Raw genomic sequence first — 115,343 nt, 5'->3', positions numbered from 1 at the left:
CCCGGCCGGCGGCGGGGCGCAGGAGCCCGACGGCAGTTGGTGGGCGGTCGGCTGGGCCAGCGAGAAGACCGAGTGGAGCAGGGTCTGGGCGGCGACCGCGGCCGAGGTGACCACCAGCAGACCGCGTTCCCGGGCGGCGAGCAGCCAGGCTGCCGCTCCCGTCCCCGCGAACCCCGCGGCGATCGTCCACCAGGGCACCGGGGCACCCGACATCAGCACGTGGCCCAGCGATGCGAGCAGCACACAGACGGCTGCGAACACCGCAGCCCGTAGCCCTCGACACCCCCGGTCCGGATTCATTGCGGGCTCATCCTTGCACCCCGTCCGGCGGACCAACACGGGGAACGCTCGACTCATTCTCGACCTGCGGCCGGGCTGCGGGGGTGTGACCACGGCCACCCGGCGGGCGGGGAACCAGGACCGCGGCGGCAACGACAACTCCACTGCGCCGGACGGCGCGTGGGCGGGAGAGGGGGAGGGCGATGGGCGATGCGAGGGCGTCCGCGCAGGCGGCCGGGGCCATGGGCGGGGCCAAGTCAGGGGCTGGGGCCGGGGCCGGGGCCAAGGGCGGAGCGGAGGCCAAGTCCGGGACTGAGGCCGGGGCTACGGCCGGGGCCAAGGGCGGGGCGGCGGCCGGGGCGGATGCCTCGGGCCGGGCGGGCGGTGCGGGGCGGGCCGGGCATCGGCTGACCGTCCTGCTGACCTGCGCCATGGCCTTCTCCATGCTGCAACTGTTCCTGCTGGGCGCGCTCGGCCCGCGCCTGGTGGCCGAACTGGACCTGCCACCCGTGTTGTTGGGGCTGACGACCACGATCGGCTTCGGAACCGCGGCGCTGCTGTCCCCGTCGGCCGGCCGGGTGGTGGACCGGATCGGGCCCCGGCGCTCGTTGGTACTGCTGCTCCTGGTGACCGCAGTCGCGCTCGGGCTGATCGGGGCCGCACCGGGGGCCGGGCTGCTGCTCGGTGCGGTGGCGCTGGGCGGTCTCCCGCAGGCGCTGGCCAACCCGGCCACCAACAAGGCCATTCTGGCCGTGGTCCCCGCGGAGCGCCGGGGCGGGGTGACCGGGATGAAGCAGTCCGGGGTCCAGCTGGGCGCGTTCGCCGCCGGGCTGCCGCTCGCGGCGCTGGCCGGCGGGCTCGGCTGGCGCGGTGCGGTGTGGACGGCCGCGGGCATGGCACTGCTGACCGCCGGCTGGACCTGGCGGCTGCTGCCCGCCGACGCGCCGCAAGCCGCGCCCCGGGCGGCCGGATCCGCCGGGGGCCCGGGTGCTCCGGTGGCCTGGCTGGCGGCCTTCTCGTTCTTCCTGGGCTGCGGTATCGCCTCGGTCAACACCTATCTGGCGCTGTTCGGCGCGGAGCGGCTCGGCCTGGGACCCACCGCGGCAGGCGGGCTGGTGGCGGTGCTCGGCGCGGCCGGCATCGCCGGCCGGGTGGGCTGGTCGAAGGCGGCCAGGCCGGGGCGCGCCGAGTGGCTGCCCGGCGGGCTGGCGGCCGGCGCGGTCGGGGCGGCGGTGCTGTTCGCCGGCGCGGCCCGGACGGACGGGCCGGCGTGGGCCTGGACGGGGGCGGTGGCCATCGGCGTGTTCGCCGTCTCCGCGAACGCGGTGTCGATGGTGCTGGTCATGCAGCGGTCCGGGCCCGGCCGGGCCGGCCGGGACACCGCCCTGGTCTCGGCCGGGTTCTTCGCCGGCTTCGCGGCCGGGCCGCCGCTGTTCGGGCTGCTCGCGCAGAGCGGGCGGTATGGCACCGGATGGCTGCTGGTGGCCTGCGAGTTCGCGGCTGCGGCAGCTGTGGCGTACGTCTGGGCGGTACGCGACCGGGGCCGCCGCGGGGCGGAGGCCGGGGCGTGACGCGCGGCGACGGCGACGGCGGCTGGGCGGAGCGGGCGCTGGGTGCGGTGCTGGGGCGGGTGGAGGTGACCCGGGCCGAAGTCGGCGACCGGTTCCCGCTGTTCGCCGATCCCGGCACCGGGCAGTGGACCACGACCGGGCGCGGCTCCTGGGCAGGCGGCTGCTGGGCGGGCCTGCTGTGGCTGCGGGCCCGGCACACGGGGGCGGCGGCGGACCGGGCCGCGGCCTCGGAGTGCACGGCCCGGCTCGCCCCCTGGGTACGGGCCGACACGGCGACCCGCGGGCTGATCCTCTGGTACGGCACCGCTCTCGCGGTCGGCGACCCGGCCGCCGCGGAGCTGCGCGAGCAGGCCGCACAGGCCTGCCGGGACGCGCTGGACCCGGAGTTGGGCCTGGTGCCATGGGGCTCGGCGCTGGGCGGGCCGCGCCTGCTGGCCCGCAGCGACGCCGTCCCGGGCATGATCCCCCTCCTCGCCACGGCATCCCCCACCCATGCCGCCACCCACCTCCACACCCACCTGAACCTCTGCCTGTACCCGCCACGGCGGGTGCCAGGCGGCCAACCACTCCCGGACGCAGCGGAGCCGGCCCCGGACGCGGCGGCCCCGGGCCATGGCCGGCCGCCGGCCACGGCTCCGGCCGGCCGGCACGGCCCGCCGGAATCGCGGCCCGCCGGGCCCGCGGCCGTTCCGGCTGGCCCGCCGCGGGGGGTATCCGGCGGCGAAGCGGTGCCAGGTGCGGGGGAGTCGGCGCTGGGTCATGGCCGGCCGCCGGCCACGGTCCCGGCCGGCTGGCACGGCCTGCCGGCCGACGGGAGCGCCGACCAGGTCGGCCCGCCGGCAGCGCGGCCTGCCGGGCCTGCGGCAGTTCCGCCCGGCTCGCCGCGGGGGGTATCCGGCGGCGAAGCGGTCCCGGACGCCGGGGAGGCGACTCCGGGGCATGTCCGGCCGCCGGCCACGGTCCCGGCCGGCCGGCACGGCCCCGCGGAATCGCGGCCCGCCGGGCCCGCGGCCGTTCCGCCCGGCACGCCGTGGGGCGTATCCGGCGGCGAAGTGGCGCCGGGTGCGGGTGAGTCGGCCCCGGAGCATGGCCGGCCGCTGGCCGACGGGAGCGCCCGCCGGGCCGGCCCGCCGGCAGCGTGGCCTGCCGGGCCCGCGGCCGTTCCGGCCGACCCGCCGGAACCCGGCGCCGGGCCGGGTCCGGGCACCGGGCCTGGGCCCGGTACTGGGCCTGAGCCCGGTACTGAGCCTGAGGCTGGCACCGGGCCTGGGGCCGGCACTGTGCCCGGGCCCGGCACCCTGCCTGGGGCTGGCACTGCGCCCGGGACCGGCGCCGGGCACGGACCCGGCACTGTGCTTGGGGTCGGCGCCGGGCACGGGGCTGGCACCCTGCCTGGGGTCGGTCCTGTGCCTGGCCCCGGCCCTGTGCCAGGGGTCGGCACCATGCCCGGGGCCGGCACTGTGCCTCGGGCCAGCACCGCGCCTGGGGCCGGCACTGTGCCTGGGCCTGGGACCGGCCCCGGGGCCGGCCTGGCCCACGGCGAAGAGTTGTGGCATGGATGGGAGTTCGAGGCGGGGCGGGGATGGTTGGCGACGGAGGAGCCGGGGGGTGGGTGGAGTCGGGGGCGGGCCTGGTTGGTGTTGGGGTGCGCCGACGGGTTGCGGCTCGCTCGAGAGCCCGGCGCGGCGGCGGCCTGGCGGCCGGAGCGGCTCGAAGCGGCGGTCCGGCGGCTGGTGCCGACGGGACCCGCGGGCGTGGCGGGGCCGCTGGTGCCGGCTGCGGACGAGGGCCGGCCCGACGGTCCCCTCGACACCTCCGCAGCCGCCATCACCGCGGTCGCCCTGCTCAAGCTCGCCCGGCTGCCCGGGCCTCGGCAGGCGGAGTACGCCCGCCGCGCCGAGGCGGTGCTGCGCCGGCTGGTCGCCGCCCATCTGACCGGGCCCGGCGACAGCCGCCCGGCCGGGATGCTGCTGGACGGCTGCTACGACGCCGCCCGCGGCACCGCACCCTGCCACGAGCTCGTCTGGGGCGACTTCTTCCTGGCCCTGGGCCTCGCGGCGGTCACCGGACTGGTCGACCTCAGCGAGGTGTAGGCCAGTAGGCCGCCTGCCCGTCCGGTGCCGTGCCGGGCTGCGCGGGTCGGGCTAGGTCCGATCCGGAAGGGACGGCCCAGCGCCGTAGTCGCGCAGCACCCGGCGGGCGACCGAGGTGATGTGCAGCTCGTCCGGCCCGTCGAGGATGCGGGCGGTCCGGCCGGTACGGAACAGCGCGGGCAGCGCGGTGTCCGGGCCCAGTCCCGCCGCGCCGTGGACCTGGATGGCGGCGTCCGCGACCTGCTGCAGCATCCGCGCCGCCGCCACCTTCGCCAGCCCCACTTCGGTCCGCGCGTCCCGCCCGGCAGCCAGCAGGGCCACCGCCTCGTGCACCAGGGGACGGGTGGTACGGATCGCCAGCAGTGCCTCGAACACGTGCTGCTGGACCAGCTGATGGCCGGCGAGCGGCCCGGCCGACCCGGCCCGCGACACCGCCCGGCCGCACATCAGGTCGAAGGCGCGCCGCGCCTGGCCGAGCCAGCGCAGGCAGCGCAGCGTACGGCCCCACTGGAGCCGCTCCCCGGCGATGGCCAGGGCCTGGCCGGGGGAGCCGAGCAGGTGGTCCGCCGGCACGACGACCCCGTCCAGCTCGATCTCCCACTGCCCGCCCGCCCCGAGCAACGGCAGCTCGCGCACCACCCGGAAGCCCTCGGCCTCCGTCGGCACCAGTAGCAGCGACAGCCCCGACCGGTCCCCGTCCCGGCCGTCGGTGCGGGCCAGTACGGTGACCAGCCCGGCGTCCGCGGCACCGGAGGTGAACCATTTGCGGCCGGTGATCCGCCAGCCGCCGTCCGGCAGCCGTTCGGCCCGGGTCCCGGTGAGCCAGGGGTCGGTGCCCGGCACCTCGGGTTCGGTCATCGCGTAACAGGCCCTCAGTTCCCCGGCCACCAGCGGCCGGAGGTACCGCTCCCGCACCCGTTCGCTGCCGTGCCCCGCCAGCATCCGCACATCCAGCAGCGGGGCCGAGCCGAGGGCGGCCGGGCCGTGGTCGCTGGCGCCTTCCGCCTCGGCGAGTGCGGCGTACGCGGGCAGATCCAGCCCGCCGCCGCCCAGCCCGGCGGGCAGCGGCAGGGCCCACAGCCCTTCCTCCTTGGCCAGGTCCCGCAGCCCGCGCAGGGCTTCGGCGGCCCCGGCGCCACCCGCGTCCAGCACCTGCTCCTGCGGGAACACCCGGGTCCGGACGAACTCCGCGACCCGCTCCGCCACCCGCTCCGGCACGGCCGAATCCGCCATGTCTCTCCTCTGGTCCGCCGTCGCCGGGAACCCATGGGAACTGCTGTCCGACTGCTTCCTACGAGGAACTGGTCGGGCGCGCACGCCACTGGGTTCCCCGCGTTTCCCGAACAGAACAGCTGCCGGGCGCCAGGCCACCGCCGCGCCGGGGGAGGAGAGGCATGACGTCAACCGTCACCACACAGACGGTACGGCCGCTCGACACGCTCCGCTTCGACACCTGCGGGCCGCCGCAGCTCACCGAAGTGGTGGCCGCACACCTGCGGCTGCTCGGCGCCCGGGACGCCGAGCCCGTCGCGCCGGGTAACCCGCCCGCCGCCGATGGCACCGGGCGTATCGAGCTGTCGGGCGGCGGGTTCGCGGCCCTCGGAGCGGACATCACCTGGGGCGCCCCCGGAAGCGGGATCACCGACGAGGCCACCGCACAGGCCGCCACCGGCATCATGGCGGTGCACGGCCGCCGCGACGGCGAACCCCGCGGCCTGGCCGCCGACTTCGCGGCCGTCGCCACCGGCGTGCTCACTATGCAGGGGCTGCTGGCCGGACTCCTGGCCCAGGCCCGCGGGGGCACGGTCGCCCGGGTCGGCACCAGCGCCGACCGGGCCGGCCTGCTGGCCGTCTCGCAGTACCTGGCCGCTGCAGGGGCCGACGAGGGCGAGGCCGCCGAACTCGCCCCGGGCGGACCGCCGTTCACCTCTGCCGAGGGGATCCTCTTCGAGCTGGAGACCCTGGACCCCGAGGCATGGGCCGGCTTCTGGCGGGCTCTCGAGGCCCCCGCCGACGCGATACGGGCGGGCTGGCGGCCCTTCCAGTTCCGGTACGCCACCGCCTGCGCGCCCTTCCCCGAGGCCCTCCACCACACCGCCCGGGCCCACGGCTGGGAGCGGATCCGGCAGGCCGCGGCCGGGTCCGGGGCCGAGGTGTGCGCGCTGAACACCCTGGCCGCCCGGGCCGCCGAGCACGACGGGGCCGCACCCTGGACCCTGACCGCGCGGCCGGCCCCGGCTCCGCCGATCGCCTTCACGCCCGCCCCCGCGACGCCCGACAGCCGGCCGCTGGCCGGGCTGACGGTGCTGGAGGCCGGCCGCCGGATCCAGGCTCCGCTGGCCGCGCACCTGCTCGGCCTGCTGGGCGCCGAGGTGATCAGGATCGAACCGCCGGGCGGGGACCCGCTCCGCGGGATGCCCCCCGCCTGCTCGGGGATCTCCGCCCGCTGGCTCGCCCTCAACCGGGGCAAGCAGGCCGTCGAGATCGACATCAAGGATCCCGGAGACCGCCGGCGGCTGCTCGAACTGGCCGCCGGGGCGGACGTGTTCCTGCACAACTGGGCCCCGGGCACGGCCGCCCGCCTCGGCCTCGACGCGGAGCACCTCGCCGCGGCCCACCCCGCGCTCGTCTACGCGTACACCAGCGGCTGGGCCGACCGGCTGGCCGACGCCCCCATGGGCACCGACTTCATGGTCCAGGCCCGCACCGGTGTCGGTGAGGCCGTCCGCCCGCACGGCGAACCGCCCGCCCCCTCCCTGATGACCCTCCTCGACGTGCTGGGCGGACTGCTCGGGGCGGAGGCCGTCCTCGCCGGTCTGCTGCTGCGCGAACGCACCGGACACGGAGTCCGCGTGGACTCCTCCCTGCTCGGCGCGGCCGACCTCCTCACCGCCCCGGCCCTGGAGCGCGCGGCCCGCGGCGCGGACCCGCGCCGCCCCGCCGGATTCCGCCGCCCGCTGCCCACGGCCGACGGCTGGATCGCCCCCGCCGACGCGTGCGCCGCGGCAGCCGCCGGCCACGACCTGCGGACCCTGCCCACCCCCGACGCACTGCGCCGGCTCCACGACCACGGCCTGACCGCCACCCCCGTCACCACCGACCTGTCCGAACTGCACCGGGACCCGCGGTTCACCGGCCCGATCGGCCGCGACGCGTACGGCGCCCCCGCTGTCCCCGACCCCTGGAGCTTCGTATGATCGCCGGAAAGCCCGTCCTGCACGATCTGCTGCCCGCCGCCCTGCGCCGCTCCTGGGTGGTCGACGGCACCTGCCCCGACCTCGACCTGTACAGCCTCTTCCGGGCCCGCCAGATAGCCGACCTGCACCGCACCGCCGTCCTCGACGCCAAGGGCAAGCTCTGCTACACCGCCCTGGACCGCAAGGTCCGATGTCTGGCCACCGGCCTCAGAGACCTCGGCATCGGCGAGGGCGATGTGGTCGGCGTCCAACTCCCCAACCACCGCAACGCCGTCATCGCCGATCTGGCCCTGGCCGCGCTCGGCGCGATCGCGCTGCCGTTCCCGGTGGGCCGGGGCACCCGCGAGGCCGAGAGCCTGCTGCGCCGGGCCGGAGCGGTCGCCGTCATCGCCGCCGTCGACCACGGCGGCGTACCGCACGCGGCCGGCCTCGCCGCCCTCGCCCCGCAACTGCCCGCCCTGCGGCACGTGATCGCGGCCGGACCGGGCACCGCCCCGGCGGGCACGGTGGCCTTCGCACAGCTGCTGCGCTCCGACCCCAGCGGCTTCGTCCCCGCCCGCCCGGACCCCGACAGCGCCGCCCGCATCCTGGTGTCCTCCGGCTCGGAGGCGGAACCGAAGATGGTCGCGTACTCCCACAACGCCCTGGCGGGCGGGCGCGGGAACTTCCTCGCCTCCCTCATCCCGGACGGAACCCCGCCGCGCTGCCTCTTCCTGGTGCCGCTGGCCTCGGCGTTCGGTTCCAACGGCACCGCGGTCACCCTGGCCCGGCACGGCGGCACCCTGGTCCTGCTCGACCGGTTCACCCCGGAGGGCGCCCTCGCCGCGATCCGCGAACACCGGCCGACCCATGTCCTCGGCGTACCCACCATGCTCCGCATGATGCTGGACCGGCTGGAGTCCGCCGACGGAGAACTGCCGTCGCCCACCGCCCTGGTGCTCGGCGGGGAGCCGCTCGACGAGACCACCGCGGCCGGCGCGGCGGCGGCGTTCCGCTGCCCGGTGGTCAACCTCTACGGGTCCGCCGACGGGGTCAACTGCCACACCGGACTGGAGCATTCGACCCCGCCCGGCGACAGCCTCGGCGTGGTGGCCGGCCGGCCCGACCCCCGGGTCGCCGAGATCCGCATCACCGACACCGACACCCAGGAACCGCTGCCGGACGGCGGCATCGGGGAGATCGTGGCCCGCGGCCCGATGACCCCGCTGTGCTACGTCGGCGCGCCCGAACTCGACGCCCGCTACCGCACCGCCGACGGCTGGGTACGGACCGGGGACCTCGGCTTCCTCGACGAGCAGGGCGTCCTGCACGTGGTGGGCCGCCTCAAGGACATCGTCATCCGGGGCGGCGCGAACATCAGCCCCGCCGAGGTGGAACGCGCCCTCGGCTCGCACCCCGAGCTCCGGGACGTGGTGTGCGTCGGGGTACCGGATCCGCTGATGGGGGAGCGGCTGGCGGCCTGCGTGGTGCCGCGCCCGCGGGCGGAGCCCACGCTCGCCTCGCTCGGCGAGCACCTGACCCGCTATGGCCTGGACCAGCGCAAGCACCCCGAGCGCCTGCTGGTGGTGCCCGAACTCCCCCTGACCCCGGCCGGCAAACCCGACCGCGCCGCAGTCCGCGCCACCCTGACCGCAGCCCCCCTCCCGACCCCCTGACCGCCCCCGGGGCCGGGGCTGCGCCCCGGCCCTCCGGGCCCCCGGCCTCGCAGCCTCCAACCCACCTCGTGATCCAGAGAATCGCGTCACCTGTCCCGTATGCAGACCACCGAGCCGCCCCCTCCCCCGCGCGGGGGAGGGGAATGGCCGGTGGGGCTGATGCGACCGGAGACGGATCCGGCAGAGCATGGACGGTGAGGACCACGGAAGCTGGAGGTCACCGGTGGGTATCCCCGCAACGACGCAGACAGACGCGGGGGCACCGCGCCTCGCCCCGGCACCCCGCCGGGCCGGGTGGCAACGGCGATGGCCGGAGTGGGCGCCTGCCGTCGCCGTGACCTGTGGTGCGGTGTACGCCATCGTCGAGGCCGGCTGGGCCGTGACGGGAACCACGGTGCCCTTCACCCCGCACACCCCCTACTCGCCGGTGGTCCAGCTGATCCTGGCCGGCCTGGCCATCGCTGCCGGTATCGCCTGCCGGGCCACCAGCCGACAGCTGGACCGGCCTGGCCGATTAGCGGTGGGGGGTGCGCTCATCCTGACCACCCCCGTGTTGGCGATGGGCGCGATCGGGCTGCCCGCCTACTTCGTCGCCCTGGCGGCCGGTTCCGGGCTGGAGAGCGCCACCGGCCTGGCCCATGTGCTGCTGAGCACGGCCCTCACCGCTGTCCTCGCCCTCGTCGCCCTGTCGTACCGCCGACGGCTGGCCGGCACCTGCCCCCGCTGCGGGCAGAAGCACACCGGCGGCCACGACGCCCCACTCGTCCATCCTGGCGCCACCACCGCCTCCCGGCGTACCAGGAGGCTGGCCTACCTGCTGATGTGCGGGATGCTGCCGTGGGCCGGAGTAAAGACCATCTGGACGCTGGGCGGTGACGCGCTCGGCATCACGGCCGAGAAGTGGAAGGAGTCGAACTCCGGTGGATCGGAGGTGGCGCGGGCGCTCGCCGAGGTGGGTATCGATGTCACTGTGCTGGCCGCGGGACTCGGATTCTTTCTCCTGACCGGGCTGATGTACCCGTGGGGGCAGGTGTTTCCCCGCTGGACGCTTGTTCTCTCCGGGCGCCGGGTACCGCGTCTGCTGCCCTTGATCCCGGCCTGGCTGACCGCGCTCGGGCTGTCGGTGTACGGGGTCTTCCTGGTGATCTACGCTCCGCTCGCCGCCCTCGGAGTGCTGCCGGCACCCAGACTCGACGCGGATCTCGGCGCCACCCTCTCCGGGACTCTCTGGCTGGCCGCCTTCGGTGGAATGGCCTTCGGCGGCCTGGGCTTCGCCCTCCTCACGGCCGCACGCTCCTACTCCGCCCGGACCCGCCCCGTCTGCGCCACCGCGACGGCCCCGGAGGCCCCACCGACCGAGACGGCCCGCGCAGACGCCGGGGCTGCCTCAGCGGCCCCGGCCGACTAGCGAACCAAGATTCCCGGGCCCGTCAGGGCTGCATGGCCTTCTTCAGTTCGGCCGCCGCATTGCGGTACACCGCCAGCAGATCGAGCTCGTTCCCCGGGTAGTTGACGATCTTCACCTGCCGGGCGCCGGAGCCGGGCAGTACCGTCCCGGTGGACATGTGGGCGTTGTCCAGGACCAGCGCGGGCTTCTTCGCGGAGAGTTCGGCGAGCTGCGCGGGGGTCACCGCCTCGGGCCCGTACGTGCCGACGGTGGTGGCGCCCGCGAGCTTCGCCGACCAGGCGGTGAACACCTGGCTGACCACGGCCGGGCTCTGCCCGCCCGGCCAGGCCGCCTTCAGTTCCCCGTTCAGCCGGGCGTACTCGGTGTCGAAGCCCGACTTCCACTTCCGTGCGGCCTCGTCGGTGCCGAACAGCGCGGCCAGCCGGGCGACTTCGGCACCCGCCTTCTCCGGGTCGTTGTCCAGGTTCACCTCGACCAGTTCGGCCTTCGACCCCGCAGCCTCCTTGATCTTCGCGGCGTACGGCTCGAACGGCGCGTACAGCACGAAGTCGGCCTTGGCCACGGCGGCCAGGTCGGAGGGCTTCGGGTCGTAGTCGGGCGCGTGGTGCACCGACTGCGGCACGATGACCTTGATGTCCTCGGCGCCGGCCGCCTTGGCGAAGGCGCCCTCCCAGGTGGTGGTGACCACCACCGTGGGCCGGCCCGCGGACTTCTTCGAGTCCGAGTCCGAGCCCGAGTTCGAGCCCTTGGTGTCGTTGTTGTCGTCGCCGCAGCCCGCCACCAAGGCCAGTGTGGTGCTCAGTGCGAGGAGGGAAATGATGCGGACGCGGGTGCGCGCCATGAGCCGGTGCTCCGTTCCGGAAGGAGGTGAACGGCGAGGACGACGGCCCCCGCCGTGAGGACGAGGACCGGCCCGGGCGGCCAGTCCAGCCAGAGGGCCACGAGGAACCCGGTCAGATTCACGAACACGCCGAAGCCGACGGCCCACAGCGTGATCGAGGTGAGGGAGCGGCCCAGCCGGCGGGCGGCCAGCGCGGGCAGCAGGGTCAGTGCGTCGACCAGCAGGGCCCCGGTCAGCTTGATCGCACCGGCCACCGAGACGGCAACCAGCACCAGCAGCACCAGGGTCAGCCCGCGGACCGGTACGCCCGAACAGTGCGCGAGCTCCCGGTCGTACAGCAGCAGCGCCAGATCCCGGCGCCGCCACCAGAACAGCGCCGGCACGGCCACCGCCAGCAGGCCCAGCACCACCAGGTCCGCGGTCCCGACGGACAGGATCGACCCCCACAGCAGGGCGAACGCCCCGGAGGCATTGACCCCCGTCACGGCGAGCACCAGCAGGGCGGCGGCGATGGCCAGGCTCATCAGCAGGCCCATCGCTCCGGACAGCCCGTCCGGGGTCCGGGCCAGCGGGGCCACCCCGGCACCGGCCAGGGCGCAGGCCACCAGCGCGCACAGCATGGGGTCCAGCCCCGTCCACAGGCCGACCGCGATGCCCAGCAGCGCCACGTGCATCATGGCGAACCGCACCGGCATGATGTCCAGCCCGACGATCACCACCCCGATCACCGGCAGGCCGACCGCGGCCAGCAGCAGCGCGAAACCGGCCCGCTGCACCGGCACCAGCTGCAGGAGCTCGCCGACGTCGGCGGCGGCGACCGCGATCACCGGACCTCCCGCAGCCGGCCGGCGGCCATCTCCAGGACCCGGCCGCAGCGTTCGGCCAGCGCCCGGTCGTGCGTCACCACCACCACGGTGACCGGCAGGGCGGCCAGCACCTCGGCGGCCTCCTCCTGCCCGTCGAAGTCGAGGGCGGCGGTCGGCTCGTCCGCCAGCACCACCTGCGCCCCGGCCGCCACACAGCCCATCGCCCGGGCGAGGTACATACGTTGCAGCTGGCCGCCGGACAGGGTGTGCAGGGGCCGCCGGGCGAGCTCCGCGACACCCAGCCGGGCGGCGGCCTCCGCAGCCTCGGCGGGGGCGCCGCTGCTGGCCAGCAACTCGCCGCCGAGCAGCGGGAACCGGCCCACCGCCGGCTTCTGCGGGATCCAGGCGCAGGCCCGCCGGCGCCAGGCCCGGTCGCCGGCGGTGGCGGTACCGCGTCCGCCGACCAGGATCGAGCCGCCGACGTGGGGGTGGAGTCCGAGCACGGCCCGCAGCAGGGTGGTCTTGCCCGATCCGTTGGTCCCGGTCAGGGCCACCCGTTCGCCGGCCGCGATCTCCAGGTCCACGTCCTGTACGGCGGCCACGCGCCCGTGGGCGCAGGCGACTCCCCGCATGCGTATGTCCAGCCCGCCCATCCCGTCCCTTCCCGTCGGCCACCTGCCGATACGAGTAGTCGGACGGCGGGGCCGGTGGGTTCCCGTGGGTTCCCGGCGGTGCGATGTCCGGGTGAAGTGACGTTTCTTCTCGTCAGGGGTGGGCAGGCGGGGCCGGGGCGAGGTGGCCGTGCACGCGCTGGAGCAGGGCGGTCAGCCGGGCGCGTTCCGCTCCGGTCAGCGGGGCGAGGAGGTCCTCGTCGGCGGTGGCGATCTCGGCGTTGATCCGGTCCAGGGCGGCCTTTCCGGCCGGGGTCAGCCGGACCAGGATCCGACGGCGGTCATCGGTGTCCCGGACGCAGACCACATAATCCCTTTTGGTCAGTTCGTTCACCACTTTGACCAAATCGCTGGCGTTCATGTCCAGCCGGGCCGCCAGGGCTCCTTTGGCCTGCGGTCCGAGCTCGGCCAGCAGGTCCATCACGGTCAAGTGCCAGAGCCGCAGCCCGTGCGCACCGAGCCGCTCCGTGAGTCTGCGGCGGGCGTGCTTGCCGATGGCGTACAGGAGATAGGCGTTCAGACCCAGCACGCCCGTCGGCGGCCCGTCAGTCCCCTCCGGCGGCCCGTCCGCCGCCGGCTCCATGGTCCCGATGACCCGGAAGATCTGGGCCCAGTCGGCCGGTCTGTTGGACACACCGATGACGGCGAACGTGGCCCCGGCCGGGTCGTGGGCCGTACCGGAGAAGACGGGCTGCTCCATTGCTCTCCCTCGCAGGGGCGGAAAGGCATCGCCGCCGCGCGGACAGGGCAGTCCGCGCGGCGGCGACGACCGGCGTCCCCGGGGCCATCGGAGGGGAAACCGGCGGTCTGGGTGACGACAGGGCCTAGGCCGACAGGGCCTAGCGGCGGCCGGTGAGGTAGCCGCCCATCCTGGTGAAGTAGTCCGTGGCGAACATCTCTTCGCCGTCCTCGGTGCGGACCCGGGTGATGGCGAGGCCGTGGTTGCGGCCGGTGCGGGCATCGGCGCCGGCCACGATCACCACGCCGTTGCCCTCGCGGTAGAAGATGCGGCCGGGCGTGCCGCCGTACCGGCCCTCGGAGACGACGGCGGCGAGGATCTCCAGGCGCCGGCCCCGGTGGTAGGTGAAGGCGGCCGGGTACGGCGCGGACTGGGCGCGCACCAGCCGCTCCAGCTCCTCGGCGGACCAGTTCCAGTCGATCCGGATGTCTTCCTCGGCCCGCTTGTGGAAGAAGCTGGCCTGCGAGCGGTCCTGCGGAGTGAACTCGGTCTCACCGGCCGCGATCCGGTCCAGCGCGCCGACCGTGACCGGGGCGATCAGGTCGACGGTCTTGTGGAAGAGGTCGGTGGCGGTGTCGGTGGGCCCGACGGCCACGGCCTGCTGCAGGACGATGTCGCCGGCGTCCAGGGTGTCGTCCATCATGTGCGCGGTGACGCCCACTTCGGACTCGCCGTTGATGAGCGCCCAGATGATGGGGGAGAAGCCGGCGTACTTCGGCAGCAGCGAGTCGTGCACGTTGAGCGTGCCGTACCGGGGCAGGCCGAAGATCCGCGGCGGGATCCAGGTCCGCCAGTTGTTGGCGACGATGATGTCCGGGTCGGCCTCCTGGAGGCGGGCGAACAGCTCGTCGTCGTCCGGCCGGTTGCGGATGACGACCGGCACGTTGTGTTCGGTGGCGAGATCGGCGACGGAGTCGCTCCAGATCTTCTCGTACGCGTGCTCGCTCTTGGGGTGGGTCACGACCATCACCACGTCGTGCTCGGAGTCCAGGAGAGCTTGCAGGGTGCGGTGCCCCCAGGTCTGATAACCGAACATGACGACCCGCATAGGGTTCCTCCTCAGAGCAGTGATGAATCGAGGGTAAGTAAAGCAAGGCTTACCTAAGTGTGCAACGGGGTCCGATTTGAGTCGGAATCGGAACCGAATCCAGCCCGGTTCGGGCGGAGTTCAAGTCGGGGTCTGTCGTCGGTGTCCGATATGCCCGGTCGACAGGCCGAAAAGATCAGGTTAGCCTTGCCTAAGTAATCGGGTCGCCGGTCCTTCGGTGTGCCCAGCTCTTGGTTCCCCAGCGCCTGACAAGCGGCTGCCCCGCACGATTGGGAGTGACATGTCACAGGCTCTTCCTGACGACGCACCTTTGATCCACGACCTCATCGGAATCGGCTTCGGGCCGTCCAATGTGGCCATGGCGATCGCGCTCAGCGAGCACAACGCAAGCGTCGGACGGCAGGAGGCGGTCACTGCTCACTTCTTCGAGCGCCAGCCGGAGTTCGGCTGGCACCGCGGCATGCTCATCGACGATGCCACGATGCAGGTGTCCTTCCTCAAGGACCTGGTGACCCTCCGGAACCCGACCAGCGAATACAGCTTCCTCTGCTACCTGCAGAGCAAGGGCCGGCTGATCGACTTCGTCAACCACAAGAACCTCTTCCCGCTGCGCGTGGAGTTCCACGACTACTTCCAGTGGGCCGCGGCCAAGGTCGACGACATGGTCTCCTACGGCAGCGAGGTCGTCGCCGTCCGCCCCGTCATCGAGGACGGCATCGTCCAGTACATGGACGTCACCGCCCGCTCCGGCTCGGAGCTCGTGGTCCACCGGGCCCGCAACCTCGTCGTCGGCACCGGCCTGACGCCGCGGATGCCCGAGGGTGTCGACCGTACCGACCGGGTCTGGCACAACTCCGACCTGCTGGGCAAGGTCGACGGCCTCAAGGGCACCGACCCGCGCCGGTTCATCGTCGTCGGAGCCGGCCAGAGCGCCGCCGAGAACGTCTCGTTCCTGCACCGGACCTTCCCCGAGGCCGAGGTCTGCGCCGTCTTCTCCCGCTATGGCTACAGCCCCGCGGACGACAGCAGCTTCGCCAACCGCATCTTCGACCCGGCCGCCGTGGACGAGTACTTCATCGCGCCGGAGGAGATCAAGCAGAAGCTGATCGGCTACCACGGCAACACCAACTACTCCGTGGTGGACATAGACCTCATCGACGACCTGTACCGCCAGGAGTACCAGGAGAAGGTGCTCGGCACCGAGCGCCTGCGCTTCCTGAAGGTGTCCCGCCTGACCGACGTCGTCGAGACCCCCGACAAGGTCCGGGTCACCGTCGAGTCGCTCGTCACGGGGGAGAAGACCCCGCTGGACGCCGACGTCCTGGTCTACGCGACCGGATACCGCTCCGCCGACGCCCTCGGTCTCCTCGGCGAGGTCGAGCAGTACTGCCAGCGCGACGAGCAGGGCCGGGTCCGCGTCGAGCGCGACTACCGGATCACCACCGACCCCGAACTCAACTGCGGCATCTACCTGCAGGGCGGTACCGAGCACACGCACGGCATCACCTCCTCCCTGCTGTCGAACACCGCGGTCCGGGTCGGCGAGATCCTCGACTCGATCGTCGCGAACGGCCGGGCCCCGCTCGCCCAGGCCGAGCGCGCGGCCGACGAAATCGGTTCGACGCTCTAGCATCCCCCACGACCGCTGTGCCTGCCCGGTGTATTCATCGCACCGGGCCGGTGGTCTGCGCACTGTGAAAAACCCCCGTGAAAGGAACACCCGTGTCCGTTGGTAAGCGCCCCGCGCTGACGAGAGTCGTCAGGAACATCCCCCGCGTGGCAATCGCCGCAGCCGCCGCACTCGTCCTCAGCGCCTGCGGCGGTGGCGACGAGAAGGCCGACTCCAAGCCCGCCGCTTCGGGCGACACCAAGGCCACCGGGTCCTTCCCGGTCACCCTGGACCACAAGTACGGCAGCACCACCATCTCCGCCGAGCCGAAGAAGATCGTCACCCTCGGCCTCTCCGACCAGGACGCGGTCCTCGCCCTCGGCATGAAGCCGGTCGGTGCGGTGAACTGGTTCAAGGAGACCCCGTACGGCAACTGGCCGTGGGCGAAGGACCTGTGGGGCTCCACCCCGCCGCAGGTCGTCGGCGAGCGCGACGAGTACAACATGGAGAAGATCGCGGCCCTCAAGCCGGACCTGATCATCGCCCAGTACTCGGGCATGAAGAAGGAGCAGTACGACACCCTCTCGAAGATCGCCAAGGTGGTCGCGCAGCCCAAGGGCTCCGAGGACTACCAGGCCGACTGGAAGGTGATGACCCAGCAGATCGGCAAGGCGCTCGGCAAGAACGCCGAGACCGAGAAGCTGATCTCCGGCATCGACGCCAAGTTCAAGGCCGTCAGCGACAAGCACCCGGAGTGGAAGGGCAAGACCGTCGCCGTCGGCGAGCCCTACGAGCCGGGCAAGTTCTCCGCGTTCTCCCCGAACGACCCCAAGCTGAAGTTCTTCGCCGGCATGGGCTTCGGCACCACCGACGCCTACCGCGCCGCCCTCGGCAAGGAGAACATCGCCGACCTGAGCACCGAGCGCCTCGACGCGATGGAGGCCGACCGGACCGTGTGGCTCGGCAACGCCGACACCGAGAAGGCCATGAAGGCCGACCCGCTCTACGCCAAGACCAAGGTCAACCAGGAGAAGCGGGACCTCTTCCTGCCCTACAACAGCCCGGACATCGGCGCCGCGCTGTCCTTCAACACGGTGCTGAGCATCCCCTACGCCATCGACCAGGTGGTGCCGCGGCTCGAAGCCATCAAGTAACGCACCAGCAGTACTGACGCACGACCAGGGAAAGGCCTTCTGAACGATGTTTGACGCCGAGTCGGACCGGACTTCTGCCGCCGGGGCACCCGTCACCGGTGGGCAATCCGGAATTTGGCTTGCTCAGCAGATCGAGCCGGACAGCTCGGCCTTCAACGTCTCGTTCACCCTGGAACTGCGCGGTGACGTCGACCTCGACCGCCTGACCGCCGCCGTGCGGCAGGTGGTCGAGGAGGCGGACTGCCTGCACGTCGTCTTCGAGACGACCGAGGACGGCAGCCCCCGCCAGCTTCCCCGCCGCCACGCCGTCGACATCCCCCTCGTCGACCTGCGCGCGGAAGCCGATCCGGAGGACGCGGCCTGGGAGTGGATGAGCGCTCGCCGCGCCCGCCCCCTCGCCCTCGCGGACGGCCCACTGTTCTCCCACTCCCTGCTCCGGCTCGCCGACGACCGGGTGCTGTGGCACCAGTGCTACCACCACCTCGTCATCGACGGCCTGAGCATCGGCCTGCTCTCCCGCCGGGCCGGCGAGATCTACAGCGACGCCCGGCCGGTCACCCCCGTCGACTGGGACATGACCCGGCTCGCCGCCTCCGAACAGGCCTACCGCGCCTCCGAGGAGTACGCCGCCGACCGTGCGTACTGGCTGGACCGCCTCGGGGACCGGCCGCAGCCGGTCCGTCTGGTCGAACCCGGCCGGAAGCTCATCTTCAACCGCTACCGGCGCACCACCGAACTCTCCGTGGCCGACACCGGCCGCCTCAAGGCCGCCGCCCAGGCCTCGGGGGTCCGGGTGTCCCGGCTCCTGATCGCCGCCGTGGCCGCCTACCTGCACCGGACCACCGGCGAGCAGGACCTGGTCCTCGGCCTGCCCGTCACCAGCCGGCAGGACCGCAGCATCCTCGGCGTCCCGGGCATGGTCTCCAACATCGTGCCGCTGCGGCTCGCCGTGCGCCCCGGTATGACCGTCGCCGAGCTGCTGGCACACACCGACGAGCGGGTCGCCGAGGCCGTCGCCCACGGCCGCTACCGCTCCGAGGACCTGGCCAAGGAACTCGGCCTGGTCGAGGGCGTGGCCGAACTCGTCGGACCCACCGTCAACATCCTGCCCGGCACCGACTGGCTGCGCTTCCGCGACCACTCCTCCGACCTGCGCCCGCAGTGGCTCGGCGCGACCAGCGACCTCGCCGTCAGCGTCGGCGAATCCATCCGCGGCGCCGTCCGCATCCTCTTCGACGCGGACGCCGACCAGTGCACCGAGGACGGCCTCGTCGCCCACCAGGAGCGCTTCGGCACCCTCCTCGACGCCTTCGCCGCAGAGCCCGGCCGGCCCATCGGCCACCTCGAACTCACCACCGCCGCCGAACGCGCCCGGCTGCTGGAGGACTTCGGCACCTCCCCGAGCGAGTCCCCCGAGCTGTCCTGGCCGGCCGCCTTCGAAGCGCAGGTCCGCCGCAACCCGGAGGCCGTCGCCCTGGTCTGCGAGGACCGCGAACTGACCTACGCGGAGCTGGACGCCGCCGCCAACCGGCTCGCCCGGCTGCTCGCCGCCCGCGGCGTGGGCGCCGAGGACGTCGTCGGCGTGGCGCTGCCCCGCTCGCCCGAGCTCGTCACCGCCCTCCTCGCGGTGATGAAGGCGGGCGCCGCCTACCTACCGCTGGACTCCGACCACCCGCAGGACCGCCTCGCCTACATGCTCCAGGACGCCGGTGCCCGCACCGTCGTCACCGCGCGCGAACAGGCCGAGGGCCTCCCCGCACTCCCGGGCCTGGAGCTCCTCCGGCTCGACGACCCGGAGACCGCCGCCGCCCTCGCCGCGCAGGACCCGGCCGCCCCCGGCCAGGACATCCCGCTCGACCGGGCCGCGTACGTCATCTACACCTCCGGCTCCACCGGCCGCCCCAAGGGCGTCGTCGTCCCCCACGACGGGGTCGGCAGCCTGATCGCCACCGCCACCGAACGCATCGGCATCACCCCTGACAGCCGGGTCGTCCAGTTCGCGTCCGTCGGCTTCGACGTGACGGTCTGGGACCTGATCATGTCCCTGTGCGTCGGCGGCCGGATCATCGTCGTCCCCACCGAACGCCGCGTCGCCGGCCCCGCGCTCACCGACTACATAGCCGAGCACCGGGCCACCCACATGATCCTGCCGCCCTCGCTGGTGTCGGCGCTGCCGCAGGACTGCGAGCTGCCCGAGGGTGCCGTCCTCGTCGTCGGCACCGAGGCCGTGCCCAGCGAGCTCATCGCCCGCTGGTCCCACCGCCTGCAGATCGTCGTGGCCTACGGCCTGACCGAGGCGAGCGTCAACTCCACCCTCTGGGTCGCCGAGGCCGGCCACCAGGGCCCGGTCCCGATCGGCGAGCCCGACCCCAACACCCGCGCCTACGTGCTGGACTCCGCCCTGCGGCCGGTTCCGGTGGGTGTCGAGGGCGAGCTGTACGTCGCCGGGCGCGGCCTGGCCCGCGGCTACCTCGGCCGCTTCGGCCTGACCTCCGAGCGCTTCGTCGCCGACCCCTTCGGCGAGCCCGGCACCCGTATGTACCGCACCGGCGACCGGGTCCGCTGGACCGCCGAGGGCAACCTCGACTTCCTCGGCCGCGCCGACGGCCAGATCAAGATCCGCGGCCACCGCATCGAACCCGGCGAGATCGAGAGCGCCTTCATGGCCTGCTCCGGCATCGCCCAGGCCGCCGTCCTGGTCCGCGAGGACCAGCGCGCCGCCAAGCGGCTCGTCGCCTACCTGGTCGCCGACGCCGCCCTGGACACCGCCGGCGCCGAGGCGGCCGTGACCGCCGCCCGCGCCGAGGCCGCACAGGGCCTGCCCGACTACATGGTGCCCTCGGCCGTGGTCCGCCTGGACGGCCCGCTGCCGCTCACCCCCAACGGCAAGCTCGACGCCCGCGCCCTGCCCGAGCCGCAGTGGACCGCCATGACCGGCGACGCGGCCCCGACCACCCCGGCCGAGACCACCCTGGCCGGCCTGTTCGCCGACGTCCTCGGGCTGCCCTCGGTCGGCATCCACGACAGCTTCTTCGAGCTCGGCGGCGACAGCATCGTCGCCATCCAGCTGGTCACCCGGGCCCGGGCGGCCGGCCTCGCGATCAGCCCCCGCGAGGTGTTCCGCCTCCGTACGGTGGCCGCCCTGGCGCGTGCCGCCGGCGAGGCCCCGGAGCTGCCGCAGGCCGGCGCCGCGCTGCCCGAGCCGTTCTCCCTGGTCCCGCTGACCGCCGAGGACCGGGCCGAGTTCGCCGCCGGCGTCGGCGAACTGCTGGACGTGGTTCCCGCCACCCCGCTGCAGGAAGGGTTCTTCTTCCATGCGGCCATGGACCGGGACCGCGGCGGAGCCGACGGCTATGCCGTCCAGGACACCGTCGAACTCGCCGGCGACGTGGACCCCGAAGCCCTCCGGGCCGCCGTCCAGCGCCTGCTCGACCGGCACCCGCTGCTGCGCGCCGCCTTCCGCCAGCACCCGGACGGCCCGGTCGTCCAGGTCATCGGCGCCCATGTCGAACTGCCCTGGCGGTTCGACGACCTGACCGGCCTCGACCCGGCCCGGCAGACCGCCGCCGTGGCGGAGATCGCAGGCGCCGAACGGGACCACGGCTTCGACCTCGGCACCCCGCCGCTGATGCGGGCCGCCCTGGTCCGGCTCGACGGCCAGCGCTCCCTGCTGGTGCTGACCATGCACCACATCATCGTGGACGGCTGGTCCGTCTCCCTGGTCATGCGGGAACTCCTGGACGGCTACCGGCCCGGCACCCCCGCCACGGCCACCGCACCCGACCCGGCCTACCGCGCCTACACCGGCTGGCTGGCCGGCCGCGACCGCGAACAGGCCCGCGAGGCCTGGCGCACGGCCCTGGCCGGACTCGACGCGCCCGCCGGCCTGCCGGTCCGCGCCGCCGACGCGGCCGAGGCCGAGGCCGGCACCGGCCGGATCACCCTGGACCTGACCGCCGCCGAGACCGAGGCGCTCACCGCCCGGGTCCGCCGCCTCGGACTCACCCTCTCCACCGCCGTCCAGGGCGCCTTCGGCCTGGTCCTCGGCGATGTCGTGGGCTCCCACGACCTGGTCCTCGGCACCACCGTGTCCGGCCGGCAGGCCCCCGTCGAGCACATCGAGACCCTGGTCGGCCTGCTCATCAACACCGTGCCCGCCCGGCTGGGCTGGCGCCCCGAGCAGCCCCTCGCCGAGGTTCTCGCCCGGTTCCAGGACGGCCAGGCCGACCTGCTCGACCACCAGCACGTGGGGCTCGCCGAGATCCAGCGGGCCATCGGCCGCGGCGACCTGTTCGACGCGCTCGTCGTGGTCGAGAACCTGCCCGAGGCCGGCGAACCCGCCGACCCCCAGGGCCTCGTCCGGATCACCGGCTCCGAGATCCGCGACTCCGTGCACTACCCGCTCGCCCTCACCGTGCTCCCCGGCGAACGGCTCCGGCTCCAGCTGGACCACGACCCGGCCCGGCTGGACGCCACCGCCGCCGCCCGCTTCGCCGGCCGGCTCCGCTCCCTGCTCACCCAGCTGACCGCGGACCCGGAACTGCCGGTCGGCCGGCTCGCCGCCCAGTCCGAGGCCGAACGGCGCGACACGCTCGTCAGCCTCGCCGGGGCCGCCCACGTGATGCCCGGCACGACCGTGCACGGCGCCTTCGCCGAGCAGGTCCGCCGGACCCCCGACGCCGTCGCCCTGATCCACGAGGGCGGCCGGACCACGTACGCCGAACTCGACGCCCGCGCCGAGGCGCTGGCCCACCGGCTCGCCGCCGCCGGGGTGTCGGCCGAGTCCGTGGTCGCCGTCGCCGTGCCCCGCTCCGCCGAGACCCTGACCGCCCTGCTGGGCGTCCTCAAGGCCGGCGCCGCCTACCTGCCCGTCGACGTGGACTACCCGGCCGACCGGGTCCGCCACATGCTGTCCGACTCCGGTGCCCGCACCGTCGTCGCCACCGAGGCGTCCCTGGCAAAGCTGCCCGCCCTCGACACGGTCACCCCCGTCCTGCTCGACGGCCCCCGGGCGGTCACGCTCCTGCCCGAGGGCACCGCCCTCGCGCCCGTGGACCCGGACGGCGCCGCCTACGTGATGTACACCTCCGGCTCCACCGGCCTGCCCAAGGGCGTGGTCGTACCGCACCGGGGCGTCGTCGGCCAGCTGGCCTGGACCGCCGAGCGGTTCGGCTTCGGCCCCGGCGAGCGGGTGCTGCACCAGTACTCGACCAGCTTCGACCCCTCCGTCCAGGAGATCTTCGTACCGCTGTTCACCGGCGGCACCGTGGTCATCGCCAAGCCGGACGGCCACCGCGACCCGGCGTATCTCGCCGAACTGATCCGCGCCGAGCAGGTCACCAACGTCGACCTGGTGCCCTCCCTCTTCACCGCACTGCTCGCCGAAGAGGTGGCCGGCGCCCCCTGGTGGGCGAGCCTGCGCCGGGCGTTCAGCGGCGGCGAGGCCCTCCCGGTGCCGCTCGCCCGCCGCTGGCAGGAGCGCACCGGCGTCCCCCTGCACAACGTGTACGGGCCCACCGAGGCGGTCATCCAGGTCACCAGCTGGCAGGCGGGAGCCGAGCCCGGCGAAGAGGGCACCGTGCCCATCGGACGCCCGGTGTGGAACACCCAGCTCCACGTCCTCGACCGGTATCTGCGCCCGGTGGCCCCGGGCGAGCCGGGAGAGCTCTACATCGCGGGCGCCCAACTCGCCCGCGGCTACCACGGACGCACCGCGCTCACCGCGGAGCGGTTCGTCGCCGACCCGTTCGGCGGTCCGGGTGCGCGGATGTACCGCACCGGAGACATGGTCCAGTTCAGTGGCGACGGCGTGCTCACCTACCTCGGGCGCACCGACCACCAGGTCAAGATCAGGGGAAACCGAGTGGAACTCGGGGAAATCGAAGCCCGACTGCGGGACGAGCCGGCCGTCGGGGATGCGGTGGTCGTCGCCCGCGACGACGAGCGCGGTGTCAAGCAGCTGGTGGCCTACCTGGTCCCGGCCCCGGGCGCGACCGCGGCCGGCTTCGACACCGAGGCCGTGCGCACCGCGCTGACCGGCAAGCTGCCCGCACCCATGGTGCCCAGCCACTTCGTCGCCCTCGACGCGCTGCCGCTCACCCCGGGCGGCAAGATTGACCTGAAGGCGCTGCCCGCCCCGGAGGTCCGCCGCAAGGCCGGACGCACCACACTCGAGTCCCGCGAGCAGCAGCTCTGCGCGATCTTCGCCGAGGTGCTCGGCCTGGACGAGGTCGACGCCGACGAGGACTTCTTCATGCTCGGCGGCGACAGCATCCTCTCCATGTCCGTCGCCAGCCGGGCCCGCAAGGCCGGACTGCAGGTCAGCCCCCGCGAGGTGTTCGAACACCGCACCCCGGCCGCCCTCGCCGCCGCCGCGGGCGGCTCCGCCGGCACCCCGGCCGCACCCGCCGCCGACACCGACGGCGTCGGCGACATCACCCTGCTGCCCATCGTCCACCAGCTCCGCGAGGACGGCGGAGCCATCGGCCGGTTCAACCTGTCGATGCTGCTCCAGTCGCCCGCCGCGGCCGACACCGCCACCCTCACCCGGGTCCTCCAGACCGTCCTGGACCACCACGACGGCCTGCGCATGAGCCTGACCCGGATGGACCTCGGCCCGGCCATCCCCGCCCTCTGGTCCGCCGTCACCACCCCGGCCGGCAGCGTGGACGCCGCCGCCCTGCTGCACCGCGTCGACGCCGCCGGACTCGACGAGGCCGCCCTGCGCGCCCTGATCACCCGGGAGTCGGACGCCGCCGCCGGCCGCCTCGACCCCGACACCGGAGCCATGCTCCAGGCCGTCTGGTTCGACGCCGGCACCGGCGTGCCCGGCCGGCTGCTGCTCGTCGTCCACCACCTGGTGATCGACGGCGTGTCCTGGCGGGTCCTCCTCGGCGACCTCGCCGCCGCCTGGGCGGCCGTCGCCCAGGGGCAGCAGCCCGAGCTGGAGCCCGTCCCGTCTTCGCTGCGCCGCTTCGCCCGGGAGGTCGCCGAGCAGGCCACCTCCCCGCAGCGGCAGGCCGAACTCCCGTACTGGGCCAAGACCCTGGCCCCCGGCGCCGAGCTGGTCCCGGGCGCCGGCCGGACCGGCACCGCCGGATCCGCGCAGGACCACACCGTCACCCTGTCCACCGAGGAGACCCGCGCCCTGCTGACGGCGGTCCCGGCCACCGCCGGCGCCGACGTCACCGAGGTCCTGCTCGCCGCCCTGCGCCTGGCGGCCTCCCGCTGGCACGCCGACCGCGGCGGCAACGCCTCCGGGGACCTGCTGGTCGACCTCGAGCGCCACGGCCGTGACGGCACCGGTCTGGACCTGTCCCGCACCGTGGGCTGGTTCACCGGTCTGCACCCGGTCCGGCTGCCCGCCGCCGCCGATACGGCCGCCCACACCGCACTCGACACCCTCAAGCTGGTCAAGGAGGCCGTCCGCTCGGCCCCCGACTCCGGCGCCGGCTACGGCATGCTGCGCTACCTCAACCCGCAGCTCGCCCCGGTGTTCGCCCAGCTGTCCACCGCCCAGGTGCTGTTCAACTACTTCGGCCGGCTGCCCGCCGACCAGACCGTCGACTGGGCGCCCGCCGCCGAGTCCGACGCACTGGCCGTGGAACCGGACGCCGACCTCGCCATGCCGTACCCGCTCCAGATCAACGCGGTGTGCGCGGACACCCCGCACGGCCCCGAACTGCGGGCCACCTGGACCTGGCCCGCCGGGCAGAGCCTCGCCGAGCCCGAGGTCCAGGCCCTCGCCCTGGCCTGGGCCGACGCCCTGCGCGAACTCATCGCCCAGGCCGCCGGAACCGGCTCGACCACCCGCGCCCTCACCCCGTCCGACCTGCCGCTCGTCCGCCTCACCCAGGCCGAGATCGACCGGATCGAGCAGGTCAGCCCGGTCCCCGTCGCCGACATCTGGCCGCTGTCCCCGCTGCAGGAGGGCATCCACTTCCACGCCAGCTACGACACCGACGGCCTGGACGTCTACACCGCCCAGGACTGCTTCGACTTCGGTGTCCGGCTGGACCTGGACCGGCTGCGCGCTGCCTGCGCCACTCTGCTCGCCCGGCACCCCAGCCTGTGCGCCGGCATCACCTCCGACGGCCTGACCGCCCCCGTGCAGTTCGTCGGCCCGGCCGCCGAGGTCCCCGTCCCGCTCACTGAGACCGACCTGACCGGACTCACCGAGGAGCAGCGGCAGGCCCGGCTCGCCGAGATCTCCGACGCCGACCGGCTGCGCCGCTTCGACCTGGACCGGCCCCCGCTGTTCCGGCTCCAGCTGATCCGGCTCACCGAGAACACCGACCGCCTGATGCTCAGCCACCACCTGGTGGCCTGGGACGGCTGGTCCCAGTCCCTGTTCCTGGACGAGCTGCTCGCCCTGTACGCGGCGGCCGGCGACGACACCGGCCTGCGCACCCCCGGCAGCTACCGCGACTACCTCAGCTGGCTCGACGGGCAGGACTTCGACGCCGCCCGCGCCACCTGGCGTACCGCCCTGGCCGGACTCGAGGAGCCCACCCTGGTCGCCCGCGGCCGGGGCGGTGAGCCGACCATCCCGCGCCGCCACTCCCTGGACCTCGGCGCCGACCTCAGCGACCGGCTGCGCACCTCCGCCCGCGAACACGGCCTGACCATCAACGCCGTGCTCTCCGCCGCCTGGGCGCTGGTCCTGTCGGCCGCCGTCGGCCGCGAGGATGTGGTGTTCGGCGCCACCGTCGCCGGCCGCCCCGCCGAGGTGCCCGGAGCCGACACCACCATCGGCATGTTCCTCAACACCGTGCCGCTGCGGATCACCCTGCGCCCCGAGGAGACCGTCGCGGAACTCCTGCGCCGGGTGCAGTCCGAGCGCATGGCCCTGATGGACCACGAGTACCTGGGCCTGGCCGAGCTCCAGCGGGCCGGCGGCCACGGCGTCCTCTTCGACACCCTGTACGTGCTGCAGAACTTCGCCGACGAAGGCGCCTTCCGCGAGCTCACCGAGCGGCACGGCATCACCGGAGTGGGCAGCGTCGACGCCACCCACTACCCGATGACCCTGATCGTCAACCCGGCCGAGCGGGTCCAGTTCAAGCTGGAGTACCGCCCCGACCTGATCGACGACGACCAGGCCGCGGCCACCCTGAACCGCTACCGGACCCTGGTGGAGCGCCTCCTCGGCGACCTCACCGCCCCGGTCGGCGCCCTGGACCTGCTGCTGCCCGACGAGCACGCCGCGCTGACCGCCGCCTGGGCCGCCAGCAACGAGCCGGTCCCGAACGAGACCGTCGCCGACATGCTCGCCGCACAGGTCGCCCGCACCCCGGACGCCGTCGCCCTCGTCTTCGGCGACACCGCCCTCACGTACGCCGAACTCGACGCCCGGATCAACCGGCTGGCCCGGCTGCTGCTGGCCCGCGGGGCCGGCCCGGAGCGGACCGTGGCGCTCGCGCTGCCCCGCTCCATCGAGATGGTCGTCGCCCTGTTCGCGGTGCTCCGCACCGGCGCCGCCTACCTGCCGCTCGACCTCGACCACCCGGCCGACCGGCTCCGCCTGATGGTCGAGGACACCGGGCCGCTGTGCCTGCTCTCCACCACCGCGGTCGCCCCGACCCTGCGCGCCGAAACCGGCCCGCTCGCCCCCGAGGTGGCCCTGGACGACCCGGCCGTGGCCGCCGCCCTCGCCGCCCTCCCCGGCGACGAGATCACCGACGCCGAACGCCCCGCCTTCGCGCACTCGGTCGCCGACCGGCTGGAGCACCCGGCCTACGTCATCTACACCTCCGGCTCCACCGGCAAGCCCAAGGGCGTCGTCACCCCGTACCGCGGACTGACGAACATGCAGCTCAACCACCAGGTGGAGGTCTTCGACCCGGCGATCGCCGCGGCCGGCGGACGACGCCTGCGCATCGCGCACACCGTCTCCTTCGCCTTCGACATGTCCTGGGAAGAACTGCTCTGGCTGGTCGAGGGCCACGAGGTGCACGTCTGCGACGAGGAACTGCGCCGCGACGCCGAAGCCCTGGTCGCCTACTGCGACCGCAACCGGGTCGACGTCGTCAACGTCACCCCCACCTACGCCCAGCTCCTCATCGAAGAGGGCCTGCTCGACCAGGACGAGGCGGCGGGCAAGCACCGCCCCGCCCTGGTCCTGCTCGGCGGCGAGGCCGTCTCCGACACCGTCTGGACCCGGCTCGCCGAGACCGAGGGCACCTACGGCTACAACCTGTACGGCCCCACCGAGTACACGATCAACACCCTCGGCGGCTCCACCGCCGACAGCCCCACCCCCACCGTCGGCCGCCCCATCCGCAACACCCGCGGCTATGTCCTGGACGCCATGCTGCGCCCGGTCCCGCCCGGCAGCCCCGGCGAGCTCTACATCGCCGGCACCGGCCTGGCCCGCGGCTACCACGACCGGCCCGGCCTGACCGCCGAGCGGTTCGTCGCCGACCCGTTCGGCGCCCCCGGCGAGCGCATGTACCGCACCGGCGACCTGGTCCGGCAGCGCCCCGACGGCCTGATCGACTTCCTCGGCCGCACCGACGACCAGGTCAAGATCCGCGGCTACCGGATCGAACTCGGCGAGATCGCCACCGCCCTGTCCGGACACCCCGACGTGGCCCACGCCGCCGTGATCGTGGCCGAGCAGGCCGGCGGCAAGCGCCTGGTCGGCTACGTGGTCCCGGAGGAGGGCACCGAGCGCGGCGAGACCCTCGTCCAGAGCCTGCGCGACCACCTCAAGGCCGCCCTGCCCGACTACATGGTCCCGGCCGCCCTGATGGCCGTGGACACCCTGCCGCTGACCGTCAACGGCAAGCTCGACACCAAGGCCCTGCCCGCCCCCGAGTTCGCCGGCCCCGGCACCAGCCGGGCCCCCCGGACCCCCGAGGAGGAGACCCTCTGCGCGCTGTACGCCGAGGTGCTCGGCCTCGCCGAGGGCAGCGTCGGCATCGACAGCGACTTCTTCGAGCTCGGCGGGCACTCCCTGCTCGCCACCCGCCTGGTCGCCCGGGCCCGTACCGCCCTCTCGGCGGAACTCGCCATCCGCGACCTCTTCGAGGCCCCGACCGTGGCCGAGCTGGTGGCACGCGCGGCCGGCGCCCAGGCCTCCGGACGCCCCGCCCTGACCGCGGGCGAGCGCCCCGAGGAACTGCCGCTCTCCCACGCCCAGCAGCGCCTGTGGGTCATCCAGCAGATCGAGTGCACCTCGGCCGCCTACAACTTCCCGCTGGTCATGCGGCTGCACGGCACCCTCGACCTGGACGCCTGGCGGGCGGCCCTGGCCGATGTGACGGACCGCCACGAGGCCCTGCGCACCGTCTTCGCCGAGCGCGACGGCCGGGCGTACCAGCGGGTCCTGCCCGCCGGGCAGGCCCACCCGCCGGTGGAGCACCTGCGCGCCGCCGAGGAGGAGTCCGCAGCCCTCGTCGACGCGGCCATCAACCGCCCCTTCGACCTGGCCACCGAACTGCCGCTGCGCGCCACCGTCATCGAGGTGGCGCCCGAGGAGCACGTCGTCGTGATCCTCCTGCACCACATCACCACCGACGAATGGTCGGACCGCCCCTTCCTCGGCGACCTCGCCGCCGCCTACGCCGCCCGCCGCTCCGGCACGGCCCCGCACTGGGAGCCGCTCCCGGTCCAGTACGCCGACTACGCCCTGTGGCAGCAGAAGCTGCTCGGCGACCCGGCCGACGCGCAGAGCCTGGCCGCCCGGCAGCTGGACTACTGGCACACCACCCTGCACGGCGCCCCCGAGGAACTGGAGCTGCCCACCGACCGGCCCCGCCCGGCCCGCCCGGCCTTCACCGGAGCCGAACTCGACATCGAGTTCGACGGCGCGGCCTACCAGGGCCTGAAGCGGCTGGCCAAGGAGAACGGCGCCAGCATGTTCATGGTGGTGCACGCGGCCGTCGCCACCCTGCTCCACCGCATCGGCGCCGGCACCGACATCCCGCTCGGCTCGCCCATCGCCGGCCGCAGCGACGAGGCCCTCGACGACCTGGTCGGCTTCTTCGTCAACACCCTGGTGCTGCGCACCGACCTCAGCGGCGACCCCAGCTTCACCGAACTGCTGGGCCGGGTCCGCGACACCGACCTGGCCGCCTTCTCCCACGCCGACGTGCCTTTCGAGGCCGTCGTGGAGAAGCTGAACCCGACCCGCTCGCTGGCCCGCAACCCGCTGTTCCAGGTGATGGTCGGCTACCACGCCCGCACCGAGGGCGAACTGGAACTGGCCGGACTGGGCGTGGAGTACGTGCCCTTCCGGATCAGCTCCGCCAAGTTCGACCTGGTCTTCAGCTTCACCGAGCAGACCGCCGCCGACGGCGAGGCCGGCTCCCTGGTCTGCCGGCTGGAGTTCGCCACCGAGCTGTTCGACCAGGAGACCGCCGAACGCCTCGGCGAGCGCCTGGCCGCCCTGGTCGGCGCCCTCGCCGCCGCCCCCGACCTGCCGGTGTCCGCCGCCCCGCTGCTCCTCGAGGACGAGCGCCGGCTGGTCCTGGAAGGCTTCAACGGCACCCCCCGCGAGGTCGACGAGCTGTCGCTGCCGGCCCTGTTCGCCCGGCACGCCGCCGCACGGCCCGACGCGGTCGCCGTCGTCGACCGCGCCACCCCGGTGAGCTACGCCGAGCTGGACGCCCGCTCCAACCGGATCGCCCACCTGCTGGCCGCGCACGGCGTCGGCCCGGAGAGCGTGGTCGGAGTCGCCGTACCCCGCTCGCTGGACATGATCGCCACCGTGCTGGCCGCCCTGAAGCTCGGCGCCGCCTTCCTGCCGCTCGACCTGGTCCACCCCGGGGACCGGCTGAGCTACATGATCGAGGACTCCCGGGCCGCCCTGGTGGTCGGCACCGAGACCGTCGCCGGGAAGATCCCCGACACGGGTGTACAGGTCCTGCTGCTCGACGGGCCCGGCACCGCCGCCGCCCTGGCGGAGCTGCCGGAGACCGCTGTGCCCGCCCCGCAGGTGGTCCTGGACCAGGCCGCGTACGTCATCTACACCTCCGGCTCCACCGGCCGCCCCAAGGGCGTCGTGGTCCCGCACGAGGGCATCTCCAGCCTGGTCGCCACCGCGGTCGACCGGATGGGCCTGGAGGCCGACAGCAGCGTGCTGCAGTTCGCCTCCATCGGGTTCGACGTGTTCGTCTTCGAACTCGCCATGGCGCTCTGCCACGGCGGCCGGCTCGTCCTCATCACCGACGAGGCGCGCGTCGCCGGACCGGCCCTCACGGACTTCCTGGCCGAGCACGAGATCAGCCACATGATCCTGCCGCCGTCCCTGGTGTCCGCCCTGCCGGCCGGCTGCGAACTGCCCGAGGGGTCGACCGTCCTGGTCGGCACCGAGACCGTGCCGCCGGACCTGTTCGAGCGGTTCGGCGCCACCGCCGACCTGATCTGCGCATACGGACTGACCGAGGCCACCGTCAACTCGACCCTCTGGCCGTCCCGGGACGCACAGCTGAGGCCCGGCGCCCGGGTGCCGATCGGCATCCCGGACCCCAACACCCTCGCCTACGTCCTGGACGACCGCCTCCAGCCCGTTCCGCCCGGCGTGGTCGGCGAGCTGTACGTCTCCGGGCGCGGCCTGGCCCGCGGCTACCTCGGCCGGTTCGGCCTGACCGCCGAGCGGTTCGTCGCCGACCCGTTCGGCGCCCCCGGCAGCCGGATGTACCGCACCGGCGACCGGGCCCGCTGGCGCCGGGACGGCAACCTGGACTTCCTCGGCCGGGTTGACACCCAGGTGAAGATCCGCGGCTTCCGCATCGAGCTCGGCGAAATCGAGGCCGCCCTCGCCGGACACCCCGCCGTCAGCCAGGCCACCGTCGTCCCCGACCGGGCCGGCGACATCGTCCGGATCGTCGGCTACGTCGTCCCGGAGCAGGGCGGCGCACTCGACCCGCAGGAGCTGCGGGCGCACGTCGCCGGGCAGCTGCCGGAGTACATGGTGCCCGCCCTCGTGGTGCCGCTCGACGGCCCGCTGCCGCTGACCCCCAACGGCAAGCTCGACCACAAGGCGCTGCCCGCGCCCGACTGGTCCGGCATGACCGGCGACACCCGCCCGGCCAACGCCACCCAGGCCCGGCTGGCGGACCTGTTCGGCGAGATCCTCCAGCTGGACGAGGTCGGCATCCACGACAACTTCTTCGCCCTGGGCGGCCACTCCATGGCCTCCATGCGCCTGCTCGGCCGGATCCGCTCCGAGTTCGGCGTGGAGCTCAGCATCCGCGACGTCTTCGACGCCCTGACCGTCGCGGGCCTCGCCGCCAAGCTCGACGGCGCAGCCGCCGCCCGCCCGGCCCTGCTCCCGGCCGGCCCCCGCGCCGCCGGCGAAGAGCCCGCCCCCGCCCCCGTACAGCGCTGGCAGTGGTCGGCGTACCGGCGCTGGGACGGTTTCGACCACGGCCTGGTGCTCCGCTCACCCGGCGCCCTGGACGCCGCGGCCCTGGCCGCCGCCCTCGACGACGTGGTGACCCGCCACGAGCCGCTCCGCACCCGCTTCACCGAGCGGGACGGCACCGTGCACCGGCAGCCCGCCGCGCACCCGGCGCTGGAGCAGGAGAGCTGCGCCGACCTCGACGCCCGGCTCGCCGAACTCGCCGCGCTCCACCCCGACCTGACCTTGGAGGCCCCCCTCCGGGCCCGGCTGCTCACCGGCCCCGGCGGCGCCCAGGCACTGCTGCTGACCGCGCACTACCTGGCCGTCGACGAATGGTCCGTGGTGCCGCTGTTCCGCGACCTCACCTCCGCGTACGAGGCCAGGGAGCAGGGCCGGGCCCCCGAGTGGGAGCCGCTGCCGGTCACGTACTCCGACTACTCCGACTGGGCCCACCGGGTGCTCGGCGACCTCGCCGACCCCGCCGGCCTCGGCGGATGCCAGCTCGCCTGGTGGCAGCAGCAGCTGGACGGCATCCCGGAGCAGCTGGCCCTGCCGGGCGACCGGCCGCGCCCGCAGGCACCGGCCGTCCGCGGCCCCGGCGGCGACTACATCTCCTTCGTCCTGGACGAGCAGCTGCACGCCGAGGTGGACGCCCTGGCGCAGGCCACCGGCACCAGCATGTTCATGGTGCTGCACTCGGCCCTGTCGGCCCTGCTCACCGCCCACGGCGCAGGCACCGATCTGCCGATCGGTACCATGGTGGCCGGCCGCGGTGACGATCAGCTGGCCGACCTGGTCGGCTGCTTCTTCAACACCGTGGTGCTGCGCACCGACACGGCGGGGGACCCCACCTTCGCCGAACTGCTGGGCCGGGTGCGGGAGACCACGCTCAACGCCCTGGACCGGCAGGACGTCCCGTTCGACGCGGTCGTCCGCGCCACCGCACTGCCCGACGAAGGGCCGCAGGTCATGGTGATCCACCATGAGCAGGCGGACCTCGGGCAGCTCGAAGGCGGCGTGGGCGCGTTCCACGCCGTGCCGACGGGCTCGGCGAAGGCGGAGCTCACGCTCAGCTTCTACGAGCCGCGCGGCGACGGGCCGGTCCACTGCGAGCTGATCCACGCGACCGACCTGCTCGGCCGGGCCAAGGCCCGACAGCTCGCCGACGAACTTCACGCGCTGCTGCGCCATGTGGCGGCCAACCCCGGACAGCCGCTCTCGGAGCTGTTCACCGTTATGTCCATGAGGAGTGAAAACGCATGACCACCAACCCGTTCGAGGACCCGCAGGGCAGCTTCCTGGTCCTGGTCAACGACGAGAACCAGCACTCGGTGTGGCCGTCCTTCGCCGAGGTGCCGGCGGGCTGGCGGACCGTCTTCGGCGAGGACACCCGGGACGCCTGCCTCTCCTACGTGGAGGCCAACTGGACGGACCTGCGCCCGGCCAGCCTGATCGCCGCCCAGCAGCAGGCCTGATCCCCCGGCCCTGCCAACCGAAAGCTCCCGGGAACCGCCCTACGGCGGTTCCCGGGAGCCTTCGGGCTATTCCGGTCCGTAGGCCGCCCAGGGACCGAGCGTGAAGCCCTCGCCCTCCGCCCGGACTTCCAGGGCGCCCGGCCCACCGAAGTGCGCCGGGACCACCAGCTCCCGTTCCGCGGCGGCCCGCGCGAGGATCCGGCGGCGGCCGGCCGCCGCCTGCGCCGGGTCCAGGCAGAAGCAGCTGTTGCAGTCGGGGCGCAGGATCTGCACCGGGCTGTGCAGCAGGTCGCCGACGAAGACCGCCCGGTCGCCCCGGGAGTCGAGCCGCAGCACGGCCGAGCCAGGGGTGTGGCCGGGGACGGATTCCAGGGTGAGGTGCTCGTCGATGCGGTGGAAGCCGTCCCACAGCACGGCCTGCCCGGCCCGGTGCACGGGCGTGACACTGTCCTCGTAGACCAGCCGGTCGTTCTCGGACCGGCCGCCCCCGTACCCGCCGTCCGGACCGAAGTGGCGGTCGTCGGCCGCCGGTATGAGATATCGGGCGTTGCGGAACGTCGGCACCCATTCGCCGTCCGCACCGTGCGTGTTCCAGCCCACGTGGTCGGCGTGCAGATGGGTGTTGACCACAGTGTCCACTTCCTCCGGGCGGATGCCGGCCCGCGCCAGGCCGCCGAGGAAGTCGCCCTGCCAGTGGTGGAACTGCGGTGTGCCGGGCCGCTCGCGCCCGTTGCCCACCCCGGTGTCCACCAGGACCGTCCGTCCGCCGCTGCGCAGCACCCAGGTCTGGAGCGCCATGACCGCCAGGTCGCCCTCCGGATCCCAGTGGTCCGGCGCCAGCCGGTCCCGGTGGTCCCGCCAGACCTCGGCGCCGGATTCCGGGACCAGTGCCCGGGCGGGCCCGAACGCTCCCCGCCACTCGACGATCCGGATGACCTCGACATTCCCCAGCGTCATGCGCTGCACGTTCTGATGCGTCATGCTCCCGACGTTAGAAGCGACTGCCGAGACTCTCGATGCCTTGGCTGCTCGTTCGGATACGCCTGCGTCTCATCCCGGTGCCGAGCTCGCCCGGACGGCGTCGTAGCCTGACCCGGTGGACGTGGTCAGTGATGCGATCTCCGCCATGCGCGTCGGGCGGCCCTCCTCCGACCGGGTGCGGGTGGGCGGGAGCTGGTGCACCCGGCTCGACCCGTACGAGGGCGCGGGCTTCCACGTGGTCCTGGAAGGCGGCTGCCGGCTGCTGGCCGACGGCGGTTCACCCGTCGTGCTGGGCGCGGGGGATGCGGTACTGCTGCCGCACGGCACCGGGCACGTGATGGCGGACGACCGGGCCGACCCGGCGGCCCTGCGGCAGCCGGTGCCCTACAACCGGTGGTACGCGGCGTCGAGGCAGCAGCCGGACGACCGCGGAGCCGTCGGCGGGGTGGAGCTCCTGTGCGGCAAATACCGGACCGACCGCAGCCGGGTGCACCCGCTGATGGCAGAACTGCCGGCCGTCGTCCACCTGCCGAACCGGGCGGGCAGCCACCCCGAACTGCGCGCCGCCATCGACCTGCTGGGCCGGGAACTGCACGCCGGGCGGCCCGGGTCCGGCATCGCGGTCCCCAGCCTGCTCGACCTCCTGCTCGTCTACATGATCCGCGCCTGGACGGCGGACGCCCGGACGGGGGCCTGGCCGGCCGCGCTGGGCGACACGGTGGTGGCCGCCGCCCTGCGGGCGCTGCACGCGGACCCGGCCGCTCCTTGGACCAACGACCGCCTGGCCGCGCGGGCGGGCGTCTCCCGGCCCACCCTGGCCCGCAGGTTCACCGCCCTGGTCGGCCGGCCTCCCATGGCGTACCTCACCTGGTGGCGGCTGACCGTCACCGCCCGGCTGCTCCGCGACACCCGGGATCCGCTGGCCGCCATCGCCCGCCGGGTCGGCTACGGCACCCCGTACGCCCTGTCCCACGCCTTCAGCCGGGAGTTTGGCACCACCCCGGGGCGGTACCGGGCCGCGGCGGAAATACCGGCGGCGGTGCAGGCGCCGGGCGGGTGATGCTCCGGCCGGCGGCGGGAAAAGGGGCCGGCCCCTTCCCCCCGGGGGTTTAGGGGAAGAGGGCCGGGGCAAGGGGGGGCGGATCAGCCCTGGGTGGGGATGCGGGGTGCCGGCGGCGGGTCCTGGGGACGGCGGCTGTCGGACCAGGCCGCCCACAGGGCGGCGTACCGCCCGCCGGCGGCGACCAGTTCGGCATGCGAGCCGGTCTCCACGATCCGGCCCTGGTCCAGGACCACCACCCGGTCCGCCGTTGCGGCCTGCGGCAGCCGGTGGGCCACCATCAGCCCGGTGCGGCCCTCCAGGGCCTGCACGGCGGCCGACTCCAGCGTGCGGGCGCCGGCGCTGCCCGCGTCGGCCGTGGCCTCGTCGAGGATCGCCACCGGCGGGTCCGCGAGGACCAGCCGGGCCAGGGCCAGGTGCTGGGCCTGGGTGACCGTCAGCTGGTGCCCGCCCTCGCCGACCACCGTGGCGAGTCCCTCGGGCAGGGCCGCCACCCACTCCAGCGCGCCGACCCCGGCCAGCGCCGCGTGCAGCTCCTCGTCGGTGGCCTCGGGCCGGGCCAGCCGCAGGTCCTCGGCCAGCGGCCCGGCGAACACGTGGACCTCCTGGCTGATCAGGGTGACGGCCTTGCGGAGCCCGGCCGGGCCGAGGTCCCGGGAGTCCACCCCGCCGAGGGCGATCGTGCCCTGCGAGGGCTCGTGCACGCCCGCGATCAGCTTGGCCAGGGTGGTCTTCCCGGCGCCGCTCGCGCCGACCAGCGCCACCCGCTCCCCGGGCCGGACCGTGAGGTCCACCTCCCGCAGCACCGGGTGCCCGTCCACGTACGCATGGTGGAGCGCGGAGACCTCCACCGAGCCGTCGGCCGGCTCGGCGGGCCGCTCCGGCTCGGCCTCGGCGGGCAGTTCGGAGACCCCGACCAGGCGGGTCAGGCTCGCCCCGGCGGACTGCACGTCGTCCAGCAGCACCAGGGCCGCGTTGATCGGGTTGAACAGGCTGTGGAAGTAGAGGGCCGCGGCGGTGGCGGTGCCGATGCTCACCGAGCCGTTGTCCACCAGGAAGAACCCGGTGACCAGGATCGAGCCCAGGCCGAGGAACTCGGCCAGGTTGAGCCGGGAGAAGAACCCGGTCACCAGGTGGATGCCGCGCAGCGAGAGGTCGACGGCCGACCGGGAGCGCTGCTCGATCAGGCCGGTGTGCTCGCGGTCGAGCCGGAAGGCGCGTACGGTCCGGGCGCCGCCGACGCTGTCCAGCAGCTGGTGCTGGAGCGCGCCGGTGGCAACCCGGTGCGCGGCATAGACGGGGACGGCCCCGCGCAGGTACCAGCGCACGGCGAGGATCTGCACCGGCACGGCAGGCAGTACGGCGAGCAGGAACCGCCAGTCCAGGACGGCGAGTCCGGCCAGGGTCAGGGTGATGGTGAGCACCGACCGGCTGAACTCGGGCAGGGCCTGCCGCACCGACCGGGCGATCAGGGTGACGTCGCCGGTGACCCGGGAGACCAGGTCGCCGGAGCCGGCCCGCTCGATCCGTTCGAGCGGCAGCCGCAGGGCCCGCTCGACGAACTGCTCGCGCAGGGCTGCGAGCACGGTCTCGCCGAGCCGCGCCACCAGGGCGCTGCCGGCCGCGGTGGCGGCACCGCGGCCGAGGGCGACCACGACCAGCAGGACCAGCGGAACGGTCAGTGCGTCCGGGCCCTTCTGCTCCACGACCAGGTCCACGATGCGGCCGAGGAGGGGGGCGGTCAGCAGGCCGATGCCGGTGCCGAGCAGCAGGACCGCCAACGCGGTGCCGGCCAGCAGGCGGTGCCCGCGCAGCATGGCGCGGAGCGCGGCGACCGTCCGGGCGCCGGTGGCCACGGGCAGCAGGTCGCGGCCGGCCGCGGCTGCCGTGGGGGAGGGGCTCATGGTGTCGTCCGTCGTCTCGTCCGTGTCGTCTGTGGGCCGGCCCAGTTTGGTGTCGTGCGGGGCGGTCATGCCAGCACCGCCGTGCGGTAGCTCTCGTCGGCGGCGACGAGTTCGGCGTGCAGCCCGTCGGCGGCCACCGCGCCGCCGTCCAGCACCACCACCCGGTCGGTGACGGTCAGGAGGGCGGGGCTGGTGGTGACCAGGACGGTGGTGCGGCCCTTGCGGACTTCGCGGAGCCGGGCGGCGATCACCGATTCGGTGACCGCGTCCACCGCGGTGGTCGGGTCGTGCAGGACCAGGACGGGCGGGTCGGCGGCGAGCGCCCGGGCGAGGGCGACCCGCTGCCGCTGGCCGCCGGAGAGAGACCGGCCGCGTTCGGCGAGCAGGGTGTCCACCCCGTCGGGCAGGGTGCGGGCGACGTCGTCGGCGGCGGAGGCGCGCAGCGCGGCCTCGATACCGGGGGCGTCGGCGGCCGGCGAGTCCGCGCCGGTACCGGCGCCGGCCCGGACGTTGTCGAGCAGGGTGCTCTCGAACAGGGCGGCGTCGTGGTGCGCCACCCGGACCGCGGCGCGCACATCGGCCGGGTCCAGCCCGGTCAGTGACACCCCGTCGAGTTCGATGGTGCCCTCGGCCGGATCGGCCTCCCGGGCCAGGCACAGCAGCAGGTCGCGGGCCACGGCCGGATCCCGGGTGACCACGCCGAGGAACTCCCCGGGCCGGACGTCCAGGTCGACCCCGGTCAGCGCCCCGTACCCGACTCCGCGCAGCCGGAGCCCGCCGCCCACGGCCGCGGGCAGTGCCTGCTCGCCCGCGGTGACGGCCGGCGGCGCGTCGAGCACCTCGGCGATCCGGCGGGACGAGGCGCGGCCCTGCGCGAACTCGGCGTTGACCCAGGTGAGGGTCTGGAAGGGGCCGAGCAGGAACTGGGCCAGGCCCACGGCCGCCACCAGGTCGCCGACGCTGATGCTGCCGCGCATGGCCAGGTACGCCCCGGCAATGCCGATGCCGGCGATGAACAGGCCGGTCAGGGCGAGGACCGCGCCCTCGTGGCCGGCCCGGCTGTGGGCGGCGCGCAGCGCGGCGGCGAGGGAGTCCCGGCTGGTCCGCCGGTAGCGGGCGACGGCCGCCGACTCGGCGCCGATGCCCTTCAGTACGCGCAGTCCGGCGACCAGGTCGGCGGCGACACCGGAGGCGTGCGCGGCCTTGTCCTGCTCGACCTCGCTGCGCTGCTCCAGCGGCATGCTGATCCGGTGGCCCAGCCACAGCAGGGGCGGGATGCCGAGGAGGACGAGCAGACCGAGCGGCACCGAGATGCGGAGCAGCGCGATCGCGCTGATCACCAGGCCGGCGAGCGCGGCAACGCCGAACGGCAGCATGGTCGCCACCGTCCCCACCCGCCGGGCGTCGTCGGTGGCGATGTTGGTCAGCTCGCCGGGGAGCCGGCCCGCCTCGGCGCCGCCGCGGGGGTCCAGCACCCGGGCGCCGAGGTCCACCCGGAGCCGGTGGGCGGCTTCTTCGCCGGCGCGCTCCGCGATCCGGGCGGCGATGCGGTAGGAGGTGGACAGCACCAGGAACAGGACGGCGAGCACAACCAGCCAGCGGACCAGGGCCCCCGAGGAGCCGGTGGCCACTGCCCGGTCGATCACCACGCCGATGACGACGGGGACCATCGCCTCGCCGCCCTGGTGTGCCATGCCGAGAACCGAGGCCCAGGCGACGCGGCGTCGCTGGCCTCCGATCGCGCGCCGGAGGACATCGCCTCCGGTGGGACCCCCTGTGAGCATGCGTGTCCTCCGGAGATGGTCAGATAGTTAGGTAAGGCTACTCTAAGAAACTCTGAGGTACAGCGGCGTCTCATCGCACGTGTGACCGGTGCATTTGCCCAGCTCGGCACGGACGTTGACCCTGCGCCCTGCCTTCGGTTAGCCTCACCTAAGTTAATGGTCGCCGGGGGGAGTTTTCAGTTGTCGGTCGAGGCCAAGGCGGAGATCGGGACCGGAACCGACGACCCACCGGCGGCGACCGCGGCACCGCCGGGACCGCCCGCACGCCGGGCCGCCACGGCCGCGCTGCGCAGCCTGGGCATCCTGGCCGCACTCGGCGCCCTGCTCGTGATCGCGCTGCTGAGCATCTGGTGGGGCAGCCGGGACATTCCGTTCAGCTCGACCTGGGACGTCCTGTGGCACCCCGACGGGTCGCAGACCGCGGTCATCATCCACGAATACCGGATCCCGCGCACCCTGGTCGGCATTGTCGTGGGCATCGCGCTGGGCCTCTCCGGCGCCCTTATGCAGGCCCTGACCCGCAATCCGCTCGCCGACCCCGGCCTGCTCGGGGTCAGCCTCGGCGCCTCCACCGGCGTGGTGTTCGCCATCGGTTTCTTCGGTGTCGCCACCGCCCTCGGCTACCTCTGGTTCGCCTTCGCCGGCGCGGCCATCGCGACCGTCGTGGTCTACCTGCTCGGCTCCGCCGGGCGGAGCCTTGTCACCCCCGACCGCCTGGTGGTCGCCGGAGCCGCGGTGACCGCCGTGCTGTGGGCCTTCAACTCGGCCGTGCTCCTGCTGAAGCCGCGGGCCTTCGACCAGTTCCGCTTCTGGACGGCCGGCTCCCTGGCGGGCCGTCGGATGGATGTGTTCTGGGTCGTCCTGCCGTTCATCGTCGTCGGCCTGCTCCTCGCGCTGGCCCTCGCGCCCTCGCTCAACGCGCTCGCCCTGGGCGAGGAGATGGGCCGGGCCCTCGGCGTCAACGTCGGCCGCACCCGCGCGATCGGGGTGATCGCCGTGATGCTCCTCTGCGGCGCGGGCACCGCCGCCGCCGGACCCATTGCCTTCATCGGGCTCGTCGTCCCGCACATGGCCCGGTTCGTCGTCGGCCCCGACCAGCGCTGGCTGATGGCCTACTCCGCCCTGATCGCACCGATCCTGCTGCTCGGCTCCGACGTCCTGGGCCGTGTCATCGGCGCACCAGGCGAGCTCCAGGTCGGCATCGTCACCGCGTTCATCGGAGCGCCCGTGTTCCTCGCCCTGTGCCGCCGCCGAAAGCTGGTCATGCTGTGACCGGTCACGTTGTGAAGGACGCCAGCGTGAAGGACGCCGACGTGAAGGAACCCGCAGTGAAGGACTCCGCCGTGAACACCCCGCGCGGTCCCCGGGTGGTCACCGGCACCGTCCTGCGCACCCCCGGCGACCGCCACTCGCTGCGCCTGCACGGCCGCACCGTGGCCGTGACCCTCATCCTGGTCGTCGCCCTGGTCGTGGTCATGGGCATCACCCTGACCACCGGAGACTTCCAGCTGTCGGTCGGCGAGGTCCTCCAGGCCCTCACCGGCACCGGCTCCGGCGCCGCCGACTTCATCGTCAACACCCTGCGGATGCCCCGCCTGGTCACCGCCCTGTGCGTCGGCGCCGCCCTCGCGGTCAGCGGCGCGATCCTGCAGAGCCTCACCCGCAACGCGCTGGGCAGCCCCGACATCATCGGCTTCACCAACGGCTCCGCCACCGGAGCCCTGCTGGTCATCGTCGTCTTCAACGGCAGCATGACCCAGGTGGCGGTCGGCGCCCTGGCCGGCGGCCTCGCCACCGCCCTCGTCGTCTACCTGCTGGTGTTCGGCGGCGGATCGCCCGGCTTCCGGCTGGTCGTCATGGGCATCGGCGTCAGCTCCCTGCTGCTCGCCGTCAACACCTACCTGATGACCCGGGCCAACTGGCAGGAGGCCCTCGAAGCGCAGGCCTGGCTGTTCGGCACCCTCGGCAACCGCAACTGGGACCACGCCACCGCGATCGGCCTGGCCACCGCCGTCCTGCTGCCCCTCGCGTTCGGACTCGGCCGCCGCCTCACCATGGTCGAGATGGGCGACGACACCGCCACCGCGCTCGGTGTCAATGTCGGCGCCACCCGCATGGCCCTGCTCTTCGTCAGTGTCGCGCTGGCGGCCTTCGCCACGGCCGTGACCGGACCGATCATGTTCGTCGCGCTCGCCGCCCCCCAGCTGGCCCGTACGCTGATCCGCTCCTCCGGGCCGGGACTCGTCCCCGCCGCGCTGATGGGCGCCTTCCTGCTGGCCGTCAGCGACCTCCTGGTGCAACGGCTGTTCTCCCCCGCCCTGCTGCCGGTCGGCGCCGGCACCGGCACCATCGGCGGGCTGTACCTCATCTGGCTGCTGGTCACCGAATCCCGAAAGAGCCGCGCATGACAGCGACGACCTCCTCCACCACCCCTTCGGCGCGGCTGCGGGCCGAAGGACTGACCCTGTCCTACGACCAGCGCACCGTGGCGAGAGACCTCGGGGTCGTCATCCCCGACCACTCCTTCACGGTGATCATCGGCCCGAACGCCTGCGGCAAGTCCACCCTGCTCAAGGCCCTCGCCCGGATGCTGAAGCCGAAGGCCGGCGAGGTCTACCTGGACGGCGCGGCCATCTCCTCGTACCGCACCCGCGAGGTCGCCCGGCGGCTCGGCCTGCTCCCGCAGTCCTCCACCGCCCCCGGCGGCATCACCGTCGGCGACCTGGTGGCCCGAGGCCGCTACGCGCACCAGCGGATGCTGCGGCAGTGGTCCGCCGAGGACGAGAACGCCGTCACCGAGGCCATGCGGCAGACGGGTGTGCTCGACCTCGCCGACCGGCCGGTCGACGACCTCTCCGGCGGCCAGCGGCAGCGGGTCTGGCTGTCCATGGTGCTCGCCCAGCAGACCGACATCCTGCTGCTCGACGAGCCCACCACCTACCTCGACATCGCCCACCAGATCGAGGTGCTGAACCTCTGCGCCGACCTGCACGAGCGCAAGGGCCAGACCATCGTGGCCGTCCTGCACGACCTCAACCAGGCCTGCCGCTACGCCAGCCACCTCGTGGTGCTCAAGCCCGGCGGTGTCGTCGCCGCCGAGGGCCACCCCTCCGAGGTGATGACCGCGGAACTCGTCGAGGACGTCTTCGGCCTGCCCTGCCGGATCATCGACGACCCGGAGACCGGCACCCCGCTGATGATCCCCACCGCCCGTACCCGCCTCGCCGCGGCCGAAGCCGACGCCGTCGGCGCGGCCCAGACCTCCTGAGGACGGACTGCCCATGCTCGACACGCGGCTGACGAACGCCCACATCCTCACCATGGACCCGGCCCACCCCGTCGCCCACGACCTGGGCATCTGGCAGGGCCGGATCGTGGGTCTCGACGAAGCGGTGACCGCACTGCCCGCCCGCGAGGTCATCGACCTCCAGGGGGCCACCGTGCTGCCCGGGTTCATCGACAGCCATGTGCACCTGTCCTGGGCCGGGCTGAAGGCGAGCACCCCCACGGTGGCGCCCTGCACCCGGGTGGAGGACGTGCTGGCCGTGGTGGCCGAGGCCGTCGCCCGGAAGCCGCACGGCGCCTGGGTGGACATTGCCGGCTACGACCAGCGGGCCCTGGGCCGCCACCTCACCGCCGCCGAACTGGACAAGGTCAGCGACGGCCGCAAGGTGTTCATGGTCCACGACTCCGGGCACGCCTGCGTGGTCAACACCGCCGTCCTGGACCTGCTCCCCGCCGAGGCGGCCGAAGGGCAGGGCTTCCTCGCCGAGAGCGCCATGACCGCCGCCCGACGGCTCCGCCTGCCCTACTCCCAGGAAGAACTCGCCGACGCCATCGAGCGGGTCGGCCGCGAGTGCCTTTCCGAAGGCATCACCGCCGCTGCCGAAGCCGGCATCGGCGGCGGCCTGCTCGGCCACAGCCCCGTCGAGCTCGGCGCCTACCAGCTCCTGCGCGACCGGGGCCGACTGCCCCTGCGCGTTCAGCTGATGGCCGCCTCGGACACCCTGAAGCCCGTCGCCGCCCACACCGCCGACGGCATTCCCCGCTCCCTCGACCTCGGCCTGCGCACCGGCTTCGGCGACGACTGGCTCTCCATCGGCGCGCTCAAGGTCTACACCGACGGCGGCATGATGGCCCGTACCGCCGCCCTCACCAGCCCGTACCACGGGATGGAACACACCGGTGAATTCCAGGACGAACCGGAACGCATCGCCGAGACCATCGTCGCCGGCCACCTGGCCGGCTGGCAGCTGGCCGTCCACGCCATCGGCGACCGCGCCGTCGACCTCGCCCTGGACTCCCTGGAACGCGCCCAGCGCACCCGGCCGCGGCCCGGCGCCCGGCACCGGGTCGAACACGCCGGCCTGGTCCGCCCCGACCAGCTCGCCCGCTTCGCCGCCCTCGGCGTCAGCGCGGTGATCCAGCCCAACTTCCTGTGGTCCTTCGGCGACGACTACGCCGCCGTCATGGGCCCGGACCGGGAGCACTGGATGTACCGGGGCCGCGGCTTCCTGGACCACGGAGTCACCCTGGTGGGCAGCTCCGACCGCCCCGTCACCGACGGATCGCCGCTGCGCGCCATCCAGTTCATGGTGGAACGGGCCTCCGCCTCCGGCCGGCCCATCGGCCCGGACGAGGGCATCGACGTCGACGCGGCCCTGCGCGCGTACACCGTGGACGGCGCCTGGGCCTGCCACTGGGAGGACAGCGCGGGCAGCCTCACCGCAGGCAAGCGCGCCGATCTGGTGGTGCTGGGCGACGACCCGCGCCGCGTCGAGACCTCCCGGATCGGGGACATCGGCGTATTGAAGACCTTCGTGAACGGCAAAGAGACTTGGAGTTCGGCAGCATGAGCGCGACCATGGAACAGAAGGAAGCCGTCGGGCGGCACGCCCACCTGTGGCAGCCCTCCGTGTCCGAGTTCCGCTGGGTCGTCTGGAATGCGGCCGAGGGCACGATGGTCTTCGACACCGAACTCAACTGCCCCGTGTACATCGACGACGAACCGACCCTGCGCCAGGTCCTGGGCCGGATGCGGGAAGCGGGGGTCCCGGAGGGCAAGGACTACCCGGGCCGGCCCTGTTCGTAGCCGGCACCCGTTCAGTCCGGTACAGGAAGGAAATTCGTTGATCACGGCCACTCGGCGTCGCCTCGGCATGCCACTGCTCCCCGCGCCCCGGCCGGCCGAGCTGCCCGTACGGCCCGCGCGTCCCGGAGACGCCGCCGCCCTGGCGGCTCTGTCCCGGCCGTTCGCCCGCATGGGTGCGCTCCGCGAACGGCCCGAGGCCGTCTACGCCGCCCACGCCACCGACTTCATGGTCTGGGAGGCCCCGGACGGCACCCTCGACGGCTGCCTGGGCCTCCAGGTGTACGGCGCGGACCCGGCCGCCGAGGGCCCGCTGCCCGCGGGCGTCCTCTACAACTTCTGCGTCACCCGCCGCATGCAGGGCCAGGGCGTCGGCGCCCTGCTGCTACGCGCCGCGCTGACCCGGGCCAACGCCCTGGCCCTGACGGGGCTGTTCACCGCGACCACCGGCAGCGGCGCCCTCTTCCTCCGGTACGGCTTCACCCCCGCCGACGCGGCCCTCGCTCCGGCGGCCTGGGCCGGCACCCTGGACCCCCGGCGCAACGCCAAGGTCCTCGCGCGCCGGCTCCGCGCCTGACCCCGTACGGCAGGCACGCACACCAAAGGGCCGGTCCCGGAAGCCTCAGGCTTCCGGGACCGGCCCTTCGGCACGGTTCAGGCGTCGAGAATCCCCGGCAGCGCCGCCGTCAGCGCATCCACCTCGGCCTCGCCGACGGTCAGCGCCGGTGCCAGCCGTACGGTCGACGGCCCGGTCGCGATGACCAGGAACCCGGCGTCCTGGGCCGCCCGCTGCACCCGCGCGGCCACCGGCTCGGCGAGCACCACCCCAAGCAGCAGCCCGGCCCCCCGCACCTCCGTCACCAGTGGATGCCCGAGCTTCTCGATCCCGCTGCGCAGCCGTTCACCGACCCGCCGGACCTGCGCGAGCAGCCCCTGTGACTCGATGGTGTCGAGCACCGCCAGTCCTGCCGAACAGGACACGGGATTGCCGCCGAAGGTCGATCCGTGCTGGCCCGGGGACAGCAGTCCGGCCGCCGCTCCGAAGGCCAGCACGGCCCCGATCGGCAGGCCGCCGCCCAGCCCCTTGGCCAGCGTGATCACATCCGGATCGACTCCTTCCGCTGCCTGGTGGGCGAACCAGTACCCGGTCCGGCCGATACCCGTCTGGACCTCGTCCAGCACCAGCAGCGTGCCGGTGGCCCGGGTGATCTCCCGGGCCGCCCGCAGGTACCCCTCGGGCGCCGGGATCACCCCGGCCTCGCCCTGCAGCGGCTCGAGGAACACCGCCGCCGTCTCCTCGGTGACCGCCGCCCGCAGCGCGGCCACGTCACCGAAGGGGACATGGGTCACCCGGCCGGGCAGCGGCAGGAACGGCTCGCGCTTCGCCGGCTGCCCGGTCAGCGCCAGCGCCCCCATCGTCCGGCCGTGGAACCCGCCCTCGGCGGCGACCACAGGGCTGCGCCCGGTCCGGCGGGCGATCTTGAACGCCGCCTCGGCCGCCTCCGTGCCGGAGTTCGCGAAGAACACCCGTCCCGGCCGTCCCGCCAGCCGCAGCAGCCGCTCGGCCAGCGCGACCGGCGGCTCGGCCACGTACAGATTGGAGACATGGCCCAGCCGGGCCACCTGGGCGCTCACCGCGGCCACCACGGCCGGATGCGCGTGCCCCAGGGTGTTCACGGCGATCCCGGCGGTGAAGTCCAGGTAGGAGCGCCCCGCTTCGTCCCAGACCGTGCAGCCCTCGCCCCGGACCAGCGCCAGGGGCGGAGTGCCGTATGTGTCCATCAGCGTGGCCTGCCAGCGCCCGGTCAGTCCTCCGGCGGTCATGCCGCTTCCTTCGCTTCCTCGCAGATGTCCATCTCCTCCGGCACCACCGTGGTACCGGAACCGTCCTCGGCGAACACGGCCCGCAGCACCGAGTGCGGAACCCGGCCGTCCAGAACCTGTGCCGAGCCCACGCCGGCCCGGACCGCCTGCAGGCAGCCCTCCATCTTGGGCAGCATCCCGCTCGCCAGCTCCGGCAGCAGCTTCTCCAGCTCGCCGGCCGTCAGCCGGGGGATCACCTCCGGGTTGTGCGGCCAGTTCGCGTACAGCCCCTCGACGTCGGTGAGCATCACCAGCCGTTCCGCACCGAGGGCCACGGCCAGCGCGGACGCCGCGAGATCGGCGTTGATGTTGTAGATCTGCCCGTCCGTGCCGCGGCCCACCGGGGAGACCACCGGGATGCGGCCCTGGTCCAGCAGCGCCCGCAGGGTCTCGGTGTTGACGTCCACCACCTCGCCGACCAGGCCGATGTCCACCGGCTCGCCGTCCACCCAGGCCGGCCGGCGCACCGCGGTCAGCGTGTGCGCGTCCTCGCCCGTCAGCCCGACCGCGAACGGCCCGTGACGGTTGATCAGCCCCACCAGCTCCCGCTGGACCTGCCCTGCGAGGACCATCCGGACCACGTCCATGACCTCCGGAGTGGTCACCCGCAGCCCCGCCTCGAACCGGACCTCCAGATCGAGCCGGTCCAGCAGTGCGCTGATCTGCGGACCGCCGCCGTGGACCACGACCGGGCGCAGCCCGGACCGCCACAGCGACACCACGTCCTCCGCGAAGGACCGCTTCAGGTCCTCGTTCACCATGGCGTTGCCGCCGAACTTGATCACCACGATGCGCCCGCTCATGAGCTGTACGCGCTGTTCTCGTGGACGTACTCGGCGGTGAGGTCGTTCGTCCAGATCGCCGCTGCGGCGTCCCCGGACCGCAGGTCCACGGTCACCGTGATCCGGCGCCCGGACAGGTCGACCTTGTCGCGGGACTCGCCCGCCGCACCGTCCCGGCACACCCAGACCCCGTTGATGGCCACATCGAGCCGGTCCGGGTCGAAGACGGCGGAGGTGGTGCCGATGGCCGAGAGCACCCGGCCCCAGTTGGGGTCCTCGCCGTGCAGTGCGCACTTGAGGAGGTTGTTGCGGGCCACCGAGCGGCCCACGGTCACCGCGTCCTCCTCGGACGCCGCGCCCACCACTTCCACCTCGATCTCCTTCGAGGCGCCCTCCGCATCCGCGACCAGCTGCCGGGCCAGGTCCAGGCAGACCGTGTAGACGGCTCCGGTGAAGGCGTCCGGGTCCGGGGTCACCCCGGAGGCACCCGAGGACAGCAGCAGCACGGTGTCGTTGGTGGACATGCAGCCGTCCGAGTCCACCCGGTCGAAGGTGGTACGGACCGCCGAGCGCAGCGCCGCGTCGAGGTCCCCGGCGGTCACATCGGCGTCCGTGGTGAGCACCACGAGCATGGTGGCCAGCCCGGGCGCGAGCATGCCCGCACCCTTGGCCATTCCGCCCACGGTCCAGCCCGGGCCGGTGACCACGGCGGTCTTGTGCACCGAGTCGGTGGTCTTGATCGCGACGGCCGCGTCGTCGCCACCGGTGGGGGAGAGGCGCGCGGCGGCGGCATCGATCCCCGCGGTGACCCGGTCCATCGGCAGCGGCACCCCGATGAGCCCGGTGGAGCACACCGCGATCTCGTCCGGGCCGCCGTCTGCACCGACGGCGAGCGCCGTACGGGCGGCCATTGCCTCCGTGTCCACGGCGCCCGAGGGGCCCGTACAGGCGTTGGCGCCACCGGAGTTGAGGACGACCGCGGAGATGCGGCCGTCCGCCAGTACCCGGCGGGACCAGCGCACCGGCGCGGCCTGGACCCGGTTGGAGGTGAACACCCCGGCAGCCGCCCGGGACGGCCCGCGGTTCACCACCAGGGCCAGATCGGGTGCACCGGATTCCTTGATCCCGGCGGCCACGCCGCTCGCGAGGAATCCCTGGGCAGCGGTCACGGTCACGGAGCCACTCCATTCGTGGGCAGGCCCAGGTCCTCCGGCAGGCCGAGGGCGATGTTCATGCTCTGCACCGCGCCACCCGCGGTGCCCTTGGTCAGGTTGTCGATGGCGCTGACGCAGATCAGCCGGCCGGCCCGCTCGTCCACGGCCACCTGTACGTGGGCGGTGTTGGAGCCGAGGACGGAGCCGGTGGACGGCCACCGGCCGGGCGGCAGCAGCCGGACGAACGGCTCGTCGGCGTAGGCGGCTTCGTAGACCGCGCGGACGGCTGCGGCGGTGTCTGTGGCCGTTCCCGGGCGGAGCCGGGCGGTACAGGTGGCGAGGATGCCGCGGGGCATCGGGGCCAGCGTTGGGGTGAAGGACACGGTCACCGGTTCGCCCGCCGCCAGCGACAGGTTCTGCTCCAGCTCGGGGGTGTGGCGGTGGCCGCCGCCCACCCCGTACGGGGTCATGGACCCGGCCACCTCGGAGGCCAGCAGGTGCGGCTTCGCGACCCGGCCCGCACCGGAGGTGCCGCTCGCCGCCACGATGACGGCATCCGGCTCGACCAGGCCGGCGGCGAAGGCCGGGAACAGGGCCAGGGTCGCGGCGGTGGGGAAGCAGCCGGGCACCGCCACCCGGGTGGCACCCTTCAGCTCCTGGCGCTGCCCCGGAAGTTCGGGCAGCCCGTACGGCCAGGTGCCGGCGTGTGCGGAGCCGTAGAACAGCTCCCAGTCGGCGGGGTTGCGCAGCCGGAAGTCGGCTCCGCAGTCCACAACCAGCGTGGCGGGGTCCAACTGCTCCAACTGCTCGGCGAGGGCCGCGGACTGGCCGTGCGGGAGGGCCAGGAAGACGACGTCGTGGCCGCGGAGGGTCTCGGCGGTGGTGTCGCCGAGCACCCGGTCCGCGAACGCGTCGAGGTGCGGCTGCACCTCGACGAGCTTCCGGCCGGCGCTGCTGTGCGCGGTGACGGCGCCGATCTCCACGCCGGGGTGCCCGGTCAGCAGCCGCAGAATCTCCCCTCCGGCATAGCCGCTCGCTCCGGCCACCGCTGCCCGTAGGGTCATGCCCCTGGTCTCCCGCCGCTGGTTCTCTGATGGTTCCTCATGGGCTGCGCCCGAGGGCCCGCCCAAGTGTTTAGCTTAGGCTAACCTAAGTCCAGCTGGGCGCAGGGGGTGGGAGATGAAAACCAGGTGACATTCCCTCCGGGGTAAGGGCGTTCAGGACATTCCGCCGCCACCCCGGGTACACCGACGACCCGATCGGCCGGGCCACGCGCTCCGCACACTGCGCAGGCCGCACCGCCCGGCGCGATACCGAGCCACTGCGGCGGCAGGCGTGGCCGGCCCGCGCTGGCGGGCGGCCCGTGGGCTGGTCAGGGGTGCGGCTGCCTGGCCTGGCGGCGGGCCAGTGGTGGGGCGTACAGCGTTGGTTGGCCCGCACGGGCACCGGTTGGGCACCGGCCAGCCCGTCAGCCGGGGAAGCGGCTCGGGGCGGGGCTTCCGCGCCCGGAGCCGGGCCCGGCCCGCGGGCTCGCGCGCCGGCGGGAAGTCCAGGCGGGCGGGTGCGCGGCGCCGGGTGTGGGACGGGCGCAGCCGCGCCCGGGGATACCGGCAGAGCGTCCGCCGGCGCGGCCGGCGTGCGGGGGCTCAGTACCAGTGGGGCCGGGCTCGGCGGGGGCACCAGGGACTCGAGGCCGCCCCGGCCGCCGCTTCCGGCGGCCAGGAGGCCGGCCGGGCGGCTCGGGCTCGCCGACGGGGTGCGGCGGGCAGAGCTGCGCCCTGCGGCTTCGGCAGGGGCCGGGGCCCAGGCGGGTTCCCCCCGTACTCGTATCGGGGCCGGGCTCGGCGTGGGAGCCGGGGGATCGGGCCGCCCCGGCTGTGGGGCGGACGAAGCTGCGTCCTGCGGCTTCGGCTGGGGGCCGGGCCCGGGTCGGCGGGGGTGCCGGGGGAAGGGGGCCGCCCCGGTGGCGGGGCCTACCGGGGCGGTGGGGGGTCAGGAGCGGGGGTCGCCGGACTGGCGTTCGCGCTCCGCGTTGCGCTGCGCGATGCGGGCCGCCTCCTTGCGGACCTCCGCCTGCGTCGCCCGCTCCTTCTGCAGCCACTCGGGCTGCTCCTGCTTCAGCGCCTCGATCTGCTCGGTGGTCAGCGCCTCCGTGATCCCGCCCCGGGCGAGCCCGGCGATCGAGATGCCGAGCTTCGCCGCGACCACCGGCCGCGGGTGCGGCCCATTGCGCCGCAGGTCCTGCAGCCACTGGGGCGGGTCGGTCTGCAGGGCGTTCAGCTCGGTGCGCGAGACGACACCCTCCTGGAACTCTGCGGGGGTGGCCTCGAGGTACACACCCAGCTTCTTCGCCGCGGTCGCGGGCTTCATCGTCTGGGCGGTCTGGTGCGACGTCATGGTGTCAAGGGTATCGAGCATGTGCGCTACCTCCGACCACGACCGGTAACCTGGCGGAGTGACAGGCTCGGATACATCCCCTTCGTTCCGGCTCGCGTATGTCCCGGGAGTGACGCCCACCAAATGGGTGCGGATCTGGAACGAGCGCCTGCCCGACATCCCGCTGACCCTCGTCCAGGTGTCCGCGGCCGACGCGTTCGACCTGCTGCGCAGCGGTGGCGCCGATGCCGGATTCGTCCGGATGCCGGTCGACCGGGACGACCTCAGCGCGATCCCCCTCTACACCGAGACCACCGTGGTCGTGGTCCCCAAGGACCACCTGGTGGCGGCGGTGGAGGAGGTGTCCGTCGCGGACCTCGCCGACGAGATCGTGCTGCACCCCCTCGACGACACCCTCGACACCCTCGGCTGGGAGAACCCGCCGGGCCGCCCCGCGTACGAGCGTCCCGCCACCACGGCGGACGCCGTCGAGCTGGTGGCGGCCGGGATCGGGGTCCTGGTCGTCCCCCAGTCCCTGGCCCGCCTGCACCACCGCAAGGACCTCACCTACCGGCCGGTGTCGGAGGTTCCGGAGTCGCGGGTGGCCCTGTCGTGGCCGCAGGAGCAGACCACCGACCTGGTGGAGGAGTTCATCGGGATCGTCCGCGGGCGGACCGTGAACAGCACCCGGGGCCGCCCCCCGACGCCGCCCCAGACGAAGCGCAAGCCCACGGCTGCGAAGCCCGCGGGCAAGACGGCCGCCAAGCCCGGCGGCAAGACGGCCGGCAAGAGCCCCCGTGGCGGGTCCGGCGCGCCCAAGGGCGGCAAGGGCAAGGGCGGAGGCGGCGGCGGTCGCCGCGGAAAGCCCCGCGGCCGGGCGTAGCGGGAGCGGCCCGACCTGACATCCGGGTCGGCCGGGTGGCGCCGGATCGTGGCGGAGGGGGTTAGGTTCGCGGGGCCGTACCGCCCCCATCCCCGGATCGACGAGGACCTCTGTGACATCCGTGCGCACCGCCCGCCCCGAGGAACTGCCCGCCCTGGTCGAACACCCCGGTGATACCGAACGCAACACCGCGACCCGCGCCTATCTGACCCAGCTCCTCGACAGCGGCTGCACCCGCCCCGAATGGTGTCTGGTCGCCGAGGGCGCCGACGGCCGGCCCGTCGGCAGCGTGGTGCTGTGGACCCTCCCGGGCCAGGCGGTGCCGCTCGCCCTCGTGCTGTTCGAGGCTCCCGCGGGCGCGCCCGACACCGGGACCGCCCTGCTGGACGCCGCCGCGGCCAGGGCCGCGGAGCTCGGCGCGACCGAGCTGGAGCATGTCCTCGACTCGCCCGCCCAGGCCCCGCAGTTCCAGCGCGACCCCGAGCACCGGGGCGAACTGCTCCGGAAGTCAGGATTCGGCGTGATCCGCGACGGGCGGCGGTTCCGCCGCCTGCTTCCCGGGTCAGGCCTTGCAGGGCTGCCCGCCGACGACCCCCGGCTGACCTTCCGTACGCTCGCCGAGCTCGGCCCCGAGCCGTTTGTCGAGGTCCTCCGGGACCTCCTTGCCGACACCGCCGACGCCCGCCTCGCCGCCGACGTCCGACAGCACGGCGCACGCCGGGCGGCGGAACTCCTCTTCGAGGAGACCGCCGAACTCCGGCACGACCCCGACTGGTGGGAGCTCGGCTACGACCCCGACGGCACCGCGGCCGTGATCAGCCTGCCCGCCGAGAACCCCAGCGTCCCCGTGATCGGCTTCGTGGGCGTCGCACCCGCCCACCGCGGCAAGGGCTACGCCACCTCGGCCGTGGTCCGCGGCACCCGGATCCTTGCGGCGCACGGCGCCACCGAGATCCGCGGCGACTGCGACGCCGCCAACACGGCCATGGCCAAGGCCTTCCGCAGCGCGGGGTACGAGAACCTCGCCGACCGCCTGGAATTCGCCCGCCCGCTCTGAAGCCCCCGCCCGCGGCTGGCCCCGCCCCGCCGGCACGCCCACACTGGAGGCGGAAGCATCCGCTCAGGGAGCACGGTCGTGACATCCACGGTCAGCGCGCGTGGCCCCGCCCGGCGGGCGGTCGTACGGCGCCTGCTGGCGGAGTACGGGCGCACCCACGCCGAGGAAGCGGGCATCCGGCTGCGGAACACCCCCGCCCCGCTGTACCGGCTGCTCACCCTCTGCGTGCTGTTCGCCGTCCCCATCCAGGCGGACATCGCGGTGGCCGCGGCCCGCGAGCTCTCCGCGGCCGGGCTGCGCACCCCGCGGGCGATGGCCGGCTCCGCCTGGCAGGACCGGGTGGACGCGCTCGGCCGCGCCCACTACCGCCGCTACGACGAGAGCACGGCCACCGCCCTGGGCGCCGGGGCCGCGTTCCTCCTCGACCGCCACCGCGGTGACCTGCGGCGGCTGCGCGAGGAGGCCGGCGGGGATCCCGGCCGGATCCGCGGACTGCTCCGGGAGGTTCCCCGGATCGGCCCGGTCGGCGCGGACATCTTCTGCCGGGAGGCACAGGGGCTGTGGCCCGAGCTGCGCCCGTCCTTCGACGGCCGGGCCCGGCACGCAGCCGGCGCCCTCGGGCTCCCGGAATCCCCCGAGCTGCTGGCGCAGCTGGTCGCCGCCGAGGACCTGCCCCGGCTGGCCGCCGCCCTGGTACGGGTCGAACTGGCCAAGGACGACGCCGTACCCGCCCTCCGCCGAGCCGGCTGACCCGAAGGCCGGCCCCCTACCGCCGTTCCACAGGGTGCGGCTGGACGCCCGTCATCAGCATGTCCAGGCCCCGCCGGGTGGTCGCCAGCACCACCCGGTCGTCGGCCCGCAGCACCCACCCCTGCGGGGGCCGCCAGTCGAAGGCCGGCCGGTCGGTGCGGAGCCCGTCGAGCGTGTCCGTGGACGAGGCCGAGTGCCGGCCGATCGCCGGCCCCACGGCCAGGACCCGCCACTCGTGCTCCTTGAACGCCTCGTGCACGGAGTGCCCCTCCAGCTCCGGATGGCCGGCCACGTCGACCACGGTGAACAGCAGGGATCCGCGTTCCACGGGCATGACGCCCAGCACGTGACGGCCCATCATCGCGGCGGCGAAGGACGGCGCCGCGAGCGCCGAGACGCTGCGGCTGCGGGTCAGCGCCTCCGGGTAGCAGGCGCGCATCGTACGGGAGACGGTGGCGGCGAAATCGTCCCCGTACAGCCGCATCACCGCGCGGACCCGGGGGTTGCTCTCCCGGGCGGCCATCACGATGTCGAGGTTCTGCCCGTCCTCGTGGGTCAGGACCAGCAGCGACCGGCTGGTGCCGATCCGGGCCAGGTCCAGGACCCCCGGCGTGGCCGCGTCCGCGAGCAGCAGGTGCACGCCGAGCTCCCGGGCGAGGGCGACGCCCCGGGCCTGCGGGTCCCGTTCGATGGCCACCACGGTGTGGTCGGTGGTGCCGAGCTGCGCCAGCACCCGGGTGCCGATCTTCCCGAGCCCGACCACCACGATGTGGTCGCGCAGGCCGGGCTCCGGCGCGTGGTTCGCGGATGCGGCCCGGAACGCCAGGGTGGCGTTCATGGTGGCCGCGACCACCAGCGGAAGGATGGCCAGACCGACGAACCCGGCGACGAGCTGGAGTACCTGGCGGGCGGTGGACTCCTCGGTGGCCGGGTCGCCCATCGTGAAGATGTCGAGTAACGGCAGGTAGACGGACCTCCACAGCGGACCGTCCTCCACCAGGGCGGTCACCGCGGCCAGCGTCACCACCGCCGCACCGAGCACCCCGAAGACGGCCGTGACCTCGCGGGAGACGAACACCTTCCACGGCAGCCGGCCCAGCCGGTCCCGCAGCCAGCTCCGGTACCGCAGCCGCCGGTCGGGGGCCTCCGGCAGCCGGTGGTGGGTGACCTCTTCGAGCATCAGCCGGCCGTGCGTGAACTGCCGGTGGTACGCGGTGGCGGTGTCGGGCAGCAGCTGGGTTCCGTCGGCGCCGGGGGTCTCGGCGCTGTCCTCGTTGCCCGGGTCGTCCAGGTGGGCGCCGGACAGCACGGCCAGGGTGGCCAGGTCGGTGGCGTGCGGGGGCGTACCGGCGGGGCGGACCACGCTGCGGAACACCTTGCCCTAGACCTGGAGCGAGTGCCCGTGGCCGACCGCGGCGGCGGCGACCAGTTCGGGGACGGCGGTGTCGGCGTCGGAGAGGACGGTCGTGGACACGTCGATCCAGGGGTCCTCGTGCCGGGCGTAGACAGCCGCGGCCCGGTCGAGCAGCCGTTCCAGGTGGCGGCCCCGCTCGCGGTTGAACATCCGGATGACCAGCCGCACGGTCGGGTTGAGGCTGCGGGCGAGCAGCGCCGCCGTCATGTTCACCTGGTCGTCGGCGTAGGTGAGCGCGAGCGCGGCGGCCCGTTCGACACCGGCGGCCCGGAGGGTCTGCTCGTCCGGCCGCGCCGAGACCAGCAGCTCCACGGGGGAGCGCGGATCGCGGTGCAGCGCGGCGATGTCGGCGGCGTGCCCGTCGCGCCGCGAGGGCAGGACCACCGTGACGGCCTCGCCGCACACGGCGTCCAGCTCGTGCGCGAGCCGGTGCACCAGCGTGTCGTCACCGCAGATGATCATGTGCTCGGACCGCTGTCCGGGCTCCCGGCGGAGGTGGAGGGTCGCCGTCATGCCGCGTCGGAGGACAGGGCCGCCGGAGCCTGCTCCGCGTAGACGGCGGCCGGCAGGGACAGGACCATGGTCAGCCCGCCGCCCGGGGTGTCCTCGGGGGTGAGGGTGCCGTCCATCGCCTCGGTGAGCCCCCGGGCCAAGGCGAGCCCGAGGCCCGGGCCGGCCGTGTTGTCCCGGTCGCCGAGCCGCTGGAAGGGCTCGAACACCCGCTCGCGGTCGGCCGGGGTGATGCCCGGCCCGCGGTCGATGATCCGTACCTCGACCCGCCCGGCGAGTGCGCTGGCCGTCACCAGCACCGGCCGGCCCGCGGGGGAGTGCCGTACGGCATTGCCGACGAGATTGGCCAGCACCCGCTCCAGCAGCGGCGGATCCACCCACAGCGCGGGCACCGCCTCCAGATCCTGTACGTCGATCCCGGGCGTGGGCCCGGACCCGCCCGCATCCGCAGCGGCCGGCTCCAGGGAGTCCAGTGCCCCCGGCAGCACCTCCTCCAGTGCGGTGGCCCGCAGCGCGAGGGTGAGCGCGCCGGCCTGCAGCCGGCTCAGGTCCAGCAGGTTCTCCACCAGCCGGTGCAGGCGCAGCAGCGAGGCCTCGGCGGAGGCCAGCAGCTCCTCCCGGTCCTCCTCGGAGAAAACGACCTCCCGGCTGCGCAGCGAGCTCACCGCCGCCAGCGATCCGGCGAGCGGGGTCCGCAGATCGTGGCTGACCGCCCGGAGCAGCGCCGTGCGCAGCCGGTCCGCGGCCTTGACGGGTTCCACCTCGGCCGCCGCCTCGGCCAGCTGCGCCCGCTCCACCGCGGCGCCGACGTGCGCGGCGAAGGCGGCCAGCACCCGGCGCTCGGAGGACGGCAGCGTACGGCCGTGCAGGGCCAGGCGGGCGCGCGGGCCCGCCGTCACGATCAGGGGGGAGTCCGGCCCGGTCCGGCGGCGGTGCCCCGGTGCCGCGGAGTCCGGCCGGTCACCGTCCGGTTCCCGGAGCAGCTCGACGGAGTCCATGCCGAAGGTCTCGCGGGTCCGCTCCAGCAGGGCGGGAATCGTGTGGTCGCCGCGGACGATGCTGCCGGCCAGCGAGGACATCGTCTCCGCCTCGGCCGTGGCCCGGGCCGCCCGCCGGGACATCCGCAGCGAACGGTCCACCACCGCGGCCACGATCGCGGCCACCGCGGCGAACACGACGAGCGCCACCACACTGTCCGGATCGTTCAGCGTGAACGCCCCGATGGGCGGTATGAACCAGTAGTTGAGGAGCAGTGCCGCGGTGACGGCGGCGACCAGGGCCGACATCACGCCCCCGATGCAGGCCACCGCGACCACGGCGAGGAGGAACAGCAGGGCCTCGCCGGTCAGGTTGAGGGTGCCGCGCGTCCGGTCGAGGAGCACCGTGAGCAGGATCGGCAGCAGCAGCCCCGCCACCGGCCCCGCGATGAGCCGGGAGACCGGCAGGGTGCGCCGCCGGGAGGGCAGCAGCCGGCCGTGGCCGGCCCGTTCGTGGGTGACGGTGTGGACGTCGATGTTCCCGGACAGGGACACCACGGTCTCGCCGATGCCCCGGCCCCCGATGAAACGTTCCAGCCGACCCCGGCGGCTGGTGCCGAGCACCAGCTGGGTGGCGTTCTCCGCGGTCGCGAAGTCCACCAGCGCCGAAGCCACCTCGTCGCCGACGACCGAGTGGTAGCTGCCCCCGAGGTTCTCGACCAGCACCCGCTGGGCCGCCAGCGCCGCGTGCGAGGCCCCGGACGCCAGTCCGTCGCTGCGCGTCACATGGACGGCGAGCAGCTCCCCGCCGGCCGAGCGGGCGGCGATCCGGGCGGCCCGGCGGATCAGGGTCTGCCCCTCCGGCCCGCCGGTGAGGGCCACCACCACCCGTTCCCGGGTCTCCCACACCGCGCCGATGTTGTGCTCGGCACGGTACTTCGTCAGGGCCTCCTCCACCCGCCCGGCCACCCACAACAGGGCCAGCTCCCGCAGCGCGTTGAGGTTCCCGGGCCGGAAGAAGTTCGCCAGCGAGGCGTCGATCCGCTCCGGCGGGTAGATGTTGCCGTGGGCCATCCGCCGGCGCAGCCCCTCCGGCGGGATGTCGACCAGCTCGATCTCGTCGGCACGGCGCACGAAGTCGTCGGGGACGGTCTCCCGCTGCGGCACCCCGGTGATCTTCTCGACCACGTCGCTGAGCGACTCCAGGTGCTGGATGTTCAGCGTGGCGATCACATCGATCCCGGCCGCCAGGATGTCCTCGACGTCCTGCCACCGCTTGGGGTGCCGGCCGCCACCGGGCACATTGGAGTGCGCCAGCTCGTCGATCAGCACCACATCCGGCCGGCGGGCCAGCACGGCCGCCACGTCCAGCTCGGCATAGCGCCCCCCGCGGTACTCGCACTCCGCCCGGGGCAGTACGTCCAGACCGGCGAGCTTCTCCTCGGTGTGCTGCCGCCGGTGGCACTCCACCAGCCCGGCCAGCACCGCCGCGCCGCGGCCGGCCCGCCGCTGGGCCTCGTCGAGCATCCGGTAGGTCTTGCCGACCCCCGGAGCCGCACCCAGGTACACCTTGAACCGGCCGGCGCGCAGGGCCGCCCTCCGGGCTTCCGCGACAGCCGGTGCCGGCGTCCCCATGATCAGAACCTCTCGGGGAAAAGCCAGGCAACAACCAGATATCCGGCCAGCGAGGCCGCGATGACGCCGCCTACGACAGTTTCCGTGCTCACTCGCCCTTGACACCTCCGTGTGGCCTACCTGCCAAGGAAACTCCGCTACGCGCGTCCCGATAAGCCCCTTGATGCACCTCTGGCGCTTTGTGCACGGGATTCTGACGCTGTGTTGACGCCCGCTCCCCCGATAGAGTGACGGCGGTGTGCCGGGAAGCCTGGTCGGCGTCGCGGGCCGTCCGGTCCGCGTCCGATCCGGTGGGGGCGGCAATGCGCAGCGTGGGTACGGTACTGGTCCTTGTGGTGCTGGCGACGGCAGTGGCCACCGGCGCCCGCCGCTGGCGCATCCCCGCGCCCTCCCTGCTGGTGGTCGTCGGCCTCGGCGTCGCCCTGATCCCCGGCACCCCCGAGATCCACGTCAGCCCCGAGGTCATCGGCCTCGTCGTGCTGCCCCCGCTGCTCTATGCCAGCGCCGAGGAACTCTCCTGGCGCGAGCTCCGCCTGGTGTGGAAGCCGGTCGGTGTGCTCGCCGTCGGCCTGGTGCTCGCCTCGGCGGCGGCGGTCGGCGCGGTCGCCTCCCTGCTGACCCCGCTGACCTGGCAGATGGCCCTGGTCCTCGGGGCCGTCCTGGCCAGCACCGACCCGGTGGCGGTCACCGCCCTCGGCCGGCGCCTCGCCCTGCCCCCCAAGGTCCAGGTCCTGGTCCAGGCCGAGAGCCTCTTCAACGACGCGACCTCGCTGGTGCTCTTCCGGGTCGCGGTCATCGTCGCCGCAGCCTCCTCCGGGGTCTCCTGGCAACAGGCCGGCACCGAGTTCGCCCTGCTCGCCGGCGGCGGCACCCTGATCGGCGGAGCCGTCGCCTGGACGGTCTCGCTGCTCCGCCGCAGAACCGAGGACCCGGTCCTGGAGACCGTCATCGCCCTGGTGACCCCGTACGCCGCCTATGTGCTCGCCGAGGCCGTCCACGCCTCCGGGGTGACCTCCGTGGTGGTCGCCGGCGTCGTGCTCGGCGGCCTGTCCGACACGTTCACCACCGCCCGGATACGGCTCCAACTGCACGCCGTCAACGGCACCCTGGTCTTCCTGCTGGAGAGCGTGGTGTTCAGCCTGATCGGCCTGACCCTGCCCGCCCAGGTTGCCGCGCTGACCGACGCGGACCGGCTCTGGCCGCTGTACGCCCTCGCAGTGGCCGCCACCCTGGTCGCCATCCGCCTGCTGTGGGTGCTCCCGCTGTCCGCGCTGCTGCAACGGAGCTCGGGGGCGCGCCCCTCCTGGCGGGTCCCCGCCGTCCTCACCTGGGCCGGCACCCGCGGAGTGGTTCCGCTGGCCGCCGCCCTGTCGATCCCGGTCGCGGCGGACGACGGCACCCTGCTCGGCCAGCGCCCGCTCGTCCTCGTGCTCACCACCTCGGTGGTCGTGGTGACCCTGGTCGCCCAGGGCTTCACCCTGGCCGGAGTGGTCCGGCGGTCCGGCATCGCCCTGGAACCGGACCACACCGCACGCGAGGAGGCGTCCGCCCGCTGCAGCCTGGCCGAGGCAGGCATCCGGCGGCTGGACGAGATGGCCGAGCTGGAAGCTGTACCGGACACCGTGGCGGACCGGCTCCGGCGCAGTCTGCAGGCCCGGATGGAGCACGCCCGCGACCGCCTGGAGGAGACCGACCCCGCCGAGTCCGACGATCACGTGTACCGGCTGCTGCGCCGCGACCTGATCCGGGTCGAGGCGGCCGAACTGGAGCGGCTCTACGACGCCCACCGCATCAGCGACACCACCCGCCGGCTGCTCCAGCGCTCCCTGGACCTGGAGGAGGCCCGCCTGGACCTCGCCACCTGACGGCCCCGGCCCGGCCCCGCCCCGCCCCCGGACATGGGTGCGGGGCGGTCCTGTTCCTAAGGACCGCCCCGCGGGGTGGGCTTCAGGCCTCAGCTCAGCGCTGACCGGCCCTGCTGCCGTGGTTGGCCGCCTTCTTGCGACGGGACCTCTTCTTGCGGGCGCGCTTGGACATGTACGGGTATTCCTTCAGGCGGTGTGGCCGACGAGGACGTCGGCGAGCTTGTTGAGGCGCTTGACCGTGCGCTCCTCGGTGGCGGCGGCGGCCGGGGCGACCCGCTCGGAGCGGTCGTAGTAGGCGCCGTTGACGATCTCGGTGGCCGGGTCGCAGAGGCGGACGACGTGCCCGGCGCCCTCGGCGGCGGAGCCGCCCTCGTGGCCGTAGAGGGAGAGCAGCCCGGTGTCGCAGACGCCCGGGTGGACCGAGACGGCCGTGACGCGCGGGTCGGCGGCGAACACGGTGAGGGCCAGCTGCGACTGCGCGTACGCGGCGAGGCGCGAGTAACGGCGGGTCCGGTTGGGGTCGTTCCACTGGATGGCGGCGCTGCGGTGCAGGGAGGAGGACACGTTGACAACCCGGCCGCCCGGGTCGGTGGTCAGGGCCGGCTCGAGGAGGTTGGTGAGCAGGTAGTGGGCGAGGAAGTTGACCTGGAAGGACAGCTCGTTGCCGTCGGGGGTGACGGTGTGGCGCTCGGGCGCGGCGACGGCCGCGTTGTTGACGAGCACGTCCAGGCGGGGGTGCTCCCGTACGACGGTCTGGGCCATCGACTCGACCTCGTCGAAGTGGGCGAAGTCGGCGGCCAGCGGGCGCAGCAGGGCGCTGCTGACGCCGGCGGTGGCGATCAGGCGGTCGGTCGCGGCCTGGGACTCGGCGGCGGTACGGCCGTGGACGAGGACGGTGGCGCCGGCCTCGGCGAGCAGGCGGGCGGTCTCGTAGCCGATGCCGGAGGTGGCGCCGGTGACGAGAACGGTGCGTCCGGACAGGGAAGAAGAAGACATGTGAGGTTCCTCAATGGGCATGACCGACCTGCCCACCCCCCCCGGCACAGGGCAGGGAGGCGTGGGCTGAGGCCAGGTCACGCGGGGAAGGTGAAAGTGTGCGTACTCGAGTCCCGGCCGCGACCCGTCAGCACGGGTCGGGGGGAGGGCGGAGATACGCGGAGACGACGCGCAGCCGGTGTCAGGCGGCTGTGCGGACAGCAGGCGCTGCCGGCGGCACCGTATTCGGTGGCCGGTCTTCGTAGCGCGGACCGCTGTTCATGCCCATATCCCAGCGCATCCGGAACCCGGCGGCAAGTTCTCGACACCGCTTTGACGGTCCTCTGACGCTTGTCGTCATCAGACCGTCAAAAAACCCGCAGAGTGCGGAAAGGCAGCGTCAAGAAGGGCCGCCGGGGCCCTGGACATGACGCAGACTGATCTTGCGACGGCACCGGAAGACGGTCCGTGGTGTGTGGGCTGGACGACGGTGACCTGAACACCGCCGGACAGGCGCGTCGGGGACGGCCGTGGGGGGCGATCCCGAGCGCATCTGCACCGAAAAGCCGTTCGCACGAAGCAGGGGCCGCCCGCTCCACAGCGCAAGGGGAAGCTGTGAGCGGGCGGCCCCTGTGCATGCAGCCGGTGCTCGGGTTGCTCAGGTGACGGCCGAGGTGGGCAGCTCCGCCGCCACCGCCGGGAGACCGCCCGCCGTCGGCAGGGTGAGGACCATTGTCAGGCCGCCGCCGGGGGTGTCCTCGGCGCCGAGGGTGCCGCCGATCGCCTCGGTGAACCCGCGGGCCACGGCGAGTCCGAGACCGACCCCGGCCCCGCCCGGGGCGTCCCCGTACCGCTGGAAGGGTTCGAAGATGCGGTCCTTGGCATCGTCCGGGACCCCGGGGCCGCGGTCGACGACGCGGAGTTCGACCCGGTCGCGCAGGGCACTGGCCGAGACATGCACGGGCTGCCCCGCCGGGCTGTACTTGACGGCGTTCTCCACGATGTTGGCCACGGCCCGCTCCAGCAGGCCCCGGTCCACGGCCACCATGGGGAGGGTCTCGGGGATGTCGAGGTCCACGCTGTCGTCGGGAACCCCGCCCAGCGCCATGGGGACGACCTCGTCGAGGTCGGTCTCGCGGATCATCGGGGTCACGGTGCCCGTCTGGAGACGGGACATGTCCAGCAGGTTCCCGATCAGGGCGGAGAGCCGGTCGGCCCCGTCCTCGATCCCTTCGAGCAGCTCGGCCCGGTCGGCCTCGGACCAGGCGATGTCGTCGGAGCGGAGCGAGCTGACGGAGGCCTTGATGCCGGCCAGCGGGGTCCGCAGGTCGTGGCTGACCGCGGCCAGCAGGGCGGTCCGGATGCGGTTGCCCTCGGCCAGCTCGCGCGCCCTGCCTGCCTCGTCGAGCAGCCGCTGCCGGTCCAGCACCACCGCGGCCTGGGCGGCGAAGGCGCCGAGCACGCGGCGGTCCTCGGCCGGCAGGACGCGGCCGGTCAGGGCCAGGGCCATATGGTCGCCGATGGGCATGTCCACGTCCGCGTCCTCGGGCCGGCCGACCGGGCCGGTGCCGACCGAGGCCGCGACGGACCACGGTTCGACCTCGCTCTCGCGTTCCAGCAGGGCCACGGACTGCATCGCGAAGGTCTCGCGCAGCCGTTCCAGCAGGGCGTCGAGGGAGTTCTCGCCGCGCAGCACACTGCCGGCGAGGAAGGAGAGCACCTCGGATTCGGCGCGTAGCCGTGCGGCCTGCTGGGTGCGCCGGGCGGCCAGATCCACCACGGAGGCCACCGACACCGCCACCCCGACGAAGATCGAGATGGCGACGATGTTCCGGGGGTCGGAAATCGTGAGCTGGTGCAGGGGCGGGGTGAAGTAGTAGTTCAGCAGCAGGGAGCCGATGGCCGCCGAGCCCAGCGCCGGCAGCAGCCCGCCGAGGAGTGCCGCCGCCACCGTCACGGTGAGGTACAGCAGCATGTCGTTGGCGAGCCCGAGATCGGGCAGGACCTGGCTCAGCAGTACGGTCAGCAGAACCGGCCCGGCGACCGCGGTGAGCCAGCCCCAGATGATCCGGGAACGGCCCAGGCGGGCGCCGCGGGCCACCGGCAGGCCGCGGCCCTTGGCCGCCTCGTCGTGGGTGACGATGTGGACGTCGATATCGGGCCCGGACTCGCGGGCCACGGTGGCACTAACGCCGGGCCCGAGGACGTACTGCCAGGAACGCCTGCGGCTGACGCCGAGCACGATCTGGGTGGCGTTGACCCCGCGGGCGAAGTCCAGCAGGGCGTTGGGCACGTCGTCGCCGATGACGTGGTGGAAGCTGCCGCCCAAGTCCTCGACGAGGGTGCGCTGGACGGCGAGTTCCTTGGGGGAGGCGGAGGAGAGGCCGTCGCTGCGGGAGATGTAGACGGCCAGGAGTTCCCCGCCGGCGCCCTTCTCGGCCAGGCGGGCGGCGCGCCGGATGAGGGTGCGGCCTTCGGGGCCGCCGGTCAGGCCGACGACGATGCGTTCGCGGGCCTGCCAGGTGGTGCGGATGTTGTGCTCGCCGCGGTATTCGCGGAGGTATTCGTCGACCCGGTCGGCGGTCCACAGCAGGGCGAGTTCGCGCAGGGCGGTGAGGTTGCCGGGGCGGAAGTAGTTGGACAGGGCGGCGTCGACCCGGTCGGGTTTGTAGATGTTGCCGTGGGCCATCCGGCGGCGCAGGGCCTGCGGGGACATGTCGACCAGCTCGATCTGGTCGGCCCGCCGGACCACCTCGTCCGGCACCGTCTCGCGCTGGCGCACTCCCGTTATCGACTCGACCACGTCGCCGAGGGATTCCAGGTGCTGGATGTTGACGGTGGAGACCACGTCGATGCCGGCCTGGAGGAGTTCCTCGATGTCCTGCCAGCGTTTGGCGTTGCGGGAGCCGGGGATGTTGGTGTGGGCCAGCTCGTCCACCAGGGCCACGGCCGGCCGCCGCCGCAGCAGCGCGTCCACGTCCATCTCGGTGAAGCTGCTCTCGCGGTACTCCAGATCCCGCCGCTCGACGAGCTCGAGGCCGTGCAGCATCACCTCGGTGCGCGGCCGGCCGTGGTGCTCGACGAAGCCGACGACGACGTCGGTGCCCCGTTCGAGCCGGCGGTGCCCCTCGGAGAGCATCGAGTAGGTCTTGCCCACGCCCGGCGCCGCGCCGAGGTAGATCCGGAGCTTTCCGCGTCCCATTGGTGCCGACTTCTCGTGTGTGGTGACAGGTGTGTGTGCCGGTTGCCGCCCCCCCCGGCGGCCGGTCACGGTTCGAACCGGTACCCCATACCGGGTTCGGTGATCAGATAGCGGGGGTGGGAGGGGTCCGCCTCCAGTTTGCGCCGCAGCTGGGCCATGTAGACCCGCAGGTAATTGGTGCTGTCGCCGGCGGTCGGGCCCCAGATTTCGAGCAGCAGCCGGCGCTGGGTCATCAGCCGGCCGGGGTGGGAGATCAGGAGTTCCAGCAGGTGCCACTCGGTGGGCGTGAGCCGTACGCTTCGCTCGCCCCGCAGCACCTTCTTCGCCGCCAGGTCCACGGTGAAGCCCTCGGTGGTGACCACCGCGTCCTCCGACCGGCCCTCGGGAGCCTGCTGCCTGCGGGTGGCCGCCCGCAGCCGGGCGAGGAGCTCGTCCATGCTGAACGGCTTGGTGACGTAGTCGTCGGCGCCGGCGTCCAGGGCGCGGATCTTGTCCTCGGAGGTGTGGCGGGCGGACAGCACCAGGATCGGGACCCGGCTCCAGTCGCGGACCCCGCGGATGACCTCGAGGCCGTCCATGTCGGGCAGCCCCAGGTCGAGGATGATCACGTCGGGCTTGCGGGCGGCGGCGATCCGGAGTGCCGTACCGCCGGTAGAAGCCTCCTCGACCTCGAACCGGCGGGCCTGAAGGTTGATCTTGAGTGCGCGGACGAGCTGGGGATCGTCCTCCACCACGAGCACCCGGGTCATGGGGCGGGCAGCCTTTCCTTCGTTGCGGGACGGCAAGAGGTCCGGCGGCACGATCAGACGGGAAGCGGGACGCGGCCTACAGGCCGGGGACAGCCAACCGCATCCCCGGCGTGGCGTTAAGCGTTCTTGACGCAGCCCTTACGCGTGCGCAGCAAGCCTTAACGGCGCCTTTACGCGGATCAGCCCTGCCGGATCAGCCCTGCCGGTCCAGCCCTGCGCTGCTGCTCAGGGCACTCCCCGCCTGGCCGGCCAGCGCGACCGCGACGAGGCGGGCCTGCTCCGGCGGCAAGGGGCCCGGACGGGGGTCGAGCAGATAGCGGCCGTAGTAGTGCCCGCCGCCGATCACGCGCAGCTCGGTCTCGCCCTCGGGCCACTCGGCGTACTCCGTGATCCGGTCCCCGAGGCGGAGCCAGAGGCTGCCGTCGTGTTCCAGGCGGGGCAGGTGCCCGAGCAGGGTGCCGTACTCGAAGCGGCAGCCGCGCAGCTCCAGCAGCCCGATGAGCTCCCGCCGCACATGCTCGACCACTTCCTCCGGCGGGCCGTCCTCGGCCAGCCGGGAGGTCTCCTCCAGGCGGGCGAGATGGCCGGCGTCGGTGACCGTCGCCACCTCCAGCCGCCGGGTCCGCACCGCCAGCTGGCCGACCACCAGCCCGACGATCAGCAGCAGGACCGCCGTCTCGATATCGGCGCCGTCACTGATGGTGAACTGCCCGTAGGGCCGGGTGAGGAAGAAGTCGAACCAGGCCGCTGCCGAGAGCGCAGCGACAACCCCGGCCGCGCGGGTGCCGGCGGCGCCCACCGCCACCACTGCCACCACCAGGATCAGCGCCTCGTTCGTCGAGGACAGATCTGCACGGAACGGCACGAGCGCGAGGGCCACCAGGAAGGGGACGACGAGGGCCGCGACCAGGACGACGAGGTCGCGGATCCGGTACCCGGACATGTATCCCACTCTGCTCTTGACGCCCTCCGCGCGCCACCGCGGATGCTCCTGACGCATCCCTGACGGCGGCTTGACGCATCCCGAGCGGAGCCGTCAAGAAGCTGCCAATTACCCCCGGAAGCACGGGCGGCATTCCAAGATCGGGCAGTAGCTTCCTCCCTGGTGTGCCGCCGGGGGCCGTACCAGTCGCATGACGGCCGAGGGGGTCCATGCAGACGCGTCCTCGGCGGCGCCCCGGCCCATGAATCGGCCGCCACGAACCGGCATCCACAAACTCAACAGAAGGCTCCTCATGTCTCCCGCCGCCGCGCAGCACGTCTCACCGGGTCCCGAGACCCCTCCGCGGATACCGGGCCCCCGGCCCTCGCGCAAACGCCCGGGACCGGCGAACATGCTGGAACCGGAACGGCTCGCGACCTCCGCCCGGGATGCGGTGCGCAAGCTCCACCCGCGGGAGCTCATCAGGAAGCCGGTGCTCTTCGTCGTCGCCGTGGGGTCCGCGCTCACCACCCTCTCCGCGCTCATCCACCCGTCCGTGTTCACCTGGGTGATCAGCATCTGGCTGTGGCTGACCGTGCTCTTCGCCAACTTCGCGGAGGCCGTCGCCGAAGGCCGTGGCCGGGCCCAGGCCGAATCCCTGCGCCGGGCCCGGACCGACACGGTCGCGCTGCGCCTGTCGCACTGGACCTACGGCACCAACCTGCACGCGGCCGAGACCGAGGCGGTCACCCCGGCCGAGCTGCAGCCCTTCGACTTCGTCCTGGTCGAGGCCGGCGAGCTGATCCCGGCCGACGGCGACGTGGTGGACGGTGCCGCCATGGTGGACGAGTCGGCCGTCACCGGCGAATCGGCCCCCGTCCTGCGCGAGTCGGGCGGCGACCGCAGCGGTGTCACCGGCGGCACGACGGTGCTGTCCGACCGGATCGTCGTACGCGTCACCTCGCGCCCCGGACACTCCTTCATCGACCGGATGATCGCCCTGGTGGAGGGCGCGTCCCGGCAGAAGACCCCGAACGAGATCGCCCTCAACATCCTGCTGGCCGCCCTGACGGTGGTCTTCGTCCTGGTCGTGGTCAGCCTCCAGCCGATGGCCGGCTATGCGAAGGCCGCCCAGTCCACCACCGTCCTCGTCGCCCTCCTCGTCACCCTCATCCCGACCACCATCGGCGCGCTGCTCTCCGCCATCGGCATCGCCGGCATGGACCGCCTCGTCCAGCGCAACGTCCTCGCGATGAGCGGCCGGGCCGTCGAGGCCGCCGGCGACATCAACACCCTGCTCCTCGACAAGACCGGCACCATCACCCACGGCAACCGCGAGGCGGCGGCCTTCGTCCCGCTCCCCGGCATCGACCTGATCAAGCTGGCGGACGCCGCCCAGCTGTCCTCGCTCGCCGACGAAACCCCCGAGGGCCGGTCCGTGGTGGCCCTCGCCCGCCGGCACGGCCTCCAGCCGCCGGCCGAGGGCGAACTGAGCAACCCGCATTTCGTCGAGTTCAGCGCCCGCACCCGGATGAGCGGCGTCAACCTCAGCTGGGACAACGGCGCCGGCTGCGCCATCCGCAAGGGCGCGGTCGCCGAGGTCGCCGAATGGGTGGCGCTCCGCGGCGGGACCGTGCCCGCCGAAGCCTCCACCTGGGCCGCGTCGGTGTCCGCGTCCGGCGGGACGCCCCTGCTGGTGGCCGTGCACGACTGGGACGGCCCCCGGATCCTCGGCATCATCCACCTCAAGGACGTGGTCAAGGACGGGATGCGGGAGCGCTTCGAGGAACTCCGCCGGATGGGCATCCGCACGGTGATGGTGACCGGCGACAACGAACTGACCGCGCGGGCCATCGCTGCCGAGGCCGGAGTCGACGAATACCTCGCCCAGGCCACGCCCGAGGACAAGATGGCGCTGATCAAGCGGGAGCAAGCGGGCGGCAAGCTGGTCGCCATGACCGGCGACGGCACCAACGACGCCCCCGCCCTCGCCCAGGCCGATGTCGGCGTGGCGATGAACACCGGAACCTCGGCCGCCAAGGAGGCCGGGAACATGGTGGACCTGGACTCCAACCCCACCAAGCTCATCGAGATCGTCGAGATCGGCAAGCAGCTCCTGATCACCCGCGGCGCCCTGACCACCTTCTCCATCACCAACGACGTCGCGAAGTACTTCGCGATCATCCCGGCCATGTTCACCGCGGCCTACCCCGGCCTCGAGGCGCTCAACATCATGGGCCTGCACAGCCCCACCTCGGCCATCACCTCCGCGATCATCTTCAACGCGCTGATCATCATCGCGCTGATCCCGCTCGCCCTGCGCGGAGTCCGCTACACCCCCGCCTCGGCCCACGACCTGCTGCGCCGCAACCTCACCCGGTACGGCCTCGGCGGACTCATCCTGCCCTTCGTCGGCATCAAGCTCATCGACCTCGCGGTCTCGGCGATCCCCGGCCTCGGCTGAGGCGCCGGGCCGCCGACGTCCTCCCTTCGCGTTAAGGACACGTCAGGATTGACCTGCTCCCGTGCATAAATGATCGTGCTGCGTACTCTGGCTCAGCCGTCGCATCGATGGCCGAAACCATGCACGTACGACAGGAGCGCCCACGATGGCCACCCCTGCCCGCACCACGCGCTTCCGCGCGTGGCTGCTGGAAGGCTCGACCGACCGCCCGAAGCAGCCGCACGCGGAGGCAGCACACGAGGGCCGGCCGTGGTACCGGGTCATGTGCCTGACCGGTCTCGACTACTTCTCCACCCTCGGCTACCAGCCCGGCATCGCCGCGCTCGCCGCCGGCCTGTTGTCGCCGCTCGCCACCATCGTGCTGGTGCTGCTCACCCTGTTCGGTGCGCTGCCCGTCTACCGGCGGGTCGCCAAGGAGAGCCCGCGCGGCGAGGGCTCGATCGCGATGCTGGAACGGCTGCTGTCGTTCTGGAAGGGCAAGCTGTTCGTCCTGACCCTGCTGGGGTTCGCGGCGACCGACTTCCTCATCACCATCACCCTGTCGGCCGCCGACGCCACGGCGCACCTGGTGGAGAACCCGCACCTCACCAGTACGCTGCACGGCCACGAGGTGCTGATCACCCTCATCATGATCGCCCTGCTCGGTGCGGTCTTCCTCAAGGGCTTCAGCGAGGCCATCGGCGTGGCCGTGGTCCTGGTCGTCGTCTATCTGGCCCTGAACGCCGTGGTCGTGGCCGTCGGCATCTGGCAGGTCGCCACCCATCCGACCGTGGTGACCGACTGGACCGAGGCCCTGACCGCCGAGCACGGCAACCCGTTCATGATGATCGCCATCGCCCTGGTGGTCTTCCCCAAGCTCGCCCTCGGCCTCTCCGGGTTCGAGACGGGCGTGGCCGTCATGCCGCATGTGCAGGGCAACCCCGGGGACACCGAGGAGAACCCGGCCGGCCGGATCCACGGGACGAAGAAGCTGCTGACCACGGCCGCCCTCATCATGAGCGTCTTCCTGATCAGCTCCAGCTTCATCACCACCCTGCTGATCCCGCCGCAGGAGTTCAAGTCCGGCGGGGAGGCCAACGGCCGCGCCCTCGCCTATCTGGCGCACGAATACATCGGCCCGGCCTTCGGCACCGTCTACGACATCTCCACGATCCTGATCCTGTGGTTCGCGGGCTCCTCGGCGATGGCCGGCCTGCTGAACCTCATGCCGCGCTACCTGCCCCGCTACGGCATGGCCCCGCAGTGGGCCCGGGCGCTGCGACCGATGGTCATCGTGTTCACCCTCATCGCCTTCCTGGTGACCTGGATCTTCAACGCCGATGTCGACGCCCAGGGCGGTGCGTACGCCACCGGTGTCCTCGTCCTGATCACCTCGGCCGCGGTCGCCGTGACCATCGCCGCCCGCCGGGCCGGGGAGCGCGGCTGGACCTACGCCTTCGGGTTCATCTCCGCGGTGTTCGTCTACACCACGGCGGTCAATGTCGCCGAACGCCCCGACGGCGTGAAGATCGGTGCCTGCTTCATCGCCGGCATCATGGCGCTCTCGCTGATGTCCCGGCTGGCCCGCGTGTTCGAGCTCCGCGTCACCCACGTCGAGTTCGACGACATGGCGGAGCGCTTCATCCGCGACACCGCGCACCGCACCATCCGCCTCATCGCGAACGAGCCCGACAACCGGGACCTGGCCGAGTACCGCGACAAGGTCGAGCAGATCCGCGCGGACAACGACATCCCGGCCGGCGACGACGTCATGTTCGTCGAGGTCACCGTCCTGGACCCGTCGGAGTTCGAGTCCGGGCTGCGGGTCCGGGGCGAAGTGATGCACGGCCGCTACCGGGTGTTGACGCTGGAGAGCTCCACCGTCCCCAACGCCCTCGCCGCGCTGCTGCTGCACGTCCGCGACGCCACCGGCCAGCGACCGCACATCTACTTCGAGTGGACCGAGGGCAACCCCCTCGCCAACTTCCTCCGCTTCTTCCTGTTCGGGCAGGGGGAGGTCGCCCCCGTCACCCGCGAGGTCATCCGCTCCGCAGAACCGGACCGGGCCCGCCGCCCGCACGTCCACGCGGGGTGAGGCGGGCGGGGTGAGGCGGGTGAGGCGGGGGAGTCACCCGCCGATGTCCCGGTGCCGGATGTCCTCCAGCGTTTCGCGCCGGACCAGCAGCCGGGCCGTACCCTCGTGGACGGCGACGACCGGGGGCCTGCCGACGAGGTTGTAGCCGGAGGCCATGGACAGCTGGTAGGCCCCGGCCACCGGTACGGCGAGCAGGTCCCCGGGGTGGACGTCCCCGGGCAGCTGCACATCGGCGGCCAGGATGTCGCCCGCCTCGCAGTGCCGGCCGACCACCGTGGCGGTCCGGTCCGGTGCCGTACTGCTGCGGCCGACGAGCCGCGGCGCGTAGCGCACCCCGTACAGGGCGGGCCGCGGGTTGTCGCTCATGCCGCCGTCGACCGCGACGAACACCCGGTCCCCGGTCTGCTTGACGGCCAGGACCCGGTAGAGGGCCACCCCGGCCGGTCCGACGACCGCCCGCCCCGGTTCGATGGCCAGCCGGGGCACGGCCAGACCGGCCGCGGCGCAGCTCTCGACGAGTTCGGTACGGAGCCTGCGGGCGAGGGCGGTGAGGTCCAGGGCCGGCTCGCCGGGCCGGTAGGCGATCCCGTGGCCCCCGCCCATGTCCAGCTCGGACAGCACGATCCCGTGGCTGTCGCGGATCCGGGCCATCAGCCCCACCATCCGGCGCAGCGCGGCGACGTACGGCTTGACCTCGGCTATCTGCGAGCCGATGTGGCAGTGCAGGCCGGCCAGTTCGAGCTGCGGCTGCCCGAGGATCCGGGCCACGGCGTGCTGCGCGGAGCCGTCGGTGAGGGACAGGCCGAACTTCTGGTCGGCCGTCCCGGTACGGATCTTCTCGTGCCCGCCGGCCGAGATCCCGGGAACCACCCGGACCAGCACCTTCTGCCGCCCGTCCGGCCCCACCGCGGCGGCCAGCCGGGCGATCTCGGACGGGCTGTCGATGACGATCCGGCCCACCCCGAGCCGCAGGGCCGTCCCGATGTCGCGCGGCGACTTCGCATTGCCGTGCAGGGTGATGCGTTCGGGCAGGAAGCCCGCGGTGACGGCGAGTTCGAGCTCGCCCGCCGAGCACACATCGAGGCCGAGGCCCTCCTCGTCGACCCAGCGCACCATGGCGCGGGACAGGAACGCCTTGGCGGCGTACAGCACATCGGCTTCGGGGAAGGCGTCCCGGTAGGTCCGGCAGCGGGTGCGCACCTCGCCCTCGTCCAGGACGTAGGCGGGGGTGTCGAAGCGCTCGGCGATCTCGGTCAGGGACACCCCGCCGACGGCCAGTCCGCCGTGCCGGAGCCGGGTGGTGGAGGCGGGCCAGACGGACAGGTCGTCCCGGCCGGCCGCGACCTCGGAAAGAGCGGCAATGGTCATGGAAGCATCCCCCCTTGCGCGGCCCGCACCTGGACCTCGGCCGGGAGCGCCGGCACCGGGGTGACGGCGGGAGCCGAGAAGGTCGGGTCGATCGTCAGCCGGCCGACGCCCAGTGCCTCGGCCATGGTGCGGAGCGCCGGTGCGGAGAGCCGGATCCAGCGCTGGTCCGCACCGAGTGTGGTGCCCAGCAGTTCGGGCTCGGTGAATCCGACGGCGGTGCGCTCGCCCAGTGGGGTGCGGAACATCCGGAGCACCACCCCCACTGTTCCCGGCCGGACGGGCACGTACAGAAGTCCGGCCGGGCCCTGTTCCTCAGGCTCGGGGTCGTCGGCGTACTGGAACAGACACATGAGGTCCTCCTCGAGGCACCACGCGAACGGTGTGGGCGCCCCGGGTGCGGGGAGGCAGTCCGGGACGCGTCATCGAAGCTATCCCTGCACACCGGGCCCTTCAGCCACCCCATGACGGGTCCCATACGCCGACGGGCCCAGTCCATACGGATCACTGACGGCGGACCCCGGACGGCATCAGGAAACCGTCAGGGTTGGCACCGCCGGCGTCAGAAGGCCGTCAGCACCCGTGCCCCGCCCGCCGCCCAGGCCTTTTCATGGAACGCCAGACCGAGACGGACCGAGACGGAAGGGGACGGCAGCGGTGTCGAGAATCGTGGTCGGAGTGAGCGGAACCCCGGGAAGCCTGGCGGCCCTGCACCGGGCCGCCGCCGAGGCCCGGGCCCGCGACGCCGCCCTGTGCGCCGTCCTGGCCTGGGCCGCTCCGGGCGGCGAGCTCGGGAGCCGCAGCTCCTGCAATGTCTCGGCGCTGTCCCAGTGCCGGACCGCGGCCGTGGACCGGCTGCGCGAGATCCTGTACGCCGCCTTCGGCTCCGAACGCCCCGGCGTCCCGCTGGAGGGCCTGACGGTACGGGCCACCCCGGGCGCGGCCCTGGTGCACACGGCCGACGACCCCGAGGACCTGCTGGTCGTGGGCACCGGATCACGTGCCCCGCTGCGCCGGCTGGTCCGTCCCTCAGTGGCCCGCTACTGCCTCGCCCACGCGGCCTGCCCGGTCCTCACGGTCCCGCCCTCCCCACTCCAGGCCGAGCTGGACGCCGTCCACCGCCGCAACCTCTGGCGGCTGCCCCTGGACGCCCGGGAGCTGTCCCCCTGACCGGCCGACCAGTGCGGCCACCTGATCGGTGATCAGGTCCAGGATGTCCGCCGCGGCGGCTGCGCCCGGGCCGTCCTGGCCCAGCACCAGGAAGTTCAGGGTCAGCCCGTCGGTCAGGGCGGCCAGATAGCGGGCCAGCACCGGTGCGGGCACCCGGAGTTCGAGGGGCATGTCCTCCCGCAGCTGCTCGATCAGCTCGCGGTAGATCTCGGTGTACCGCTCGTGCTGCCGGCGGGCCAGCTGCTCGAACCCCGGCGTGCGCAGCGCGTACTGGGTGAGCTCGTAGGTGAGCATGTGCTCGCCCGGGTGCGCCAGGACATGGTCCCAATAGGCCCCGAATCCGGCCCGGATGGTCTCCCGCAGGGTGCCGCGCGGCCGGAGCGCCTCCCGCACCACCCCCACGTAGTGGTCGGTGATGGCCGAGATCACGGACTCCAGCAGGGCCTGCTTGGAGTCGAAGCAGTAGTGGAAGACGCTCAGCGACACGCCCGCCTCGGCGGCGATCGACCGGGTGGTGGTACGCGGCACCCCGTCCCGGGTCATGGCGCGGATGGCCGCCTCGGTCAGCTGCCGGCGCCGTTCGGCCAGCGGCATGCGGGTCATACGGGTGGTCCCCTCCGGTGCTCCGGTCCGCGGCCGGACGGCCGCGGACCGGTGGTGCCGTCAGCTGCTGTAGACGCCGACCTCGTACAGCGAGTAGCCCCACTGGGTGCCGCGCTGGACGCCTTGGACGCGCAGGTAGCGGGCGGGTGTCCCGGCGAACCGGATGGTGTCCAGGCCGCCGTCACCGGTCGTGGTGGACCAGGCGGTCCGCCAGGTGGAGCCGTCGTCGGACAGCTCGATCCGGTACGCCTTCCCGTACGCCTGCTCCCAGTCCAGGGTGACCCGCTTGACCAGCTGCGAGGACCCGAGGTCGAGCTGGTACCACTGGCCGTCGCTCCACTCGCTCGCCCAGCGGGTGCCCCCGTTGCCGTCCACGGCCCGGCCCGGCGCGTAGGTGGTGAACGGGTTCCACCACTCGGTGGTGGAGGCGGCGGCCGGGACGCCCGAGGCGAGGTTCACCCCGGCCTTGTGCTTCTCCGAGGCCCCCCAGGTGTCCAGGTAGGACTCGGCGCCGCGGAACAGGTCGTCCACCACGCCCTGGCCGCCGACCTTGCGGATGTCCTCGATCCAGTCCGGCACGAGTCCGGCGTGCGAGGCACCGTCGGTGTTGAGGTCCCAGCTGCGCTGCCCGGTGGTCTGCCGGTCGATGACCGAGCCGCCGTCGGCGCTGCGGAAGGGGTACGTGACCTTGTTCGGGGCGTCGGCGCCGCGCGGGCCGGGCCAGCCGCCGACGCCGTTCATGTCGGTGCCGTAGCCGTAGCCGACGTTGTACTTGTCCCGCAGGGCGTCCTTGGCCTTGGCCTCCGCGCTGAACGCCTCGGACCCGTTCATGTACTGGGCGGCGAACCCGCCGAGCTTGTACAGCCGTTCGGTCCAGCTGTTGTCCATCCAGCTGTGCGAGGAGATCGCGCCGGGGTAGGACTCCGACTCCATGATGTCGAAGGCCCGGCCGGCGGCCTTCACGCTCATGTGGTCCAGTTCCAGCATCATCTTGCGTTTCATCATCCCGCGCACCGCGTACTCGCCGAGTTCGGTGAGCCCGCGGGTGTTGCACCGGGCGTCCTGGTTGTATGCGGGCACGCTCACTCCGGCCGGCAGCTCCTTCTGCGCGTTCGGCGCCGCGGCCAGGCCGATCGGGTTGTCCTGCTGCGGGCCCGCGCACTGCTCGGTCTTCCAGAAGGTCCCGGTGGAGAGGAACTGGCCCACGTTGATCGCCGTGCCGAGCGCCCCGGAGTCGAAGCGAACCCCGCAGAGCGCGTTGTCGAACTTGTGGCACAGGAACATGCTGCGCACGCCGAGCCCGTGCAGCTCGTCCAGGCCGCGGTCGATGTCCGCCTTGCTGCACTGGGCGACGTCCAGGATCTGCTTGCAGCCGAAGGGCTCGGAGGTCTCGACGCCGAGCACCACGGCCAGCTTGCCCTGGGCGATGACATCGCGGGCCTGGTCGCTGTCGGTGACGATCCGGAACCAGCCCTTGCCCGGACCGCCGTACATCTTGTCGATGTAGGCCTGCATGTCGTACGTCTTCTGTGCCTGGAGGCGGATGGAGGTCATCTCGTCGCAGCTGCGGTCCTTGAAGAAGTAGACCGAGCAGATGACCCCGTTGGTGACGAGGTCGTTGACGAGCACCCGCTGGCCGCCGCGCCAGGCCCGCTCGACCCAGGCGTAGTAGTTCTGCTGGTGGGTCAGCGAGTCATGGGCCGGCCAGTCCTTGAACGTCGGCCAGCCGTTCGGGTCGTGCCGGCCGTCGCCGCCCTTGGTGATGAAGTCGAAGACGGCGAGCGAGCCGTCGGGATAGTGCTCGGGACAGTCCTTGAGCGCGTCGGCGACGCCCAGCTCGGAGAAGGTCTTGCCGCAGATGAGCCGGCCGCCGAAGGCTTCGTTGGACATCAGGTGGTTGTGTGCGTCGACGAACCCGCGCACCTCGCCCTGGGCGTTGGTGCCCTTGAAGGGTTCGCCCGTGACATTGATCCCGGAGTCGGGGGCGGGCCGGGAGACGGGGTTCCACCAGCCGGGATCGTCGGCGGCCGAGCCGGGCGCGGGCCCGAGCACCATGGCCAGGGTGGCGAGGAGCAGCGTCAGTACGGCAAGGGGCCGGCGTGGTGGGCGGTGCCGGTGCCTGCTGCTGGGTCCGGGTCGGGCCATGGTCTTCTTCCCCCAGGGGTGGGTTGTCATGCTCCGCGCAAACAGTGGAACGAGAATCCCGGCTGTTGTAACCGGAGTCAAGAGTCCGGGACGCTTGACCTGACGATCCGTCGGATTCCGTTCCGCTTCCGGACCCGGGCCATAAGCCGGCCCTATGGGTGCATCGGTCCATGACCACTACCGGCGGGAAACCCCCGGGCGGAGGGTGAAGGTACAAGCCCCCTCCGATGAAGCAGGGACACCATGTACACCCTCCTCTTCCTCCTCATCTTCGGTTGTGTCGTGGCGGTGCTCCGCGACCGGTCGGACCGGGTCCGGATGCTCCTGTGGACCGGGACCCTGATCGTCACCGTGGCCGCGTTCCTCCCCCACGTCTTCGACCACACCTTCCACATCGCCCTCTGAGCCCTGCGTTCACGAGCGTTCACGAGCGTTCACGAGGAGGAGACCTCTCATGACCACCACCCTGACCACCGCCACCGCAGCCACCAGCACTGCCGACGGCGGCAGCCGCCCCGGCTCGATCTCGCACCGCCTCGGCCTCTGGTTCGCCCACGCCTATGTGATCGGCCTGTGCGGAACCCTCGCCGGCGCCTACTTCTTCCAGTTCGGCCTGGGGGAGTACCCCTGCCCCATGTGCCTGCTCCAGCGGATGTTCTTCCTGCTCAGCGCGCTGGGCCCGGCCTGGATCATCGCCCGCTCCCGCAAGGGCGCGGTGACCGCCGGCGCCTGGGCCTCCGGCTGGGGCTGGGCCGTGGTGGCCGCGCTCGCCGGCAGCACCGTCTCGGCCGCCCAGGTCCTGATGCACATCGTGCCCCCGGACCCCGGCTACGCCGGTGCCCTGTTCGGCCTGCACCTGTACACCTGGGCCCTGATCGCCTTCCTCGCCGCCGCCGTGGCCGCCGGCATCGCCCTCTTCCTGACCGACCGCGCCCAGCCCCTGGACGCCGGGACCGCCTCGCCCGCCCTCCGCAGGGCCGCCGGTATCACCCTGGCCGTGCTGTTCGTCTTCGCCGCCAGCAACCTGATCGCCTGCTTCCTGCTCCAGGGCGTCCACTGGCAGATGCCCGGCGACCCCACCGGCTACCGGCTGCTCACCGACCTCGGCCTCTGAACCGCGGCCCCGCTACACAGAAAGGCGCCCGACCGGGCACGGACCCGGTCGGGCGCCTTCGTCGCGTACGGGCCCGGTCAGCGCCGGGTGTCGGCCGTGTCCAGGACGGCCGCGATGCCCTCCGCCAGGCAGGGGATCCGGTCGGCCGGGATGCCCGCGATGTTGATCCGGCCCGCGGTGGTGCCGTAGATGGCGAACTGCCTGCGCAGCAGGAGCATCTGGTCCACCCGGAGCGGCAGCATCGAGAACATCCCCTTCTGCCGGGCGAGGGTCTGTGCCTGCTCGCCCCGGCCCAGGGCGGTCAGCCGGGCGGCGAGCTCCGTCCGGTTGGCCGTGATCCGGGCCCGCATCTCGTCCAGTTCCGCCCGCCAGGCGGCCCGCAGCCCGTCGTCCTCCAGGATCGTTGTCACCACCGCCGCCCCGTGCTCCGGCGGCATCGAGTACTGGGTGCGGGCGGCGTTCTGCAGGGCCGTCTCGGCGTGGGTCACGGTCCGGCGGGAGGAGCCGAGCACGATGGCGCAGCCGGTGCGGTCGCTGTACAGGCCGAAGTTCTTCGAGCAGCTGACCGCGATGAACATCTCGGCCACCCGCTCCGCCAGCATCCGGGTGGCCCACAGGTCGGCCTCCAGCCCGTCTCCGAGCCCGTGGTAGGCGAGGTCGACGAACGGCACCCAGCCGTTCCGGACGGCCAGCTCGGCCACCGCCTCCCAGTCCTGTGCCGAGGGGTCGACCCCGGTGGGGTTGTGGCAGCAGCCCTGGAGCAGGACCACATCGTCGCGGCCGGCGCCGGCGAGGTCCCCCAGCATGCCCGCCGCGTCGAAGCCGCCCTCGGCGTCGCGCCAGCGGTAGGTACGGACGGTCAGCCCGGCGGCCTCCAGGATGGGCCGGTGGTTGACGTACGCCGGATCGCTGATCCACACCGTGGTGCCCGGGCGGGTCCGGCAGATCAGATCGGCCAGGAGCCGCAGCGCGCCGGTGCCCGCCACCGTCTGGACGGCCGCGGCCCGCTCGGCGGTGCCGCCGGCCCCCAGCACCGTCGCCAGCATGGCCCGGTTGAAGGCGGCATTGCCGGACAGCCCGCGGTACTCCTTGGAGGCGGACCGCTCGGCCAGCCGTATCTCGGCCTCGCGTACGGCGGCCATGACGGGGGTGGTCCCGGTCCGGTCCCGGTAGACGCCGAGCACCAGGTTCAGGCGTTCGGGCCGCTCATCGGTGCCGAACTCGTAGGTCAGGTCCCACAACGGGTCGGCGGGCGGCGGCGGAAGGAGCTCAAGCATCGGCGGGGACCTCGGGTCGCGGGCGGGCGGTGCGGGGGGCGCGGTTGGCGAGGACGACACCCGCGGTGATCAGGGGTACGCCGAGGAGAACGGCGAGGGTGGGCGATTCGTCGAGCAGGGGGATGGCGAGCAGGACCACGACGACCGGGCTGAGGCTGCCGACCACGGACGCGCGCTGGGCGCCGAGCCGGCGGATGGCGAAGGCGTACAGCAGACCGGCGCACAGCCCGACCCCGAGCCCCTGCACCACCAGGAACAGCGCGATGTCGGCGCCCGCCGCATCGGCCATGCCGGTCGGCAGCACCCCGGTCGCGGCGAGCAGCGCAATCACCGCGAAGGAGGGCAGGCACAGCAGCCCGATCGACCCGACCGGATCGAGGTCCACCTCCTTCAGCCCCACCGTGTACAGGGCCCACAGCCCGCTGGCGACCAGGAGCAGGCCGACGCCGGCCGGCACCCCCGCGTCCAGCGGTACGAGGTGCCGCCCGACCAGGGCCAGCACCCCGGCCGCGATCAGCGCGAGCCCGGCCGCCTGGGTGCCCCGGGGCAGGCTGTGGCCGCGTACGACCATCAGCGCGGAGACGAACAGCGGGACCATCCCCGGCACGATCGACCCCACAAAGGCCGCGGAGGTCAGGGACCCCCCGTACATCGCCGCCAGGAAGAACGGCACGCCCGCACCGCAAATGATCTTGATGGCGGCGGCCGGCCGCACCGCGGCGATGCGCCGGCGGCGGCGCCACAGGGCGGGCGCGAGCACCACCAGGGGAACGCCGAAGCGCAGCAGGGCGGCATCGGCCGGCAGCAGGGAGGAGCTGCTCAGGGCGCGGGCGCTGAGCGCGAAGGCGGCCCAGATTGTCACGGTCACCAGCAGCGCGATCATGCCCTGTGCCTGCGGCGAGAGCCGGCCCCAGGCTGGGGGTGCTGCGGAGCGGGGCGGTGCCACCCCCGTGGTGTGCGTCGCGACCAAGGAGGTTGCTCCAGCTTCTGAGACCCGGTTCATCCGTACCCGGGCAACGCTAGGGCTTCGGCCGGGGCAGCCGATTGCCAGTTCTGCCGCTCGGACATACGTTTGGGGCAGGATCTGCCAAGAACTGCCGAAGACAAGCCCTGGAGGCCCGATGGACGCCGTCGATCTGCAGATCATCCGCGAGCTGCAGGCGGACGGCCGGCTGTCCAACCAGGACCTCGCCGACCGCGTCCGGTTGTCCCCGTCCCCCTGTCTGCGCCGGGTCCGCCGGCTGGAGGAGGCGGGCCTCATCCGCGGCTACACCGCCATGGTCGACCAGGTCGGCTTCGGGCTTCCGATCACCGTGTTCGTCCGGATACGCCTGGAGCGCCACACAGCGGAGGCGGTCCGGGTCTTCGAGGAGCACGTCGCGGTCATCGAGCACATCCAGGACTGCTACCTGATGGCGGGCAGCAGCGACTACCTGCTCCGCGTGGTCATCGAGAGCCTCCAGGCGTACGAGTCCCTGGTCCGCCACAAGATCCACGCCATCCCGGGGATCGCCTCGATCGAATCGAGCTTCGCCTACGGCAGCGTCAAGCAGTCCCGCACCTACCCCCGCCCCGCCCCCGGACCGTGATCCGGCCGCCTGGCCTGGGGATCAGCGCACGGCCACCAGCACATGGCTGTTGCCGAACTGCCAGACCGTCCCCACCTCCGCGAACCCGGCCTCCCGCAGCAGCCCGATATGACCGGACAGCGGCAGGTCGTTGCCCTCGCAGGGCGGGTGGCGGCGCTCGCCCCGGCGGGCGAGGAACGGGGCGAGCTCCGGGTCGGCCGCCGCCCCCGACCACCAGGACTGCCAGTCCTCGTGGATCAGCGCCAGGCACCGCTCGGACTGCCGGCGGCCGATGTCGAGGGCGAGTTCCCGCACCGTCGCGGAGTCCGGGCTGATGTGGTCGCCGTTGACCAGGACCCCGCCCGGCCGCAGCCGCCCGGCCAGGTCGGTGTAGACCCGCTTCAGGGTGTCCTCGCCCAGGTAGTGCAGGGCGGTGGTGGACACGGCCGCGTCCACCGGGCGGTCCAGGCCGAGCGCGTCGAGCCAGTCCGGCGCGCCGATCAGCGCCTCCACGTACCGCAGGGCGCTGCCGTGGTGGGCCCGGCCCAGCTCCAGCAGCAGCGGGTCGGCGTCCACGGCCACCACCTCCGCGGCGGGCAGCCGGCCGGCCAGCCGGGCGGCCAGCGATCCGGGACCGCTGCCCAGATCCAGGACCAGGGGAGCGGACCGGCCGAGCGTCATGTGCTCGACCACGTCCGCGATGACGGTGAACCGCTCCTCGCGGTCAACCGCGTACCGCTGCTGCTGGCACTCCCAGCGCTCTACCCAGCGCGCCGCCGCCACCGTACTCATGCCCATAGCGATCGAGTCGCCTCCGCCGCCGTGACCTGTCCTTGCTCATGAAAATCATTGCAGTCCGGCCAGAACGGTGACCAATTTCTGCACCTCTTCGGGTGTGTTGTACACATGGAGACTGACCCGCACCGAGCCGTCCCCTACACTCCGCCCCGCCTGGCAGTGTCCGTCGGAGCGGACCATGAATCCCTCGCCGAACAGGATGAACCCCAGGTCCCCGGCGTCGATCCCGCGGTGCCGGAAGGCCACCAGACTCGTCCTGCGCTGCACCTCGGACTCCGCCGCCAGACTGGTCCGGCAGCCGAGCACCTCGTACGCCTCCAGCCGGCTCAGCCCGTCGGTCAGCCGCGCCGCCAGCGCCGTGGTCCAGCGCTCGATCCGGTCGGTGCCCGCCTCGTCCAGCCAGTCGAGCGCCGCCGCCAGCGAGACGATCCCGGCCGTGTTCGGCGTGCCCTGCCAGCCGCCGGGCCGGAACTCCGGACCCCGCAGACCGCGGGCCCAGACCGCCCCGGTGCCCGGCAGGGCGAGCGCCTTGTGCCCGGAGAAGACCAGGAAGTCCACGTCCAGCCGGTCCACGGACACCGGAAGGTGACCGAAGCTCTGCGCGGCGTCCAGCGCGATCACCACCTCCGGGCCGACCGCCTCCCGCAGCCGGTGCACGTTCATGTCGGCGCCGTAGACGTGGTGCACGTGCGTGGCGGCCAGGAAACGGGTGCGCGGCCCCACGGCCCGGGCCAGGGCCCGTACGTCGTAGTCGCCCGAGCCCTCCTGGCACGGCAGCTCCCGGACCGCGATCCGCACCCCCTGACGGGCCAGCAGCTCCTGCACCTCCAGCCAGGGCGCCAGATTCGCCTGGTGGTCGCCGAACGGCACGAAAATCTCGTCCCCGTCGCCGAGCAGCTCGGGCAGCCAGTCCCGCGCCACGGTCCGCAGCCCCTCCGAGGCCCCGCTGGTGAAGTGCACCGACGAGCGGTCCGGATCCGTATCGCCCAGGAACTCCTTGACCCGCTCCCGGGTCCGCTCCACCATCGCGGTCGTCCGGTTGGCCCAGGGGTAGGAGCCGCGCCCCGCATTGGCATTGCCGGTGGTCAGGTACGTGGTCACGGCGTCCAGAACGGCCTGCGGCTTCTGAGCGGTGGCGGCGCTGTCCAGGTACGCCGGCCCCGGATTACCGGCCACCAGGGGGAACTGTGCGCGCAACGGCCGCTGCCAGTCGGCGAGCGCCTCGAGTTCGTTCGCTTCGTTCGCTTCGTCCGCGAATCCGCCCATGTCAGTCACGCACCAGAGGGGCGCCCGCGTCCCGCCAGGCGATGATGCCGCCGGCCAGACTGCGTACGTCCGGATGGCCCATCCGGGTCAGCAGGGCCGCGTACCGGGCGGACTTCTCACCGACCGGGCAGGCCAGCAGCACCGGCCGGGTCCGGCTGAACGGCAGCCCGCCCCGGAGCAGTTCCTCGAACAGCTCGTCGACGATGTTGACCGAGCCGTCGATGTGCAGCGCGGCGAAGGCGAACGGGCCGCGCAGGTCGACCACCAGCGGCTGCCCCGTCTCGATCCACTTCTGCGCCTCCCCGACGTCGATGATGGGTGCGCCGTCGAGCTCCGTACGTGTCAGCGTGGCCACCGAGTTCCGCACCGGCGGGCGGCCCAGCAGCTCCGGCCGGCGGCGGCCCACATAGCCCAGATAGCTCTCCGCCCGGTCGCACACGATGAACACGGCGGTCCGGCGCTCGGTCAACGCGGCGTCCAGGGGCTTCAGATGGCGGACGGCCCCGGAGTAGGCGGCCCCACCGGTCGGGCCGGAGAGCAGCGCGCACCGGCGCATCAGGGTCAGCATGCCGTCGACGGCCTCGTCCGCGCTCACCGGTTCGATCACGTCGTACGTCGCCGGGTCGAACAGCCCGACCTCCTGCACCTCCTCGGCGGTGCGGATGCCGGGGATGAACTCCGACTTCTCCCCGACGAGACCGATTACCCGCACGGCCGGGTCGTGGGCGCGCAGCGCCGAGGCCACCCCGGTGGACGAGCCGGCGGTGCCCACACAGGCGATGAACCAGTCCGGGGCGCGGCCGTCCAGATCGTCGATGATCTCCGGGCCGGTGCCCCGGGCGTGGGCCTCGGCGTTCAGCGGGTTGAAGTACTGATCGGTGTGCAGGTGGGTACTGCCCGGCTGGTTCAGCCGCTGGTGGAAGAGGGTCAGCGGGTCCGAGGTGTCGGTCGGGTCCAGGCATTCGCTCTGCCCGGGCAGCTCCTCGATCTCCGCGCCCAGCAGCAGGAGCAGGTCCTTGATCTCCGGGATGCGCATCCGGTTGGTGACGCTCTTGAACGGCAGCCCGTGCAGGCCGGCGATGAGGGCCAGGGCCTTGGCGGTGTTGCCGCTGGACAGCTCCACGACCGTGGCGCCGCGGGCGGCGGCCTCGGGCAGCCGGTCGCGGGCCATGTTCCAGGCCGCCCGGTCCTTGAGCGAGCCGAAGGGGTTGAGCATCTCCAGCTTGGCGTACAGGTCGATGTGGCGCAGGCCGTGTACCTCCGGGTCGATGCGCACCAGCGGGGTGTTGCCGATGGCCTCGGTGATGCTGTCGTACCTCATGCGTCCTGTCCCCCCGTGTCCGTGACCGGCCAGTACTCTTCGTCGAGGCGCCAGTGCCAGGTGCCACCTCCCTCCCGTACGGCGACCTTCCGGGCCACGGGCTGCTGTTGGGCCCGGGTGGCGGTGAAGTCCATGCAGTACCCGGCCGTGTTGGGGAAGGCGAGGAGATCGCCCGGGCGCGGCAGACCGGGCAGGAACACCGTCCGGCGGGTGATCAGGTCCGATTCCAGGCACAGGTTGCCGAGCAGGTGCACGCCCACCGGACCCCCGCCGTCCGCCGGACCCCCGCTGTCCTCCGCCGGCGCGCCCCCGGGACGACGCAGCAGCACCGGGTCCATGAGCACGCCGTGTTCCTCCAGGCCGACGTCCCCGGCGTTCATCGCCAGCCGCACCAGCCACCCGCCGCCGTCGGTCTCGCGCCGCACCTCCAGCACCCTGCCGAGGGTCAGCCCGCACTGGTCCACCAGGGCCCGGCCGGGCTCGGCGTACAGATCGCACAGGCTGTCCAGCAGCAGGGTGCCCAGCGGGCGGCCCAGCCCGGGCGCCGGGCGGGACAGCAGTTCGTCGAGGTAGGCCGGCCCGGCGACCGGCCGGAACGCGGGGTAGAGGGCGAGCGCCCCCTTGAGGGTGCCGTTCTCCACCCGCAGGCCGTAGCCGTGCCCGCCCCAGGTGAGGGGGGAGCGCCGGCCCATCACGGCGTCCGTGAGAGCGGTGGTGTACCGGTCCCACTGCGTGCCGTCCGCCAGGTAGCCCACCCCGAAGCCGCCGCCGACGTCGACGGCGCGCGGCCGGAAATCCCGTAACCGCAGGTCCTCCATGGCCCGCAGGCAGCCTTCCAGCGCGGTCGCCTTCTCGTCGAGTCCGGTGGTGTCGAGGTGGTAGCCGACCCCGATCGGCTCCAGCGCGTCCCGGTGGTCCTCGAGCAGGTCGAGGAGCCGGCCGAGGGCCTTCACGGAGGTACCGAAGCGGCTCCGGCGGGAGAGCATCCTCGCCCCGGAAGTCTCGAACTCGGACAGCCGCAGCAGGATGCGGAGCTTGGGGAGCCCGTACCGGCGCACCAGGTGGGCGGCCTCGGCCAGCTCGGCCGGGCCGTCGGCATTGACGACCGCCCCGGACCGGGCGGCCAGCCACAGGAACTCCGGGTCCTTGGGGCCGGTCGCCAGCATCCGGTCCGGGGTGAACCCGGACCCGAGGGCGTGCTGCAGCTCGCGCAGGGAGGCGGCGTCGAGCCCGGCCCCGGTGGCGGCCAGCCGGCGGACCAGGGCACTGGAGCGGTTCGTCTTGTGTGCGAAGAAGACCCGACCCGGGAGCCGGTGGCGACGGAAGACGGCCTCGAACTCCGCCAGATTGCGGGCGATCCGCTCCGGCAGCACCACATTGAGCGGCGACCCGAGCGCATCCGCCAGCATGTGCAGGAACGGGCCCGAGCCCAGCAGCGACGCCAGGTCCGGGCCGAGCTTCGGTTCCAGGTACAGAGGCGCGTCGCTCATCCCGGCTGTTCCTCCCCGGCGAGGCTGGCGAACCGGACCGGCCCCGGCGGCGGTTCGTACGGCTCGGCCCATCATCGGGCCCGGTGTTCCCCGGCTCCAGGGTCTGTACCCCTCCCAGGACCGGTATCGGCCGGATCAGGCCGGATCAGGCCGGTTCAGAGGCCGATGCTCATGAGGATGTCGTCACGGTCGTCGCCCGGAGCCACCCGCAGCGCACCCGGCCAACGGCCCACTTCCGTCCACCCCAGCCTCAGATAGAACTCCTCCAGCCCGAGTCCCGCCCGTGCGCTGAGCTGGAGCCGTTCCAGCCCCATCTCCTCGCGGGCGAGCAGCCGTACGCGTTCCATGAGGGCGGCGCCGATGCCCTGGCGGCGGAACCGCGGATGGGTCTGGACGTGGTGGACCACCCCGCAGTGCGCGATCAGGGGGTGCGGATCCCGCCGGACGAGCAGCCAGCCGGCGAGCCTGCCGCCGACGGTGGCGAGCAGCAGCCTGCTGCGGTCCGGATCCAGCGCGGCGGCCAGCCGGTCCACCACCGGCGAGACGTCCGCCGCGCCGACGGGCGGCATCGGCAGATCGGCGGCGATCACCGCACCGCCCGTGTTGACGACGGCCGTCCAGCAGTCGATCAGCTGCTCCCGAATCTCCGGGGTCATCCCGTCGGGCCGGGTGATCTGCCGGAACGTGAGCGATTCGGAGCCGGAACCCGCTGCGGTCATACCGCCCACCCTGCCAGACCCCGCGCACCCTGGCTTCCTGCCGAGGATGGATTCCTACGCGGAATATGTCACGGCCATTTTCGGGTACGGTGGCGCGGGCACTGAATGCCCACATCGGCATCACGACAGTGGATACTCAAAACCTGTCGCCGAGCGCCTTCTTGATGATTCGAAACATATGAGCGAGGATCATTCGTGCCTGAAAGCGTTGACGAAATGATTGATATGGCCGGAGCCGAGCTCAAGCAGCTGACCCGGCTGCTCGGCCTGGCCGGCGAGACCGCCTGGGACCGGCTGCTGGAATGGCTGGTCGACGACTACTTCCGGCTGGACGCGCTGGGGTTGGAGAACATTCCCGCCGAAGGCCCCGCCGTTATCGTGGCCAATCACTCCGGGGCCTGGGGGCTCGACGCGTTCATCCTCCACAAGGTCCTGACGCGCAGCGTCCGCCGGCCCATGTTCGTGCCCGCGGCGCCCCTGACATTCCGGGTTCCGGTCATCGGCTCGTATGCCCGCAAGGCCGGCGGATTTCCCGTCAACCCCATGCTGGGATTGGAACACCTGAACGCCGGGGAGCTCGTCGGAGTGTTTCCCGAAGGAATCGCCGGCCTGGAAAAGCCGTTCCGGGAACGCTACCGGCTCCGGCCCTTCAGCCCCGGATTCGCGCTCACCGCGCTCCGCTCGGGCGCACCCGTCGTGCCGGTGTCCGTCATCGGCGCCGAGGAGGCGTGCCCCAAGATCGGTGAAGTCCCGGCCCTGGCCCGCTTCTTCGACCTCCCTTACTTCCCCCTCACCCCGCTCTTCCCGCTGCCCGCGAAGTGGCGCATCACGGTCGGCGAGCCGATCCCCGCTCCCGAGGTCCCGGAGTCCTTCGCCGCTCGCAAGGCGGCGGCGCGCGCACTCTGTGACGAGGTGCAGGCCACGGTGCAGGCCATGGTGGACCGGGAACGGCCCCTGGTGGAACCCGTGTTCGGCTAGACCCCCGTCTGGACCTGGGCCCCACCCTGCACCGCGCCGGGGCCGGGTAGGCGCCGAGCCCCGCCAGGACCGCGGCCAGGCCGGGGCCCGGCGGGGGCCCGGTGGCCTCAGTCCGCCAGCCGCTGCGCGGCACGCCGTACGTCGGCGGCGGCCTGGGCGCACCGTTCGGCGTGGCCCAGCAGGACCATCCGGAACCGCTCGCCCGACTCGTCCGCGTTCCAGCCATTGTGGCCGGCGCAGGCCGCGAGGCGCTCCGCGTGCCGGTCCAGCCGGGCCGCGCCGGCCTGGGCCGGCGATCCGTACGAGGCCTGCAGGCCGGGGCGGTCCTCGAGGGGGAGGAGGGCCACGAGCAGCGTCCGCGGGTCGAGTACGGACGGCAGCCGGTCCGCGCCGAGCTGCGGGGAGACCACCACCGGGCGGGCCGCCGCCGCGACCGCGCGCACGATCTCCTCGGCGACCCGCGCCGCGAACCGGGTGGCCGCGCAGCGGGACCGGGCCTCGCACAGGCCGGACGGCCCGGCGGCGGCGTCCGCGTGGTCCGGGCCCTCCGGATCCCGCAGCAGGCCGGGGGCGAACAGGATCTCCGTCCCGGACTCGACGGCAAGGTCCCGCCAGGTGAACGAGGCCCGTACGGGGTACACGGCGGCGGCCACCGGGGGGAACCGGCGGAGCGCCTCGGCCACGGCCTCCTCCGGGGTGGCCGCGGCCCCCACGGCGAGCAGGGCCAGAGCCTGGAGCGAGGTGCCTGCGGCGGCCTCGGACACCAGGGCAAGCAGGTGGGCGACCCCCGGGAGCCCATCCTCCGAGCCCCCGTCCTGGCCCGCCGGGTACAGCGCCAGGCGGCGGCGTAGGGCTGCGGTTCGGGATTCGTGGGTTCGGGTGCCCGTTGCGGTTGTCGTTGCCGTGAGTACCTCGCTGAACAGGGTGTCCTCGGCTGCCGCCGGGCCCAGCACCACGCGCCGGCTCAGCCGCAGCATGCCGCCGTACCAGTCGTGCCACTCCAGCGTGCCGTCCCCGCGCCGGGCCGCGATCACCCCGTCCACCTCCTCCGCCACCGGTACCGCCAGCTCCGCGGCCGATACCGCCGGCTCCCGGGCCGCCGTCGCGTGCGGCGACAGCCCGTACCGCCGCCCGCCGGCCGTCAGGCCGGACGCCGGCCCCAGCGCGCCCGCCTCCTCCGCCCGGACCAGCAGGTCCTCCGCGTCACCGGCCCCGGCAGATGGCGTCAGGAAGGTGCCGAACGGCGTGCGTACCCGGACCGGCTGGTCGGACCCGGTCCGTCGGTACGGGTGCGCACGCAGCAGCCGCGTCACCCCGTCCCCGGTCAGCGCCCCCACCCACGGCAGGCGTTGCGCGACCATCGCCGCGCTGAACACGGCGTTCTCCAGGGGCCAGGCCGTCGCGGGCAGCCGCACCGCCGCCGTGGTCGTGGCCTCGTTGTCGACAGTGGTCATCGGTCGGTCTCCCTTGTGGTCACTTGTCGCGCAGCATGTACGGCTGGTTGCCGACGACCTTGCCGTCGTAGGCCGTGATGAGCTTGTTGACCTGGTCCCGGTAGTGCGACAGCTCCCCGCGCAGCGAGCCGGCGTACGCCTGCGGGGTGTGCGACAGCGGGTAGTCGTACGTCTCGTCCAGCCAGTTCAGTTCGATCCAGCTGGCGGGGATGTCGTTCGGCGAGGCCGGTCCGCGGCCGTTGAGGGTCGGGATCACATCGTGCTTGTTGATCAGACTGATCACCTGGGTGGTGTGGTCGGCGGGCCGCTTGCCGACGATCGGGGAGCCCAGCGTGATCACATGGGTGACCCGGTACACCGAGGCCACGTCCAGGTCCGCCGCCAGGTTCATCGCGGTCAGCCCGCCCAGGCTGTGCCCGACAAACATGACCTCCGCGCCCTCCGGCACCCCGGCCCGCTGCAGCAGCTTCTTCGCGGCCCGGGTGTACGTGGTGTCCGTGCGCAGCATTCCGTCGAAGGCGCCCACCAGGTCCTGCGGGGTGCTGTTGCTCAGCAGCCCGAAGCTGGTCCCCGGCAGCAGGAGTACGTACCGCACCGCGCCGTCGGTGCACTCGATCCGGCGCAGCAGCACCAGGCCGTGGTTGCCCAGGGCCCCGATGTCGTTGACGTAGCTGACGAGGTCGTTGCCGGAGGTCGCCAGGACCTTCGCCAGGATGGAGTCCGGCTCGGTCCGCTCGGCCCGTCCCGGCCCGGGGTTGAGGATGCCGAGCAGCGAACTCGGCAGGCCGAGGAACGGATCCGTGGTCGGGACCCCGCCGGCCAGCGTCACCCAGGAGAATTCGTCGTTGACCGGGTTCTCGTCGAGCAGCCCCGCCAGCGCCAGCAGCTCCATGATCACGGGGCTCAGGGTGGTCAGGGCCCGGGGCACCCCCAGCCGCTCGACCAGCGCGAACAGCGCCCGCAGGGCCTCCGTCCGGTCCCCGGCCACCATCGCCTCCGTCAGGCGCCGGGCCGCCGGAGTGTCCAGGTTCGGGTGCTCGGCCGCCGCCGCCCTGATCCGCAGGGCGAAGGCGTCCACGGCCATGGCCACCTTGGCCGGCCGGCGGTGGGTCAGGTTCCCTGCCATCCGGGCCAGTTCGCCGATGATCCCGCCGTTCGCCCCGAACCCGAGTCCCGCGGGGTTGGTCAGCGCCCGTACGCAGGACACCGCCGTGCCGAGCGCCCAGCCGGGGCGCCGCAACGCCTCCAGCCCGAACCACCGGCTGCTCAGAGCGCCGGTCAGTTCCGCACCCGCCTGCTTCGCCGTGAGGGCAGCGTCCGCCAGCAGCACCGAGGCGGCGATGAGGAGTTCGGGATCGGTGCCCCGGGCCGCGCCCGGCCCGGACGGGGCAGGGCCGTCGGCGGCACCCTCCGGCTGCCGCCGCTCGGGGAGACGCCGATCCGTTGTGTCGACTGTGTCGACCATCTGTGGTGTCACTGTCCGACCTCTCGTCCTGTGCAACGGCTGGTGCGCAGGCATGGTGGCACCGCACGTGATCCACAGGACGCCGCCCCGACCCCGTCCCCGCATGTGAACCCCCGTACCGCACGGCGAGATCCGGCCCGATCAGGGGGATGACGGCGGTGCCACCGGATTGACGCACCCTGGACTCCCCTCGCCCCGGCCCGCCGGGCCGCCCGCCGACACACTGGCGCACGTCCACCGCTGCCGGATCCGGACGGGCAGACTGGAGGAACCCGCCCGCGCGGTCGGCGCGGTCAGGCCGCTCACCCCGGAGGACACAGATCGCCGCGCACACCTCCAAGGCCCCCTCCGGCCCGCTGCTCTGCCTGGTCACCGGCGCGAGCGGATACATCGGGGGACGCCTGGTGCCCGAACTGCTGGACGCCGGCCACCGGGTCCGCTGTCTCGCCCGGTCGCCCGAGCGGCTGCGCGACCACGACTGGGCCGGCCGGGCCGAGGTCGTCCGCGGAGACGTGACCGACGCCGGATCGACCCGGGCCGCCCTGCGCGGCGTGGACGTCGCCTACTACCTGGTGCACTCCCTCACCACCGGATCCGACTTCGAGGAACGCGACCGGAAGGCGGCCCGCACCTTCGCCGAACAGGCCCGCGCCGCGGGCGTCCGCCGCATCGTGTACCTCGGCGGGCTGGTCCCCACCGGGGTGCCGGTCCACCGGCTCTCCCCGCACCTGCGGTCCCGCGCCGAAGTCGGCGGGATCTTCCTCCGCGGGGAGGTCCCGGCGACGGTGCTGCGGGCCGCGGTCGTCATCGGCTCCGGCTCCGCCTCCTTCGAGATGCTGCGCTACCTCACCGAACGCCTGCCGGTCATGGTCACCCCCAGTTGGGTGGGCAGTCGGGTCCAGCCGATCGCCGTCCGCGATGTCCTGCGCTACCTCGTCGGCAGCGCCGCCATGCCCGCCGAGGTGAACCGGGCCTTCGACATCGGCGGGCCGGACGTCCTCACGTACGAGGAGATGATGCGCCGCTACGCCGCGGTCGCCGGCCTGCCCCACCGGCTGATCCTGCGCGTTCCGATGCTCACCCCGTGGCTGTCCAGCCAGTGGATCGGCCTGGTCACCCCGGTGCCGAGCGGGCTGGCCCGGCCGCTGGCCGAATCCCTGCGCCACGAGGTGGTGTGCGACGAGCACGACATCGCCCGGTACGTCCCGGACCCGCCCGGCGCCCCCGTTCCGTTCGACCGGGCACTCGCCCTGGCCCTCCGGCGGGTCCGCGAGGCCGAGGTGACCACCCGCTGGTCCAACGCCTCGCTGCCCGGCGCGCCCAGCGATCCGCTGCCCACCGACCCGGACTGGGCGGGCGGCAGCCTCTACACCGACCACCGCGCCCGCGCCACCGACGCCTCCCCGCGGGCGCTCTGGCAGATCATCGAGGGCGTCGGCGGCGACAACGGCTGGTATTCCGCCCCGCTCGCCTGGGCGGTACGCGGCTGGCTCGACCGGCTCGCCGGCGGAGCCGGCATCCGGCGCGGCCGGCGCGACGCGGCCCGGCTGCGGGTGGGCGACTCGCTGGACTTCTGGCGGGTCGAGGAGATCGAACCGGGCCGCCTGCTGCGGCTGCGCGCCGAGATGCGGCTGCCCGGACTCGCCTGGCTGGAGATGTACGCCGATCCGCCCGCGGGGGACGGCGGGCCGGGCTCCCGCTACCGGCAGCGGGCCCTGTTCCATCCGCACGGCCTGCTCGGCCACCTCTACTGGTGGAGCGTGTCCCCCTTCCACGCCGTGATCTTCGGCGGCATGGCCCGCAACATCACCCGCGCGGCCGAACGCCTCGACACCCCGCCCGGGCCTGGACCGGGCCACGCCCCCGACCCCGGAAAGGCCGAAGGCTGAGGCCCTCATGACCGTCGCCCTCGTCCTCTACACCTCCGACCTGCGGGTGCACGACCACCCGCCGCTGCGCGCGGCCCTCGCCTCGGCGGACCGGGTGGTGCCCCTGTTCGTACGCGACCGCCGCATCGAGGCGGCCGGGTTCGCGGTCCCCAACCGGCGGGCCTTCCTCGCCGACTGCCTGGCCGGCCTCGATGCCGGACTGCGCGCCCGGGGCGGCCGGCTGGTCCTGCGGTCCGGGGACCCGGTCGCGCAGGTGTGCGCGGTTGCCCGGGAGACCGGCGCCGCCGAGGTCCACCTGGCCGCCGGAGTGAGCGGCTACGCCCAGGCCCGCGAGGCCCGGCTGCGGGAGGCCCTGGAACGGGAGGGCCTGCGGCTGTCCGTGCACGACGCGGTCGTCACCGCTGTCGCCCCCGGTGCGGCGGTCCCGGCCGGCTCGGACCACTTCGCCGTGTTCACCCCGTACTTCCGCCGCTGGAACGGGCTGCCGCCCCGGCCGGTCCTGGGCGCACCGCGCAGCGTCCCGGTGCCCGACGGGCTCGGCTCCGAGCCCCTGCCCGCGCGCAGCGCCGTCGCCGGGGTCTCGCCGGGCCTGGCCCGCGGCGGCGAACCCGAGGGCCGGGCCCTGCTGACCCGCTGGCTGCGCCGGGGCCTTGGGGCGTACGAGCGGAGCCACGACGACCTGGCCGGCGATGCCACCTCCCGGCTCTCCCCGCACCTGCACTTCGGCACCGTCTCGGCCGCCGAGATCGTCCGGCGGGCCCGCGCGGCCGGCGGTCCCGGCGCCGAGGCCTTCGTACGCCAGGTCTGCTGGCGGGACTTCCACCACCAGGTGCTCGCCGCCCGCCCCGACGCGGCGACCGAGGACTACCGGACCCGCCACGACCGGTGGCGCACCGAGCGGGACGCGGCGGAGGAGATCCGGGCCTGGCAGGAAGGCCGCACCGGCTACCCGGTCATCGATGCGGCCATGCGCCAGCTGCGCCACGAAGGCTGGATGCACAACCGGGCCAGGCTGCTGGCGGCGAGCTTCCTCACCAAGACGCTCTATGTGGACTGGCGGATCGGTGCCGCGCACTTCCTCGACCTGCTGGTCGACGGAGACCTCGCCGACAACCAGCTCAACTGGCAGTGGGTCGCGGGCACCGGAACCGACACCCGGCCCAACCGGGTGCTCAACCCGACGGCCCAGGCCCGCCGCCACGACCCGACGGGCGCCTATGTGCACCGCTGGGTGCCCGAACTCGCCGGACTGCCCGCGCCGGACGTCCACCGGCCGTGGCGGCTCACCGGACCCGAGCGGGCCCGGTTCGACTACCCGGACCCGGTGGTGGACCTGGCCGACGGCCTCGGCCGGTTCCGACAGGCCCGCGGCATCACCTGAGCCGCCGCCCATGAGCCGCCGTCCCTGAGACGCCGCCCCCCCCCGCATGGTGCCGGCCCACACCCTTCCGCACCGGACTGTGGGGTTCTGCACCATGGGATGTCCGGCCGGAGGTCTCTAGCGTTCCGGCCATGACGAGCCAATTCAAGGCCCCCGGCGGTGTGGACCTGTCAGGGCGCACCGCCATGGTGACCGGCGGCGGCAGCGGGATCGGCCGGGCCTGCGTACGGGCGCTGGCGGAGGCCGGGGCCCTGGTGCACGTGGTCGACCGCGATGCCGAGGCGGCGAAGGAGGTCGCCCGGGACACCGGCGGCCGGGCGCATGCGGTGGACCTCGCCGACGCCGAGGCGGTCCGCGGACTCCCCGGTGCCATGGACATCCTGGTCAACAACGCCGGACTGCAACACGTCGCGGCCATCGAGGACTTCCCGCCGGAGCGCTTCGAGCTGATCCAGAAGGTGATGGTCACCGCCCCGTTCCTGCTGCTCCGGCAGTGCCTGCCGCACATGTACGCGCAGGGTTGGGGCCGCGTGGTGAACGTCTCCAGCGTGCACGGCCTCCGGGCGAGCGCCTTCAAGTCCGCCTATGTCGCCGCCAAGCACGCCTTGGAGGGGCTGAGCAAGGTCGCGGCCGTCGAAGGCGCCCCGCACGGCGTGACCAGCAACTGCATCAGCCCCGGCTACGTCCGGACCCCGCTGGTCGAGCACCAGATCGGTGCGCAGGCCGCGGCGCACGGGATCGCAGCCGAGGACGTGGTCACGGACATCCTCCTCAAACGCTCCGCGATCAAGCGGCTGATCGAGCCGGAGGAGGTCGCGGCGGCAGCCGTGTGGCTGTGCGGCCCGCACACCGGATACCTCACCGGGGCATCGATCCCCCTCGACGGCGGCTGGGGCGCGCACTGAGTTCCACCGGGGACGACCCTCTGCCGAGGTGCGGCGGCGCGGCGATACTGAAGCTAGGCGCCCGCTGAGTGTTCCGTTCGGCAGGTCGAAGGGTGGTAGCGATGGACGTACCGGCGCCGGGGTTGGGCGAGGCGCCCGAGGACCCGTTCGCGCTGCACAACTCGGCCTCGGCGGTAGTGGACGACCACGGCAGGGTCGTCGGCTGGAGCGAGCGCGCACAGGAGCACCTCGGCTACCCGCTCGAGGAGGTGCTGGGCCGGGCAGCTATCGAATTCCTGTTCGACGCCCGCGATCGTGAGGCGGTCATGGAGGCAGTGGCCGCGTGCGAGCGCGACCGGGGCTGGTCCGGTGTCCTGCCCGTCCTGCACCGCAACGGGCGACGGGTGGAGCTGGGCTTCCGCGCCCGCGCCGTCCTCCGCGCCGACTCGGCCCGTGAGTGGCTTCTCGTCGTCGCCCCGGCGGAGGAGGTGCGCCAGTGGGAGACGGATCGGTCGGTCCTGGACGGTCTGTTCCGGCGCTCCCCGATCGGTCTGTCCGTCCACGCCGCCGATCTGAGCATCCTGCGGATCAACCGGGCACTGGCCCGGTACACGCACCTTCCCGCGGAGGAGGTCCGGGGCCGAGGCATCGGCGACTTCCTCATCGGTCCGGACGTGGAGATCATCGAGACCCGGCTGCGACGCGTGCTGGAGACGGGCGAACCCCTGATCTTCACCGAGCAGCCCTGCCGCCTGAGGAACGACCCCGACCACGAGCGGGTGGTGTCGGTGTCGGCGTTCCGGATGGAGGACCCCGCTGCCGGGATCCTCGGAGTCACCCAACTGGTGGAGGACGTCACCGACCGCTACCGGGCCCGGCGGCGGCTTGCCCTGCTCAACCGGACGAGCGCCCGCATTGGGACCACGCTGGACCTCGGCCGGACCACCTGGGAGCTGGCCGACGTCGCCGTCCCCGACCTCGCCGACGCCGTCTCGGTGGATCTGCTGGAGCCGGTGGCCCGGGGCGAAGAGACCGCCGAGGGGGCGGGCGGACCGGTCCGCAGGATGGCCGTCCACTCGGTCATACCAGAGGCACTGCAGGTGATGTACTCCGCCGGAGAGGTCTTCCGCTACGACCCTCGCACCCCGCAGGCCAGGTGCCTGGCCGAACAGCAGCCCATCCTCGAACCGGTGCTCGAGAGCAGCCCCGGCTGGTACTTCCAGGATCCGGAGCGCACCCGGCGCGCCTTCGGCCTGGGCGCCCACTCACTGATCGTCGTACCGCTGACGGCCCGCGGTGTGCTCCTCGGCCTGCTCAGCCTGTGGCGGGGCGAGCGGCCCGAACCGTTCGAGGAGGACGACCTCACGCTCGCCGAGGAATTCGCCGCGCGCGCCGCCCTGTGCATCGACAACGCCCGCCGCTACACCCAGCAGCACCAGGCTGCGCTGACACTGCAGCGCAGCCTGCTGCCGCGGGAGTTGCCCGAACACAGCGCGGTCGAGGTCGCGCACCGCTATCTGCCGGCCGATCCCGCCACCGGCGTCGGCGGCGACTGGTTCGATGTCATCCCGCTCTCCGGAGCCCGGGTCGCCCTCGTCGTCGGCGATGTCGTCGGCCATGGACTGCACGCAGCGGCCACCATGGGCCGGCTGCGCACAGCCGTGCACACCCTGGCCGGCCTCGACTACGCTCCGGACGAGGTCCTCTCCCACCTGGACGACCTGGTCAACCGCCTGGCAGACGAGCAGGAGCCTGCCGACGGATGCTCGCAGGGCCAGCAGATCGTCGGCGCGACCTGCCTCTACGCGGTCTACGATCCCACCTCCCGGCGCTGCACCCTGGCCCGAGCGGGCCACGTGCCCCCCGCCGTGGTGACCGCCGACGGCACGGTGAGCCTGCCCGAGCTCCCCGAGGGGCCGCCGCTGGGTCTGGGCGGACTCCCGTTCGAGTCCGCCGAACTGGAACTCGCCGAGGGAAGCCTGCTGGTGCTGTACACGGACGGCCTGATCGAGGCCCGTGGCCACGACCTCGACGAGGGCTTCTCGCGGCTGCGAGAAGCCCTGTCCCGGCCCGGCCGCTCGCTGGAGGAGACCTGCACGGCGGTGCAGGACGCCCTGCTGCCGGAGCACCCGCCGGATGACGTCGCACTGCTCCTGGCCCGCACCCGCGTGTTGGCGCCGGAGCAGGTCGCCTCCTGGGAACTGCCCGCAGAGCCGACCGCCGCCGCCCGGGCCCGGGACCTGACGGAGGCCACACTGACCAAGTGGGGCATGGAAGAGATGGCCTTCACCGCCGAACTGGTCGTCAGCGAACTGGTCACCAACGGCTACCGGTACGGCGGCGGCGCGCCGGTGACCCTGCGGCTCATCCGCGACCGCAGCCTGATCTGCGAAGTCTCCGACAGCAGCAGCACCGCTCCGCACCTACGGCGGGCACGCACCACCGACGAGGGCGGGCGCGGCCTCTTCCTGGTCGCCCAGCTCACCGAACGGTGGGGAACCCGCTACACCCGGGACGGCAAGACCGTCTGGACGGAGTTCCCGCTGGCCACAGCGGCGGAGGGATCACCAGGGGACCTGCTGGTAGTCCTTGAGGAGGACGCCGTGGACGGGTGAGCCGGCCGTCAGGCGCTTTTTCCAGCCTGGACCCCGCCCCCGGCGAAGCAGCGCACGGCAAGGATGGCGATGTCGTCGTCGAGCCTTCCGCCGCTGTAGTGGAGCAGGGCCCGGTGAAGCCGGTCGAGTAGTTCGCGGGGCGGCGTCGGGCTCTGCTCGCGCATCCACTCCGGCAGCGCGAAGAACTCGCCCTCACGGTCCCTGGTCTCCGTGACACCGTCCGTGTACAGCAGCAGCTGGTCGCCCGGAGCGAAGATGAGGGTGTCGACGCAGTAGTGGTCTCCGATGAGCGATGCGAGGTTGAGGGGCGGAGAGGGGGTGGTGGGCTCCACGACGCGGATCTCGCCGCGGCGCACGAGCAGGGGTGGGGGATGCCCGCAGTTGAGGATTTTGACGTGGCCTCCGCCATGCGGGATCTCGGCGACAACAGCGGTCGCAAAGCGCTCCGGCAGGTCCAGCGCGGGGAATGCAGCGCTGTGGCGGGAGATGCTGGCCTCCAGGCGATGGACCACGCCCCTCAGATCGGGCTCGTCGTACACGGCCTCCCTGAAGCTGTTGATCACCGCTGAGGCCGCCCCTACCGCGGACAGGCCTTTGCCGCGCACATCGCCGATGAGCAGCCGGACCCCGAATGGTGTGCCCACCGCCTCGTAGAAGTCTCCGCCGATCCGGGCCTGCTCGTGGGCCGCCAGATACAGCGACTCGATCTCGACATTCTCGATGCGGGGCGGCAGCGGGCGCAGCAGTACTTTCTGGGCCGCGTCGGCGATGAGCCGGATGTCGAGGAGCGCCTTCTCGCGTTGGAGCCGGACATGGCTTGCGTAAGCGGCGGCCAAGGTGACCGCGATGATGGCCGCCGCCGTGTAGGGCGTCCCCAGGTCGGTGTAGGCGAAGCTCAGGCCGATCATGATCAGCAGGCAGATCGTCCCCAGCAAGATCGTGGGGAGCACGGGCCACATCGCGGCAGCGAGGGCAGGTGCGGCAGGCAGGAGGCGGCTGAAGGCGATCTCCCTCGGTGTGGAGAACGCCAGGACGGCGATGATGACGGTAACGATCACCGGTGACAGCAGGGCTGCGTCCCACCGGTGTACACGGAGAGGGCGACGGCGCCCCGACCGTCCTGACCTGATCACGTAATGCATCATATCGGGGCAAAAGGAGCTTGGGCTGTGGAGGGCGCCGGGAGGCTGGGCCTCCGGCGGTGTGGTGGCCCGGCACACAATTGGCTGCCTGATTGTGATGACCGCCCACATATACCGCTGACCAGCGGACTTCTACGTTGTGCCGACACGGAACGTCCCCCGCTGACCCCCGGAAGTGGTGCACATGGTCTCCCCAGCAATGGCTACGCCGGCCCCGTCGGGCATCCGGAGAATCGTCGCCGCGAGCCTGATCGGCACCACCATCGAGTGGTACGACTTCTTCCTCTACGGCTCGGCCGCCGCCCTGGTGTTCAACAAGCTGTTCTTCCCGTCCAGCGACCCGCTCGTCGGCACCCTGCTCGCCTTCCTCACCTACGCCGTCGGCTTCGCCGCCCGCCCGCTCGGCGGCATCGTCTTCGGCCACTACGGCGACAAGATCGGCCGCAAGAAGCTGCTGGTGCTCAGCCTGGTCCTGATGGGCGGCGCCACCTTCGCCATGGGCCTGCTGCCCACCCACGCCTCCATCGGCGTCGGCGCCCCGATCCTGCTCACCCTGCTCCGCCTGATCCAGGGCTTCGCCCTCGGCGGCGAATGGGGCGGTGCCGTCCTGCTGGTCTCCGAGCACGGCAGCGACCAGCGCCGCGGGTTCTGGGCCTCCTGGCCCCAGGCCGGTGCGCCCGGCGGCAATCTCCTGGCCACCGGCGTCCTGGCGCTCCTCGCCGCCGTCCAGTCGGACGAGGCCTTCCTCGCCTGGGGCTGGCGGATCCCCTTCCTGCTGTCCGGCCTGCTGGTGGTCATCGGGCTGTGGATCCGCATCTCCGTCACCGAATCCCCGGTCTTCCTCGAGGCGCAGCGCAAGGCGGCGGCCGGGGCGACGGAGACGGGGATCAAAGAGCAGCCGCCGGTGGTGGAGGTCTTCCGGACCGGCTGGCGCCAGGTCCTGACGGCCATCGGCACCCGGCTCGGCGAGAACGTCTCCTACTACATCCTCACCGCCTTCCTGCTGGTCTACGTCTCCGTGCACCTGGAGCTGCCCAAGAGCGACGCGCTGAACGCCGTCCTCATCGGCTCCGCCGTCCACTTCGTCACCATCCCGCTGTGGGGAGCGCTCTCCGACCGGATCGGCCGGCGGCCGGTGACGCTCATCGGGGCGGTCGGCATGGTCGGCTGGGCGTTCGCCTTCTTCGCCCTCCTGGACACGAAGTCGTTCCCGGTCATCGCCCTCGCGGTCACCGTCGGGCTGCTGCTGCACGGGGCCATGTACGGGCCGCAGGCGGCCTTCATCTCGGAGATGTTCGACACCAGGGTCCGCTACTCGGGCGCCTCCATGGGCTCCCAGCTCGCCTCCATCATCGGTGGCGCGCTCGCCCCGATCGTCGCCGTGGAGCTCCTCAAGGTCTACGGCTCCTCGACCCCCGTCTCCTGCTACCTCGCCTTCACCGCGGCGGTCACGGTGCTGACGGTCTGGGCGGCCCGCGAGACCAGGGGCCGTGACCTGGCCCGGGACGCCCAGACCGCAGGGCTCCGGGAGGCCCGGAGCACCGCGGCGGAGCCGCCCCTGACGGCGCCGGCCGTCAGCCGCCGAACCGGGCCGTGATGCGCTGGAGCGGGACGAACTTGAAGTTCTGGTTGCCGCTGGTGCCGGGGGATCCGTTGGAGCCGTCCTGGCAGATGAACACGCCGTTCGGGAAGGCCGGGCCGAGGTTGGCGGCGGTGGCGTCGATACCGTCGGTGTCCTCGCAGTCGTCGGCAGCGGTGCCGTTCGAGACCGAGAACCTGCCGAGGTAGCCGCCCGAGGCGCGGTCGTAGACGGTGAAGTCGTTGCTGCCCTGGGAGGAGACGTAGATCCGGTTCCCGGCGGCGGTGATGCCTTCGGTGTCGGCGGTGATGTGCCCGCCGGATCCGGTGGAGTCCAGCCGGGTGCGGCTCGTGCCCGCGCCCGGTTCGGCTCCGTAGACCCACACGCCGGTGTCCTCCTCGCCGAGGTAGAGCTTGCCGGAGGTCTCGTCGGCGTAGCAGCCCTCGACGGCCGAGCCGGCGTCCCACAGGCGCACCGAGGTGGCCGTCACGGAGTCGCCGCTGACCGCGAGCTCCCACTGCTCGACGCGGCCGGAGGTGGAGTTCGGGAACGCGTACAGCTTCCCCGAGACCGGGGAGGTGTAGAGGCAGATGCCGTGGGCGGTGACCTCGGTGGGGATGTCCTTGAGCCGCTTGAGCTGCCGGGTCGCGGGGTCGATGCGGTAGACGTGCATCGCTCCGTTGCCGCCGGCGGCCTCGTCGTCCGCCGAGACGACGATGTTGCCGCGCAGGTCGACGTTGTTGCCGTAGTCGCCGCTGATCCGCTGGATCCGGGCGCCGGACATGTCGTAGACCTCCAGCGCACCCTTCTTGTCGGTGCCGACCACGACGGACCTGGCGGGGTCGGTCGGGTGAACCCATATTGCCGGGTCGTCGGCGGCATCCCCGCTGTGCGAGACCGGAGCCGTCTCCACGGTCGCGGTGACGGAGACGGCCGCTGCGTGCGCGGGGGCGGCCGGCAGGGCCAGGACGCCGGCGGCCAGAACGGCGGCGGCGGGCAGGGCGGCTGCGCGGACGGAAACGGTGAGCGACACCGGGAATTCCCCTCGGTCGGGTGACGTACAGGTCGGGTGACGGACAGAGGGAGGGTAGAGAGGCCCGGCGAGCACGGCGTGAACGGCAGTTGGCTGCCACGGGCCGCCCTGTTCACATGATCGTCCACTCGGAGGAATCCCGCCCCCGCGCCGGTCGTGACCGTGTGTGACCGGTGGGACGCGCTGCGGGCCGGTCGGGAGCCGTGGACGCCCGGAGGTGCTACAACTGGGTTCGTGACCCTTCCTCGCCACCCGTGCCGGGCCAGCCGGTGCGGTCACTCCTAGGCATCAGGTTCAGGAGCGTCGCCGGACAGGTATTCGTCCTCCAGGTGGCGATCGTGGTGTTGCTCGCCGCCGGTGCCCTGCTGGCCCTGCTGCTCCAGTCGCGGCACGACGTCGACCGCGAGGCGCGCAACCGGTCGGTGGCCGTCGCCGAGACCTTCGCCCACTCCCTCGACATCCAGGACGCGCTGAAGTCCTCCGATCCGTCCGCGGTCCTGCAACCCCTCGCCGAAGAGACCCGCAAGGCCGCCGGGGTGGACTTCATCGTGGCGATGGACACCAAGGGCATTCGCTACTCCCACCCCCAGCCGGACCGCATCGGAAAACGGTTCGTCGGCACCATCGAGCCCTCGCTGGCCGGAAAGGTCCACACCGAGAGTGTGCAGGGGCCGCTCGGCAAGGAGATCCAGGCGGTGGTGCCGGTCACGGCGGACGACGGCCGGGTCGTCGCCCTGGTGTCGGCGGGCCTGACCGTGCAGAACGTCTCGAGTGTCGTCCAGCGCCAGCTCCCGGTCATCCTGCTGGCCATCGCGACCGGCCTGGGCCTGGCCACCGTCGGCACGGCGCTGATCAGCCGACGGCTGCGCAGACAGACCCATGGGCTCGGCACCCAGGAAATGACCCGGATGTACGAGCACCACAACGCGGTGCTCCACGCTGTCCGCGAAGGGGTGGTGATCACCGACGGCGAGGGACGGCTCCTGCTCGCGAACGACGAGGCCAAACGGCTGCTCGGGCTCCCGGAGGACGCCGACGGCCGCAACATCGGGGACGTACCGGGCCTGGACCGGCGGATGGCTGCCCTGCTGCTGTCGGGCCGGGAGGCCACCGACGAGGTGGTCGAGACCGGAGACCGGCTCCTCGTGGTCAACCAGCGGCCCACCCACCCCCGGGGCCGCCCCGAGGGCTCCGCGGTCACCATCCGCGACTCCACCGAGATGCAGGTGCTGACCAGCCGGGCGGAGACCGCCCGCAGGCGTCTCAAACTGCTGTACGACGCGGGCGGCGACATCGGCACCACCCTCGACGTGGTCCGGACGGCCGAGGAACTCGCCGCCGTGGCCGTACCCAGGTTCGCGGACTTCGTCACCGTCGACCTGGCCGATCCGGTGCTCGACGGCGACGAACCCGGCCCCGGCGTCGACATGCGCCGCACGGCGGTGAACGGCATCCGCTCCGACCACCCCCTCTACCCCCTCGGCCGGCTGATCGACTTCCTGCCCTCCACCCCCCAGGCCCGCGGTTACGGCACGGGCGAAGCGGAGCTGGTACCCGATCTGTCCGACGCACCGGGCTGGGTGGCCCAGGACCCGCCGCGCGCCCGGGCCATCGTCGACTACGGCATCCACTCCCTCATCGCGGCGCCCCTCAAGGCCCGCGGCGTCGTACTCGGAGTGGTCAATTTCTGGCGGTCGCAGAAACCCGAGCCCTTCGACGAGGACGACCTGTCGCTGGCCGTCGAACTCGTCGCCCGGGCGGCGGTCAGCATGGACAACGCCCGCCGCTACACGCGCGAACACGCACTCGCCGAGACCCTCCAGCGCAGCCTGCTGCCGCGCGCCCTGCCCGAGCAGAGCGCCATGGACGTGGCGCACTTCTACCTGCCCGCACAGTCCGGGGTGGGCGGGGACTGGTTCGACGTGATCCCGCTGCCGGGCAGCCGGGTGGCACTGGTCGTCGGCGACGTCGTCGGGCACGGCCTGCACGCCGCGGCCACCATGGGGCGACTGCGTACGGCGGTGCACAACTTCTCCTCCCTCGACCTGCCGCCCGACGAGATCCTCGCCCGCCTGGACGACCTCGTCCAGCGCATCGACCGCGACCAGGACCACGACCACGGCGGGGACGCCGAGGAGCAGGACGGCCGCGTCATCGGCGCGACCTGCCTGTACGCCGTCTACGACCCGGTCTCCCAGCACTGCACCATGGCGCGGGCCGGCCATATGCCGCCCCTGGTGGTCGCCCCCGACGGCACGACGGAGATCGTGGAGCTGCCGGCCGGGCCCCCGCTCGGGCTCGGCGGCATGCCCTTCGAAACCGCGGAGCTGTACCTGGAGGAAGGCAGCCAGCTCGTCCTGTACACGGACGGACTGGTCGAGGAGCGGACCCGGGACATCAGCGAGGGGCTGGAGCTGCTGCGCGCGGCGCTGAGCCGGCCCGGCCTGGACCCGCGCGACAGCTGCACGGCCGTGCTCGACGCCGTACTGCCGGCCCGGCCGGCCGACGACGTGGCCCTGCTCATCGCGCGGACCCGGACCCTCGGCCCGGACCGGGTCGCGCAGTGGGAGGTGCCGTTCCAGCCGGACGCGGTCGGCGCCATCAGGAACGCCGCGGCGAAGAAGCTCGACGGCTGGGGCCTGTCGGAGCTCGGCTTCGCCACGGAACTGATCCTCAGCGAACTGATCACCAACGCCCTACGGCACGGCAGCGCACCGGTGCTGGTCCGGCTGCTGTACGACCACGCCCTGACCTGCGAGGTCTGGGACGGCAGCAGCATCGCCCCGCACTTGCGGTACGCCGCCACCACGGACGAGGGCGGGCGCGGACTCTTCCTGGTGGCGCAGCTGAGCGAGCAGTGGGGAACCCGGTACACCCCGTTCGGCAAGGTCATCTGGGCGGAACAGGCGCTGCCCGGTGCCGGGTCCTCCGGCGGCGACGTGGAACCCGACCTCTCGGCCTTCCTGGACGCCGAACCCCTGTGACCCGGTCAGGGAGCCTGAACTATCCGATGGACACCACGCGGGCCCACGCGGGCGGGGAGTCCGGAGTGTAGTCGGGGTCGTCCTCGTCGTACGCCTCGTGCTGCCGGGGGAACAGCCCCACCACCGTCCGGCACGATGGCCGGGTGTCCGGCCAGCGCGTCTGCCCGTCGGTCAGGACCACGATCACATCGGGCCGGGGCCGCGCGCGGAGCGCCCTGGCGAAGCCCGTGCGCAGATCCGTCCCCCCGCCGCCCAGCAGCGGGATCCCCTCGGCCCGGCACAGCGGGTGCACCAGGTGAGCGGCCGTGTCGCACGGCAGTACGGTGACCAGGTCGCGGCGTCCTCCCACGGCCCGGGCGATCTCGGCGACCTCGTGGAGCGCGCTGCCCAGCTCGGAGTCACTGACCGACCCGGAGGTGTCGATGACCACGGAGACCCGGGGCGGCCTGCGCCGCAGGCTCGGCAGCACGGCTCCGGGCACCCCCGCCGAGCGCCGCGAGGGGCGGCCGTAGGTGTAGTCCTCGCCCACGCCGGGGCCGGAGGCGGCCGAGCGGACCGCCGCGCCCAGCAGGTCCCGCCACGGCTGGGGCGGGTGGAACACCTCCTCCGCCCACCGCTGCCAGCCCTTCGAGCTGTTCCCCGGCCGGCCGGTGATGCCCTGGGCGACCCGGAACCGCACCGCGTCCCGTTCCTGCGCACTGAGGCCGTGCGCCCCGGCCGGTCCCAGGTCCCACTCGCGCTCCAGGCCGTCGGCGCCACTGCCGCAGTCCAGCCAGACGAGGTCCTGGGTCTGCGGCCCGAGCCGGAACCGGCGCAGGTAGTCCTCCATCAGCTGCCCCGGAGGCAGCCCCAGGGTCTCCGGCCCGATCGCACCCTTGGGCCGTACCAACCCGTCACCGAACACGTCGTCGTTGATCTCGCAGTCAGCGGCGATGTTCATCCGGAGCCGGTCCCCGCGGCCGGTGAGGCCGCGTTCGCGGGCGACCCGGTCACCGCGCCCGTGATGGTCGCGCAGCAGGTGCGACACCTCGTGCACCCACACCCCGGCCAGGTCCTCCACCGGGGTCCGGTCCACGAACGCGGGCGAGGCGTAACACCGCCAGTGCCGGTCGACGGCCATCGTGTGGACCTGGCGCGACTCCACGACGTGCAGGGCGAACAGCGCCGTCGCGAGGTAGGGGCGGACCCGGGCGGCGTGCAGCCGGGCGGCGTAGAGCTTGTCGAGGTCCAGGGGCCGGGCCTGGGGTGGGTCGGGGATCACCGGCCGGCCCATGTGGTGACTCCGGCCCCGGCCGCCGCGGTCCGGCTGGCCGCCCGGTTTGCGGCCCGGTCCGCGCGCCGGGACAGGGACACCGTTCCGGCGAGCCGTTCGATCGAGGCCGGAACGTCCCAGTCCTCCCGGCGCAGCGAGGCGAGGGTGGTCGCGGGGACGACCAGCAGATCCGGGGCGCCGGTCTCCAGCGCCCGGACCAGGAGCGCCCACGCCGCATCCCAGCGGGACTTCTCCGGGCGCTTGCGGACCGCCTCGACCACACCGTCGAGTACGGCCTGCCGCAGGTCCCCGCGCTCCGGCAGGGCGGCACCCTCCGGGTCGGCGAGGAGCACCTCGGGGTCGGGGAGGTCCATCCGGTCCAGACAGGCCAGCAGCTCCAGCCCCGGACCGTCCCCGACCGTGCCCCTGACCAGCATGGACAGCACCTCCCGGGAGGAGCCGGCCGCGGTCGCGAAGGCGATCAGGCACAGGGTCGTCTCCCAGCTCCGGGGCGACGGCCAGGGGCCGCCCCGGCGGGCTTCACTGCTGGGCAGCCGGTGGACGAGTCCGGGGCGGGCGGCCAGCAGCCCGCACACCGCGCGGCGGGCGAAGGCCACGGCCGTCGGCAGTTTCTCCGGGTCGAGCCGGGGCAGGGTGGCCCGGGGCCAGGTTCCACCGAGGCCGCGTACCACGACCTCGTGGTCGTGGGCCCACTGCAGGTGGACGAACCGGTTGGCCAGGGGCGGGCTCAGCTCCCAGCCGTCGGCTGCCGAGGCCCGCGGATTGGCCGCAGCCACGATCCGTACCCCGGGCGGCAGTTGGAGAGCGCCGATCCGCCGCTCGAGCACGAGGCGGAGCAGGGCGGCCTGAACGGCCGGGGCGGCGGTGGACAGTTCGTCCAGGAACAGCAGTCCGCGGCCGGCCCGTACCAGCCGCACCGCCCAGTCCGGCGGGGCCATTGGGACACCCTGCTCGGCGGGATCGTCTCCGACGATGGGCAGCCCGGAGAAATCGGACGGCTCGTGGACGCTGGCGATGACGGTGGTCAGGGGCAGGTCAAGGGACGCGGCGAGCTGGGTCAGCGCCGCGGTCTTGCCGATTCCCGGCTCACCCCACAGGAGTACGGGGAGGTCGGCGGCCACGGCCAGCGTCAGGGCCTCGAGCTGGATGTCGGGACGCGGTTCGGTGGTGGTGTCGCGCAGCAGGGCCAACAGCTCGCCGGCGACGTCCAGTTGGGAGGTGGTGTGAGCAAGCATGAGTGATCACCTATGGGTTGGTGGTGAGAAGAAGTGAGAAGAGGGGAGTGGAGGCCCCGGGTCAGGGCGCGATCGCGCGGCGCCGGCGCGAGCGTTCGTGGCCGGGACGGTCCGGACACGGGTGCAGGCGGCCCGGACCGGGTCCGACCAGGCCCGCCCGAAACAGTCCGTACGTGATCCGCCGCCGCGCGGCGGCCTCCAGTTCGTCCCGCAGCGCGCCGTTGCGCAGCAGGGCGTCGGGGCCCAGCAGGCCCTCGACGACCGCCAGCGCACCGGAGATATCGCCGTGGTGCAGGCGTTCGCGGACGTCGGCCAGGCTCTCCGGCCGGCGGTGCGCCTCGTCGATCAGCCGGAGGCAGGGGAGGGGGGTGCCGGACAGGGCGGCCAGCAGTTCCTCCCGGCGGATCTCCGCCGGATCGTGGTCCAGCGGGGCCAGTACCCCGTCGACCAGGGCGATCCGGTGCCGGGCTCCCCGGCAGTCCACCAGGCGCGGTTCCCCGGGCCGGTCCGGGGTCCGGTCCGCCGCCCCGGCCGGCACATGATCCGGTACCAGTGCCGGGGCGACCAGCGGATGCAGCCGGTCGGCGCCGATCGCACCGGTACGGATCAGTTCCAGGTCGGGCAGCACCCAGGTCGCCGCGTCGGGCAGCACCGGCAGCGCACGGTCGCCCCCGTCCGGGGGCGCGGCCGAGAGCCGCACCTCGTCCCCGGCCAGGTCGAGCAGCAGCCGGTTGCGGGCTCCGATCCGTACGGTGACGGTACCGGTACCGGTGGTCCGGCCCTCGGCGCGGAGCAGGATCCCCGCCTCGGCCGCCCACCGGTCAACGGCACAGCCGAGCCCCGGTGGTACCGGTGCCGCTACCGACACCGGCACCGCAGGCGGCCGATCGGCCCCGGACCGGATCCGCAGCTCCCCGGACCTGCGCGCGTCCCACAGGTGGCGGTGCAGGTCGAGGCGGAACCGCCGGTCGGGATGGGGGTGCGGGTGACGGCGGGCGGAGGCCTCGGAGTGGGATCCGTCCCACAGCGCGAGGCTGATCCGCTGACCGGCATCCGCCCAGGCGGGCGGGGTCCGGACCACCAGGTGCACCGGGCGTACGCCGGTACGCCCCGCAGCCTCGTACCGGGCCAGCGCGACGGTCAGTCCCGGGCGCAGCAGCCCGTCGGGAGCGATCCTCGGCAGGTGCCAGCGCAGCAGGTCGGGTGCCAGATGGCGGAGGTCGGCCCGGACCCGGTCCGCCAGCTCCCGGCCGTGGGTACGGGCGACGGAACGAAGGTCGAGGTCGACATCGATACCTGCGGCGGCGCATGCCCCCGCCCAGTCCCCGACGGTACGGCGGGCGGTCGCAGTCTCGATCATGGACGGCGGCACGGCGTACTCGCGCACGCGCAGCCAGAAAGAAGGGCGGGAATCCCCGTTCGCGGTCTGAGTGAGCATCAGCACTCACCTTGCGCGGACAGGACCCCCGATCTGTTCGTGGAGTAAGTCGTCATCGTGGGGGAGCCTAAGCCACCCCACTCCGCTCTGCCAGATCTTTTCCGTCAGTGCCGTCTGTGCCGTCAGTCCTCGGCGAGGACGATCAGCGAGTCCGCCTCGGTGAACCGGACCGTCTGCCGCTTGTCGGGGTTGATCCGCACCCCGTAGTCGGGGCCGGTGGCCGCCCGCGCGCCCAGCCGGTAGCCGACGGCGCAGGCGCCGCGGCGCCGGGCCGCCTCGACGGCGGTGGCGAAGGTGACCTCACGGCCGACCCGGAGGTAGTCCGCGACCGGTTTCAGATAGAGCTCGTTGCCCTCCGCGCGGAACAGTTCCTCGAACACGTCGGCGAGGTAGGGGCTTTCCGAGATCTGGGTCATCAGGAGGCTGATCAGCCGGCCGCTCACGATGAAGTCGGCGCCCCCGCGGGCCGGTGCGAGCAGCCGGTTGCCGTCGTCGGACATCTCGGTGGTGACCGCGATGTCCCGGTCCGTGGCCTCCCCGATGGCCCGCAGGTGCAGGAGCGTGACCAGCGTCCGGTCGTCCGTCGAGGACTCCTCGGTGTGCTCACCGATGACGATCACGCTGTCGTACGAGGGCACGTCCAGCTTGGCCAGCACCGCCGGATCGGTGATGTCCCCGCCGTGGAAGGCCACTTCGAGGTGGCGCCGGGACGCTGCGAGGTCCAGGGCGCCGTGCGGTGCCGCGTTCTCGTCGAGGGCGACGACGTCCAGGGTGCTTCCGGGGCCGACGTACTGGTCCAGCTGGTCCACGACGAGCGGCGCGCGGCGGTTCCAGCCGAGCAGGAGCAGGCGTTCGGCGAGCGGGGGCCTGGGGCCGGCCGTGACGATCGCCCCCTCGTCGACGCAGCCGGCCACGTCCTCCCGTACGACCGTGTCGTCGTCCCGGGAGATGACGATGATCCGGTCGTCCGCCCCGATCGGAGTGCCCGGGTCCGGGTTGAGCACGACCCGGCCGTCGGCGTGCAGCAGTCCGACCACCGAGGAGGTGGCGAAGGCCAACAGGGCCTCGCCGAAGGTGCGTCCCGCGAGCTCCTGCGCGTCGGTCGGGTAGAACTCGTCGTCGGCGAAGTCCAGGAGCTCCTGGTACACGAGGGAGAGGCCGGGCTGGCGGGCGGTCTGGACGAGGAGCCGGGCGACGATGTCGTCGACGCACAGGACGTGCCCGCCGGGTCCGGCGGCCAGGCCGGCGGTCAGGTGGTTGCGGGCGTCACGGACGGCGGCGACCACCACGGCACCGCAGGGTTTCGGGACGGCTGCGCCGAGGGCGAGCAGGGTCTTCACCACATGGGCGTCACCGGCTTCCTCGGCGGCAGGCCCACCGGCGGGCCAACCGGCAGGCTCGCCGGCAGCCCCCTCGCCGGGCAGGACCAGCACGGCCTGTGCCGTCTGCGGACTCACCCGGCAGAGCTCCGCGGGATCGGTGGTGCTGCCGTTGCGGCAGATGATCCGGGTCCTGCCGCGGTCCCGGTCGGTGATGCGGGTGGAGATCTCGTCCTCCATCTCCACTTTGTCCTTCGGGGCGAGGACGGCGATGGCCGACCGCCGCCGGTTGGAGTGGGCGGCCACCAACTCCCCGATCACCGGGAAGACCTGGTCGGACCAGCCCAGGACGACGATGTGCCCTGCTTCCAGCACGGTGGAGTGGCCGAGGCGCAGCGACATGATCCGCCGGTTGATGCCGGTGGTGATCAGACTGACCAGGGTGGACACGAAGAGCAGGGCGACCAGCGCGAGCGAGACGGAGGCGAGCACATGGAGGGGTGATCCGAGCGCACCCCCGATCTTGAGGGTCTGCCCGACACTGGCCCACACGGCCGCCAGCCGCCCGGAGAGGGTGGCGGGGGCCGAGGGGTCGGACCAGACGAGAACCGTGCTCGCCGGGACCACGACGACAAGGCAGGCCAGGGCGAACCAGCCGATGAGTGCGGCGGTTCCGCCCGCCACCAGATTGTCGAACCGGTACCGAAGCCGCAGGCGGAGTGACGTCGTGTGGTGCTGCGCCACGCAAGCTCCCGAGCATGAGACGCGCCAGTCGGACGGCTGCCCGCCGCCCTCGGCCTCACCCTAGGGAATCCCGGCGGCTTTCCGGCCGACAGGAACCGCGACCTCACCCGGAGGTATGAAGCCGCCGGTCGGGTCGCGTGAGCCGTGTCTCACCGGGGCGGTGGCGCTTGTCTATGCAACGAGTTGCATAGAAAGATTCGGGGCATGGCGCTCGAGCACGCGATCCTCGTCTCCCTGCTGGAGCAGCCGGGGTCCGGCTATGAGCTGGCCCGGCGCTTCGACCGGTCCATCGGCTACTTCTGGACCGCCACCCACCAGCAGATCTACCGCGTCCTCAAGCGGATGGAGGCCGACGGCTGGGTCGACGTACTGGACGTGCCGCAACAGGCCAGGCCGGACAAGAAGGAGTACTCCGTCGCCGAGCCCGGCCGGGCCGCCCTCGCCGCCTGGCTGCACGAGCCGATCCAGCCCGACAGCGTCCGGCACGAGCTCGCCGTGAAGATCCGCGGCGCGGCCTTCGACGATCCGGCCGCACTGATCCGCGAGGTCGAGCGGCACCACCGGGAGCACGCCGACCGGCTCACCCACTACCTCGCGGGGGAGCTGCGCGACTTCACCGGGCCGGACGCGCCCGCCGGGGCGGGTGACGCCGGGCGGGAACTCCAGCACGTGGTGCTCCGCGGCGGCATCGCCTACGAGCGCATGACGCTCGCCTGGCTCGAGGACGTGCTCGCCACTCTCCGCCGACTCGCCGCCCTCCCGACCGCCCTCGACCCGAAAGGCCCCACCCCGTGACCGAGCTGCTGTTCAACCCGCGCACCTACGACCCCGCGCACTTCGACCCCGAGACCCGCCGGCTGCTGCGTGCCACCGTCGACTGGTTCGAGGAGCGCGGCAAGCGCCGGCTGATCGAGGACTACCGCTCCCGTGCCTGGCTGGGCGACTTCCTCGCCTTCTCGGCGAAGGAGGGGCTCTTCGCGACCTTCCTGACCCCGGCCCCGGCCGCCGGCCAGGACGAGCCGGACAAGCGCTGGGACACCGCCCGGATCGCCGCCCTCAACGAGATATTCGGGTTCTACGGCCTGGACTACTGGTACGCCTGGCAGGTCACCATCCTCGGCCTCGGCCCGGTCTGGCAGAGCGACAACGCCGCCGCCCGCGACCGCGCCGCGGAACTCCTGCGTGAGGGCGAGGTGTTCGCCTTCGGCCTGTCCGAGAAGACCCACGGCGCGGACATCTACTCCACCGACATGCTGCTGGAGCCGGACGGCAACGGCGGCTTCCGCGCCACCGGTTCCAAGTACTACATCGGCAACGGCAACAAGGCCGGGCTCGTCTCCGTCTTCGGCCGTCGCACCGACATGGAGGGCCCGGACGCGTACGTCTTCTTCGCCGCCGACAGCCGCCACCCGGCGTACCACCTCGTCAAGAACGTCGTCGACTCCTCCAAGTACGTCAGCGAGTTCCGCCTGGAGGACTATCCGGTAGCCGCCGAGGACGTCCTGCACACCGGCCGCGCCGCCTTCGACGCCGCCCTCAACACCGTCAACGTCGGCAAGTTCAACCTCTGCACCGCCTCGATCGGCATCTGCGAGCACGCGATGTACGAGGCCGTCACCCACGCGCACAACCGGATCCTCTACGGCCGCCCCGTCACCGCCTTCCCGCACGTGCGCCGCGAGCTGGCCGACGCCTACGTCCGCCTCGTCGGGATGAAGCTGTTCAGCGACCGTGCCGTGGACTACTTCCGTTCCGCCGGCCCCGACGACCGCCGCTACCTGCTCTTCAACCCGATGACGAAGATGAAGGTGACCACGGAGGGCGAGAAGGTCATCGACCTCATGTGGGACGTCATCGCGGCCAAGGGCTTCGAGAAGGACACCTACTTCGCCCAGGCGGCCGTCGAGATCCGCGGCCTGCCGAAGCTGGAGGGCACGGTCCACGTCAACCTCGCGCTGATCCTCAAGTTCATGCGCAACCACCTGCTGGAGCCGGTCGAGTACGCGCCCGTACCGACCCGCCTCGACGCGGCCGACGACGCGTTCCTGTTCCGCCAGGGGCCGGCCCGCGGGCTGGGCTCCGTACGCTTCCACGACTGGCGCACCGCCTTCGACGCGTACGCCGCCCTGCCGAACGTCGCCCGCTTCCGCGAACAGGCCGACGCCCTCTGCGAGTTCGTCAAGACCGCCGCCCCGGGTGAGGAGCAGAGCCGCGACCTCGATCTGCTTCTGGCCGTGGGCCAGCTGTTCGCCCTGGTCGTGCACGGCCAGCTGATCCTGGAGCAGGCCGAGCTGACCGCCCTGGACGAGGACGTGCTGGACGAGCTGTTCGCCGTCCTCGTACGCGACTTCTCCGCGCACGCCGTCGAGCTGCACGGCAAGGACTCCGCCACCGCCGAGCAGCAGAGCTGGGCGCTCGGCGCGGTCCGGCGCCCGGTCGTGGACGCCGACCGCGCGGCCCGCGTCTGGGCGCGCGTGGAGGCGCTGGCGGGGGCGTACGAGATGGCCCCGTAGCCGGACGGTCCCCGGGCCGGGTCCGCCGTGGGCGGACCCGGCTCGTCAGGTGTGGCGGATCAGACGCCGAACCGGTCGAGGTCGGCGACCTTGGCCCACGCGGCGACGAAGTCCTTCACGAACTTCTCCTTCGCGTCGTCGCTCGCGTAGACCTCCGCCAGGGCCCGCAGCTCGGAGTTCGAGCCGAAGACCAGGTCGGCACGGGTGCCGGTCCACTTGACCGCGCCGGTGACGTTGTCGCGGCCCTCGAAGGTGGTCTGGTCCTCGGAGACCGGGGTCCAGGTCGTGCCCAGGTCGAGCAGGTTGACGAAGAAGTCGTTCGTCAGCGAGCCGGGGGTGTCGGTGAGGACGCCCAGCTTCGAGTCCTGGTAGTTCGCACCCAGGACGCGCAGGCCGCCGACGAGGACGGTCAGCTCCGGGGCGGACAGGGACAGCAGGTTCGCCTTGTCGACCAGCAGGAACTCGGCCGGCAGGCGGTTGCCCTTGCCGAGGTAGTTGCGGAAGCCGTCGGCGACCGGCTCCAGCGCCGCGAAGGACTCGACGTCGGTCTGGTCCTGCGAGGCGTCCACGCGGCCCGGGGTGAAGGGCACCTCGACGTCGTGGCCCGCGTTCTTGGCGGCCTGCTCGACGGCGGCGGCACCGGCGAGGACGATCAGGTCGGCCAGGGAGACCTGCTTGCCACCGGACCGGGCGGCGTTGAAGGACTGCTGGACGCCCTCCAGCGTGCGCAGCACCGCGGCGAGCTGGTCGGGCTCGTTGACCTCCCAGCCCGCCTGCGGCTGGAGGCGGATCCGGGCGCCGTTGGCGCCGCCGCGCTTGTCGCTGGAGCGGAAGGAGGAGGACGCGGCCCAGGCCACGGAGACCAGCTGGGACACGGACAGGTCCGTGCCGAGGATCTGCTCCTTGAGGGCGGCGACGTCCGCGGCGTCGATCAGCTCGCCGGTACGGGCCGGCAGCGGGTCCTGCCACAGCTGGGTCTCGCCCGGGACCTCGGGGCCGAGGTAGCGGACCACCGGGCCCATGTCGCGGTGGGTCAGCTTGAACCAGGCGCGGGCGAAGGCGTCCGCGAACTGGTCCGGGTTCTCCAGGAAGCGGCGCGAGATCTGCTCGTAGGCCGGGTCGAAGCGGAGCGACAGGTCCGTGGTGAGCATCGTCGGGAGGTGCTTCTTCGACGTGTCGTACGCGTCGGGTATGACGGCCTCGGCGTCCTTGGCCACCCACTGGTGGGCGCCGGCCGGGCTCGCGGTGAGCTCGTACTCGTACCCGAAGAGGTTCTCGAAGAAGTTGTTGCTCCAGCGGGTCGGCGTCGTGGTCCAGGTGACCTCGAGGCCGCTGGTGATGGCGTCGGCACCCTTGCCGGTGCCGAAGGTGCTGCGCCAGCCCAGCCCCTGCTCGGCGAGCGGGGCGGCCTCGGGGTCGGCGCCGACGTTGTCCGCCGGGCCCGCGCCGTGGGTCTTGCCGAAGGTGTGACCGCCCGCGATCAGGGCGACCGTCTCCTCGTCGTTCATCGCCATCCGGCGGAACGTTTCGCGGATGTCGCGCGCCGCGGCGATCGGGTCCGGGTTGCCGTTCGGGCCCTCCGGGTTGACGTAGATCAGGCCCATCTGCACCGCGCCGAGCGGGTTCTCCAGCTCCCGGTCACCGGTGTAGCGCTGGTCGCCGCCGAGCCAGGTGGTCTCGGGACCCCAGTACACGTCCTCGTCGGGCTCCCAGACATCCGCGCGTCCGCCGCCGAAGCCGAAGGTCTCGAAGCCCATCGACTCCAGGGCGACATTGCCCGCGAGGATCATGAGGTCGGCCCAGGAGAGGTTCTGGCCGTACTTCTTCTTGACCGGCCACAGCAGACGGCGGGCCTTGTCGAGGTTGCCATTGTCCGGCCAGCTGTTGAGCGGGGCGAAGCGCTGCTGGCCGGCCCCGGCACCGCCGCGGCCGTCGCTGATCCGGTAGGTGCCGGCGCTGTGCCAGGCCATGCGGATCATGAACGGGCCGTAGTGGCCGAAATCGGCGGGCCACCAGTCCTGCGAGGTCGTCAGCACCTCGTGGATGTCCCGTTTCACCGCCGGGAGGTCGAGGGTGCCGAACGCCGCCGCATAGTCGAATTCCCCGCCGAGGGGGTTGGCCACGGCAGGGTTCTTGGCGAGGATCTTCAGGTTGAGCCGTTCCGGCCACCACTGGCGGTTTCCGCCGCCCTGCGTCGGGTGCGCGGCGCGCCCGTGCGGAACCGGACAGCCGCCCGCGCCCTCCGCCTTTGGATCTACGACGATTGCATCATGGTTCTCGGACATGGGAATCCTTCCGGACCTGGCGCGTCATGGTGTGGATCTATTGGATTTCAGCGAACCGATCCTATGGTGGACGGAATCCAAGTCAAGAAGAACACCAAATCCGCAGGGTCCGCGGGGAGCGGTGGATCAAGGTGGGGTGCATGGCCGGCGGGGGGACCGCCGGATCCAGCCGGAGGTCCGGCAGGTGGCGGGTGAACAGCTCGAGCGTGAGGCGCAGTTGTTCACGGGCCAGCCGGGAGCCGGGGCAGCCGTGCGGGCCGTGGCCGAAGGCGAGGTGCCGGCGGCCGGCGCCGCGGCGGATGTCGAAGCGGTCGGCCCGTTCGTACCGGTCCTCGTCCCGGTTGGCGGAACCGTACGCGACCAACACAGCGGCTCCGGCGGGGAGTTCGGTGCCGGCGAGCGTCACCGGCCGGGTGGTGACACGGCGGAAGGCCTGGATGGCGGAGTCGTAGCGGGCGGCCTCCTCCACCGCGGCCGGTATCAGCGCCGGGTCGGCGCACAGCAGCTCCCACTGCGGCCGGTCGCGCAGCAGGTGCAGCAGGGTGGTGCCGATCATCGCGCTGGTGGTGAGGAATCCCGCGATCAGGAAGTTCTGCAGGCTCGCCACCAGTTCGTGGCGCTGTTCCAGGGTGAGTTCGGCCTCGCCGGGGGCGAGGGCGGCCACCATGGCCGAGCACAGGTCGTCCCGGGGAGCGGTGCGCCGGTCCCGGACGTACCCGTCCAGCAGGTGCTGGAGTGCGACCACGTCCGCGGCGGCCAAGGCCTGCTCCGCCGGCGGCATCGGCTTGAACAGCAGCTCCTCGGCCCGGTACCCGCCGTGGACCGCGGCGGGTACGTCCGCCGGGTCCAGGCCGATCAGCCGGCCCACCACCTGCCCGGGCAGCCGGCGGGCGTACGCCCCCATCAGCTCCGCGGATCCGTCCGCCGCGATGCGGTCCACCAACTCCCGTGCACACTCCCAGGCGTACGGCAGCAGGGCCGCCACCCGGGCCGCGGACAGCCCGCGGTTCAGCGCGGACCGGTGCCGCAGGTGCTCCGCGCCGTCCGTGGTGACCACCGTGGGACGCGGGCCGAAACCCCGCGGCAGGACGCCGAGTGCCGCCTCCGAGAGCACCACGTCCGGTAACAGGGCGTTGACGGAGGAGAAGTCGTCCGCGCGCCGCAGCACCTCCCGTACGTCCCGGTCCCGGGCCACCAGCCACGCGTCGAACTCGGGGACGTACGTCAGCCCCGGCGCCCGGCGGGCGCGGGCGTAGAGCGGGTACGGGTCGAGGTACAGCTCCTCGCGCCTCGCCTGGTCGTGCCACGCCACAGGGGCCTCCGGGGTCGCGGTCGGCAGCGGCCATGATGCCTGAGCCCCGCCGCGCCCGGGAAGGGCGCCTCTCCCGCGGTCGGGCGTTTCGGGCGCCGGGAGCCGGGCAGCCGCCACGGAGGGGGCGAGCCGTGAGGTGGTGACGATGACCTGGTCGCAGGAGCGTGAAGGAGCCGCGCGAAACATGCGCGACAAGGCCCAGAAGCTGGAACAGGAGGCGGTGCACGCCACGGACCCGGCCGAACACGACCGGCTGATGGACAAGGCGCGGCGGATCCGGGAGAAGAGCGAGCGGGTGAACGGACCGGGCGCGGGAACCATGGATCCCATGTGAACGACCCGGCCGGCCGGGTGCGCCGGTTCAGGGGGTTATGACCCCATGAAGCCGCTGCACTCGGTGCGGTCGTTCCCTTGCGAGACGGTGTACTTCGCGTTCTCCACGTTCAGCATCACGAACCCGCCGTCGTCGCCCATCCGGAACTGTCCGCCGGCCGCGGTCGGCGAGGACAGGAACGAGGAGACGCCCGGCTGGAACCCGCCGCCCGAAAGGTGAACCTTTCCGTTGTCGAGGACGCCGGAGATGGAACACGTGGCAAGGGGGGCGGCCACCGCGGCGGAGCCTCCTGCGAAGGCGGCGGGGGCGAGGGCGAGCGTGCCGGCCACCAGGGGGGTGAACAGGGTGAGGCGTGTACGTCGGTTCATCGTTCTTCCTCCCACAAGGTCCCTTTCATCGTCACTCGCCCCACTTGGCGTGTCGAACGCGAACCGTCCCTTCCCCGCCACGCGCAAGCCTTCAACGAGAAAATTCTTGATGACGTACTAAGCTGGCGGGTTGTTTGGCGCTGGAACGGAACAACCCGGGCACACCTGGGCTCCCCCGGCGACCCGGACATGTCCGGGAACGAGACGCGAGGGCCGATGTCAGCCACACCTGAGCGCGGTGAACCCACTCTGCTCGACGACGAGGACCCGCAGCTCCACGAAGACCCCGAGCCGGGCAAATCCGCCCGGTTCTCCGCCGGGCCCGCCGCCCCCACGCGCACCCTCGTCGACGTCTTCGAGGCCTCCGTACGGGCGTACCCCGACGAGCTCGCCCTGGACGACGGCACCGCCCGGCTGACCTACCGGGCGCTGGCCGCCGAGGTCGACCGCAGGCGGCGGGCCCTGGCCGCCGCCGGGGTGGGGCTCGGCGACCGGGTCGGCGTACGGGTGCCGTCCGGGACCAACGAGCTGTACGCGGACATCCTCGCCGTGCTCGCGGCGGGGGCCGCCTACGTGCCGGTGGACGCCGAGGACCCGGACGAGCGGGCCGAGCTGGTGTTCGCCGAGGCCGGGGTGCGGGCGGTGCTGGGCGCCGGACAGCGCATCGACACCACCGCCACCACCGCCGCCGACGGAACCGGCGCCCCCGCCGTCCGGCCCGGCCCCGAGCACGACGCCTGGATCATCTTCACCTCCGGCTCCACCGGTAAGCCCAAGGGCGTCGCCGTCAGCCACCGCAGCGCCGCCGCCTTCGTGGACGCCGAAGCCGCGCTCTTCCTCACCGAGGAGCCCATCGGACCCGGCGACCGGGTCATGGCCGGCCTGTCCGTCGCCTTCGACGCCTCCTGCGAGGAGA

At 73.1% G+C, this 115,343-nt stretch carries 82 protein-coding genes and 1 pseudogene (2 of these 83 running past the window's edge); 37 read left to right on the top strand and 46 right to left on the bottom strand.

Going from position 1 to position 115,343, the window contains the following annotated elements; all coding sequences use genetic code 11:
• Positions 1-261: the beginning of a hypothetical protein gene (locus ABT123_RS02615; protein ID WP_351308664.1), read on the bottom strand. 393 nt of this gene lie to the left of the window's left edge; only the first 261 of its 654 coding nucleotides appear in the window; the start codon lies at positions 259-261; its stop codon lies beyond the left edge, outside the window.
• A 221-nt stretch (positions 262-482) separates the two neighbouring features.
• On the opposite strand from ABT123_RS02615, the gene ABT123_RS02610 reads away from it, so the two are divergent.
• Entirely contained in the window at positions 483-1,850 is a 1,368-nt protein-coding gene (locus tag ABT123_RS02610) for an MFS transporter (protein WP_351308661.1), read from the top strand.
• A gap of 1,658 nt (positions 1,851-3,508) precedes the next feature.
• Positions 3,509-3,943, top strand: coding sequence for a hypothetical protein (locus ABT123_RS02605; protein ID WP_351308658.1), 435 nt, complete (start codon positions 3,509-3,511; stop codon positions 3,941-3,943).
• Positions 3,944-3,994: 51 nt separating this feature from the next.
• Here ABT123_RS02605 and ABT123_RS02600 read toward each other — a convergent pair whose 3' ends face one another.
• The gene (locus ABT123_RS02600; protein WP_351308655.1) at positions 3,995-5,176 is read right to left on the bottom strand and encodes an acyl-CoA dehydrogenase family protein; all 1,182 of its coding nucleotides are present in this window, start codon (positions 5,174-5,176) and stop codon (positions 3,995-3,997) included.
• Between the two features lie 161 nt (positions 5,177-5,337).
• On the opposite strand from ABT123_RS02600, the gene ABT123_RS02595 reads away from it, so the two are divergent.
• The 3 genes from ABT123_RS02595 (at position 5,338) to ABT123_RS02585 (ending at position 10,203) form a co-directional block, all read left to right on the top strand.
• On the top strand, positions 5,338-7,140 hold the full coding sequence (locus ABT123_RS02595) for a CoA transferase (protein WP_351308652.1): 1,803 nt from the start codon (positions 5,338-5,340) through the stop codon (positions 7,138-7,140).
• Positions 7,137-8,795, top strand: coding sequence for a class I adenylate-forming enzyme family protein (locus ABT123_RS02590; RefSeq protein WP_351308650.1), 1,659 nt, complete (start codon positions 7,137-7,139; stop codon positions 8,793-8,795). Before ABT123_RS02595 ends, ABT123_RS02590 begins: the two co-directional genes overlap by 4 nt.
• 349 nt (positions 8,796-9,144) lie before the next feature.
• A complete protein-coding gene (locus tag ABT123_RS02585; protein WP_351308647.1) occupies positions 9,145-10,203 on the top strand; it encodes a hypothetical protein in 1,059 nt (352 codons plus the stop codon).
• A 22-nt stretch (positions 10,204-10,225) separates the two neighbouring features.
• Here ABT123_RS02585 and ABT123_RS02580 read toward each other — a convergent pair whose 3' ends face one another.
• The 5 genes from ABT123_RS02580 to ABT123_RS02560 form a co-directional block, all read right to left on the bottom strand.
• Positions 10,226-11,044, bottom strand: a complete 819-nt coding sequence (locus tag ABT123_RS02580; RefSeq protein WP_351308644.1) for a metal ABC transporter solute-binding protein, Zn/Mn family — start codon at positions 11,042-11,044, stop codon at positions 10,226-10,228.
• Positions 11,002-11,871, bottom strand: coding sequence for a metal ABC transporter permease (locus ABT123_RS02575; RefSeq protein ID WP_351308642.1), 870 nt, complete (start codon positions 11,869-11,871; stop codon positions 11,002-11,004). The genes ABT123_RS02580 and ABT123_RS02575 overlap by 43 nt, the downstream gene beginning before the upstream one ends.
• Positions 11,868-12,503: a metal ABC transporter ATP-binding protein gene (locus tag ABT123_RS02570; protein ID WP_351308639.1), complete on the bottom strand. Its 636-nt coding sequence runs from the start codon at positions 12,501-12,503 to the stop codon at positions 11,868-11,870. Before ABT123_RS02570 ends, ABT123_RS02575 begins: the two co-directional genes overlap by 4 nt.
• A 112-nt stretch (positions 12,504-12,615) precedes the next feature.
• A complete protein-coding gene (locus ABT123_RS02565) occupies positions 12,616-13,221 on the bottom strand; it encodes a MarR family winged helix-turn-helix transcriptional regulator (protein WP_351308637.1) in 606 nt (201 codons plus the stop codon).
• A 139-nt stretch (positions 13,222-13,360) separates the two neighbouring features.
• The gene (locus ABT123_RS02560) at positions 13,361-14,308 is read right to left on the bottom strand and encodes a methionyl-tRNA formyltransferase (RefSeq protein ID WP_351308634.1); all 948 of its coding nucleotides are present in this window, start codon (positions 14,306-14,308) and stop codon (positions 13,361-13,363) included.
• 280 nt (positions 14,309-14,588) lie between these two features.
• On the opposite strand from ABT123_RS02560, the gene ABT123_RS02555 reads away from it, so the two are divergent.
• From ABT123_RS02555 to ABT123_RS02540, 4 genes are all read left to right on the top strand, one after another.
• Positions 14,589-15,938 (top strand): lysine N(6)-hydroxylase/L-ornithine N(5)-oxygenase family protein, encoded by a 1,350-nt coding sequence (locus ABT123_RS02555; RefSeq protein ID WP_351308631.1) that lies wholly within the window; start codon positions 14,589-14,591, stop codon positions 15,936-15,938.
• Between the two features lie 146 nt (positions 15,939-16,084).
• Positions 16,085-17,071, top strand: coding sequence for an iron-siderophore ABC transporter substrate-binding protein (locus ABT123_RS02550; protein WP_351308629.1), 987 nt, complete (start codon positions 16,085-16,087; stop codon positions 17,069-17,071).
• A 46-nt stretch (positions 17,072-17,117) separates the two neighbouring features.
• Positions 17,118-32,684, top strand: a complete 15,567-nt coding sequence (locus tag ABT123_RS02545) for a non-ribosomal peptide synthetase (RefSeq protein ID WP_351308626.1) — start codon at positions 17,118-17,120, stop codon at positions 32,682-32,684.
• Positions 32,681-32,896, top strand: a complete 216-nt coding sequence (locus tag ABT123_RS02540; RefSeq protein ID WP_150211068.1) for an MbtH family protein — start codon at positions 32,681-32,683, stop codon at positions 32,894-32,896. The genes ABT123_RS02545 and ABT123_RS02540 overlap by 4 nt, the downstream gene beginning before the upstream one ends.
• Positions 32,897-32,962: 66 nt before the next feature.
• On the opposite strand, the gene ABT123_RS02535 is transcribed toward ABT123_RS02540, so the two are convergent.
• Complete coding sequence (locus ABT123_RS02535) at positions 32,963-33,877, bottom strand: MBL fold metallo-hydrolase (RefSeq protein WP_351308623.1); 915 nt, start codon at positions 33,875-33,877, stop codon at positions 32,963-32,965.
• A gap of 115 nt (positions 33,878-33,992) precedes the next feature.
• Between ABT123_RS02535 and ABT123_RS02530 the strand changes: the two genes are divergently transcribed.
• Complete coding sequence (locus ABT123_RS02530; protein WP_351308620.1) at positions 33,993-34,937, top strand: AraC family transcriptional regulator; 945 nt, start codon at positions 33,993-33,995, stop codon at positions 34,935-34,937.
• Positions 34,938-35,020: 83 nt separating this feature from the next.
• On the opposite strand, the gene ABT123_RS02525 is transcribed toward ABT123_RS02530, so the two are convergent.
• Both ABT123_RS02525 and ABT123_RS02520 read right to left on the bottom strand, forming a co-directional pair.
• Entirely contained in the window at positions 35,021-36,910 is a 1,890-nt protein-coding gene (locus tag ABT123_RS02525) for an ABC transporter ATP-binding protein (protein ID WP_502970836.1), read from the bottom strand.
• On the bottom strand, positions 36,907-38,625 hold the full coding sequence (locus ABT123_RS02520) for an ABC transporter ATP-binding protein (RefSeq protein WP_351308617.1): 1,719 nt from the start codon (positions 38,623-38,625) through the stop codon (positions 36,907-36,909). Before ABT123_RS02520 ends, ABT123_RS02525 begins: the two co-directional genes overlap by 4 nt.
• Positions 38,626-38,805: 180 nt before the next feature.
• Here ABT123_RS02520 and ABT123_RS02515 point away from each other — a divergent pair, with 180 nt between their 5' ends.
• The 6 genes from ABT123_RS02515 (at position 38,806) to ABT123_RS02490 (ending at position 44,291) form a co-directional block, all read left to right on the top strand.
• Positions 38,806-39,897: a FecCD family ABC transporter permease gene (locus ABT123_RS02515; RefSeq protein ID WP_351308614.1), complete on the top strand. Its 1,092-nt coding sequence runs from the start codon at positions 38,806-38,808 to the stop codon at positions 39,895-39,897.
• 167 nt (positions 39,898-40,064) lie between these two features.
• A complete protein-coding gene (locus ABT123_RS02510) occupies positions 40,065-41,033 on the top strand; it encodes a FecCD family ABC transporter permease (protein ID WP_502970845.1) in 969 nt (322 codons plus the stop codon).
• Positions 41,030-41,893 carry an ABC transporter ATP-binding protein gene (locus ABT123_RS02505; protein WP_351308609.1) on the top strand — a complete coding sequence of 288 codons (864 nt, stop codon included), beginning with the start codon at positions 41,030-41,032 and terminating at the stop codon, positions 41,891-41,893. Before ABT123_RS02510 ends, ABT123_RS02505 begins: the two co-directional genes overlap by 4 nt.
• Before the next feature lie 13 nt (positions 41,894-41,906).
• Positions 41,907-43,481, top strand: coding sequence for an amidohydrolase (locus ABT123_RS02500; protein WP_351308608.1), 1,575 nt, complete (start codon positions 41,907-41,909; stop codon positions 43,479-43,481).
• Complete coding sequence (locus ABT123_RS02495; RefSeq protein WP_351308606.1) at positions 43,478-43,717, top strand: hypothetical protein; 240 nt, start codon at positions 43,478-43,480, stop codon at positions 43,715-43,717. Before ABT123_RS02500 ends, ABT123_RS02495 begins: the two co-directional genes overlap by 4 nt.
• Positions 43,718-43,784: 67 nt before the next feature.
• On the top strand, positions 43,785-44,291 hold the full coding sequence (locus ABT123_RS02490; RefSeq protein ID WP_351309016.1) for a GNAT family N-acetyltransferase: 507 nt from the start codon (positions 43,785-43,787) through the stop codon (positions 44,289-44,291).
• A 77-nt stretch (positions 44,292-44,368) separates the two neighbouring features.
• Here ABT123_RS02490 and ABT123_RS02485 read toward each other — a convergent pair whose 3' ends face one another.
• The 5 genes from ABT123_RS02485 to ABT123_RS02465 form a co-directional block, all read right to left on the bottom strand.
• Positions 44,369-45,538: an acetylornithine transaminase gene (locus ABT123_RS02485; RefSeq protein WP_351308603.1), complete on the bottom strand. Its 1,170-nt coding sequence runs from the start codon at positions 45,536-45,538 to the stop codon at positions 44,369-44,371.
• A complete protein-coding gene (gene argB, locus ABT123_RS02480; protein ID WP_351308601.1) occupies positions 45,535-46,380 on the bottom strand; it encodes an acetylglutamate kinase in 846 nt (281 codons plus the stop codon). Before argB ends, ABT123_RS02485 begins: the two co-directional genes overlap by 4 nt.
• On the bottom strand, positions 46,377-47,534 hold the full coding sequence (gene argJ, locus ABT123_RS02475) for a bifunctional glutamate N-acetyltransferase/amino-acid acetyltransferase ArgJ (protein WP_351308598.1): 1,158 nt from the start codon (positions 47,532-47,534) through the stop codon (positions 46,377-46,379). Before argJ ends, argB begins: the two co-directional genes overlap by 4 nt.
• Positions 47,531-48,577 (bottom strand): N-acetyl-gamma-glutamyl-phosphate reductase, encoded by a 1,047-nt coding sequence (argC, locus tag ABT123_RS02470; RefSeq protein WP_351308596.1) that lies wholly within the window; start codon positions 48,575-48,577, stop codon positions 47,531-47,533. The genes argJ and argC overlap by 4 nt, the downstream gene beginning before the upstream one ends.
• A 928-nt stretch (positions 48,578-49,505) precedes the next feature.
• The gene (locus tag ABT123_RS02465) at positions 49,506-49,910 is read right to left on the bottom strand and encodes a DUF5997 family protein (protein WP_351308593.1); all 405 of its coding nucleotides are present in this window, start codon (positions 49,908-49,910) and stop codon (positions 49,506-49,508) included.
• A gap of 58 nt (positions 49,911-49,968) precedes the next feature.
• On the opposite strand from ABT123_RS02465, the gene ABT123_RS02460 reads away from it, so the two are divergent.
• The 3 genes from ABT123_RS02460 (at position 49,969) to ABT123_RS02450 (ending at position 52,579) form a co-directional block, all read left to right on the top strand.
• Entirely contained in the window at positions 49,969-50,772 is an 804-nt protein-coding gene (locus tag ABT123_RS02460) for a LysR family substrate-binding domain-containing protein (protein ID WP_351308590.1), read from the top strand.
• Positions 50,773-50,884: 112 nt separating this feature from the next.
• A complete protein-coding gene (locus ABT123_RS02455) occupies positions 50,885-51,829 on the top strand; it encodes a GNAT family N-acetyltransferase (protein ID WP_351308587.1) in 945 nt (314 codons plus the stop codon).
• A 78-nt stretch (positions 51,830-51,907) separates the two neighbouring features.
• Positions 51,908-52,579, top strand: coding sequence for an endonuclease (locus tag ABT123_RS02450; protein ID WP_351308584.1), 672 nt, complete (start codon positions 51,908-51,910; stop codon positions 52,577-52,579).
• A 16-nt stretch (positions 52,580-52,595) separates the two neighbouring features.
• On the opposite strand, the gene ABT123_RS02445 is transcribed toward ABT123_RS02450, so the two are convergent.
• Genes ABT123_RS02445 through kdpF form a run of 4 tightly spaced genes read right to left on the bottom strand, consistent with a single transcriptional unit; the run spans position 52,596 to position 57,207 of the window.
• Positions 52,596-53,942 (bottom strand): potassium channel family protein, encoded by a 1,347-nt coding sequence (locus ABT123_RS02445; protein ID WP_351308581.1) that lies wholly within the window; start codon positions 53,940-53,942, stop codon positions 52,596-52,598.
• Between the two features lie 18 nt (positions 53,943-53,960).
• Complete coding sequence (locus tag ABT123_RS02440; RefSeq protein ID WP_351308578.1) at positions 53,961-54,506, bottom strand: NAD-binding protein; 546 nt, start codon at positions 54,504-54,506, stop codon at positions 53,961-53,963.
• Positions 54,503-57,115, bottom strand: a complete 2,613-nt coding sequence (locus tag ABT123_RS02435) for a sensor histidine kinase (protein ID WP_351308575.1) — start codon at positions 57,113-57,115, stop codon at positions 54,503-54,505. Before ABT123_RS02435 ends, ABT123_RS02440 begins: the two co-directional genes overlap by 4 nt.
• Before the next feature lie 2 nt (positions 57,116-57,117).
• Positions 57,118-57,207: a K(+)-transporting ATPase subunit F gene (kdpF, locus tag ABT123_RS02430; protein ID WP_351308572.1), complete on the bottom strand. Its 90-nt coding sequence runs from the start codon at positions 57,205-57,207 to the stop codon at positions 57,118-57,120.
• A gap of 210 nt (positions 57,208-57,417) precedes the next feature.
• Between kdpF and ABT123_RS02425 the strand changes: the two genes are divergently transcribed.
• Positions 57,418-58,980, top strand: a complete 1,563-nt coding sequence (locus ABT123_RS02425; protein WP_351308570.1) for a Na+/H+ antiporter — start codon at positions 57,418-57,420, stop codon at positions 58,978-58,980.
• Between the two features lie 94 nt (positions 58,981-59,074).
• Here ABT123_RS02425 and ABT123_RS36695 read toward each other — a convergent pair whose 3' ends face one another.
• From ABT123_RS36695 to ABT123_RS02405, 5 genes are all read right to left on the bottom strand, one after another.
• Positions 59,075-59,152 (bottom strand): 50S ribosomal protein bL37, encoded by a 78-nt coding sequence (locus tag ABT123_RS36695; protein ID WP_502970844.1) that lies wholly within the window; start codon positions 59,150-59,152, stop codon positions 59,075-59,077.
• Positions 59,153-59,166: 14 nt separating this feature from the next.
• Positions 59,167-59,976, bottom strand: coding sequence for an SDR family NAD(P)-dependent oxidoreductase (locus ABT123_RS02420; RefSeq protein WP_351308567.1), 810 nt, complete (start codon positions 59,974-59,976; stop codon positions 59,167-59,169).
• Positions 59,977-60,613: 637 nt separating this feature from the next.
• The gene (locus ABT123_RS02415) at positions 60,614-63,157 is read right to left on the bottom strand and encodes a DUF4118 domain-containing protein (RefSeq protein WP_351308564.1); all 2,544 of its coding nucleotides are present in this window, start codon (positions 63,155-63,157) and stop codon (positions 60,614-60,616) included.
• A 65-nt stretch (positions 63,158-63,222) separates the two neighbouring features.
• Positions 63,223-63,906: a response regulator gene (locus ABT123_RS02410; protein WP_351308561.1), complete on the bottom strand. Its 684-nt coding sequence runs from the start codon at positions 63,904-63,906 to the stop codon at positions 63,223-63,225.
• Positions 63,907-64,099: 193 nt separating this feature from the next.
• Positions 64,100-64,849 (bottom strand): DUF4118 domain-containing protein, encoded by a 750-nt coding sequence (locus tag ABT123_RS02405; RefSeq protein ID WP_351308559.1) that lies wholly within the window; start codon positions 64,847-64,849, stop codon positions 64,100-64,102.
• Between the two features lie 292 nt (positions 64,850-65,141).
• Here ABT123_RS02405 and kdpB point away from each other — a divergent pair, with 292 nt between their 5' ends.
• Together kdpB and ABT123_RS02395 are read left to right on the top strand one after the other, a co-directional pair.
• Positions 65,142-67,292 carry a potassium-transporting ATPase subunit KdpB gene (kdpB, locus tag ABT123_RS02400; RefSeq protein ID WP_502970835.1) on the top strand — a complete coding sequence of 717 codons (2,151 nt, stop codon included), beginning with the start codon at positions 65,142-65,144 and terminating at the stop codon, positions 67,290-67,292.
• Positions 67,293-67,437: 145 nt separating this feature from the next.
• Positions 67,438-69,366 (top strand): APC family permease, encoded by a 1,929-nt coding sequence (locus ABT123_RS02395; protein ID WP_351308553.1) that lies wholly within the window; start codon positions 67,438-67,440, stop codon positions 69,364-69,366.
• Positions 69,367-69,399: 33 nt separating this feature from the next.
• On the opposite strand, the gene lysA is transcribed toward ABT123_RS02395, so the two are convergent.
• Positions 69,400-70,734, bottom strand: coding sequence for a diaminopimelate decarboxylase (gene lysA, locus ABT123_RS02390; protein WP_351308550.1), 1,335 nt, complete (start codon positions 70,732-70,734; stop codon positions 69,400-69,402).
• On the bottom strand, positions 70,731-71,084 hold the full coding sequence (locus tag ABT123_RS02385; protein WP_351308547.1) for an SAV_915 family protein: 354 nt from the start codon (positions 71,082-71,084) through the stop codon (positions 70,731-70,733). Before ABT123_RS02385 ends, lysA begins: the two co-directional genes overlap by 4 nt.
• Before the next feature lie 304 nt (positions 71,085-71,388).
• Here ABT123_RS02385 and ABT123_RS02380 point away from each other — a divergent pair, with 304 nt between their 5' ends.
• Entirely contained in the window at positions 71,389-71,901 is a 513-nt protein-coding gene (locus tag ABT123_RS02380; RefSeq protein WP_351308544.1) for a universal stress protein, read from the top strand.
• A gap of 6 nt (positions 71,902-71,907) precedes the next feature.
• On the opposite strand, the pseudogene ABT123_RS02375 reads toward ABT123_RS02380, so the two are convergent.
• Positions 71,908-72,504 (bottom strand): annotated as a pseudogene (locus ABT123_RS02375) (TetR/AcrR family transcriptional regulator); the annotation flags it as partial.
• Positions 72,505-72,564: 60 nt separating this feature from the next.
• Positions 72,565-74,559, bottom strand: coding sequence for a galactose-binding domain-containing protein (locus ABT123_RS02370; protein WP_502970843.1), 1,995 nt, complete (start codon positions 74,557-74,559; stop codon positions 72,565-72,567).
• 333 nt (positions 74,560-74,892) lie between these two features.
• Between ABT123_RS02370 and ABT123_RS02365 the strand changes: the two genes are divergently transcribed.
• Positions 74,893-75,054, top strand: coding sequence for a hypothetical protein (locus tag ABT123_RS02365; RefSeq protein ID WP_351308538.1), 162 nt, complete (start codon positions 74,893-74,895; stop codon positions 75,052-75,054).
• A 49-nt stretch (positions 75,055-75,103) separates the two neighbouring features.
• Positions 75,104-75,763 carry a disulfide bond formation protein B gene (locus ABT123_RS02360; RefSeq protein ID WP_351308535.1) on the top strand — a complete coding sequence of 220 codons (660 nt, stop codon included), beginning with the start codon at positions 75,104-75,106 and terminating at the stop codon, positions 75,761-75,763.
• A gap of 77 nt (positions 75,764-75,840) precedes the next feature.
• Here the strand turns inward: ABT123_RS02360 and ABT123_RS02355 are convergent, their stop codons facing one another.
• A complete protein-coding gene (locus tag ABT123_RS02355) occupies positions 75,841-77,040 on the bottom strand; it encodes an amino acid aminotransferase (protein WP_351308532.1) in 1,200 nt (399 codons plus the stop codon).
• Entirely contained in the window at positions 77,033-78,010 is a 978-nt protein-coding gene (locus tag ABT123_RS02350) for an EamA family transporter (RefSeq protein ID WP_351308529.1), read from the bottom strand. The genes ABT123_RS02355 and ABT123_RS02350 overlap by 8 nt, the downstream gene beginning before the upstream one ends.
• Before the next feature lie 151 nt (positions 78,011-78,161).
• Here ABT123_RS02350 and ABT123_RS02345 point away from each other — a divergent pair, with 151 nt between their 5' ends.
• Positions 78,162-78,629 (top strand): Lrp/AsnC family transcriptional regulator, encoded by a 468-nt coding sequence (locus ABT123_RS02345; protein ID WP_351308527.1) that lies wholly within the window; start codon positions 78,162-78,164, stop codon positions 78,627-78,629.
• Between the two features lie 21 nt (positions 78,630-78,650).
• Here the strand turns inward: ABT123_RS02345 and ABT123_RS02340 are convergent, their stop codons facing one another.
• From ABT123_RS02340 to ABT123_RS02320, 5 genes are all read right to left on the bottom strand, one after another.
• On the bottom strand, positions 78,651-79,406 hold the full coding sequence (locus ABT123_RS02340; RefSeq protein WP_351308524.1) for a class I SAM-dependent methyltransferase: 756 nt from the start codon (positions 79,404-79,406) through the stop codon (positions 78,651-78,653).
• A gap of 48 nt (positions 79,407-79,454) precedes the next feature.
• Positions 79,455-80,672 carry an aminotransferase class V-fold PLP-dependent enzyme gene (locus ABT123_RS02335; protein WP_351309013.1) on the bottom strand — a complete coding sequence of 406 codons (1,218 nt, stop codon included), beginning with the start codon at positions 80,670-80,672 and terminating at the stop codon, positions 79,455-79,457.
• A 1-nt stretch (position 80,673) separates the two neighbouring features.
• Entirely contained in the window at positions 80,674-81,993 is a 1,320-nt protein-coding gene (locus tag ABT123_RS02330; protein ID WP_351308521.1) for a pyridoxal-phosphate dependent enzyme, read from the bottom strand.
• On the bottom strand, positions 81,990-83,483 hold the full coding sequence (locus ABT123_RS02325) for a type III PLP-dependent enzyme domain-containing protein (protein WP_351308518.1): 1,494 nt from the start codon (positions 83,481-83,483) through the stop codon (positions 81,990-81,992). Before ABT123_RS02325 ends, ABT123_RS02330 begins: the two co-directional genes overlap by 4 nt.
• Positions 83,484-83,638: 155 nt before the next feature.
• Positions 83,639-84,202 (bottom strand): GNAT family N-acetyltransferase, encoded by a 564-nt coding sequence (locus ABT123_RS02320; protein WP_351308515.1) that lies wholly within the window; start codon positions 84,200-84,202, stop codon positions 83,639-83,641.
• Positions 84,203-84,397: 195 nt separating this feature from the next.
• Between ABT123_RS02320 and ABT123_RS02315 the strand changes: the two genes are divergently transcribed.
• Positions 84,398-85,180 (top strand): lysophospholipid acyltransferase family protein, encoded by a 783-nt coding sequence (locus ABT123_RS02315; protein ID WP_351308512.1) that lies wholly within the window; start codon positions 84,398-84,400, stop codon positions 85,178-85,180.
• 107 nt (positions 85,181-85,287) lie between these two features.
• Here the strand turns inward: ABT123_RS02315 and ABT123_RS02310 are convergent, their stop codons facing one another.
• Entirely contained in the window at positions 85,288-86,634 is a 1,347-nt protein-coding gene (locus ABT123_RS02310; protein ID WP_351308509.1) for a cytochrome P450 family protein, read from the bottom strand.
• A gap of 19 nt (positions 86,635-86,653) precedes the next feature.
• Positions 86,654-88,099 (bottom strand): lipase family protein, encoded by a 1,446-nt coding sequence (locus ABT123_RS02305; RefSeq protein WP_351308507.1) that lies wholly within the window; start codon positions 88,097-88,099, stop codon positions 86,654-86,656.
• Positions 88,100-88,419: 320 nt separating this feature from the next.
• Here ABT123_RS02305 and ABT123_RS02300 point away from each other — a divergent pair, with 320 nt between their 5' ends.
• The 4 genes from ABT123_RS02300 (at position 88,420) to ABT123_RS02285 (ending at position 94,868) form a co-directional block, all read left to right on the top strand.
• Complete coding sequence (locus ABT123_RS02300; RefSeq protein WP_351309010.1) at positions 88,420-89,988, top strand: SDR family oxidoreductase; 1,569 nt, start codon at positions 88,420-88,422, stop codon at positions 89,986-89,988.
• 7 nt (positions 89,989-89,995) lie between these two features.
• Positions 89,996-91,369, top strand: a complete 1,374-nt coding sequence (locus ABT123_RS02295) for a cryptochrome/photolyase family protein (protein ID WP_351308504.1) — start codon at positions 89,996-89,998, stop codon at positions 91,367-91,369.
• Positions 91,370-91,500: 131 nt separating this feature from the next.
• On the top strand, positions 91,501-92,274 hold the full coding sequence (locus tag ABT123_RS02290; protein ID WP_351308501.1) for a 3-hydroxybutyrate dehydrogenase: 774 nt from the start codon (positions 91,501-91,503) through the stop codon (positions 92,272-92,274).
• Between the two features lie 101 nt (positions 92,275-92,375).
• Positions 92,376-94,868 carry a SpoIIE family protein phosphatase gene (locus tag ABT123_RS02285; protein WP_351308498.1) on the top strand — a complete coding sequence of 831 codons (2,493 nt, stop codon included), beginning with the start codon at positions 92,376-92,378 and terminating at the stop codon, positions 94,866-94,868.
• 8 nt (positions 94,869-94,876) lie between these two features.
• Here the strand turns inward: ABT123_RS02285 and ABT123_RS02280 are convergent, their stop codons facing one another.
• On the bottom strand, positions 94,877-96,001 hold the full coding sequence (locus ABT123_RS02280; protein WP_502970832.1) for a PP2C family protein-serine/threonine phosphatase: 1,125 nt from the start codon (positions 95,999-96,001) through the stop codon (positions 94,877-94,879).
• A 193-nt stretch (positions 96,002-96,194) separates the two neighbouring features.
• Between ABT123_RS02280 and ABT123_RS02275 the strand changes: the two genes are divergently transcribed.
• A complete protein-coding gene (locus ABT123_RS02275; RefSeq protein WP_351308492.1) occupies positions 96,195-97,607 on the top strand; it encodes an MFS transporter in 1,413 nt (470 codons plus the stop codon).
• Here ABT123_RS02275 and ABT123_RS02270 read toward each other — a convergent pair.
• Entirely contained in the window at positions 97,585-98,622 is a 1,038-nt protein-coding gene (locus ABT123_RS02270) for a phytase (RefSeq protein WP_351308489.1), read from the bottom strand. The genes ABT123_RS02275 and ABT123_RS02270 overlap by 23 nt on opposite strands.
• A 329-nt stretch (positions 98,623-98,951) precedes the next feature.
• Here ABT123_RS02270 and ABT123_RS02265 point away from each other — a divergent pair, with 329 nt between their 5' ends.
• A complete protein-coding gene (locus ABT123_RS02265; protein WP_351308487.1) occupies positions 98,952-101,606 on the top strand; it encodes a SpoIIE family protein phosphatase in 2,655 nt (884 codons plus the stop codon).
• A gap of 19 nt (positions 101,607-101,625) precedes the next feature.
• Here the strand turns inward: ABT123_RS02265 and ABT123_RS02260 are convergent, their stop codons facing one another.
• From ABT123_RS02260 to ABT123_RS02245, 4 genes are all read right to left on the bottom strand, one after another.
• On the bottom strand, positions 101,626-102,879 hold the full coding sequence (locus tag ABT123_RS02260; RefSeq protein ID WP_351308484.1) for a vWA domain-containing protein: 1,254 nt from the start codon (positions 102,877-102,879) through the stop codon (positions 101,626-101,628).
• A complete protein-coding gene (locus ABT123_RS02255) occupies positions 102,864-104,114 on the bottom strand; it encodes an AAA family ATPase (protein WP_351308481.1) in 1,251 nt (416 codons plus the stop codon). The genes ABT123_RS02260 and ABT123_RS02255 overlap by 16 nt, the downstream gene beginning before the upstream one ends.
• 61 nt (positions 104,115-104,175) lie before the next feature.
• Entirely contained in the window at positions 104,176-105,552 is a 1,377-nt protein-coding gene (locus ABT123_RS02250) for a hypothetical protein (RefSeq protein WP_351308478.1), read from the bottom strand.
• Between the two features lie 122 nt (positions 105,553-105,674).
• Positions 105,675-107,615, bottom strand: a complete 1,941-nt coding sequence (locus ABT123_RS02245) for a CASTOR/POLLUX-related putative ion channel (protein WP_351308476.1) — start codon at positions 107,613-107,615, stop codon at positions 105,675-105,677.
• Between the two features lie 204 nt (positions 107,616-107,819).
• On the opposite strand from ABT123_RS02245, the gene ABT123_RS02240 reads away from it, so the two are divergent.
• A complete protein-coding gene (locus ABT123_RS02240) occupies positions 107,820-108,410 on the top strand; it encodes a PadR family transcriptional regulator (RefSeq protein ID WP_351308473.1) in 591 nt (196 codons plus the stop codon).
• Positions 108,407-110,128 (top strand): acyl-CoA dehydrogenase family protein, encoded by a 1,722-nt coding sequence (locus ABT123_RS02235; RefSeq protein WP_351308470.1) that lies wholly within the window; start codon positions 108,407-108,409, stop codon positions 110,126-110,128. Before ABT123_RS02240 ends, ABT123_RS02235 begins: the two co-directional genes overlap by 4 nt.
• Before the next feature lie 59 nt (positions 110,129-110,187).
• On the opposite strand, the gene katG is transcribed toward ABT123_RS02235, so the two are convergent.
• Both katG and ABT123_RS02225 read right to left on the bottom strand, forming a co-directional pair.
• Positions 110,188-112,413 carry a catalase/peroxidase HPI gene (gene katG / locus ABT123_RS02230; RefSeq protein ID WP_351308467.1) on the bottom strand — a complete coding sequence of 742 codons (2,226 nt, stop codon included), beginning with the start codon at positions 112,411-112,413 and terminating at the stop codon, positions 110,188-110,190.
• An 82-nt stretch (positions 112,414-112,495) separates the two neighbouring features.
• Positions 112,496-113,725: a cytochrome P450 gene (locus ABT123_RS02225; protein WP_351308464.1), complete on the bottom strand. Its 1,230-nt coding sequence runs from the start codon at positions 113,723-113,725 to the stop codon at positions 112,496-112,498.
• 145 nt (positions 113,726-113,870) lie between these two features.
• On the opposite strand from ABT123_RS02225, the gene ABT123_RS02220 reads away from it, so the two are divergent.
• Positions 113,871-114,059, top strand: a complete 189-nt coding sequence (locus tag ABT123_RS02220; RefSeq protein WP_351308461.1) for a DUF6381 family protein — start codon at positions 113,871-113,873, stop codon at positions 114,057-114,059.
• A gap of 35 nt (positions 114,060-114,094) precedes the next feature.
• Here ABT123_RS02220 and ABT123_RS02215 read toward each other — a convergent pair whose 3' ends face one another.
• Positions 114,095-114,427 carry a hypothetical protein gene (locus tag ABT123_RS02215; protein ID WP_351308458.1) on the bottom strand — a complete coding sequence of 111 codons (333 nt, stop codon included), beginning with the start codon at positions 114,425-114,427 and terminating at the stop codon, positions 114,095-114,097.
• Positions 114,428-114,643: 216 nt separating this feature from the next.
• Between ABT123_RS02215 and ABT123_RS02210 the strand changes: the two genes are divergently transcribed.
• Positions 114,644-115,343: the 5' portion of a Pls/PosA family non-ribosomal peptide synthetase gene (locus ABT123_RS02210; RefSeq protein ID WP_351308455.1), read on the top strand. The gene runs 3,227 nt beyond the window's last position; only the first 700 of its 3,927 coding nucleotides appear in the window; it begins with the start codon at positions 114,644-114,646; its stop codon lies beyond the right edge, outside the window.

This window comes from Streptomyces sp. NPDC002054 (assembly GCF_040296685.1).
Taxonomy (GTDB): domain Bacteria; phylum Actinomycetota; class Actinomycetes; order Streptomycetales; family Streptomycetaceae; genus Streptomyces.
This window is presented reverse-complemented; position numbering and strand designations above follow the sequence as displayed.

Bases quoted from the DNA above. Each gene is read 5' to 3' on its own strand.
- ABT123_RS02610 (WP_351308661.1), top strand. From the start codon at position 483: ATGGGCGATGCGAGGGCGTCCGCGCAGGCGGCCGGGGCCATGGGCGGG.
- ABT123_RS02600 (WP_351308655.1), bottom strand. From the start codon at position 5,176: ATGGCGGATTCGGCCGTGCCGGAGCGGGTGGCGGAGCGGGTCGCGGAG.
- ABT123_RS02595 (WP_351308652.1), top strand. From the start codon at position 5,338: ATGACGTCAACCGTCACCACACAGACGGTACGGCCGCTCGACACGCTC.
- ABT123_RS02590 (WP_351308650.1), top strand. From the start codon at position 7,137: ATGATCGCCGGAAAGCCCGTCCTGCACGATCTGCTGCCCGCCGCCCTG.
- ABT123_RS02580 (WP_351308644.1), bottom strand. From the start codon at position 11,044: ATGGCGCGCACCCGCGTCCGCATCATTTCCCTCCTCGCACTGAGCACC.
- ABT123_RS02570 (WP_351308639.1), bottom strand. From the start codon at position 12,503: ATGGGCGGGCTGGACATACGCATGCGGGGAGTCGCCTGCGCCCACGGG.
- ABT123_RS02565 (WP_351308637.1), bottom strand. From the start codon at position 13,221: ATGGAGCAGCCCGTCTTCTCCGGTACGGCCCACGACCCGGCCGGGGCC.
- ABT123_RS02560 (WP_351308634.1), bottom strand. From the start codon at position 14,308: ATGCGGGTCGTCATGTTCGGTTATCAGACCTGGGGGCACCGCACCCTG.
- ABT123_RS02555 (WP_351308631.1), top strand. From the start codon at position 14,589: ATGTCACAGGCTCTTCCTGACGACGCACCTTTGATCCACGACCTCATC.
- ABT123_RS02545 (WP_351308626.1), top strand. From the start codon at position 17,118: ATGTTTGACGCCGAGTCGGACCGGACTTCTGCCGCCGGGGCACCCGTC.
- ABT123_RS02540 (WP_150211068.1), top strand. From the start codon at position 32,681: ATGACCACCAACCCGTTCGAGGACCCGCAGGGCAGCTTCCTGGTCCTG.
- ABT123_RS02535 (WP_351308623.1), bottom strand. From the start codon at position 33,877: ATGACGCATCAGAACGTGCAGCGCATGACGCTGGGGAATGTCGAGGTC.
- ABT123_RS02525 (WP_502970836.1), bottom strand. From the start codon at position 36,910: ATGACCGCCCCGCACGACACCAAACTGGGCCGGCCCACAGACGACACG.
- ABT123_RS02520 (WP_351308617.1), bottom strand. From the start codon at position 38,625: ATGCTCACAGGGGGTCCCACCGGAGGCGATGTCCTCCGGCGCGCGATC.
- ABT123_RS02505 (WP_351308609.1), top strand. From the start codon at position 41,030: ATGACAGCGACGACCTCCTCCACCACCCCTTCGGCGCGGCTGCGGGCC.
- ABT123_RS02500 (WP_351308608.1), top strand. From the start codon at position 41,907: ATGCTCGACACGCGGCTGACGAACGCCCACATCCTCACCATGGACCCG.
- ABT123_RS02495 (WP_351308606.1), top strand. From the start codon at position 43,478: ATGAGCGCGACCATGGAACAGAAGGAAGCCGTCGGGCGGCACGCCCAC.
- ABT123_RS02490 (WP_351309016.1), top strand. From the start codon at position 43,785: ATGCCACTGCTCCCCGCGCCCCGGCCGGCCGAGCTGCCCGTACGGCCC.
- ABT123_RS02485 (WP_351308603.1), bottom strand. From the start codon at position 45,538: ATGACCGCCGGAGGACTGACCGGGCGCTGGCAGGCCACGCTGATGGAC.
- argB (WP_351308601.1), bottom strand. From the start codon at position 46,380: ATGAGCGGGCGCATCGTGGTGATCAAGTTCGGCGGCAACGCCATGGTG.
- argC (WP_351308596.1), bottom strand. From the start codon at position 48,577: ATGACCCTACGGGCAGCGGTGGCCGGAGCGAGCGGCTATGCCGGAGGG.
- ABT123_RS02465 (WP_351308593.1), bottom strand. From the start codon at position 49,910: ATGACGTCGCACCAGACCGCCCAGACGATGAAGCCCGCGACCGCGGCG.
- ABT123_RS02440 (WP_351308578.1), bottom strand. From the start codon at position 54,506: ATGACGGCGACCCTCCACCTCCGCCGGGAGCCCGGACAGCGGTCCGAG.
- ABT123_RS02435 (WP_351308575.1), bottom strand. From the start codon at position 57,115: ATGGGGACGCCGGCACCGGCTGTCGCGGAAGCCCGGAGGGCGGCCCTG.
- ABT123_RS02425 (WP_351308570.1), top strand. From the start codon at position 57,418: ATGCGCAGCGTGGGTACGGTACTGGTCCTTGTGGTGCTGGCGACGGCA.
- ABT123_RS36695 (WP_502970844.1), bottom strand. From the start codon at position 59,152: ATGTCCAAGCGCGCCCGCAAGAAGAGGTCCCGTCGCAAGAAGGCGGCC.
- ABT123_RS02420 (WP_351308567.1), bottom strand. From the start codon at position 59,976: ATGTCTTCTTCTTCCCTGTCCGGACGCACCGTTCTCGTCACCGGCGCC.
- ABT123_RS02415 (WP_351308564.1), bottom strand. From the start codon at position 63,157: ATGGGACGCGGAAAGCTCCGGATCTACCTCGGCGCGGCGCCGGGCGTG.
- ABT123_RS02410 (WP_351308561.1), bottom strand. From the start codon at position 63,906: ATGACCCGGGTGCTCGTGGTGGAGGACGATCCCCAGCTCGTCCGCGCA.
- ABT123_RS02405 (WP_351308559.1), bottom strand. From the start codon at position 64,849: ATGTCCGGGTACCGGATCCGCGACCTCGTCGTCCTGGTCGCGGCCCTC.
- kdpB (WP_502970835.1), top strand. From the start codon at position 65,142: ATGTCTCCCGCCGCCGCGCAGCACGTCTCACCGGGTCCCGAGACCCCT.
- ABT123_RS02395 (WP_351308553.1), top strand. From the start codon at position 67,438: ATGGCCACCCCTGCCCGCACCACGCGCTTCCGCGCGTGGCTGCTGGAA.
- lysA (WP_351308550.1), bottom strand. From the start codon at position 70,734: ATGACCATTGCCGCTCTTTCCGAGGTCGCGGCCGGCCGGGACGACCTG.
- ABT123_RS02385 (WP_351308547.1), bottom strand. From the start codon at position 71,084: ATGTGTCTGTTCCAGTACGCCGACGACCCCGAGCCTGAGGAACAGGGC.
- ABT123_RS02370 (WP_502970843.1), bottom strand. From the start codon at position 74,559: ATGGTGCTCGGGCCCGCGCCCGGCTCGGCCGCCGACGATCCCGGCTGG.
- ABT123_RS02365 (WP_351308538.1), top strand. From the start codon at position 74,893: ATGTACACCCTCCTCTTCCTCCTCATCTTCGGTTGTGTCGTGGCGGTG.
- ABT123_RS02360 (WP_351308535.1), top strand. From the start codon at position 75,104: ATGACCACCACCCTGACCACCGCCACCGCAGCCACCAGCACTGCCGAC.
- ABT123_RS02355 (WP_351308532.1), bottom strand. From the start codon at position 77,040: ATGCTTGAGCTCCTTCCGCCGCCGCCCGCCGACCCGTTGTGGGACCTG.
- ABT123_RS02345 (WP_351308527.1), top strand. From the start codon at position 78,162: ATGGACGCCGTCGATCTGCAGATCATCCGCGAGCTGCAGGCGGACGGC.
- ABT123_RS02340 (WP_351308524.1), bottom strand. From the start codon at position 79,406: ATGGGCATGAGTACGGTGGCGGCGGCGCGCTGGGTAGAGCGCTGGGAG.
- ABT123_RS02335 (WP_351309013.1), bottom strand. From the start codon at position 80,672: ATGGGCGGATTCGCGGACGAAGCGAACGAAGCGAACGAACTCGAGGCG.
- ABT123_RS02330 (WP_351308521.1), bottom strand. From the start codon at position 81,993: ATGAGGTACGACAGCATCACCGAGGCCATCGGCAACACCCCGCTGGTG.
- ABT123_RS02325 (WP_351308518.1), bottom strand. From the start codon at position 83,483: ATGAGCGACGCGCCTCTGTACCTGGAACCGAAGCTCGGCCCGGACCTG.
- ABT123_RS02320 (WP_351308515.1), bottom strand. From the start codon at position 84,202: ATGACCGCAGCGGGTTCCGGCTCCGAATCGCTCACGTTCCGGCAGATC.
- ABT123_RS02310 (WP_351308509.1), bottom strand. From the start codon at position 86,634: ATGACCACTGTCGACAACGAGGCCACGACCACGGCGGCGGTGCGGCTG.
- ABT123_RS02305 (WP_351308507.1), bottom strand. From the start codon at position 88,099: ATGGTCGACACAGTCGACACAACGGATCGGCGTCTCCCCGAGCGGCGG.
- ABT123_RS02295 (WP_351308504.1), top strand. From the start codon at position 89,996: ATGACCGTCGCCCTCGTCCTCTACACCTCCGACCTGCGGGTGCACGAC.
- ABT123_RS02290 (WP_351308501.1), top strand. From the start codon at position 91,501: ATGACGAGCCAATTCAAGGCCCCCGGCGGTGTGGACCTGTCAGGGCGC.
- ABT123_RS02285 (WP_351308498.1), top strand. From the start codon at position 92,376: ATGGACGTACCGGCGCCGGGGTTGGGCGAGGCGCCCGAGGACCCGTTC.
- ABT123_RS02275 (WP_351308492.1), top strand. From the start codon at position 96,195: ATGGTCTCCCCAGCAATGGCTACGCCGGCCCCGTCGGGCATCCGGAGA.
- ABT123_RS02260 (WP_351308484.1), bottom strand. From the start codon at position 102,879: ATGGGCCGGCCGGTGATCCCCGACCCACCCCAGGCCCGGCCCCTGGAC.
- ABT123_RS02255 (WP_351308481.1), bottom strand. From the start codon at position 104,114: ATGCTTGCTCACACCACCTCCCAACTGGACGTCGCCGGCGAGCTGTTG.
- ABT123_RS02250 (WP_351308478.1), bottom strand. From the start codon at position 105,552: ATGCTCACTCAGACCGCGAACGGGGATTCCCGCCCTTCTTTCTGGCTG.
- ABT123_RS02240 (WP_351308473.1), top strand. From the start codon at position 107,820: ATGGCGCTCGAGCACGCGATCCTCGTCTCCCTGCTGGAGCAGCCGGGG.
- katG (WP_351308467.1), bottom strand. From the start codon at position 112,413: ATGTCCGAGAACCATGATGCAATCGTCGTAGATCCAAAGGCGGAGGGC.
- ABT123_RS02220 (WP_351308461.1), top strand. From the start codon at position 113,871: ATGACCTGGTCGCAGGAGCGTGAAGGAGCCGCGCGAAACATGCGCGAC.
- ABT123_RS02215 (WP_351308458.1), bottom strand. From the start codon at position 114,427: ATGAACCGACGTACACGCCTCACCCTGTTCACCCCCCTGGTGGCCGGC.